At 67.7% G+C, this 111,715-nt stretch carries 110 protein-coding genes and 1 riboswitch (1 of these 111 cut by a window edge); of the genes, 54 read left to right on the forward strand and 56 right to left on the reverse strand.

Features of this window, described 5'->3' with window-relative positions; all coding sequences use genetic code 11:
- On the forward strand, window positions 1-1,677 hold a 1,677-nt coding region (locus ABW16_RS03370; RefSeq protein WP_047317754.1), incomplete at its 5' end, for a cellulase family glycosylhydrolase.
- Window positions 1,678-1,687: 10 nt separating this feature from the next.
- On the opposite strand, the gene ABW16_RS03375 is transcribed toward ABW16_RS03370, so the two are convergent.
- Window positions 1,688-2,311 (reverse strand): TetR/AcrR family transcriptional regulator, encoded by a 624-nt coding sequence (locus ABW16_RS03375; protein ID WP_052956778.1) that lies wholly within the window; start codon window positions 2,309-2,311, stop codon window positions 1,688-1,690.
- The gene (locus ABW16_RS03380; RefSeq protein ID WP_052956779.1) at window positions 2,308-3,216 is read right to left on the reverse strand and encodes an oxygenase MpaB family protein; all 909 of its coding nucleotides are present in this window, start codon (window positions 3,214-3,216) and stop codon (window positions 2,308-2,310) included. The genes ABW16_RS03375 and ABW16_RS03380 overlap by 4 nt, the downstream gene beginning before the upstream one ends.
- Window positions 3,217-3,332: 116 nt before the next feature.
- Window positions 3,333-3,430: riboswitch (glycine riboswitch) on the forward strand.
- A 163-nt stretch (window positions 3,431-3,593) separates the two neighbouring features.
- Here ABW16_RS03380 and gcvP point away from each other — a divergent pair.
- Both gcvP and ABW16_RS03390 read left to right on the forward strand, forming a co-directional pair.
- Entirely contained in the window at window positions 3,594-6,425 is a 2,832-nt protein-coding gene (gcvP, locus tag ABW16_RS03385) for an aminomethyl-transferring glycine dehydrogenase (RefSeq protein ID WP_047317755.1), read from the forward strand.
- A gap of 106 nt (window positions 6,426-6,531) precedes the next feature.
- On the forward strand, window positions 6,532-8,169 hold the full coding sequence (locus tag ABW16_RS03390; RefSeq protein WP_047317756.1) for a hypothetical protein: 1,638 nt from the start codon (window positions 6,532-6,534) through the stop codon (window positions 8,167-8,169).
- Between the two features lie 11 nt (window positions 8,170-8,180).
- Here ABW16_RS03390 and ABW16_RS03395 read toward each other — a convergent pair whose 3' ends face one another.
- From ABW16_RS03395 to ABW16_RS03420, 6 genes are all read right to left on the reverse strand, one after another.
- Window positions 8,181-10,307 carry a vWA domain-containing protein gene (locus tag ABW16_RS03395; RefSeq protein WP_052956780.1) on the reverse strand — a complete coding sequence of 709 codons (2,127 nt, stop codon included), beginning with the start codon at window positions 10,305-10,307 and terminating at the stop codon, window positions 8,181-8,183.
- Between the two features lie 68 nt (window positions 10,308-10,375).
- Window positions 10,376-12,574, reverse strand: a complete 2,199-nt coding sequence (locus tag ABW16_RS03400; protein WP_047317757.1) for a malate synthase G — start codon at window positions 12,572-12,574, stop codon at window positions 10,376-10,378.
- Between the two features lie 49 nt (window positions 12,575-12,623).
- Window positions 12,624-13,505, reverse strand: a complete 882-nt coding sequence (locus ABW16_RS03405; protein WP_047317758.1) for a hypothetical protein — start codon at window positions 13,503-13,505, stop codon at window positions 12,624-12,626.
- Entirely contained in the window at window positions 13,498-14,562 is a 1,065-nt protein-coding gene (locus tag ABW16_RS03410) for a hemolysin family protein (protein ID WP_047317759.1), read from the reverse strand. Before ABW16_RS03410 ends, ABW16_RS03405 begins: the two co-directional genes overlap by 8 nt.
- On the reverse strand, window positions 14,555-15,901 hold the full coding sequence (locus ABW16_RS03415) for a hemolysin family protein (protein ID WP_047317760.1): 1,347 nt from the start codon (window positions 15,899-15,901) through the stop codon (window positions 14,555-14,557). The genes ABW16_RS03410 and ABW16_RS03415 overlap by 8 nt, the downstream gene beginning before the upstream one ends.
- A 28-nt stretch (window positions 15,902-15,929) precedes the next feature.
- Complete coding sequence (locus ABW16_RS03420; RefSeq protein WP_047317761.1) at window positions 15,930-17,366, reverse strand: GuaB1 family IMP dehydrogenase-related protein; 1,437 nt, start codon at window positions 17,364-17,366, stop codon at window positions 15,930-15,932.
- A 231-nt stretch (window positions 17,367-17,597) separates the two neighbouring features.
- Between ABW16_RS03420 and ABW16_RS25940 the strand changes: the two genes are divergently transcribed.
- From ABW16_RS25940 to ABW16_RS03435, 4 genes are all read left to right on the forward strand, one after another.
- Window positions 17,598-17,786 (forward strand): hypothetical protein, encoded by a 189-nt coding sequence (locus ABW16_RS25940; protein WP_131721465.1) that lies wholly within the window; start codon window positions 17,598-17,600, stop codon window positions 17,784-17,786.
- Window positions 17,787-18,160: 374 nt separating this feature from the next.
- On the forward strand, window positions 18,161-19,234 hold the full coding sequence (locus ABW16_RS03425; RefSeq protein ID WP_047317762.1) for a phosphoglycerate mutase family protein: 1,074 nt from the start codon (window positions 18,161-18,163) through the stop codon (window positions 19,232-19,234).
- A 12-nt stretch (window positions 19,235-19,246) separates the two neighbouring features.
- Complete coding sequence (locus ABW16_RS03430) at window positions 19,247-20,368, forward strand: histidine phosphatase family protein (RefSeq protein WP_047317763.1); 1,122 nt, start codon at window positions 19,247-19,249, stop codon at window positions 20,366-20,368.
- A gap of 22 nt (window positions 20,369-20,390) precedes the next feature.
- Entirely contained in the window at window positions 20,391-21,266 is an 876-nt protein-coding gene (locus tag ABW16_RS03435) for an alpha/beta fold hydrolase (RefSeq protein ID WP_082133962.1), read from the forward strand.
- A gap of 4 nt (window positions 21,267-21,270) precedes the next feature.
- Here ABW16_RS03435 and gndA read toward each other — a convergent pair whose 3' ends face one another.
- From gndA to ABW16_RS03450, 3 genes are read right to left on the reverse strand one after another with little or no spacing between them, the layout of a single operon-like run.
- Window positions 21,271-22,719 (reverse strand): NADP-dependent phosphogluconate dehydrogenase, encoded by a 1,449-nt coding sequence (gndA, locus tag ABW16_RS03440; RefSeq protein ID WP_047317764.1) that lies wholly within the window; start codon window positions 22,717-22,719, stop codon window positions 21,271-21,273.
- Window positions 22,720-22,774: 55 nt separating this feature from the next.
- On the reverse strand, window positions 22,775-23,713 hold the full coding sequence (locus ABW16_RS03445; protein ID WP_047317765.1) for a M56 family metallopeptidase: 939 nt from the start codon (window positions 23,711-23,713) through the stop codon (window positions 22,775-22,777).
- Between the two features lie 14 nt (window positions 23,714-23,727).
- The gene (locus tag ABW16_RS03450) at window positions 23,728-24,144 is read right to left on the reverse strand and encodes a BlaI/MecI/CopY family transcriptional regulator (protein ID WP_024442783.1); all 417 of its coding nucleotides are present in this window, start codon (window positions 24,142-24,144) and stop codon (window positions 23,728-23,730) included.
- 139 nt (window positions 24,145-24,283) lie between these two features.
- On the opposite strand from ABW16_RS03450, the gene ABW16_RS03455 reads away from it, so the two are divergent.
- A complete protein-coding gene (locus ABW16_RS03455) occupies window positions 24,284-24,697 on the forward strand; it encodes a PaaI family thioesterase (protein ID WP_047317766.1) in 414 nt (137 codons plus the stop codon).
- A gap of 4 nt (window positions 24,698-24,701) precedes the next feature.
- Here the strand turns inward: ABW16_RS03455 and ABW16_RS03460 are convergent, their stop codons facing one another.
- Both ABW16_RS03460 and ABW16_RS03465 read right to left on the reverse strand, forming a co-directional pair.
- A complete protein-coding gene (locus ABW16_RS03460; RefSeq protein WP_047317767.1) occupies window positions 24,702-26,087 on the reverse strand; it encodes an NAD(P)/FAD-dependent oxidoreductase in 1,386 nt (461 codons plus the stop codon).
- Window positions 26,088-26,195: 108 nt separating this feature from the next.
- On the reverse strand, window positions 26,196-26,867 hold the full coding sequence (locus tag ABW16_RS03465) for an SDR family oxidoreductase (protein WP_047317768.1): 672 nt from the start codon (window positions 26,865-26,867) through the stop codon (window positions 26,196-26,198).
- 122 nt (window positions 26,868-26,989) lie between these two features.
- On the opposite strand from ABW16_RS03465, the gene modA reads away from it, so the two are divergent.
- From modA to ABW16_RS03495, 6 genes are read left to right on the forward strand one after another with little or no spacing between them, the layout of a single operon-like run.
- On the forward strand, window positions 26,990-27,745 hold the full coding sequence (gene modA, locus ABW16_RS03470; protein WP_047317769.1) for a molybdate ABC transporter substrate-binding protein: 756 nt from the start codon (window positions 26,990-26,992) through the stop codon (window positions 27,743-27,745).
- Between the two features lie 6 nt (window positions 27,746-27,751).
- A complete protein-coding gene (locus ABW16_RS03475) occupies window positions 27,752-28,543 on the forward strand; it encodes an ABC transporter permease (protein ID WP_047317770.1) in 792 nt (263 codons plus the stop codon).
- A complete protein-coding gene (locus tag ABW16_RS03480; protein ID WP_047317771.1) occupies window positions 28,540-29,661 on the forward strand; it encodes a sulfate/molybdate ABC transporter ATP-binding protein in 1,122 nt (373 codons plus the stop codon). The genes ABW16_RS03475 and ABW16_RS03480 overlap by 4 nt, the downstream gene beginning before the upstream one ends.
- Window positions 29,662-29,698: 37 nt before the next feature.
- A complete protein-coding gene (locus ABW16_RS03485; protein WP_047317772.1) occupies window positions 29,699-30,553 on the forward strand; it encodes an alanine and proline-rich secreted protein Apa in 855 nt (284 codons plus the stop codon).
- Window positions 30,554-30,570: 17 nt separating this feature from the next.
- Window positions 30,571-30,864, forward strand: coding sequence for a GlsB/YeaQ/YmgE family stress response membrane protein (locus tag ABW16_RS03490; RefSeq protein ID WP_047317773.1), 294 nt, complete (start codon window positions 30,571-30,573; stop codon window positions 30,862-30,864).
- A gap of 32 nt (window positions 30,865-30,896) precedes the next feature.
- Complete coding sequence (locus tag ABW16_RS03495; RefSeq protein WP_047317774.1) at window positions 30,897-31,925, forward strand: zinc-binding alcohol dehydrogenase family protein; 1,029 nt, start codon at window positions 30,897-30,899, stop codon at window positions 31,923-31,925.
- A 20-nt stretch (window positions 31,926-31,945) separates the two neighbouring features.
- Here the strand turns inward: ABW16_RS03495 and ABW16_RS03500 are convergent, their stop codons facing one another.
- The 3 genes from ABW16_RS03500 to ABW16_RS03510 form a co-directional block, all read right to left on the reverse strand.
- Complete coding sequence (locus tag ABW16_RS03500) at window positions 31,946-32,713, reverse strand: CPBP family intramembrane glutamic endopeptidase (protein ID WP_047317775.1); 768 nt, start codon at window positions 32,711-32,713, stop codon at window positions 31,946-31,948.
- A 66-nt stretch (window positions 32,714-32,779) separates the two neighbouring features.
- On the reverse strand, window positions 32,780-33,190 hold the full coding sequence (locus tag ABW16_RS03505; protein ID WP_233424695.1) for an MmpS family transport accessory protein: 411 nt from the start codon (window positions 33,188-33,190) through the stop codon (window positions 32,780-32,782).
- A gap of 5 nt (window positions 33,191-33,195) precedes the next feature.
- A complete protein-coding gene (locus tag ABW16_RS03510; RefSeq protein ID WP_233424696.1) occupies window positions 33,196-35,601 on the reverse strand; it encodes a phosphoketolase family protein in 2,406 nt (801 codons plus the stop codon).
- Window positions 35,602-35,640: 39 nt separating this feature from the next.
- On the opposite strand from ABW16_RS03510, the gene ABW16_RS03515 reads away from it, so the two are divergent.
- Window positions 35,641-38,025: a CoA transferase gene (locus ABW16_RS03515; protein ID WP_047317777.1), complete on the forward strand. Its 2,385-nt coding sequence runs from the start codon at window positions 35,641-35,643 to the stop codon at window positions 38,023-38,025.
- Between the two features lie 10 nt (window positions 38,026-38,035).
- Window positions 38,036-39,511 carry an acetyl-CoA acetyltransferase gene (locus ABW16_RS03520; RefSeq protein ID WP_047317778.1) on the forward strand — a complete coding sequence of 492 codons (1,476 nt, stop codon included), beginning with the start codon at window positions 38,036-38,038 and terminating at the stop codon, window positions 39,509-39,511.
- Between the two features lie 10 nt (window positions 39,512-39,521).
- On the opposite strand, the gene ABW16_RS03525 is transcribed toward ABW16_RS03520, so the two are convergent.
- The 3 genes from ABW16_RS03525 to ABW16_RS03535 form a co-directional block, all read right to left on the reverse strand.
- Window positions 39,522-40,754: an NAD(P)/FAD-dependent oxidoreductase gene (locus ABW16_RS03525; RefSeq protein WP_047317779.1), complete on the reverse strand. Its 1,233-nt coding sequence runs from the start codon at window positions 40,752-40,754 to the stop codon at window positions 39,522-39,524.
- Between the two features lie 17 nt (window positions 40,755-40,771).
- Complete coding sequence (locus ABW16_RS03530) at window positions 40,772-41,407, reverse strand: HhH-GDP family DNA glycosylase (RefSeq protein WP_047317780.1); 636 nt, start codon at window positions 41,405-41,407, stop codon at window positions 40,772-40,774.
- Window positions 41,408-41,470: 63 nt separating this feature from the next.
- On the reverse strand, window positions 41,471-42,709 hold the full coding sequence (locus ABW16_RS03535) for an alpha-hydroxy acid oxidase (protein WP_047317781.1): 1,239 nt from the start codon (window positions 42,707-42,709) through the stop codon (window positions 41,471-41,473).
- 48 nt (window positions 42,710-42,757) lie between these two features.
- On the opposite strand from ABW16_RS03535, the gene ABW16_RS03540 reads away from it, so the two are divergent.
- Window positions 42,758-43,228, forward strand: coding sequence for a DUF1810 domain-containing protein (locus ABW16_RS03540; RefSeq protein WP_047317782.1), 471 nt, complete (start codon window positions 42,758-42,760; stop codon window positions 43,226-43,228).
- Window positions 43,229-43,240: 12 nt separating this feature from the next.
- Here the strand turns inward: ABW16_RS03540 and ABW16_RS03545 are convergent, their stop codons facing one another.
- From ABW16_RS03545 to ABW16_RS03555, 3 genes are all read right to left on the reverse strand, one after another.
- Entirely contained in the window at window positions 43,241-43,723 is a 483-nt protein-coding gene (locus ABW16_RS03545; protein WP_047317783.1) for a deaminase, read from the reverse strand.
- A gap of 63 nt (window positions 43,724-43,786) precedes the next feature.
- Complete coding sequence (locus tag ABW16_RS03550; protein WP_047317784.1) at window positions 43,787-44,323, reverse strand: carboxymuconolactone decarboxylase family protein; 537 nt, start codon at window positions 44,321-44,323, stop codon at window positions 43,787-43,789.
- Between the two features lie 10 nt (window positions 44,324-44,333).
- Window positions 44,334-44,921 (reverse strand): peroxiredoxin, encoded by a 588-nt coding sequence (locus tag ABW16_RS03555; RefSeq protein ID WP_047317785.1) that lies wholly within the window; start codon window positions 44,919-44,921, stop codon window positions 44,334-44,336.
- Between the two features lie 116 nt (window positions 44,922-45,037).
- Between ABW16_RS03555 and ABW16_RS03560 the strand changes: the two genes are divergently transcribed.
- Both ABW16_RS03560 and ABW16_RS03565 read left to right on the forward strand, forming a co-directional pair.
- Window positions 45,038-45,970, forward strand: coding sequence for a hydrogen peroxide-inducible genes activator (locus tag ABW16_RS03560; RefSeq protein WP_047317786.1), 933 nt, complete (start codon window positions 45,038-45,040; stop codon window positions 45,968-45,970).
- Between the two features lie 46 nt (window positions 45,971-46,016).
- Window positions 46,017-46,784, forward strand: a complete 768-nt coding sequence (locus ABW16_RS03565; RefSeq protein WP_047317787.1) for an enoyl-CoA hydratase/isomerase family protein — start codon at window positions 46,017-46,019, stop codon at window positions 46,782-46,784.
- On the opposite strand, the gene ABW16_RS03570 is transcribed toward ABW16_RS03565, so the two are convergent.
- Window positions 46,776-47,012, reverse strand: coding sequence for a (2Fe-2S)-binding protein (locus tag ABW16_RS03570; protein WP_047317788.1), 237 nt, complete (start codon window positions 47,010-47,012; stop codon window positions 46,776-46,778). The two genes, ABW16_RS03565 and ABW16_RS03570, sit on opposite strands and share 9 nt — an antisense overlap.
- 10 nt (window positions 47,013-47,022) lie before the next feature.
- A complete protein-coding gene (locus ABW16_RS03575; RefSeq protein ID WP_047317789.1) occupies window positions 47,023-47,670 on the reverse strand; it encodes a hypothetical protein in 648 nt (215 codons plus the stop codon).
- A 272-nt stretch (window positions 47,671-47,942) separates the two neighbouring features.
- On the opposite strand from ABW16_RS03575, the gene bfr reads away from it, so the two are divergent.
- From bfr to ABW16_RS03590, 3 genes are read left to right on the forward strand one after another with little or no spacing between them, the layout of a single operon-like run.
- Window positions 47,943-48,422, forward strand: coding sequence for a bacterioferritin (gene bfr, locus ABW16_RS03580; protein ID WP_047317790.1), 480 nt, complete (start codon window positions 47,943-47,945; stop codon window positions 48,420-48,422).
- Between the two features lie 16 nt (window positions 48,423-48,438).
- A complete protein-coding gene (locus ABW16_RS03585; RefSeq protein WP_047317791.1) occupies window positions 48,439-50,484 on the forward strand; it encodes an MDR family MFS transporter in 2,046 nt (681 codons plus the stop codon).
- Window positions 50,485-50,510: 26 nt separating this feature from the next.
- The gene (locus tag ABW16_RS03590) at window positions 50,511-51,005 is read left to right on the forward strand and encodes a carboxymuconolactone decarboxylase family protein (RefSeq protein WP_047317792.1); all 495 of its coding nucleotides are present in this window, start codon (window positions 50,511-50,513) and stop codon (window positions 51,003-51,005) included.
- Window positions 51,006-51,012: 7 nt separating this feature from the next.
- Here ABW16_RS03590 and ABW16_RS03595 read toward each other — a convergent pair whose 3' ends face one another.
- A complete protein-coding gene (locus ABW16_RS03595; protein ID WP_047317793.1) occupies window positions 51,013-51,462 on the reverse strand; it encodes a limonene-1,2-epoxide hydrolase family protein in 450 nt (149 codons plus the stop codon).
- Between the two features lie 305 nt (window positions 51,463-51,767).
- On the opposite strand from ABW16_RS03595, the gene ABW16_RS03600 reads away from it, so the two are divergent.
- Window positions 51,768-53,531 carry a CocE/NonD family hydrolase gene (locus ABW16_RS03600; RefSeq protein ID WP_047318083.1) on the forward strand — a complete coding sequence of 588 codons (1,764 nt, stop codon included), beginning with the start codon at window positions 51,768-51,770 and terminating at the stop codon, window positions 53,529-53,531.
- A 4-nt stretch (window positions 53,532-53,535) separates the two neighbouring features.
- Here ABW16_RS03600 and ABW16_RS03605 read toward each other — a convergent pair whose 3' ends face one another.
- Both ABW16_RS03605 and ABW16_RS03610 read right to left on the reverse strand, forming a co-directional pair.
- Window positions 53,536-54,003, reverse strand: a complete 468-nt coding sequence (locus tag ABW16_RS03605; protein ID WP_082133939.1) for an SRPBCC family protein — start codon at window positions 54,001-54,003, stop codon at window positions 53,536-53,538.
- Between the two features lie 108 nt (window positions 54,004-54,111).
- On the reverse strand, window positions 54,112-55,089 hold the full coding sequence (locus ABW16_RS03610) for an esterase family protein (RefSeq protein WP_047317795.1): 978 nt from the start codon (window positions 55,087-55,089) through the stop codon (window positions 54,112-54,114).
- 346 nt (window positions 55,090-55,435) lie between these two features.
- On the opposite strand from ABW16_RS03610, the gene ABW16_RS03615 reads away from it, so the two are divergent.
- Window positions 55,436-56,539 carry a hypothetical protein gene (locus ABW16_RS03615; protein WP_047317796.1) on the forward strand — a complete coding sequence of 368 codons (1,104 nt, stop codon included), beginning with the start codon at window positions 55,436-55,438 and terminating at the stop codon, window positions 56,537-56,539.
- Between the two features lies 1 nt (window position 56,540).
- Here ABW16_RS03615 and ABW16_RS03620 read toward each other — a convergent pair whose 3' ends face one another.
- Window positions 56,541-57,116: a YceI family protein gene (locus ABW16_RS03620; RefSeq protein ID WP_047317797.1), complete on the reverse strand. Its 576-nt coding sequence runs from the start codon at window positions 57,114-57,116 to the stop codon at window positions 56,541-56,543.
- 125 nt (window positions 57,117-57,241) lie between these two features.
- Here ABW16_RS03620 and ABW16_RS03625 point away from each other — a divergent pair, with 125 nt between their 5' ends.
- The 7 genes from ABW16_RS03625 (at window position 57,242) to ABW16_RS03655 (ending at window position 63,001) form a co-directional block, all read left to right on the forward strand.
- Entirely contained in the window at window positions 57,242-57,664 is a 423-nt protein-coding gene (locus ABW16_RS03625; RefSeq protein WP_047317798.1) for a hypothetical protein, read from the forward strand.
- 93 nt (window positions 57,665-57,757) lie between these two features.
- A complete protein-coding gene (gene gnd, locus ABW16_RS03630; protein WP_047318084.1) occupies window positions 57,758-58,777 on the forward strand; it encodes a phosphogluconate dehydrogenase (NAD(+)-dependent, decarboxylating) in 1,020 nt (339 codons plus the stop codon).
- 88 nt (window positions 58,778-58,865) lie between these two features.
- Window positions 58,866-59,825 carry a DUF4129 domain-containing protein gene (locus ABW16_RS03635; RefSeq protein WP_047317799.1) on the forward strand — a complete coding sequence of 320 codons (960 nt, stop codon included), beginning with the start codon at window positions 58,866-58,868 and terminating at the stop codon, window positions 59,823-59,825.
- Entirely contained in the window at window positions 59,822-60,310 is a 489-nt protein-coding gene (locus ABW16_RS03640; RefSeq protein WP_047317800.1) for a hypothetical protein, read from the forward strand. Before ABW16_RS03635 ends, ABW16_RS03640 begins: the two co-directional genes overlap by 4 nt.
- Before the next feature lie 8 nt (window positions 60,311-60,318).
- Window positions 60,319-61,290, forward strand: a complete 972-nt coding sequence (locus ABW16_RS03645; RefSeq protein ID WP_047318085.1) for an AAA family ATPase — start codon at window positions 60,319-60,321, stop codon at window positions 61,288-61,290.
- 35 nt (window positions 61,291-61,325) lie between these two features.
- Window positions 61,326-62,555, forward strand: a complete 1,230-nt coding sequence (locus ABW16_RS03650) for a DUF58 domain-containing protein (RefSeq protein WP_047318086.1) — start codon at window positions 61,326-61,328, stop codon at window positions 62,553-62,555.
- A complete protein-coding gene (locus ABW16_RS03655) occupies window positions 62,555-63,001 on the forward strand; it encodes a hypothetical protein (protein ID WP_047317801.1) in 447 nt (148 codons plus the stop codon). Before ABW16_RS03650 ends, ABW16_RS03655 begins: the two co-directional genes overlap by 1 nt.
- A gap of 4 nt (window positions 63,002-63,005) precedes the next feature.
- Here the strand turns inward: ABW16_RS03655 and ABW16_RS03660 are convergent, their stop codons facing one another.
- Together ABW16_RS03660 and ABW16_RS03665 are read right to left on the reverse strand one after the other, a co-directional pair.
- Entirely contained in the window at window positions 63,006-64,136 is a 1,131-nt protein-coding gene (locus tag ABW16_RS03660; RefSeq protein WP_047317802.1) for a nitronate monooxygenase, read from the reverse strand.
- 145 nt (window positions 64,137-64,281) lie between these two features.
- Window positions 64,282-65,073, reverse strand: coding sequence for an HAD family hydrolase (locus ABW16_RS03665; RefSeq protein ID WP_047317803.1), 792 nt, complete (start codon window positions 65,071-65,073; stop codon window positions 64,282-64,284).
- 116 nt (window positions 65,074-65,189) lie between these two features.
- Here ABW16_RS03665 and ABW16_RS03670 point away from each other — a divergent pair, with 116 nt between their 5' ends.
- The 4 genes from ABW16_RS03670 (at window position 65,190) to ABW16_RS03685 (ending at window position 68,887) form a co-directional block, all read left to right on the forward strand.
- On the forward strand, window positions 65,190-65,435 hold the full coding sequence (locus tag ABW16_RS03670; protein ID WP_047318087.1) for a hypothetical protein: 246 nt from the start codon (window positions 65,190-65,192) through the stop codon (window positions 65,433-65,435).
- Between the two features lie 131 nt (window positions 65,436-65,566).
- Window positions 65,567-66,076: a hypothetical protein gene (locus ABW16_RS03675; protein ID WP_047317804.1), complete on the forward strand. Its 510-nt coding sequence runs from the start codon at window positions 65,567-65,569 to the stop codon at window positions 66,074-66,076.
- A 24-nt stretch (window positions 66,077-66,100) separates the two neighbouring features.
- Window positions 66,101-67,375 carry a competence/damage-inducible protein A gene (locus ABW16_RS03680; protein WP_047317805.1) on the forward strand — a complete coding sequence of 425 codons (1,275 nt, stop codon included), beginning with the start codon at window positions 66,101-66,103 and terminating at the stop codon, window positions 67,373-67,375.
- Window positions 67,376-67,423: 48 nt separating this feature from the next.
- Window positions 67,424-68,887 carry a lipase maturation factor family protein gene (locus ABW16_RS03685; RefSeq protein WP_047317806.1) on the forward strand — a complete coding sequence of 488 codons (1,464 nt, stop codon included), beginning with the start codon at window positions 67,424-67,426 and terminating at the stop codon, window positions 68,885-68,887.
- On the opposite strand, the gene ABW16_RS03690 is transcribed toward ABW16_RS03685, so the two are convergent.
- The 3 genes from ABW16_RS03690 to dtd form a co-directional block, all read right to left on the reverse strand.
- Window positions 68,888-70,348: an HNH endonuclease signature motif containing protein gene (locus ABW16_RS03690; RefSeq protein WP_047317807.1), complete on the reverse strand. Its 1,461-nt coding sequence runs from the start codon at window positions 70,346-70,348 to the stop codon at window positions 68,888-68,890.
- A gap of 158 nt (window positions 70,349-70,506) precedes the next feature.
- The gene (locus ABW16_RS03695) at window positions 70,507-70,935 is read right to left on the reverse strand and encodes a DUF2834 domain-containing protein (protein ID WP_047317808.1); all 429 of its coding nucleotides are present in this window, start codon (window positions 70,933-70,935) and stop codon (window positions 70,507-70,509) included.
- Between the two features lie 45 nt (window positions 70,936-70,980).
- On the reverse strand, window positions 70,981-71,412 hold the full coding sequence (dtd, locus tag ABW16_RS03700) for a D-aminoacyl-tRNA deacylase (RefSeq protein WP_047317809.1): 432 nt from the start codon (window positions 71,410-71,412) through the stop codon (window positions 70,981-70,983).
- A 53-nt stretch (window positions 71,413-71,465) separates the two neighbouring features.
- Here dtd and ABW16_RS03705 point away from each other — a divergent pair, with 53 nt between their 5' ends.
- On the forward strand, window positions 71,466-71,780 hold the full coding sequence (locus tag ABW16_RS03705) for an MTH1187 family thiamine-binding protein (protein ID WP_047318088.1): 315 nt from the start codon (window positions 71,466-71,468) through the stop codon (window positions 71,778-71,780).
- Here the strand turns inward: ABW16_RS03705 and ABW16_RS03710 are convergent.
- The 5 genes from ABW16_RS03710 to ABW16_RS03730 all read right to left on the reverse strand — a co-directional run bounded on the left by ABW16_RS03710 (window position 71,773) and on the right by ABW16_RS03730 (window position 76,244).
- A complete protein-coding gene (locus tag ABW16_RS03710) occupies window positions 71,773-72,423 on the reverse strand; it encodes a M15 family metallopeptidase (protein ID WP_047317810.1) in 651 nt (216 codons plus the stop codon). The two genes, ABW16_RS03705 and ABW16_RS03710, sit on opposite strands and share 8 nt — an antisense overlap.
- Window positions 72,420-73,166: a peroxide stress protein YaaA gene (gene yaaA, locus ABW16_RS03715; protein ID WP_047317811.1), complete on the reverse strand. Its 747-nt coding sequence runs from the start codon at window positions 73,164-73,166 to the stop codon at window positions 72,420-72,422. Before yaaA ends, ABW16_RS03710 begins: the two co-directional genes overlap by 4 nt.
- Window positions 73,163-73,681, reverse strand: coding sequence for a phosphatase PAP2 family protein (locus tag ABW16_RS03720; RefSeq protein ID WP_052956783.1), 519 nt, complete (start codon window positions 73,679-73,681; stop codon window positions 73,163-73,165). The genes yaaA and ABW16_RS03720 overlap by 4 nt, the downstream gene beginning before the upstream one ends.
- 62 nt (window positions 73,682-73,743) lie before the next feature.
- On the reverse strand, window positions 73,744-74,190 hold the full coding sequence (locus ABW16_RS03725; RefSeq protein WP_047317813.1) for an STAS domain-containing protein: 447 nt from the start codon (window positions 74,188-74,190) through the stop codon (window positions 73,744-73,746).
- Between the two features lie 98 nt (window positions 74,191-74,288).
- A complete protein-coding gene (locus ABW16_RS03730) occupies window positions 74,289-76,244 on the reverse strand; it encodes a neutral/alkaline non-lysosomal ceramidase N-terminal domain-containing protein (protein ID WP_047317814.1) in 1,956 nt (651 codons plus the stop codon).
- A 194-nt stretch (window positions 76,245-76,438) separates the two neighbouring features.
- Here ABW16_RS03730 and ABW16_RS03735 point away from each other — a divergent pair, with 194 nt between their 5' ends.
- The 3 genes from ABW16_RS03735 to ABW16_RS03745 are packed head-to-tail and all read left to right on the forward strand — an operon-like array spanning window position 76,439 to window position 79,499.
- The gene (locus ABW16_RS03735) at window positions 76,439-77,740 is read left to right on the forward strand and encodes an acyltransferase family protein (RefSeq protein WP_082133940.1); all 1,302 of its coding nucleotides are present in this window, start codon (window positions 76,439-76,441) and stop codon (window positions 77,738-77,740) included.
- 35 nt (window positions 77,741-77,775) lie between these two features.
- Complete coding sequence (locus ABW16_RS03740; protein WP_047317815.1) at window positions 77,776-78,477, forward strand: Rv0518 family GDSL lipase; 702 nt, start codon at window positions 77,776-77,778, stop codon at window positions 78,475-78,477.
- Between the two features lie 44 nt (window positions 78,478-78,521).
- The gene (locus ABW16_RS03745; protein ID WP_047317816.1) at window positions 78,522-79,499 is read left to right on the forward strand and encodes an NAD-dependent epimerase/dehydratase family protein; all 978 of its coding nucleotides are present in this window, start codon (window positions 78,522-78,524) and stop codon (window positions 79,497-79,499) included.
- 16 nt (window positions 79,500-79,515) lie between these two features.
- On the opposite strand, the gene ABW16_RS03750 is transcribed toward ABW16_RS03745, so the two are convergent.
- From ABW16_RS03750 to ABW16_RS03760, 3 genes are read right to left on the reverse strand one after another with little or no spacing between them, the layout of a single operon-like run.
- A complete protein-coding gene (locus ABW16_RS03750) occupies window positions 79,516-81,108 on the reverse strand; it encodes a UbiD family decarboxylase (RefSeq protein WP_047317817.1) in 1,593 nt (530 codons plus the stop codon).
- Window positions 81,105-81,716, reverse strand: a complete 612-nt coding sequence (locus ABW16_RS03755; protein ID WP_047318090.1) for a UbiX family flavin prenyltransferase — start codon at window positions 81,714-81,716, stop codon at window positions 81,105-81,107. Before ABW16_RS03755 ends, ABW16_RS03750 begins: the two co-directional genes overlap by 4 nt.
- Before the next feature lie 8 nt (window positions 81,717-81,724).
- Window positions 81,725-82,372 carry an HD domain-containing protein gene (locus tag ABW16_RS03760; RefSeq protein WP_047317818.1) on the reverse strand — a complete coding sequence of 216 codons (648 nt, stop codon included), beginning with the start codon at window positions 82,370-82,372 and terminating at the stop codon, window positions 81,725-81,727.
- A gap of 166 nt (window positions 82,373-82,538) precedes the next feature.
- Between ABW16_RS03760 and ABW16_RS03765 the strand changes: the two genes are divergently transcribed.
- Window positions 82,539-83,483: a GlxA family transcriptional regulator gene (locus ABW16_RS03765; RefSeq protein WP_047318091.1), complete on the forward strand. Its 945-nt coding sequence runs from the start codon at window positions 82,539-82,541 to the stop codon at window positions 83,481-83,483.
- A 10-nt stretch (window positions 83,484-83,493) separates the two neighbouring features.
- Here the strand turns inward: ABW16_RS03765 and aceA are convergent, their stop codons facing one another.
- Window positions 83,494-85,794 carry an isocitrate lyase ICL2 gene (gene aceA / locus ABW16_RS03770; RefSeq protein ID WP_047317819.1) on the reverse strand — a complete coding sequence of 767 codons (2,301 nt, stop codon included), beginning with the start codon at window positions 85,792-85,794 and terminating at the stop codon, window positions 83,494-83,496.
- Window positions 85,795-86,023: 229 nt separating this feature from the next.
- On the opposite strand from aceA, the gene ABW16_RS03775 reads away from it, so the two are divergent.
- From ABW16_RS03775 to ABW16_RS03785, 3 genes are all read left to right on the forward strand, one after another.
- Complete coding sequence (locus ABW16_RS03775) at window positions 86,024-86,389, forward strand: hypothetical protein (protein ID WP_047317820.1); 366 nt, start codon at window positions 86,024-86,026, stop codon at window positions 86,387-86,389.
- 88 nt (window positions 86,390-86,477) lie between these two features.
- Window positions 86,478-88,304 (forward strand): fatty acyl-AMP ligase, encoded by a 1,827-nt coding sequence (locus tag ABW16_RS03780; RefSeq protein WP_047317821.1) that lies wholly within the window; start codon window positions 86,478-86,480, stop codon window positions 88,302-88,304.
- A 140-nt stretch (window positions 88,305-88,444) separates the two neighbouring features.
- A complete protein-coding gene (locus ABW16_RS03785) occupies window positions 88,445-89,629 on the forward strand; it encodes a PPE family protein (RefSeq protein ID WP_047317822.1) in 1,185 nt (394 codons plus the stop codon).
- Here the strand turns inward: ABW16_RS03785 and ABW16_RS03790 are convergent.
- The 3 genes from ABW16_RS03790 to ABW16_RS03800 all read right to left on the reverse strand — a co-directional run bounded on the left by ABW16_RS03790 (window position 89,595) and on the right by ABW16_RS03800 (window position 93,621).
- On the reverse strand, window positions 89,595-92,477 hold the full coding sequence (locus tag ABW16_RS03790) for an MMPL/RND family transporter (protein WP_047317823.1): 2,883 nt from the start codon (window positions 92,475-92,477) through the stop codon (window positions 89,595-89,597). The two genes, ABW16_RS03785 and ABW16_RS03790, sit on opposite strands and share 35 nt — an antisense overlap.
- Window positions 92,474-92,905, reverse strand: a complete 432-nt coding sequence (locus tag ABW16_RS03795) for an MmpS family transport accessory protein (RefSeq protein WP_047318092.1) — start codon at window positions 92,903-92,905, stop codon at window positions 92,474-92,476. The genes ABW16_RS03790 and ABW16_RS03795 overlap by 4 nt, the downstream gene beginning before the upstream one ends.
- Before the next feature lie 104 nt (window positions 92,906-93,009).
- Window positions 93,010-93,621 carry a TetR/AcrR family transcriptional regulator gene (locus tag ABW16_RS03800; protein ID WP_047317824.1) on the reverse strand — a complete coding sequence of 204 codons (612 nt, stop codon included), beginning with the start codon at window positions 93,619-93,621 and terminating at the stop codon, window positions 93,010-93,012.
- An 81-nt stretch (window positions 93,622-93,702) separates the two neighbouring features.
- Here ABW16_RS03800 and ABW16_RS03805 point away from each other — a divergent pair, with 81 nt between their 5' ends.
- The 3 genes from ABW16_RS03805 to tpx are packed head-to-tail and all read left to right on the forward strand — an operon-like array spanning window position 93,703 to window position 96,333.
- Complete coding sequence (locus tag ABW16_RS03805) at window positions 93,703-94,629, forward strand: metal-dependent hydrolase (protein ID WP_047317825.1); 927 nt, start codon at window positions 93,703-93,705, stop codon at window positions 94,627-94,629.
- The gene (locus tag ABW16_RS03810) at window positions 94,629-95,774 is read left to right on the forward strand and encodes a hypothetical protein (RefSeq protein WP_047317826.1); all 1,146 of its coding nucleotides are present in this window, start codon (window positions 94,629-94,631) and stop codon (window positions 95,772-95,774) included. Before ABW16_RS03805 ends, ABW16_RS03810 begins: the two co-directional genes overlap by 1 nt.
- A gap of 58 nt (window positions 95,775-95,832) precedes the next feature.
- Window positions 95,833-96,333, forward strand: a complete 501-nt coding sequence (tpx, locus tag ABW16_RS03815; RefSeq protein ID WP_047317827.1) for a thiol peroxidase — start codon at window positions 95,833-95,835, stop codon at window positions 96,331-96,333.
- An 11-nt stretch (window positions 96,334-96,344) separates the two neighbouring features.
- Here the strand turns inward: tpx and ABW16_RS03820 are convergent, their stop codons facing one another.
- Complete coding sequence (locus tag ABW16_RS03820) at window positions 96,345-97,118, reverse strand: enoyl-CoA hydratase/isomerase family protein (RefSeq protein ID WP_047317828.1); 774 nt, start codon at window positions 97,116-97,118, stop codon at window positions 96,345-96,347.
- Window positions 97,119-97,150: 32 nt separating this feature from the next.
- Between ABW16_RS03820 and ABW16_RS03825 the strand changes: the two genes are divergently transcribed.
- Genes ABW16_RS03825 through ABW16_RS03835 form a run of 3 tightly spaced genes read left to right on the forward strand, consistent with a single transcriptional unit; the run spans window position 97,151 to window position 99,237 of the window.
- Window positions 97,151-97,525: an NYN domain-containing protein gene (locus ABW16_RS03825; RefSeq protein WP_200900608.1), complete on the forward strand. Its 375-nt coding sequence runs from the start codon at window positions 97,151-97,153 to the stop codon at window positions 97,523-97,525.
- Window positions 97,522-98,367: a helix-turn-helix domain-containing protein gene (locus ABW16_RS03830; RefSeq protein ID WP_109519470.1), complete on the forward strand. Its 846-nt coding sequence runs from the start codon at window positions 97,522-97,524 to the stop codon at window positions 98,365-98,367. Before ABW16_RS03825 ends, ABW16_RS03830 begins: the two co-directional genes overlap by 4 nt.
- A gap of 54 nt (window positions 98,368-98,421) precedes the next feature.
- Window positions 98,422-99,237 (forward strand): class I SAM-dependent methyltransferase, encoded by an 816-nt coding sequence (locus ABW16_RS03835; RefSeq protein WP_047317831.1) that lies wholly within the window; start codon window positions 98,422-98,424, stop codon window positions 99,235-99,237.
- Here the strand turns inward: ABW16_RS03835 and ABW16_RS03840 are convergent.
- A complete protein-coding gene (locus ABW16_RS03840; RefSeq protein WP_047317832.1) occupies window positions 99,213-100,829 on the reverse strand; it encodes an FAD-binding protein in 1,617 nt (538 codons plus the stop codon). The genes ABW16_RS03835 and ABW16_RS03840 overlap by 25 nt on opposite strands.
- Window positions 100,830-101,017: 188 nt before the next feature.
- On the opposite strand from ABW16_RS03840, the gene ABW16_RS03845 reads away from it, so the two are divergent.
- On the forward strand, window positions 101,018-101,863 hold the full coding sequence (locus tag ABW16_RS03845) for a lytic transglycosylase domain-containing protein (RefSeq protein ID WP_047318093.1): 846 nt from the start codon (window positions 101,018-101,020) through the stop codon (window positions 101,861-101,863).
- A gap of 4 nt (window positions 101,864-101,867) precedes the next feature.
- Here ABW16_RS03845 and ABW16_RS03850 read toward each other — a convergent pair whose 3' ends face one another.
- Complete coding sequence (locus ABW16_RS03850) at window positions 101,868-102,233, reverse strand: RNA-binding S4 domain-containing protein (RefSeq protein WP_047317833.1); 366 nt, start codon at window positions 102,231-102,233, stop codon at window positions 101,868-101,870.
- Between the two features lie 12 nt (window positions 102,234-102,245).
- Complete coding sequence (locus ABW16_RS03855) at window positions 102,246-102,848, reverse strand: FKBP-type peptidyl-prolyl cis-trans isomerase (protein WP_047318094.1); 603 nt, start codon at window positions 102,846-102,848, stop codon at window positions 102,246-102,248.
- A gap of 195 nt (window positions 102,849-103,043) precedes the next feature.
- On the opposite strand from ABW16_RS03855, the gene ABW16_RS03860 reads away from it, so the two are divergent.
- The gene (locus ABW16_RS03860) at window positions 103,044-103,433 is read left to right on the forward strand and encodes a TA system antitoxin ParD family protein (RefSeq protein WP_047317834.1); all 390 of its coding nucleotides are present in this window, start codon (window positions 103,044-103,046) and stop codon (window positions 103,431-103,433) included.
- Window positions 103,430-104,008, forward strand: a complete 579-nt coding sequence (locus ABW16_RS03865) for a zeta toxin family protein (RefSeq protein WP_047317835.1) — start codon at window positions 103,430-103,432, stop codon at window positions 104,006-104,008. Before ABW16_RS03860 ends, ABW16_RS03865 begins: the two co-directional genes overlap by 4 nt.
- On the opposite strand, the gene ABW16_RS03870 is transcribed toward ABW16_RS03865, so the two are convergent.
- The 3 genes from ABW16_RS03870 to ABW16_RS03880 form a co-directional block, all read right to left on the reverse strand.
- A complete protein-coding gene (locus tag ABW16_RS03870; protein WP_047317836.1) occupies window positions 104,005-105,018 on the reverse strand; it encodes an NADP-dependent oxidoreductase in 1,014 nt (337 codons plus the stop codon). The genes ABW16_RS03865 and ABW16_RS03870 overlap by 4 nt on opposite strands.
- Before the next feature lie 73 nt (window positions 105,019-105,091).
- Window positions 105,092-105,742 (reverse strand): hypothetical protein, encoded by a 651-nt coding sequence (locus ABW16_RS03875; protein ID WP_047317837.1) that lies wholly within the window; start codon window positions 105,740-105,742, stop codon window positions 105,092-105,094.
- A gap of 6 nt (window positions 105,743-105,748) precedes the next feature.
- Entirely contained in the window at window positions 105,749-106,303 is a 555-nt protein-coding gene (locus tag ABW16_RS03880; protein WP_047318095.1) for an FKBP-type peptidyl-prolyl cis-trans isomerase, read from the reverse strand.
- Between the two features lie 64 nt (window positions 106,304-106,367).
- Here ABW16_RS03880 and ABW16_RS03885 point away from each other — a divergent pair, with 64 nt between their 5' ends.
- A complete protein-coding gene (locus tag ABW16_RS03885) occupies window positions 106,368-107,405 on the forward strand; it encodes a TIGR03617 family F420-dependent LLM class oxidoreductase (RefSeq protein WP_047317838.1) in 1,038 nt (345 codons plus the stop codon).
- A gap of 10 nt (window positions 107,406-107,415) precedes the next feature.
- Window positions 107,416-108,312 (forward strand): DMT family protein, encoded by an 897-nt coding sequence (locus tag ABW16_RS03890; RefSeq protein WP_047317839.1) that lies wholly within the window; start codon window positions 107,416-107,418, stop codon window positions 108,310-108,312.
- Here the strand turns inward: ABW16_RS03890 and ABW16_RS03895 are convergent.
- The 4 genes from ABW16_RS03895 to ABW16_RS03910 all read right to left on the reverse strand — a co-directional run.
- On the reverse strand, window positions 108,309-109,118 hold the full coding sequence (locus ABW16_RS03895) for a DUF6498-containing protein (protein ID WP_047317840.1): 810 nt from the start codon (window positions 109,116-109,118) through the stop codon (window positions 108,309-108,311). The two genes, ABW16_RS03890 and ABW16_RS03895, sit on opposite strands and share 4 nt — an antisense overlap.
- Window positions 109,115-110,047: an NAD(P)H-dependent flavin oxidoreductase gene (locus tag ABW16_RS03900; protein ID WP_047317841.1), complete on the reverse strand. Its 933-nt coding sequence runs from the start codon at window positions 110,045-110,047 to the stop codon at window positions 109,115-109,117. The genes ABW16_RS03895 and ABW16_RS03900 overlap by 4 nt, the downstream gene beginning before the upstream one ends.
- 53 nt (window positions 110,048-110,100) lie before the next feature.
- Complete coding sequence (locus ABW16_RS03905; protein WP_047317842.1) at window positions 110,101-110,901, reverse strand: alpha/beta fold hydrolase; 801 nt, start codon at window positions 110,899-110,901, stop codon at window positions 110,101-110,103.
- 78 nt (window positions 110,902-110,979) lie between these two features.
- On the reverse strand, window positions 110,980-111,715 hold the 3' portion of the coding sequence (locus ABW16_RS03910) for a MarR family transcriptional regulator (RefSeq protein ID WP_047317843.1). The gene runs 128 nt beyond the window's last position; 736 of the gene's 864 nt are visible here — the last part of the coding sequence; the start codon falls outside the window, past its right edge; it ends in the stop codon at window positions 110,980-110,982.

Below are 111,715 nucleotides of genomic sequence, written 5' to 3' on the forward strand. Positions count from 1 at the left end.
GGACAGGGCCTTGTCGGCGGGATCGGCGGGCACGGCGGTGACGGTGGCTGGTTGTTCGGGATGGGCGGACACGGCGGGGCAGGGGGTGACGGCGGCGCCGGAGGTCATGGTGGTGACGGCGGCGACGCGATCGGGGTCTTGGGAAGCGGTGGAAATGGCGGCAGCGGCGGTGAAAGCGGAATAGGTTCTGCCCCTGCCGGTTTACCCGCACTGGGTGGCGCTGGCGGCAACGGGAGCATGCTGGGCAGCCACGGTGTGGTCGGGCACTTCGGTACCGGCATCCCGTTGAGCGGCGGCAGTGGAGGGTTTTCCACCGCCGACACCTGGATCACCGACAGTGCCGGACGAGTCGTGATCCTGCATGGCCTCGACGAGGTCTACAAGCTGTCACCGTACGAGCCGTCGGCTTCCGGATTCGGCGACGACGACGCAGCTTTCTTGGCCGCCAATGGCTTCAACAGCGTGGGGTTGGGCATCGTCTGGGCCGCTCTGGAACCCGAGCCCGGGGTGTTCAGCCAGACGTACCTCGACTCAATCGCCGAGACCGTACAAACCCTGAGCAACCACGGCATCGTCACCGTTCTGGGTATGCACCAAGACCTCTACAGCACGGTATTCGGGGGAGAAGGAGCGCCCGACTGGGCGGTGCAGACCGGCGGACTGCCCAACCCCGACTTCGGCTTCCCCAACAGCTACTACCTCAACCCCGCCGAGATGTATGCCTGGGATACGTTCTGGTCCAACGCCCCAGCATCCGATGGCGTTGGACTCGAGAATCATTACGCGCTGGCTTGGGAATACGTGGCCGACTATTTCAAGGACGACCCCAACGTAGTCGGGCTCAACATCATGACCGAGCCGTCCGCAGGCTCACAATGGCTGTCGAGCATGTTGGGCAACCCGCACTTCGATGCCCAGCAGCTGACTCCCTTCTACAACCAGGTGACCTCGGCGATCCGGGCCGTCGATCCCAACACCACCGTCTACTTCCAACACAACGTCAACTTCGACTTGGGGTTCCCGACCCACTTGGGCACGGTGAACGATCCGAACAAAGCCTTCGAGTTCGCCTATTTCTGCCCCACATCGCTGCTCGGCGATGGCCTGTTCTGCGACGTGCTCGACGATATGGCCCTGAACAATGTCGTGGCTTATGCAGGCGCACACAATATTCCGGCACTGATGGGCGGATTCGGAGCCACCGACAATATCGCGGTCATCATCGACATGCTGCGAGGCGCCAGTCAACGCCATTACGGATGGACGGAGTGGGCCTACACCGGCAAAGACGACATCACCACCGGCGCGTCCTCGCAGAACTCCGAGGCGCTGGTGTTCGATCCGAGCAAGCCGCCCGTCGGCGACAACGTCAACGTCGCCACCCTGGCGGCATTGGCCGAGCCGTATCCGCAGGCGGTGGCCGGCACCCCGAGCTCCTGGTCGTTCGACCACGGCATCTTCCAGCTCAGCTACGCCACGGCGCGGGCCGATGGCACCGGCAGCTTCGCAGCGGGCGCGCAGACCACCATCTCGGTGCCGGCCATCCAATACCCGCACGGCTACCAGGTCAGCGTCACCGGTGGCCACGTGGTGTCAATCCCCAACGTGCCGGTGCTGATCATCGCCTCAGACGCCGGTGCCACCACCGTCAACGTCGTCGTGGCGCCGGCGCACTAGGTCGAAGAATTCATCCGACAGCGTGTTCGGCCATCGGGGTGAGGACTTCCTGAGCGAAGCGTCGCAGCGCCGCATCGTCGCGAAAATCCGGATCGGTGGATGGCAGCGAGATATAGGTCAAGAACAGCCGGGCGAACACGTCGGCCACCCAGCGCACCGACTGGGTCGGACTGCCGGGCGCCTCGCCGTGAATGTAGTTGGCGATGAACGCTGACCCCATCGCGAGCAGGTCCTTGGCATCGGCGGACGGTAGTGGCTCGAACTGCGCGGCTCGGCTCAGCATCGGATGCTCACGGGCGAAACTGATGGCGGCGACGAAGGCCTCGGCTACACCGTGATGGGGGTCGGGTGTGGTTTCGATGGCGTCGGCCACCGTCGCGAGAAAGCGCCCGGTCTCCCGACGGATCAGCGCCTGAATCAGATCTTCGCGCCGGGGATAGCGGCGGTAGGCGGTCATGCGTGACACGCCCGCGCGCCGGACCACGTCTTCGATGGTGATGCGCCGCAGTCCGACGGTCGCGGCTTCGTGAACGGCGGCGTCGAGAATGCGTTGGGCGGTCGCATCGGTGGCATGTTCGGCGGGCATTCCGGCGACGGCCTCGCCGATGACCGTGACGAACTGCGGGTCAATCATGGCGTGCCTGCGGTCGTGACACCGACACCGTTGGCGCGCTCGCGCGCCAACCGGGCATAGGGAGGAAGGCCATAAGCCCACCGTATCCGGCGAGCGTCGAACTGCAGTGCCGGGCCGATCAGTCGCCGAGCCAGGAGGGAAGGGTGGTCGAATCCGGTGAGTTCTCGTGCCCAGCGGGGGGCGTAACTCATCCCGGCATACACCGCGAACCGGTGCAGTGCGCGATCGAGGGGACCGGGCAGGTCGGGGAAGAAGGGTGCGGTGAGCAGGAAGTCGATGAATTCGCGGGTCTGCGCGTTGACACCCAATTGCGGGCGCACCCGGCGAACGTAGTCGTCGAGTTCAGCCATGTTCGATGGCACCCACTCGGCGCCCGCCATCCGACCGATCGTCGCCTGCTCGGCTAGGTATTGGTCGCGTTCGTGCTGCGACAACGGCCGATTCGTGCGCTCGAACGCGCGCATGATCATCCACGGGATGCAGGTGTGCACCCACGCCAGCAGTTCGGGGTCCAGGGCCCGGTATGCCACACCGTCGGGCCGGGTGCCCGTCACGTGGGAATGGATGGACTTGACCTGTTCGATCAGCTGCGTCGCCGCTTCGGTATTGCCGAAGGTCGTGGTCAGCACGTAACCGAGGGTGGTGCGGGCGCGCCGGAACGGGTCCGCACGGTACGTCGAAAGGTCCTGCACGCCGGCGATCACCGACGGATGCAGAATCTCCAGCACGATCGCCGGCAACCCGGCCTGCGCCACCGCGGCAAGGTCCGCGTTCACCTCCCACGACACACTGCCCGGACCGATCAGACCCGGGTCGCCCGGCTCACCACCGTAAACGCGGGGATCGTCATGTCGTCCGGCGATGTTCTGAAATTCGTCCACGATGCGGTGCCGTAGCGTGCCCATTTTCAACCGCCCATTGGTATAAATGTGACAGATATAGTCTTATATATACCATGGTGGTGGTCCGGCGCCCAGCGGATCCTGCCGGCCGGGCTCGGCGGGTAGTATCGGGTCCGCATCAGCCTCGCGCGGGAGAGTTCCGTGGCAGCCAGCCGCGGACGCCGAAGGAGCAATACCTCTCCGTCAACCTCTCAGGCACCCGGACCGCGCCGGCATTGATGCCTCTGGAAAGCGGTGGCGCCCCTTCGGGTTACACCCGCCCATGGGGAAAGGCGCTGCAGATATCTCGGCGCCGAATCTCTCAGGCGCCCGGGTCGGGCAGACGACAGAGGGGGAGGACACGAATTCGTCTCGCAGTCGTCTAGCGCCCAGGAGTTCCCGTGTCCGAGTACACCGAATCCCGCTTTGTTGACCGGCATATCGGTCCCGACCGCGCCGCGCTCGGCGCGATGCTCGCCACCATCGGTGTCGGGTCGCTGGAGGAGCTCGCGGCCAAGGCGGTTCCCGCCGGCATCCTCGACGCGCTGAGTGCCGACGGCATCGCTCCGGGACTGGACACCCTTCCGGCGCCGGCTACCGAGGCCCAGGCCCTGGCCGAGCTGCGCGAACTGGCCGATGCCAGCACGGTTGCGGTGTCGATGATCGGCCAGGGCTACTACGACACGCTCACCCCGCCGGTGTTGCTGCGCAACATCATGCAGAACCCCGCGTGGTACACCGCTTACACGCCCTACCAGCCGGAGATCAGCCAGGGCCGGCTGGAGGCCCTGCTGAACTTCCAGACCATGATCGCCGATCTGACCGGCCTCGAGATCGCCAACGCCTCGATGCTCGACGAGGGCACCGCAGCCGCCGAGGCGATGACGTTGATGCACCGCGCTACGCGCGGCAGCTCGCATCGGCTGCTGGTCGACACCGACCTGTTCACCCAGACCGCGGCGGTGCTGGCTACCCGGGCCGAACCGCTGCGCATCGAAGTCGTCACCGCCGACCTGCGTGACGGACTTCCCGACGGTGACTTCTTCGGGGTGATCGTGCAGTTGCCGGGCGCCTCGGGCCGGATCACCGACTGGTCGGGACTGGTCGAGGCGGCTCACCAGCGAGGCGCGCTGGTGGCGGTCGGCGCGGATCTGCTGGCATGCACGCTGCTCACCCCGCCCGGCGAGCTCGGCGCCGACGTGGCGTTCGGCAGTGCCCAGCGGTTCGGGGTGCCGATGGGCTTCGGTGGCCCGCACGCCGGCTACCTGGCGGTGCACTCGGGCCACGCCCGCCAGCTGCCCGGCCGGCTGGTCGGGGTGTCCCGGGACAAGGATGGCGCGGACGCCTATCGCCTCGCCTTGCAAACCCGCGAACAGCACATCCGCCGGGACAAGGCGACGTCGAACATCTGTACCGCGCAGGTGCTGCTGGCGGTGATGGCCGCGATGTATGCCAGCTACCACGGCGCCGACGGCCTGACGGCCATCGCACGGCGAGTGCACGCCCAAGCCGAGAAGATCGGCGCCGCACTCGGTGACGCGCTGGTGCACGACCGCTATTTCGACACGGTGCTGGCCCGGGTGCCGGGCCGCGCCGACGAGGTCGTCGCCGCGGCCAAGGCCGGCGGGATCAACCTGTGGCGCGTCGACGCCGACCACGTCTCGGTGGCCTGCGACGAGACCACCACCGACGCCCAGGTGGCCGCGGTACTGGACGCATTCGGGGTGGCCGCGGCCGACCCCACCGGCGCACCGATCGCAACCCGCAGATCGGAATTCCTGACGCACCCGGCGTTCACCCGCTATCGGACCGAAACCGCGATGATGCGTTACCTGCGCTCGCTGTCGGACAAGGACATCGCCTTGGACCGCAGCATGATTCCGCTCGGGTCCTGCACGATGAAGCTCAACGCCGCCGCCGAGATGGAGTCGATCACCTGGCCGGAATTCGCGCGCCAGCACCCGTTCGCCCCGGCCGGCGACGCCGTGGGCCTGCGGACGCTCATCGCCCAGTTGGAGACCTGGCTGGCGGGGATCACCGGATACGACGCGGTGTCGCTGCAACCCAATGCCGGATCGCAGGGCGAGTACGCGGGCCTGTTGGCGATCCACGCCTATCACGCCAGCCGTGGCGAGTCGCATCGCGACATCTGCCTGATCCCCTCCAGCGCCCACGGCACCAACGCCGCGTCGGCGGCGCTGGCCGGGATGCGGGTGGTGGTGGTGGCCTGCCGTGACAACGGCGACGTCGACCTCGACGACTTGCGCGCCAAGGTGGACCAGCACGCTGCGGCGTTGTCGGCGTTGATGATCACCTACCCCTCCACGCACGGCGTCTATGAGCACGACATCGCCGAGATCTGCGCCGCCGTGCACGACGCCGGCGGCCAGGTCTACGTCGACGGAGCCAACCTCAATGCGCTGGTCGGGCTGGCCCGGCCCGGAAAGTTCGGCGGAGACGTCAGCCACCTGAACCTGCACAAGACCTTCTGCATCCCGCACGGGGGCGGCGGCCCGGGCGTCGGCCCGGTGGCGGTGCGCGCGCACCTGGCCGAGTTCCTGCCCGGGCACCCGCTGGCCGCCGAGTTGCCCGGCGGGCATCCGGTGTCAGCGGCTCCCTACGGGTCCGCGTCGATCCTGCCGATCACCTGGGGCTATATCCGGATGATGGGCGCCGACGGCCTGCGCGCGGCATCGCTGACGGCGATCGCGTCGGCGAACTACATCGCCCGCCGTCTGGACGAGCACTACCCGGTGCTCTACACCGGTGAGAACGGCATGGTCGCCCACGAATGCATCTTGGACTTGCGGGAGATCACCAAGAGCACCGGTGTGACCGTCGATGATGTCGCAAAGCGGTTGGCCGACTACGGTTTCCATGCCCCGACCATGAGCTTCCCGGTGGCCGGAACCCTGATGGTGGAGCCCACCGAGAGTGAGAGCCTCGCCGAAGTCGATGCGTTCTGCGAGGCGATGATCGCCATTCGCGGCGAGATCGACCGAGTCGGAACCGGCGAATGGACGGTTGAGGACAACCCGTTGCGCGGGGCCCCGCACACCGCGGAGTGCCTGATGGTCGACAAGTGGGAGCACCCGTACACCCGGGAGCAGGCCGCCTACCCGCTGGGCCGCGGATTCCGGCCGAAGGTGTGGCCCCCGGTGCGCCGGATCGACGGCGCCTTCGGCGACCGCAACCTGGTCTGCTCGTGCCCGCCGGTGGAGGCGTTCAGCTGAGTCGCTGGCATTCGGCAAATAGCCAGCAAAGTCTCAGCTAGCGTCAAAAAGCGTCTAGGATCGCCCTTATCCAATTCATGGTTGAGGTTCGCTTCTAGGAGGACTCGTGCAGGAGCCCATTTCTCGCTCCTGCGTCACGGCCGGCCTCGCCCTCGTCAGCGCCGGGATCGTCACGGTCGCTCCGGTCACCGTGCCACTGCCGGCCACCGCGGCTTCGCCTGGCGTGGCGCTGACCACCTCCTACGGTGATCTGTTCGCCAACACCCGGGACAACATCGAGCGCATCAGTGCGAACACCGACTGGTCGGCGATCTCGCAGCTGTTCACCGCGATGTTCTCCAATCCGGTCGGGGTGATCGAAGCGGCCAGCAACTTCACGCTGGCGGTGGACACCGACACCGCGTCGCTGCCGGCGACGGTCTCGGTGCAGCTGTCGCCGGGGTTGGAGTTGTTGATCGCAGGCCTCGCATCGCACGTGGCGACTCTGGACGCGCTGTTCGGCGTGGTCGACGACCTGGGCGACCCCGCCACCGCCTTCACCGCGCTGTTCAACGCGCCGGCCACCCTGCTGGATGCCTACCTCAACGGCCAGCACAATCTCTCCCTGCTGGGCGGCATCATCAGCATTCCGGTGTTCAACGGGGTTCTGGCGCCCGAACAGAACCTGGAGATCGACCTCGACTTGTCCAGGCTGCTGGAGATGCTCGGCCTGGGCACTCCGGATCTGAGCAACCTGAACCTCGACGGGGTGATCGACCAGATCCGCCTCGGCACCCTGACGCTCGGCGGGCTGCTCAGCGGTCTGGGGTTCAGCGACGACGGCGTCGGGGACCTGCTGAAGTCGGCCACCAACGTCAGCACCCTGGGAGACCTGCTCGACTTCTTGGGCCTGGGCGACTTGGGGCTGAGCCGCTACAGCCTGACCGCCCTCTTGGGTGACCTGGGCCCCGACACCGACTTCTACCGCAATCTCGATCTGGACCTGGCACTGGGCAACTTCCGGCTCGTCGACGTGCTGAGCGCGTTCGGGGTCGACGCCGCGATTCCCCTGGGCCTCGGGCAGGTGCTGGCCGGTCTGGGCGACGGCGACTTGGCCGGTGAACAGCTCGGCAGCCTGCTGTCCGACGTCGGCCTCCTCACCGAAGTCCTCAGTTGGCTCAACGCGACTGCAGCTGACCTCTTCGACCCCATTCCTCTGCTAGGGCCGCTGCTGACCGGGCTGTTGAGCGACCTGCTGGGTGGCGATGGTCTGGAAGCTCTGCTCAACAACTTCACCGTCGGAGATCTGCTGGGCGACCTGCACCTCGACGACACCGTCAGTTCGGTGCTGGCGAGTGTGGGCGGCGCGTTGCTGTCGGCCGGCAACCTGACCCTCGGCGGCGTCCTGCAAGATCTCGGCTTCGACGATTCCGTCGGCTCCCTGACGCTGCGCGACGTGCTGGATGGCCTCGGGGGTGCGCTGGGCGGTGTCCTGACCGATGGTCCGCTCGGGCTGGACGTCACCTGGTTGTTGAACGGTCTGGACGTGGGCGACCTGGTGGGCTTTCTGGGGCTCGACGACCTGTCGCTCAACCTCGGCGACCTTGTTGGGGACTGGGTGAACCCCTACCTCGCCGACCTGCTTGAGGGTTTCGTCCAGGGTGATGTGAACCTGGCCGGTGCCAGCGTCGGCGCCTTCGGCGGGACGTTCACCGAACTGTTCGTCAGCTGGCCGCAGCAAGTCCTCGCCATGCTGGGCTACTAGGCGAGGCTGCCTCAGCTCAGCAGCGAGTTCAGCGCACCGGCCAGTTCGGGGGAGTTCGCCCCGCGCAGATTCTGGTACGTGCCACCGGAAAGTTGCGCCACCGACTGCCAGGTCGCCTGGTCGGCGTCCGCGCCGAAGTCGATGACGTTGACGGCCACCGGCCGTTCGGGATCGGTGCTGGTCCGGATGAAGTCCTGCAGCCCGGAGCCGTCCAAGGTCCGGTCGGTGTGCGGACCCGCGGTGATGACCAGCACCGAATTGGCCTGCCCGGGGCGGTAGTTGGCCAAGGCCTGGTTGTACACCAGGCGCAGCGTCGTGAACGACACCGCACCCCCGGCCGTCGAGCTCAGCTCATCGAGCTCGCTGATCAACGTCTCTGCGCGAGTCCCGCCGTTGAGCGGCTCGTCCAGCGGGCCCCCGGTGACCACGTTGCGGCCCTCGGTGCCATCGAAGGTCCACAGGCCCACCGACGAATTCGGGGCCAGGGCTTTGATCCGTTGGTCGAGTGCGGCGATCACATGGGCCAACCGGCTCTTGCCGCCTTCGTCGGTGGTCATCGACTGGTCGAGCATCACCGTGACGGCCGCGCTGCCCGGCAACGTGGTCAGGGCGTTGGCCAGGGCGGCGCGTGTCGCATCGTCGCCCACCGACAGAGTGTCCGACACTGCCGGGAAGCCGGTCACCTCGCTGCTCGGCGGTTCGACGCCTTCGACTCGGAATCCGGCTTTGGCCAGCTCTGCGAGCTGGTCGGGTTTGCGGGCGAAGCGGGCGAACTCGCTGGCGGCACTCACCTGCTCCTGTGACAACCAGGAGCCCGCGAGCAACACGGTGGGGTAGTCGGCCACCGGCACCGGCCCCGGCGGCCGCCAGGAGCCCAGTTGAGTAGCCGGATCCGACAGCGACTGGCCGCGGGTGAACAGTTGCTGCTCGGTGGTCACCACGGCATGCACCGGTGCAGCCGCCAGGTTTCCGGGGCGCAGCAGAACATTCATGGCCTCAGCGAGCGACGCATCGACGAGCTTGGGTTGCTCTCCCGCGAGCCGGTGTACCCCCCCGACCCCATCGATGATGGGGGCGCCTTTGGGGGTGACGCCGGCAGCCACTGCCTCGCCGGCCAGGAAGGCGGCGTCGCCGTTGCCGCCGATCGGCAGTGCCAGCCGCAGCGGCCCCCAGCCGGCCAGCCCGAGATGACCCAACCCGTCAGGGTCGGCCTGCAGGTCCGGCAGACTTGCCCAGCTCTGCTTCTGTAGCGCGCTCTTGAGCTCGGGTCGGATCGCCAACAACACCGGCGAGGTGACCAATGAGCGACTGTCGCTGACCGTTTCCGCCCCCGCGGACGCCTGCAGCCGGGCGGTGGAGACCGAACTGCCTGGAATCCAGAGCGCCGGGCGCTGGCCGAGTTGCGCGGGCCAGTCGCCGATGAAACCGCTGACGACGGCATCGGAATCGACGGGCTTGACCTGTACCGACACACAGCGATCGCCGACTGGCTTGGCGGTCTTGTTGAACCGGTCGGCGAAACCCTGCACGTGGTCGGCGATCGACGGGTCCGCCACGACGGCCACCGTCAGATCACCGGCGGGGCAGTTGCCGGCGGCGACGGCGGAACGATGCGACAGCGAGTTGCCGAAGAAGCGCCACAGGATCACCGCGCCCACCACAACGATCACCGTCACCAGCGCGGCGATCACGCCGACGCTGACACCGCGCGGCCCCGAGTCGTTGCGATGCCGGCGCCACCGATCGAGGTCGCGGTGGCCGCCGCGCGGCTCCTCCCGATCGGACGCCGGCGACCCGCCGGCGATACCGCCTATGGCACCGAAAGGCCCGGTGCGGTAACGCGACTCCTCATCAGGCTCACCACCGCGACGCATGTACTGCGCGGGGTCGGCGTCGTCGTATCCCGCATCGTCGTAACCCGCGTCGTCGTATCGCGGCTCGCGGTATCCGGCATCGCCACCGTCGGGAAACGACTCGTCGTCGAAGGCGTCGTGATAGTCGTCGACGTAGTCGTCGTCGTCCGGGTCGCCGAAGCCGAACAGATCGGGCCCGCCGGAAAAGTGGCTGTCGTCGGGCTCGCCGCCCCCCAGCGGCTCGTCGTCGGAATCGTCCGGGCCGGGGAAACTGTGCCTACCCACGGTGGGTGCGTCCTCTCCGCCTGGTCAGTTGTCCGGCCACGGTGATGTCCATTCGGTTCTGCGTCGGGTCAGATACCGGCCTGGGCTTTGAACTCCCGCCGGCGCCGGTGCAGGATCGGCTCGGTGTAGCCGTTGGGCTGGCTGGTCCCGGACAGGATCAGCTCGCGTGCAGCCGCGAACGCGATGCTGGATTCGAAATCGGGTGCCATCGGCAGGTAATTCGCGTCACCGGCGTTCTGGCGGTCCACCGCCGGGGCCATCCGCTCCAGGCTGGACTGCACGTCGTCGGCGGTGATCACCCCGTGCCGCAGCCAGTTCGCCAGCAACTGCGACGAAATCCGAAGCGTGGCACGGTCTTCCATCAGAGCCACGTCGTGGATGTCGGGAACCTTCGAGCAGCCCACACCCTGGCTGATCCAGCGCACCACGTAGCCCAGGATCGACTGGCAGTTGTTGTCGACCTCTTCGCGGATCTCGTCCGGCGCCCAGGCCAGGCCCTCGGAGAGCGGAATGGTCAGCAGCTGATCGATTGTGGCGCGGCGCTTTCCGGCCAGTTCCTTCTGCACCTCGAACACGTCCACCTGGTGGTAGTGCATCGCGTGCAGGGTGGCGGCGGTGGGAGAGGGCACCCACGCGGTGCTCGCACCCGAGCGCGGGTGGCCGATCTTCTGGGTGACCATGTCGGCCATCAGGTCGGTCATCGCCCACATGCCCTTGCCGATCTGGGCGTGGCCGGTCAAGCCGGTGGCCAATCCCGCATCGACGTTGTTGTCTTCGTAGGCCAGGATCCACGGCTGCGACTTCATGCTCGCTTTGCGCACCATGGGACCGGCCTCCATCGAGGTGTGGATCTCGTCTCCGGTGCGGTCCAGGAAGCCGGTGTTGATGAACACCACCCGGTCGGCGGCGGCCTTGATGCACGCCCGCAGGTTGACCGTGGTGCGCCGCTCCTCGTCCATGATGCCGATCTTGAGGGTGGTCTGCGGTAGACCCAGGACGTCTTCGACCCGGCTGAACAGCTCGGCGGTGAAGGCGACCTCGTCCGGACCGTGCATCTTGGGCTTGACGATGTAGATCGACCCGGTGCGGCTGTTGACCAGCGGACCGTTGTCGTCGGAGGCGGTCAGGCCGTGCATGGCGATCAGCCCGGTGAAAAGCGCGTCCTGGATGCCCTCGAACACCTCTCGGTCTTCCGCGCCGTCGGCGCTATAGACGATGGCGTCGTTGGTCATCAGGTGACCCACGTTGCGGACGAACATCAGGCTGCGGCCCGGAAGCGTCAGGGTTCCGCCGTCCGGGGCGGTGAACTCGCGGTCGGCGGACAGCGTGCGAGTGAAAGTCTTGTCGCCCTTGCTGACCTGCTCGGACAGGTCGCCGCGATTCAGGCCCAGCCAGTTGCGGTAGCCGAGCACCTTGTCCTCGGCGTCGACCGCGGCCACCGAGTCCTCAAAGTCCATGATCGTGGTGACCGCCGACTCCAGCACCACGTCCTTGATGCCGGCGGCGTCGGTGGATCCGATCGGTGATGTCGGGTCGATCAGGATTTCGATGTGCAGGCCGTGGTGGGACAGCAGCACCGACGACGGCGATGCGGCCTCACCGGTGTAGCCCACGAATTCGGTGGGCGCGGCGACCGCGGTCTCCAGGCCGTCGCCCAGCGTGACCACCAGCGCGCCGTCGTTCACCGCGAAGCTCTTGACCTCGGTCCAGGCGCCGTTGGCCAGCGGCACGGAGTCGTCGAGGAACCTACGGGCGTAAGCGATCACCTTGTCGCCGCGCACGGGGTTGTAGCCAGTTCCCTTCTCGGCCCCGCCGTCCTCGCTGATCACGTCGGTCCCGTACAGGGCGTCGTACAACGATCCCCACCGGGCGTTGGCGGCGTTGAGCGCGAACCGGGCGTTGAGCACCGGCACCACCAGCTGCGGGCCGGCCTGCACCGCGATCTCATCGTCGACGCCGGAGGTGGTGACCGTGAAGTCCTCGGGTTCGGGCAGCAGGTAGCCGATCTCGGTGAGGAAGGCCCGGTACGCCTCGGTGTCCAGCGGCTCGATGACGCGGTGCCGGTGCCACTTGTCGATCTGCGCCTGCAGCTCGTCGCGACGCGCCAGCAGTTGCTGGTTCTTCGGCGTCAGATCGGTGACGACTTTGTCCACCCCAGCCCAGAAGCTGTCGGGGTCCACACCGGTTCCTGGCAGTGCCTCGTCAGTGATGAAGTCGTACAGCACGCGAGCGACCTGCAAGTCGCCCACCGGCACCCGGTCCGTCATGGTTTCCTCCCTCGTAGCCGACCTACCACCTTACCGGCAGGTAGCGCGGCTATCCGCATCCGGCGACTCCCAGCAGCAGGTCACACCGGTCCAGCAGCGCCGCTCGCAGCGGCGTGGCGCGGCGCGCTATCTCGCCTTGGGAGCGGACGTATTCGGCACGGCCGGCCGCGTTTTCGATGGTGATCGGCGCATAGCCGTAGTCGCTCAGGTCATAGGGGCTGGCGCGCATGTCGATCTCGCGCGCCGACGCGGCCAGCTCCAGGCACTCCAGCAGTAGTTCGGAGTCGATCAGCGGCCCCAGCTTGTAACACCACTTGTAGATGTCCATGTTGGCGTGCAGGCAACCCGGCTGCTCCCAAGCGATTTGGGTGGCCCGGCTCGGCGCTCCGGCGTTGCGTGGTGCGGCTGCGGGAGTGAAGAACCGGAACGCGTCGAAGTGGGTGCAGCGCAGTGGAATTGACTCGACCACCCGGTCAGTCTCGGTCGCACTGAGTCGCAGCGGAATGTGACCATGCCGCACGGTATCGCCGCGATACACCATCGCCCACTCGTGCAGGCCGAAGCAGTTCAGCTGAGCCGGCCGCGTGCCGGTGGCGCGCAACAGCCGTGCGACGAACGTCACGGTGTCGACTCGCTCACGCAGATATTCCTCGGCCACGCGCACCTGGCCACCGCGCACCGCGTAGCCGCGTCGTCTGCTGTAGTCGCGCAACGCCTCCTGCCCGGCGAGCGTCACGCCGAAGCCGGGATTCCAGCTGCGCAACTGTGCCGGCCGCAGGCTGTAGTAGCTGAACAGGAATTTCGGCACCGGGTCACCGGCCGCGATCCGGCGCAGGTGTGGGGCCAGGAAGTCCTCGAGGCGCTGTCGGTACGCCTCGGCCCGGGCCTGCCACTCCGTTGCGTCCAGAACCCGTTCGGCCAGGTCAAACACGGTGCGTCCCGTCGCGGACGGTGCCGACGACGTCCTGGACCAGGTCTTCGAGGGTCACCATCGCCACCGCCGTACCGTCGTCGGCGACCGCCAGTGCCAGATGGCTGTTACGTCGGCGCAGCCGGGACAACGCATCGGCCAGCGGCAGGGAAGCGGGGATGCGCGGCAGCGGCCGCACGGCGGCGACGTCGACAACCGTGTCCGGCCCTGGCCCGGTGGAGGTCTCGCTGAGCGCCAACACATCCTTGATGTGCAGGTAGCCGACAAATTCACCCTGGTCGACGACCGGGAACCGGGAGTAACCGGTCTGGGCGAAGGCCTTTTCGATGGCGGCCACGGTCGGGCCGCGCCCGGCGGCTGCCACCGGCACAGCACGGATGTCGCCGATCGGCAACGCGACATCGGCGACCACCCGGGTGCGGATCTGCAGGGCACGGGTCAACCGGGTGTATTCCTCGAGGTCGAGCAGACCCGCCGAGACCGACTCAGCGATCATCTCGCTCAACTCGACGGTGGACACCGTGATCTCCAGCTCGTCCTTGGGCTCCACCCGCAGGACCCGCATGATGACGTGAGCGCACCAGTTGTAGAACACGATGAACGGCCGCGCCGCGGCCATGTAGAGCAGGTAGGGCGGGATCAGCAGCATCGCCGCCGTCTCCGGGCCGGCCAGGGTGATGTTCTTCGGGACCATCTCGCCGAACAGCACATGCAGGGTGACCACGACCGCCAGCGCGACGACGAACGACACCGTGTGCAGCAGCGGGTCCGGGATCCCCGCCAGGGCGAACGGGTGCTCGAGCAGGTCGGCCACCGCGGGCTCGCCGATACGGCCGAGCAGGATCGAACACACCGTGACTCCCAGCTGGAAGCCGGCCAGCATCAGCGGGAGCTGTTCGCCGGCACGGATGACGGTGACCGCGCTGCGCCTGCCCTGTTCGGCCAGCGTCTCCAGCCGGTCCCGGCGTGCTGAGATCAACGAGAACTCCGCGCCGACAAAAAACCCGTTCCCGATGATCAGCGCCACCGTGAGCAGCACGTTCACCACATCAGCCACGGCCGGCCTCCAGATGGGTGAGCGCCAGCAGGTCGATACGCCGGCCGTCCATCCGGACCACCCGGGCCAGCCAGCGTGGCGGGTGCGCGGAGAGCTCATCGGGGTCGAACGCGGTCAGCTCGACGGTCTCGCCGGCCTCTGGAATGTGGCCGAGTTCCTGCAGCACCAGGCCGCCGATGGTCTCGTAGGAGCCCTCCGGTGCGCGGTAGCCGGTGGCGGCGGCCACCTCGTCGATGCGCAGCAGGCCCGAGACCTGCCAACCGGCGCCGGAGGCGACGACGTCGGGGGTGGCGTCGTCGTGCTCATCGCGGACATCACCCACGATCTCTTCGATCAGGTCCTCGACGGTGACCATGCCCGCGGTGCCGCCGTATTCGTCGACGACCATGGCCGCCTGCTGGCCGTTGGCCCGGATCTGCTCCATCACCGCGTCGCCGCCGAGGGTCGACGGCACCACGGCGACCGGTTGGGCCACAGTCGTGACCCGAGTGGACGCCCGGTCGGCGACGGGCACCGCGAACACCTGTTTGACGTGGACGATGCCGACCGTGGCATCCAGGTCGCCGTCGACCACCGGAAACCGGGAGAAACCGGTCTCGATGGCGACCGCGGCCAGATCGGCGACGGTATCGCCGGCCTGCAAACTCACGATCTTGGATCGCGGCGTCATCAGCTCTGCGGCGGTCAGGGCACCGAATCGCAGTGAACCCTCCACCAAAGCGGCGGTCGCCGGGTCGAGGGCACCGCTGCGGGCGGAATTGCGCACCAACGACGCCAGCTCCCGCGCCGAGCGGGCCGATGCCAGCCGGTCGGCGGGCTCGATTCCGAGCCGGCGCAGGATGCGGTTCGCCGTCCCATTGGTCACCCTGATCGCGATCGCGAACAGCCGGGAGAACAGCAGTTGCGGCCCGGCCACCGCGCGGGCGATCGGCAACGGGCGCGCCACGGCCAGGTTCTTGGGTACCAACTCGCCGAAGACCATGGACAACGACGTGGCGATCACCAGCGCGAGGATCAGCGCAACCCCGGCAGTCGTCCGCTCGGACAGGCCCGCCGCGGCCAGCGGGAGGCGCAGCCAGCGGGCCAGCACCGGTTCGGCCAGATAACCGGTGGCCAGCGTGGTGATCGAGATGCCCAGCTGGGCGCCGGACAGCTGAAAGGACAGCGTGCGGTGGGCGTCTTGGATGTAGGCGTCGCGACGGCCGCCACGGTGGGCGTTCGCCTCAACGACGCTGCGTTCCAGGGTGGTCAGGGAGAACTCGGCGGCCACGAACACCGCGGTGCCCAGGGTCAGGATCGCGAACGCCAGCAGGCTGGCCACCGTGACGGCGATGGTCATGATGGGGCCTCACTCGCCACCATGGGTCTCACCAGCCGAACGGTAGCGGATGGCCCTCGGCGAATCCCGCAGCCGACTGCACGCCCAGCACCACCCGGTCATGCAACTCGGCCAGGTCGGCGGCTCCGACGTAGGTGCAGGTGCTGCGGAGGCCCGAGGTGATGTGGTCCAGCAGATCCTCGACGCCGCCGCGTTCGGGGTCCAAGGCCATTCGTGACGTCGAAATGCCTTCTTCGAAGAGTGCCTTGCGGGCGCGGTCGAAGGCACTGTCGGCGGCGGTGCGCGCGGCCACCGCACGTTTGGACGCCATTCCGTAGCTTTCCTTGTACGGCCTGTCGTCGCGGTCGAACATCAGGTCGCCGGGGGACTCGTAGGTGCCGGCGAACCAGGAGCCGATCATCACGTTCGACGCCCCCGCGGCCAGGGCCAGCGCGACATCGCGGGGGTGGCGTACCCCGCCGTCGGCCCACACGTGTGCGCCCAGTTCGCGCGCCGCGGCCGCACATTCGAGGACGGCGGAGAACTGGGGGCGGCCCACGCCGGTCATCATCCGAGTGGTGCACATGGCGCCGGGGCCGACACCGACTTTGACGATGTCCGCCCCCGCGGCGATCAGGTCCCGGGTGCCGTCAGCCGACACCACATTGCCGGCCACCAGGGGCACTCCCGGATTCAGCGCCGCGACCGCGCGGATAGCCTGCAAGGCCTTTTCCTGATGCCCGTGGGCGGTGTCGATGACCAGCAGGTCCACCCCGGCCGACAGCAGGGCGGCGGCCCGGGACGTGACGTCGCCGGTGATACCCACTGCGGCGGCGATGCGCAGCCGTCCGTCGCCGTCGGTGGCGGGGGTGTAGATCCCGGCCCGGACCGTGCCGGTGCGGGTCAACACACCGGCCAGCGTGCCGTCGGGATTGGTCAGTACCGCGACGTCGACGGGCGCGTGCTCCAGCAGCTCGAACACCGTGCGCGCATCGGAGCCGACCGGCGCGCTGATCAGCTCGGCCACCGCGACATCACGGACCCGGGTGAAGCGATCCACGCCTTCGCAGCACGCCTTGGTGACCAAGCCGGTGGGCCGGCCGTCGACCACCACCACCGCGACGCCGTGCGCGCGTTTGGTGATCAAGGCCATCGCGTCGGACACCGAGTCCTCGGGGGAGAGCACGACCGGGGTGTCGGCGACCAGATCGCGACTTTTCACGAACGTCACGGTCTGGCGCGCCACATCGATCGGCAGATCCTGGGGCAGCACCACCAGACCACCGCGCCGAGCCACCGTCTCGGCCATCCGGCGGCCCGCCACCGCGGTCATGTTCGCCACCACCACCGGGATGGTGGTGCCCGACCCGTCACGGGTGGACAGGTCGACGTCCAGACGTGACGCGACGGCCGAGTGGTTGGGGACGATGAAGACGTCGTTGTAGGTCAGGTCGTGGGTGGGGTCGTATCCGCTGACGAATCTCATCGAGAGTCCACCACCGGTCTGTCGGGTTCGGACGAGCCCATCTTGTTCGCCTCCACATGTCATGAGCCGGCCTTCACCACCCGCCGGCCGGCACCGTTTCGGCCCGGTCAGCCACGCTACCGCCACCATGACGACGGACACCACCTGACGCGATATCAACCGAATGAAAAATTGATCTTCCTCACAGCAGGTTCGTCGGTTAAACTCATGAAGACTTTTAAGGGAGCGGAGATGACAGTTAGCTGCCACCAGCGAGGCGCCGCCACCGCGGCCCCGGTTGCAGCTTCCTGCGTCCCCCCGGAGGTCGGTCGTGGCGTCCGCCGACAGGCGATCGAGGCGACGCTGGAGCGGCGGGAATGCACCGTCGAGGGATACCTGCAGCGCAAACTGCACCGGCAGTGGCGCAACCGGGGATCGTAACCCGCCCAATCCGACTCGCAATCGGCCGTGAAGGCTCAAGTCTGTGCTCTGTATTGGATTGCAGCACAAGTAATTTGACCGATATATCTGCTGACGAGCAGATCAGCGAGCTTCGGCCTTCCGGTCCGATCGACGATTTCCGACGCCGAAGCGGCGTACCCCCCACTGGGCGCGCAGAGCGAGATGCGAAGCGCTCTTGCGCAGCATCGAACGTGATCGTGGACGGCGCAGGCACGGCAATTCAGGACACGCTGTCGACTGCGCGATGATCTGGCCCTATTTCAGTTAGCTCGCTTGCGACTGAATAGCGCTTCCGAAACTGAGAACTAACTGAATCATTGCTGAATCCGATAACACCAAAAGAGGTAGGCGCCATGCAGGCAAGCCACGTTCTGTCCCTCACCGCCAGCGCCGCGCTGGCCGGCGGCATCGCCGTCGTCCCGGTCGCGGCGTCGTCGCCACCGGCGGCCGCAGCTGTCCTCGACATTCGGCTCGCCAGCGGTAGCGCCCAAGACATCGTTATCGACTTCGTGCGGCACGCAGAAATGATCTCGCCGTACGAAAACATGCTCACCCCGTCCCCGGATCATCCCGGGGCTCCGCTCAGCGACCTCGGACAACAACAGGCGTCCGACGTCGGGAACCAGCTCTTCAACGAGCTCGGCCAGGTTGCCGGCATCTTCAGCGGGCTGGGTCTGCGGGTGACGGAAACCGCCGCGCCGTTCGCCGATCTGGAGGGCATGACCCCACAGTTGTTGACCCAACTCGACGAGGTCGACAGCGGAATCTACGCGCTCGATCCCATCGAAAGCCTCGGCGGCCGCCTGGGCTTTCTGACCGTGGGCGGCTGGACGTTGGGAGCGCCGCTGGGGTTGGCACTGCTGTCAGCCCCGGGCTCGCACGACGCGAACGGGATCGTCATGGGTGAAAGATTCGACGACGGTGTTCAAACAATGTATGACCACGCACTGGCCAACAGCGACGTCGTCAGCGATAACGGCCAGGTCACCGATGTCGCGTTCACCAGCACAGCGTCGATCTTCACGTGGGTCATGCAGAACGTCGACAACCCCGACATACCGTTCTTCCTGGACCTCATCAAAGAGGCAAACAGTGTTCCGAACGGCCAGACGACCATTTTCCTGCCCAACACCGCCGTCGTCGAAGTCCAGGGCAACCCCACCGACGGCTGGACGCTGGTCAGCTGGGACGGGCACGCCATCGCGGCGGATCCGGATCTGCTGAGCGCGCTGTTCGTCGACGTGCGCGACGTGATGCTGCCGGCGCAAGCGGCGCTCTGGCACACCTGGGAGGCCATCCTCGGCGGTGATCCCACCACGATCATGAACGCGGTGCAGACCGGCTTGGACGACGTCGGCTCGGCACTGGTCCAGTTCCCCGGAGCGGTGTTCACCGACATCATCGACGCCTTCGGAAATCTCGGTTAGGAGGTAGCCGCCATGCAGACACATTCGATCTCTCCGATTGCCGCCGGTGTCGCCCTCCTCGGAGCAGGTGTCATAGCCGTCGTCCCGCCGGCGCAATCGGGTGGCGCGGTCTCCGGCATTACGCTCACCAGCGGTGAGGCCCAAGACGGCGCAATTCAAGATGTCGTCATCGATATCGTGCGGCACGGGCAGCGCATGCCGCCGTTCAACGATGTCATCACCCCCTCGCCGGACCATCCCGGTCCGCCGCTCAGCGATCTCGGCGTGCAGCAGGCACAGGCTGTGGCTGACAAGCTTCACGATGAACTCGGCGACCACGTCGCGGGGATCTTCTCCGGGCAGGCCATCAGGGATATGGACACCGCTGCGCCGTTCGCCGACCTGGAGCACATGACGACACAGATCCTGTCCGGACTCAACGAGATCGACAGCGGCATCTACGCCGGGCAACCGATCGCCAGCCTGGCCGGGTTCCTGTACCAGTTCACGCCGATGCTCTGGACGTTGTTCGGATTGGTGCTGGCGCCCATACCGGGCTCGGTCGAGGACCCCAACGGGGTGGTGATGGACCAGAACTTCACCGGTGCCGTCAACGCGATGTACAGCGCAGCGATGGCCAACCCGGTTGTCAGCGACAACGGCGACATCACCGCGGTGGCCTTTAACAACGAAGCCGACATCGCCGCCTGGGTGGCGCTCAACGTCAAGAACCCCGACATCTCACTGCTGCTGCCGTTGACGCTGCAGACCATGTTCGCCAACGACGACGGATCCCCGATGCTGCCCAACACCGGCATTGTGCAGATCGAGGGCAACCCCACCGACGGCTGGACGCTGGTCAGCTGGAACGGGATCGCCGTCCCGGAAGACCCTGGATTGCTGACGAAACTGATCATGGACGTGCGTGATCTGATCACCACGCCGCAGGTTGCCGCGTGGAACCTCTACCAGGCCTTGCTCGGCGGCGACGCGACCACCATCGGTGACGCGCTGCAGGCCGGACTGCATGACATCAGCGCGACGTTCCTGGGATTTCCGGAGGCGGTGTTCAACGACATCACCGATGCGTTGTCGAATCTCGGTGCGGCCGACGCGTCCGGCTCGGCGCTTGCCGATCTGCTGGCGCTCGTCTGAGCCGCAGCGCACAATGACCGCGATGACGAATACGGCGTGGCGCAGCAGTGTGAGTGAGTGGCAAGACGGTGGCCGGTGGTTGGCTACCGGCGCCGGCCGGGTGTTTGTGCGATCCGGTGTGGGGGATGGGCCGACTATTCTTCTGCTGCACGGCTTTCCATCCTGCTCCTATGATTTCCGGTCGGTCGTTGACCGGCTCGCCGGCCGGTCCTGGCTGACGATGGACTTCCTCGGTTTCGGATTGTCGGACAAGCCGCGCCCGCATCGGTACAGCCTGTTCGAGCAGGCCGACCTGGTGGAGCAGGTGGTGGCGGTGAGCGCAACGGGTCCAGTGGTGCTGGCCGCCCACGACATGGGCACCTCGGTGGCGACCGAACTGTTGGCTCGAGACCTCGAGGGCACACTGACCTTTGACCTGCAGCGTGCGGTGCTGACCAACGGCAGTGTGATCTTGGAGCGGGCCAGTCTGCGGCCGATCCAGAAGGTGCTCCGTGGCCCGTTCGGTGGTGTCGCCGCCCGGCTGACCAATCGCCGCAGCTTCGTTCGTGGCTTCGGCCGGCTGTTCAGCCCGGAGCACCCGCTGAGCGCCGATGAGGCCGCCGCGCAGTGGGCACTGCTGACCCTCAACGGCGGAAACCGGATCGCGCATCTGCTCTCGGCCTACCTCGACGAACGGGTGCGGTATGCGCAGCGCTGGCACGGCGCGGTGCGTGACTGGCCCAAGCCGTTGGGCTTCGTGTGGGGGCTGGGCGATCCGGTCGCCACCACCAATGTGTTGGACGGCCTGCGGCAGCTGCGCCCGACCGCCGACGTCGTCGAACTGCCCGGGTTGGGCCACTATCCGCAGATCGAGGACCCTCAGGCCTTCACCGACGGCGTGCTGAGCCTGCTGGTTTAGGCCGCTAGACCGGCACTTCGCTGCGGTCGGCGCTCCACAGGGTGTGGAACTTGCCCTCCGCGTCCACCCGGCCGTAGCTGTGCGCGCCGAAGTAGTCGCGCTGGGCCTGGGTCAGGGCGGCCGGCAGCCGCTCGGTCCGCAGGCCGTCGTAGTAGGCCAGAGCCGAGGAGAAACCGGGGACCGGGATGCCCAGGCTGACCGCCGTGGTCACCACCCGCCGCCAGGAGTCGATGGCAGCCTCGACCGCGCTGCGGAAATACGGCGCGGCGAGCAGGCTCACCAGGTCGGGGTCGGTGTCGAAGGCCTCTTTGATGCGGTTGAGGAACTTCGCGCGGATGATGCAGCCGCCGCGCCAGATCGTCGCCAGGTCTCCCGGGGTGACATGCCAGCCGTATTCGGCGCTGCCGGCCTGAATCTGGTTGAAGCCCTGCGCATAAGCGACGATCTTGGAGGCATACAGCGCCTGGCGGACGTCCTCGGTGAACTGGGCCGCATCCGAGGGGCGTTCACCGAGGTTTCCCGCCGCCAAGCCCGCGGCGGCGCGACGCTGGGGTACCGAGCCCGACAGCGCCCGGGCGAACACCGCCTCGGCGATCCCGGTGACCGGGACCCCCAGGTCCAGGGCAGACTTCACGGTCCAGCGTCCGGTGCCCTTCTGCTCGGCTTCGTCGACGATGACGTCGACCAGCGGCTGGCCGGTCTTGGCATCGACCTGGCGCAGGACCTCGGCGGTGATCTCGACCAGGTAGCTGTCCAGCTCCCCGCCGTTCCACTCGGTGAACACCTCGGCGATCTGCGGTGCTGAGAGCCCCAGCCCGTCGCGCAGCAGCTGGTAGGCCTCACCGATCAGCTGCATGTCGGAGTACTCGATGCCGTTGTGCACCATCTTCACGAAGTGCCCCGCACCGTCCGGCCCGATGTGGGTGCAGCACGGCACCCCGTCGACGTGCGCCGAGATCTCCTCCAGCAGCGGCCCGAGTGACTCGTAGGACTCTTTGGGGCCACCCGGCATGATCGAGGGCCCGTTCAGGGCGCCCTCCTCGCCGCCCGAGATACCGGCCCCCACGAAGTGCAGGCCGCGGGCGGCCATCGCCTTCTCCCGGCGGATGGTGTCGGTGTAGAGCGCGTTGCCGCCGTCGATGATGATGTCGCCGGGCTCCATCGCGTCGGCGAGTTCGTTGATGACGGCGTCGGTCGGGTCGCCGGCCTTGACCATGATCAGCACTCGGCGCGGCTTCTCAAGGGCGGCAAGGAATTCCGGAATCGACTCGCTGCGAACGAAGTTGCCCTCGGAACCGTAGGCGTCGAGCAGCGCGTCGGTTTTCGCGACCGACCTGTTGTGCAGCGCCACGGTGTAGCCGTGGCGGGCGAAGTTGCGCGCGATGTTGGATCCCATGACTGCCAGCCCGGTCACACCGATCTGGGCAGTGCCAACAACGTCCGACGCGCTCATGTATTCGCCTCTCGGTGGTAGGTGCGTGCGATGCCCGGCACGCCGGGCGGGCGGGTTACCCCGCGATCAGTCGGTGCAGCTCGGTCAGCCACGGTACCGCCAGCGCCACCGTGGGCACCGTCAGCACCCCGGCTGCGGCCGAATAGGCAGCGGCCGCCAGCGCCGGACTGTTGCCCCGACCCGACAACCGCTGCACGCGCAGCACCGTGTTGGTGCCGCCGGCCGCCAGCGCGCCGGCGGGGACTTTGGTCGAGGCACAGGTCACCAGGGCACGGGCCAGGGGAGGGGCGCCGGCAACTCGAACGGCCGCGTCGTCGGCGAGCAGTTCGATCAACAGCCGCACCGCATCCAGGGCACTGGCGCTACGGACGAACCAGGGGAACGCGGTGTGCACCGCCGAGAACGCCTCCAGGACGAGGTCGTGCCGCGCGCGCAGATGGGCCCGCTCATGGCAGAGCAGCGCGGCCAGCTCGGTGTCACCGAGTGCGTCCAGCGTGCCCGAACTGACCACCACCCGGCTCCGCACCCCGGGCAGGCAGTAGGCGAGCGGCTGCACAACCTGCAGAATCCGCAGGCCACTGGTGCGCACCGCGGGCGGGCGGTCGGTGACGCCCACCAGGTCGACGAGCATGCGGTGGTGGGCCCGGCGCTGCCGGGTGCGAATCGCGACCCGCAACACCGTCCAGGAGAGGCGCAGCCCGACCATCAGGGTCAGTGCGAAGACCGCGACGTAGAAGGTCCACAGCGGCCAACCCAAGCGGTCCAGGGAGCCGAGGATCGTCGAGGTGGGCCGGCCGTCCGGGCCCGGCATCAGCAGGCGGCTCGCGGTGGCCAGGCCCGCGCTGAATGCGGAGAGCACCGCGGCAATCGCGATGGCCTGCCAGAGCACCAGCGCGGCCCGCGGGGCGCGTAGCGGCCACTCGGCGCGCGCCAGCAGGGCGGGAACCGGCCCTACGAGCAACAGCGCGACGATGGAAAAGGCCAGCGCGGACACGCTGTAAGTCTCCCTCAGGACGCAGGTCGGCCGCTACCTGGGAGGCGAATACGGTGCTTGGCCTCCAGTTCGTCCAGCGCACGCCGCAACGCGTCGGCTTCGTCGACGCCGACGCGTTCGACGAAATGCACCAGCGCAGCCCGGCGGTCTCCGGAGTCGGCAGCCTGATCGAGTGCCTCCACCATCAGCCCGGCAACCAACTCGTCGCGGCCCCGGACCGGGGTGTAGCGGTGTGCACGGTCATCGCGAATCTGCGACACCAGGTTCTTCTTGGCCAATCGCTGCAGGACCGTCATCACGGTCGTGTAGGCCAGGTCGCGTTGCGCCGACAGTGCCTCGTGGACTTCGCGCACCGTCTGAGACTCCGGCGACGACCACAGGTGGTCCATCACCGCTCGCTCCAAGTCCCCTAAATGGGTCTGCTTCGCCATGTTCGTCATCAACTCCCCGGGCAACGGAGCAAGCCTACCCTTAATTACTACCGGGCGTCGTATCAGAAGCTGAGGGTCTGCTGCGACCCCGATGTGACGGGACCGGATCGCGCGTGCGGGCATCGTGTAAAACCATCACATGGCTGCCACCGGATTTCCGTCCGACTTCTCCGCGCCCTTCGACTCCGAGATCGGCCTGGTCTACACCGACGTCGGCCCGGACGGCGCGCACGCGAAACTGGAGCTGCAGCCCAAGCTGTGCCAGCCGGCGGGCATCGTGCACGGCGGCGTGTACTGCTCGATCATCGAAAGCGTGGCCAGCGTGTCGGCGTACACCTGGCTCAACCGCGAGGGTGGCGACGCGCACGGCACAGTCGTCGGGGTCAACAACAACACCGACTTCCTCCGGGCGGTCTCGTCCGGAACGGTCTACGCCGCGTCCACGCCGATCCATCGCGGGCGGCGCCAGCAGTTGTGGTTGGTGACGATCACCGATTCCGACGAGCGGGTGCTCGCCCGCGGCCAGGTCCGGTTGCAGAACCTGGCGAGTTAGGCCGCTAGCTGACCGCGCGATCGACGCCGCGCTGCGCCTCGGCCGCCAGCATTTCGAGCTGTTCGAGACGGGTCCGGGCAAAGGCCTGTTGCTCGGTGATCGTCAACTGACCCCGTCCGGTGCTCAAGAACGTGAGGTTCCACGACAGCAGCGTGCTTACCTTGTTCTTGAACCCGACCAGGTAGATCAGGTGCAGCACCAACCAGGCCAGCCAGGCGATGAACCCGCTGAACTCCAGCGGCCCGATCTTGCTGACCGCGGAGAACCTGGACACCGTGGCCATCGAGCCCTTGTCCAGGTACTGGAAGGGCTCTCGGTCAGCCGGGTCGGCGCCGCCGAGTTCGGCCTTGATGGTGCTCGCGACGTGCTTGGCTCCCTGGATGGCGCCTTGCGCCATGCCGGGGACACCGTCCACGGCCGCCATGTCGCCGATGACGAAGACGTTCGGGTTCTCCGGCACCGACAGGTCCGGCAGCACCTTGACTCGTCCGGCACGGTCGAGTTCGACCGGAGACTGTTCGGCAAGGTCGCGGCCCAGCGGGCTGGCCGAGACACCGGCGGACCACACCTTGCACTGGGATTCGATTCGCCGGATGGTTCCGTCGGCGTCCTTGACGGTCAGTCCGTTGCGATCGACATCGGTGACCATGGCGCCCAGCTGGATCTCGACGCCCATCTTCAGCAGGCGCTCGGCTGCTTTGCGGCCCAGCTTCTCGCCCATCGGGGGCAGCACGGCCGGGGCGGCGTCGAGCAGGATCACCCGCGCCTGGGTGGAGTCGATGTGGCGGAATGAGCCCTTGAGGGTGTGGTGGGCCAGTTCGGCGATCTGACCGGCCATCTCGACGCCGGTCGGTCCGGCACCCACGACGGTGAACGTCAGCAGCTTCGCGCGCCGTTCGGGGTCGCTGGACCGCTCGGCCTGCTCGAAGGCGCTCAGGATGCGGCCGCGCAGCTCCAGGGCGTCGTCGATGGTCTTCATGCCGGGCGCGAACTCGGCAAACTGGTCATTTCCGAAGTAGGACTGCCCCGCGCCGGCCGCGATGATCAGGCTGTCGAACGGGGTGTCGTAAGTGTGGCCGAGCACCTCGGAGGTGACGAACTTGCCGGCCAGGTCGATGCGTGTGACGTCGCCCAGCAGCACCTGGGCGTTGCGCTGCCTGCGCAGCACGACGCGGGTGCACGGCGCGATCTCGCCCTCGGAGAGGATTCCGGTCGCAACCTGGTAGAGCAGGGGCTGGAACAGGTGATGGGTGGTGCGGGCGATCAACTTGACGTCGACGTCGGCCCGCTTGAGCTTCTTGGCCGCTGTCAACCCACCGAACCCCGAGCCGATGATGACGACCTGGTGTCGTCGGCTCTGCTGCGCAGTGACTTCAGGCTGGGCGCTCATGGGAATCCGGTTGCTCCTCGACGGTGACTGCGTTCCCCCAATACGCTAGTCGACCTAAAAGGCGGTCACCGCATCCGCTGGTTGTGGGATTAGCCACTCCCGTCACAGTCAGCTAAAGCAGGCCAGCGCCCCGTGGCCGACGTGCAGCGTCTGGCCGGTGATGTGCCGGGACGCCGGCGAGGTCAAAAACACTGCGAGGCGGGCGATTTCAGCGGCCCCGGTGGGCGGCACGTGGGTCAGCCCGTCGTAGCCCGGGCGGGCGCCGTCTCCGGCGGCTACCACATTGACGGTGATCCCGCGGGTGCCGAACGTGGTGGCCTGCCCGGCGGTCCAGTTCGACAATGCGGCCTTGACTGCTGCCTCGGCACTGCCGTCGCGGGGGTTCTCCGGCAGCACCGAGATGATCGAGCCGCCCGAGCGCAGGTGGTCGCCGACGGTCCCGACGGTCAACACTGCCGAGAGCACTGTGGCGTCGAGTGCGCTGCGCCAGGCGTTGGCCTGGTCGGCCAGGGAATAGCCGCGGGGGTCGCCGCCCTGCCAGCGCGGTGCCGGGACATTGACGATGGTGTCGAGGTGGTGCGGAAACAGTCCGCGGGCAGCCAGCATGCTGGCCGGGTCGGTGTTGTCGCAGACAACCGCGTTGGCGTCGAGTTCTTTGGCGGCGACCTCGAGTTCGGGTCCGCGCAAACCGGCGAGCGTCACCTTGTGGCCAGCCTCGCTGAAACCTTCGGCAACGGTGCGACCCAATTCGGTGTCACCACCGGTGACCAGCACATCCATCGGTAGATCCTCCTCGTGTTGCGGGCTATGTTACTGGACGGTAGCCGGTTTGCGGGGATGGGGCGGAACTCGGCACAGACACGATCAGGCCACAGTCCGGGGTGCGCGCTAGGCTGCCAGCCATGGCGCGTACCCAGGCGGTCTGCGGGTTGGTGGCGGTCATGCTGGCGGCAGGACTGACCGGCTGTAGCTCAGAGCCGGCGGCGCCGTCGATCACAGTGTTCGCGGCGGCATCGCTGCAGCCGGCGTTCACCGAGATCGCCGAGCAGTTCAAGACCGACAATCCCGGCGTGGCGGTGGCCTTCAACTTCGCCGGATCATCGGACCTGGCCACCCAGCTGACCCAGGGTGCTCGCGCCGACGTCTTCGCCTCGGCCAACACCACCCAGATGGACAAGGTCGCCCAGGCCGGTCTGCTGGACGACGCGGCGGTGCCGTTTGCCACCAACACGCTGGTGATCGTGACGGCACCCGGCAACCCGCACCGGGTGCGGTCCTTCGCCGACCTGGCTGCGCCCGGTCTCGCCGTCGTGGTGTGCCAATCGCCGGTCCCGTGCGGCGCGGCGACCCACAAGGTGGAGGAAGCAACCGGAGTCGCGGTCAAACCGGTCAGCGAGGAGCCTGACGTCACCGACGTCCTCAACAAGGTCACCACCGGCCAGGCCGACGCCGGCGTCGTCTACCGCACCGATGCGCTGCACGCCGGCGACACGGTGGCCACCATCGAATTCCCCGAGGCCGCCGGCGCGGTCAACACCTACCCGATCGCGCTGCTGCGGGAAGCGCCGTCGCCCGGGCCGGCCCGCGCGTTCGTCGACCTGGTCACCGGCGAGGCGGGGCAGAAGGTGCTGCACGCGGCCGGTTTCGGTAAGCCCTGATCGGCCGTGGTCGGCCGGCCTGCTGACTTGCCGGGCTGGGTCTATGTGCCCGCCGCGATCGGCGCTGCGTTCGTGGTGCTGCCGCTGGTGGGGATCGCAACCAAAGTCGACTGGCCGCATTTCTGGTCGTTGATCAGCAGTCCCTCCGCCACCACGGCGCTGCAACTGAGCGTGCGTACCGCCGCCGCCAGCACCGTGCTGTGTGTATTGCTCGGTGTGCCGATGGCGCTGGTCCTGGCGCGCAGTCAGGCGCGGGTGGTGCGCCTGCTGCGGCCTCTGGTGCTGTTGCCGCTGGTACTGCCACCGGTGGTGGGCGGGATTGCGTTGCTCTATGCGTTCGGCCGGCTCGGGCTGCTGGGACGCTATCTGGACGCCGCCGGAATCCATATCGCGTTCACCACCACCGCGGTGGTGCTGGCGCAGACGTTCGTGTCGCTGCCGTTTCTGGTGATCGCCCTGGAGGGCGCGGCCCGGACCGCAGGTGCCGACTACGAGGTGGTGGCGGCCACACTGGGAGCCGGACCCAGCGCGGTGTGGTGGCGGGTCACGCTGCCGCTGTTGACCCCCGGCCTGATCTCCGGAGCGGTTCTGGCATTCGCGCGCTCCCTCGGCGAATTCGGGGCGACGCTGACCTTTGCCGGCTCCCGCGAGGGCGTCACCCGCACGCTGCCGTTGGCCATCTACCTGCAGCGGGTGTCGGACGCCGACGCCGCGGCCGCGATGTCACTGTTGTTGGTGGCGGTTGCCGCGGTGGTGGTGCTCGTCTTGGGTGCCCGACGGCTGGGCAGCATCGGATGAGCGCTGAAGCCGGCGGACTCACGTTGCGGGCGGTGGTCGCCGAGCGTGGCCTGGACGTGCGGCTGAACGTCGCGCCGGGCGAAGTGCTGGCGGTCCTGGGGCCTAACGGCGCCGGGAAGTCCACACTGCTTCACGTGATAGCCGGCTTGCTGCGGCCCGACGACGGGTTGGTGCGGGCGGGGGATCGGGTGCTGACCGACACCCGATCCGGCGTGCAGGTCGCCACCTGTGACCGCCGGGTGGGTCTGCTGCTGCAAGATCCGCTGCTGTTCCCGCACCTGAGTGTGGCGGCCAATGTGGCGTTCGCGGCGCGTCGCCGGCGGCGTCGCTGGGACCTGCGCCGAATGCATACTCGAGCCGTCGCGGAGCCGTGGCTGCGGGCGGTCGACGCCGAAGGGCTGGCCGAGCGCCGGCCGCGGCGGCTCTCCGGCGGACAGGCCCAGCGGGTCGCGATCGCGCGCGCCCTGGCCGCCGAACCGGAGGTGCTGTTACTCGACGAGCCGCTGGCCGGGCTCGACGTCGGCGCGGCGTCCGCCGTGCGCACGGTGCTGCGCGACGTGCTCAGTGCCGCCGGTCGCACCACCGTGCTGGTCACCCACGATCTGCTCGACGTATTTGCGCTGGCGGATCGGGTGCTGGTCCTGGAATCCGGTCAGGTCGCCGAAATCGGCCGCACCGCAGATGTATTGGCCGCACCACGGAGTCGTTTCGGAGCGCAGATCGCGGGGTTCAATCTGGTCGCCGGCGTGCTTGATGCTGCCGGCGTGCTGCGCACCGGGTGGGGGGACCAATGGCACGGCATCGCCGACGAGGGCTTGGAACCGGGCCAGCCGGCGGTCGCGGTCAGCACACCGCAGGCGGTGGCGGTCTACCGGGAGCGACCGCGGCCGGGCAGCAGTCCCCGCAATCTCGTCGAGGTGGTCGTGGCCGAGCTCGATGTCCGCGGCAGCACGGTTGCGGTGCGCGGTGTGGACCAGCCGGACGGGGCGCCCGGACTGGCCGCAGACATCACCGCAGACGCGGCGGCGGAACTGCGCCTGGCGCCGGGGGAGAGGGTGTGGTTCGGGGCCAAAGCCCAGGAAGTCACGCTGCGCGCGACACACCCCGGCACGGCGTAACTTGCGTACCGATGGCAACGCGGTAGGTTTTTCTGCCATGAAGCAGGTGGACCTGACCTCAAGGGGCATTCGAGCGATGGCCGCGACCGCGGTCGCCGGCGCGTTGGCATTTGCCGTTGCGGCGCCGGTGTACGCGGACCCGGTGCCACCGCCGCCGCCCGCGCCGCCGGCCAGCGCCGACGCCCCGCCGCCCGACGCGAACGCCCCGGCTCCGGCCGGCGAGCCCGTCGCACCCGAGGTGGGCCGTGTCGATGACGTCGCCGGCGGGTTCAGCTTCGTGCTGCCGGCCGGCTGGGTGCAGTCCGACACCAGTCACCTCGAATACGGTTCGTCACTGTTGAGCAAGAAGACCGGTGAGCCGATGCTGCCGGGACAACCGGCACCGGTGGCCAACGACACCAGGATCGTGCTCGGCAAGCTCGACCAGCGGCTCTACGCCAGCGCCGAGACCGACAACGCCAAGGCCGCCACGCGCCTCGGATCCGACATGGGCGAATTCTTCATGCCCTACCCCGGAACCCGTGCCAACCAGGTGAACGCTCCCCTCAACGGGGGCGGCCTGACCGGTAGCGCGTCGTACTACGAGGTCAAGTTCACCGACCCGGCCAAGCCGGTCGGCCAGATCTGGAGCGGCGTGATCGGCGTGCCGCCGGCCAGCGGGACTGGTCCGCAGACCGAGCGTTGGTTCGTGGTGTGGCTGGGCACCGCCAACAACCCGGTGGACACCGGCGCGGCCATCGCGCTCGCCGAATCCATCAGGCCGTTGGGGCCACCCCCCGCTGAAGCGGCGCCCGCGCCGGCACCGGGCATTCCGGGAATCCCGGCGCCCGCCCCGGCGCCGGCACCTGCACCGGCGCCCGCCCCTGCTCCGGCCCCGGCACCCGCCGCGTAACCCCGCTGATCACGCCCATGGCCGGAAGCTATCTCGCCGCTGCACTGTCCACCCCGACGTCGGTCAGCTGGCTGGCGTACATACTGATCGGCGGCATCGCCGGCTGGTTGGCGAACCGCATCATGAAGCGTGGCGGCTCGGGCATCCTGCTCAACATCGTGATCGGTGTGATCGGCGGGTTCATTGGCGGCATGCTGCTCGGCTGGTTCGGTGTCGACGTCGAGCACGGCCGCAGATGGTTTACCTTCTTCGTCTCCCTGGGCGGGGCTATCGTCCTGCTGTGGGTCGTCGGCCTGATTCGCCGAAGGTAGCCACAGCGCCCCAGAACGCGCACCATAGGTCTATGGCGTCGCAGGTGGCCGGTGTGTCGATGTCGGGATGGCGCGTCCAACGGCCCGGCCCGATAGCCAGCCGACCACTTGAGCGGGTCAGCACCGCGGTGCCGCGACCCCAGCCGTCGGAACTGCTGCTGGCCGTGCATGCCTGCGGCGTGTGCCGTACCGACCTGCACGTCGCCGAAGGTGACCTTCCGGTACATCGGCCAGGTGTGATCCCCGGCCACGAGGTGGTCGGTGAAGTGGTCGAGGTCGGCGCCGACGCCGGTGACGACTTCGCGGTGGGCGACCGGGTCGGAATCGCCTGGTTACGGCACACCTGCGGCTCGTGCCGTTACTGCCGTCGAGGCGACGAGAACCTGTGCCCGCAGTCGCGCTACACCGGCTGGGATGACGACGGTGGCTATGCCGAATTCGCTACGGTCCCAGCGGCTTTCGCCCACCACCTGCCCAGTGGCTACAGCGACACCGAATTGGCGCCCTTGCTGTGCGCGGGCATCATCGGCTACCGCTCGTTGCAGCGCGCGGAGCTGCCGCCGGGTGGGCGGCTGGGGATCTACGGCTTCGGGGGCAGCGCGCACATCACCGCGCAGGTCGCGCTCGCCCGCGGTGCCGAGGTACACGTGATGACCCGCGGCGAACGGGCCCGGGAACTGGCGCTGGAGCTGGGCGTCGCCTCGGCCCAGGGCGCCGCCGATCCGCCACCGGTGCCGCTGGACTCCGCGATCCTGTTCGCTCCGGTCGGCGAGCTGGTGCTGCCCGCCTGTCAGGCACTGGACGCCGGCGGCACACTGGCGATTGCCGGCATCCATCTCAGCGACATCCCACCGCTGAACTACCAGCGTCACCTGTTCCGTGAGCGCCAGATCCGGTCGGTCACGTCCAACACGCGCGCCGATGCCCGCGCCTTTCTCGACTTCGCCGCGGCGCACCACATCGATGTGACCACGCCGGTGTACTCGCTGGGTGACGCCGACCGGGCATTGGCGGATCTGGGTGCGGGCCGTATTGCAGGTGCAGCCGTGCTGCTGGTGTGAGCCGCCGGCTTCATGCGGCTTCAGGCAGACACCTGCCACACCAGCGCGGCGGCCAGCGCGCCCACGCCGTTGAGTGACCAGTGCAGCGCGATGGGCGCGATCAGGCTGCCGCTGCGCCGCCGCAACCAGCTGAACACGAAGCCCGCCGCTCCGGTGGCCAGCACCGCGAGCGTCACACCGGCCAGCATGCCGAAGAACCCGCCCCCGAATACTCGGGTGAAACCGACATTGCTGCTGGTCAGACCGAGGGACGTGGCGACATGCCACAGTCCGAACAGCAGGGAGCCGGCCGCGGCCACCCCCCGAAACCCCCAGGCCCGGTGCAGCGCGCCGTGCAGCGCCCCGCGGAACGCCAACTCCTCGGGGATGACGGTCTGCAGCGGGATGACGACCATCGACGCCACCAGGGCACCGGACACCGTGGCGTAGTGGTTGTTCAAGAACATCGGCCGCGTCGCGGGCAACAGCACGCCGATCGCGATGACCGACACCACGACCAATACCGCGGCCAGCGCGTAGCCGAACCCGGCTTTCCAGTGCGCGCGGCCGAGGCCGAGCTCGCTCCAGCTCAGCCCGTTATAGCGGACCAGGGCGATCAAGCCGATAGCGGTGGCCGGGACGGTGGCGACCGCGGCCCACGGGGTGGTGAAGTGTGCGATCAAGTTGGCGAGCGCCAACACCACCACGACGACGGCGACGTCGACGAAGGCGCGGAAGTGGTTCAGCGCCGAGAGTTGCGACACCAACGGGTGCCGCCCCCAGGGCACCGCGAACTCGTGACCAGACATTGTCGCGAATTCTACCCGCGGCGACGAGCAGACGCCTCGCCTCGTTTCGGGCCGCCTACCGCCGGCTTACCTGGGGCCGTGGGTCTCGCACAGCACCCGCGCCGGGTCGCCGGTGGCGGTGTTCTGGCTGACCACCTTGCCGTTGACGGTGACCGTGCAGGTCAAGGCGCCGGGACCGGCGCTTTGAGCGCTCAGTGAGTAGGACGCAGGGCTCGCCGCGTTCGTCATCGAACCGGTCAGCTGAATGGACCACGGGAGCGGGGCGTTGGTGGCGTGCGCCTGACCGTTCTGGCCTTGGTAGGTGATGTAACTGGCGACCCCGGTGCCGGTGAGGTCGTAGCGGACCGGCACTTTGGTGAGGTCCGGCGTAGCGCCGGCCGACCCGACACCGGCGATGGTGGCCGACGCGACAAGGGCGCCGAGCAGCAACGACATCGCCTTGCGGGGCATCCGGACCGGTGAGGGGTGAGCAGTCATGGCCGTCACCTTATCTCGCCCCCGTTGCGGTCTGCGCCCGATCGCCAGGTCCAGTTGGTGATCCGGGGGTCGTCCTCCCCGTGCTCGCGGGTGTAGAGCCTCGCGGCCAGTCGGGCATCGACCATCCGTTGGCGCAGCACCGCGTGGCGACCGCCCAGTCGCGGCACCCGGTCGATCACGTCCATCACCAGGTGGAACCGATCCAGGTCGTTGAGCATCACCATGTCGAACGGCGTCGTCGTGGTGCCACGTTCGCGGTAACCGCGCACATGCATCTGGTCGTGGTTGGCCCGCGAGTAGGTGAGCCGGTGGATCAGCCAGGGGTAGCCGTGATAGGCGAAGATCACTGGCTTGTCGCGGGTGAACAGCGCGTCGAATTCGTTGTCCGGCAACCCGTGCGGATGTTCGGTGGCCGGTTGCAGGCGCATGATGTCCACGACGTTCACCACGCGCACGCCGAGGTCGGGAAGTTCGTCGCGCAGAATGTCGGCGGCGGCCAGTGTTTCCAGCGTCGGAATATCCCCCGCGCAGGCGAGCACCACGTCCGGCTCACCGCTGGTGGTGCCGGCCCAGTCCCAGATTCCCAGGCCACGGGTGCAGTGCGCCACCGCCGCGGGCATGTCCAGATAGGCCAGAGCCGGCTGCTTTCCGGCGACGATCACGTTGACGTAATTGCGGCTACGCAGGCAATGATCGGCTACCGACAGCAGCGTGTTGCCATCCGGCGGCAGGTAGACCCGCACTACCTCCGGCCGCTTGTTGGCCACCAGATCGATGAACCCCGGATCCTGGTGCGAGGCCCCGTTGTGGTCTTGACGCCAGACATGGGAGGTCAGCAGATAGTTCAGCGAGGCGATCGGCCGTCGCCACGGGAGTTCGCGGCTGACGGCCAGCCATTTGGCGTGCTGGTTGAACATCGAGTCGACGATGTGCACGAATGCTTCGTAGCAGTTGAACAGCCCGTGCCGGCCGGTCAGCAGATAGCCCTCCAGCCAGCCCTGGCACAGGTGTTCGGACAACACTTCGAGGACCCGGCCGTCGGGGGCCAGGTGATCGTCGCCGGGGACGGTCTGCGACAACCAGACCCGGTCGGTCTTCTCGAAGACCGCCGAGAGCCGGTTGGAGGCGGTCTCGTCGGGACCCATCACCCGGAACCGGTCACGGTTGCGGTCGATGACATCGCGCAGGAACGTGCCGAGCACCCGAGTGGCCTCGTGCATTTCGGTGCTGGGCCGGGTCACCGGCACCGCATAGTCGCGGAAATCAGGCAGGTCCAGATCGCGGAGCAACAGTCCGCCGTTGGCATGCGGGTTGGCGCTCATTCGGCGCTCGCCGCTGGGAGCCAATGCCGACAGTTCCGGGCGCAGCCGGCCGCAGGAGTCGAACAGTTCCGCCGGGCGGTAGCCGCGTAACCACTCTTCCAATTGACGGCGGTGCTCGGGGTCGGTGCGGGTCTGCGCGAGCGGCACTTGGTGGGCGCGCCAGGTCCCCTCCACCTGTACGCCGTCCACCACTGACGGGCCGGTCCAGCCCTTGGGAGTGCGCAGCACGATCATCGGCCACACCGGCCGCATCGTCGAGCCGTCGGCCCGGGCGGCTCGCCGGATCGCCGCGATGTCGTCGAACGCGTCATCGAGGGCGGCCGCGAGCAGCTGGTGGACGACGGCGGGGTCGTCGCCGGCGACGGTGATCGGCCGGTAACCGTAACCGCGCAGCAGCGACTCCAGCTCCGTCTGCGGAATGCGTGCCAGCACAGTGGGATTGGCGATCTTGTAGCCGTTGAGGTGCAGGATAGGTAGGACCGCGCCGTCCACGGCGGGGTTGAGGAACTTGTTCGAGTGCCAGCTTGCCGCCAGTGGTCCGGTCTCGGCCTCGCCGTCCCCGATGACGCATGCGACCACGAGTTCCGGGTTGTCGAAGGCCGCACCGAAGGCGTGCACCAGTGCGTAACCGAGCTCGCCGCCCTCATGGATGGAGCCCGGCGTTTCGGCTGCCACGTGGCTGGGGATCCCGCCGGGAAAAGAGAACTGCCGGAACAACTTCCGCAGCCCATCGGCGTTCTCGCCGATGCCCGTGTACACCTCGCTGTAGGTGCCCTCGAGATAAGCGTTGGCTACCAGTGCCGGGCCTCCGTGGCCGGGTCCGGTGACGAAGATGACGTCCGCATCGCGCTCGCGGATGATCCGGTTCAGGTGCAGGTAGAGCAGGTTCAGTCCCGGCGTGGTGCCCCAGTGCCCCAGCAGTCGGGGTTTGACGTGCTCGGCCCGTAACGGTTCGGCCAGCAGCGGGTTGTCCAGCAGATAGATCTGACCTACGGAGAGGTAATTGGCGGCCCGCCAGTAGGCATCGAGGCGGGCCAGTTCGTCGTCGGAGAGTGTGGGCGTTGACGGAGTCGCGTTGGCTGCACTCACCTTTGCCATTGTCACGCCCAACTCCGAACGCGGCAACCGATTCATTACCCTGACTGCGTGCTGCTGAAATCGGTTCGTGTGCTCGATTTGGCCGACGGCGACGCCGACGCGGTCACCCGGTTGCTCGCCGACCTGGGAGCCGACGTGCTCAAGGTGGAACCCCCCGGGGGCAGCCCGGCGCGCGGCGCGGCCCCGCTGCTGGGCGGTGTGAGCATCTCGTTCGCGCTGCACAACGCGAACAAGCGCAGCGTCACCCTGGACCCCACCGACGAGCGGGACCGTCGCCGCTTCGATGAGTTGGCGGGTACTGCCGACATTGTGGTGGACAGCGGCCTGCCGGGACGCGCCGCTGACTTCGGGACCTCCTGCGGTGAGCTGGCCGACCGGTTCGCTCAGCTGGTGACGATGTCGGTCACCGACTTCGGCGCCAGCGGACCGCGCTCGCAGTGGCGGGCCACCGACGCGGTGCTCTACGCACTCTCCGGCGCGCTATCCCGGTCGGGCCCCACCACCGGGACCCCGGTTCTGCCGCCGGACGGGATCGCCTCGGCGACCGCGGCGGTTCAGGCCGCCTGGGCGGTGCTGGTCGCCTATTACAACCGGTTGCGCTGCGGAAGCGGGGATTACATCGACTTCTCCCGGTTCGACGCGGTGGTCACTGTGCTCGACCCGATATTCGGCGCGCACGGCCAGGTCGCGGCGGCCCAACGCGCGTCGACCCGGTGGCGCGGGCGGCCCCGCAACCAGGACGCCTACCCGATCTACGCGTGCCGCGACGGCTACGTCCGGCTCTGCGTGATGTCCCCGCGCCAGTGGCGCGCACTGTGGAGTTGGCTGGGGGAGCCGGCCGAATACGCCGACCCCAAGTTCGGTGTGATCGGCGAGCGGTTCGCCGTCTGGCCGCAGATCAGTGCCCTGATACGCGAACTGTTCGCCGACCAGGACATGGCGGATCTGGTCACCGCCGGGCAATCCCGCGGGGTGCCCATCGCCGCGGTCGGCGATCCGGCGCAGGTGCTGGCCGAGGGACACTTCGTGGCCGCGGAGGCCGCCACCCGCACCGACCTGGCCCCGGGGCTGCCCGCGGTGATCCCGACCGGCTACTACGTGGTCGATGACCATCGAGCCGGCTTTCGGACTCCGGCTCCGGCTCCCGGCGAGGCGGACACCGGATGGCTGGCCGAGCCGTTGACCGAGCAGCCGTTGCGCGGCGCGGTCGGCGACCGCCCCTTCGAGGGCCTGAGGATCGTCGACCTGGGCGTCATCGTCGCCGGCGGAGAGGCCAGCCGGCTGTTCGGCGATCTGGGCGCCGAGATCATCAAGGTGGAGAGTGCGGCCTACCCGGACGGGCTGCGGCAGGCCCGCCCCGGGTCGGCGATGAGCGAGTCGTTCGCCTGGACGCACCGCAACAACTCCGGATTCGGCCTGGATCTCCGCAGCCCGGCCGGCAAGGACATCTTCGCTCGCCTGGTCGGCGCGGCGGACGCGGTGTTCGCCAACTTCAAGCCGGGAACGCTTGCCGCCCTGGGATTTTCCTACGATGTGCTACGGAAGATCAACCCGCGGGTCGTCCTCGCCGAGAGCAGCGCCTTCGGTGAGAGGGGACCGTGGAGCGGCCGGATGGGGTATGGCCCGCTGGTACGCGCCACTACCGGGGTCACCGCGCTGTGGACGGCCCCTGAGGATCCAGGAGACACCGAGCGTCATCCGTTCTACGACGCGACCACGGTCTTCCCCGACCATGTGGTTGCGCGGGTCGCCGCGATCGGGGCGCTGGCCGCGCTGATCGGGGGCGGGCGAACCGCTGCCGGCAGTCACGTTCACGTTTCGCAGGCCGAGACTGCCGTCAACCAACTCGACACCAGCTATGTCGCCCGCGCCGCGGGCTCTTCTGTCCAGCCGGACACCGCGGTGGATCTGGTCTGCCCGTGCGGCGGCGATGATGAGTGGTGCGTGATCTCGATCCGCACCGACGCCGATATGCGCGCTGTCGCTGCAGCTTTCGGCGATGACGGGCTGGCAGCCGAGCCACGTTTCAGCGCCGGCGCGGACCGCGTCGCCCACCGTGCGGAGCTGGCCGCAGAGCTGGGCCGCCACACCGCGGTCCGTACCCACTTCGAGGTGGGTGAACTGCTGCAGGGCAGCGGTGTGCCCGCCGCGCCGATGTGCCGGCCACCCGACGTCGCCGACGACCCCCAGCTGGCGCACCGTGCGGTGTTCGCGGCCATGACCCACCCGCTGATCGAGCACCCGCTGCCGGCCGAAACCGGCCCCGCCCCGTTCCGTAACATCCCGGTGGCGCCGCAGCGACCCGCGCCGCTACCCGGCCAGGACACCCGGGAGATCTGCCGCTCGGTGCTCGGACTCGATGACGGTGAGACCGACCGGTTGATCGCCGACGGCGTGCTGTTCGCCGCGGATTAGTCTGACGTCCATGCCTGTCGACCCCCGGACACCGGTACTGATCGGCTATGGCCAGGTCAACCACCGCGACGACACCGACGTGATAGAACCCGTCGATCTGATGGTGGTCGCGGCACGCAATGCCGCCCACGACCGGGTGCTGCGCGCCGTCGACTCGATTCGGGTGGTGAACCTGCTCTCGGCGCGCTACCGCGATCCGGGCGCGCTGCTCGGACAGCGGATCGGTGCGCAGCGCTTCGCCACCCGGTACAGCCCGGTGGGCGGCAACGTGCCGCAGTCCCTGGTGAATCAAGCCTGCCTGGATATCCGCGACGGCCGGGCCGGTGTGGTGCTGGTGGCCGGCGGCGAGACGTGGCGCACCCGGACCAGGCTGCGGCGTGCCGGCGGCAAACTGGTCTGGACGCAGCAGGACGACACGGTCCCGATGGCCGAGTGCGAGGGCGAAGATGTGCCGATGGTCGGCCCGGCCGAAGAGCGCATCGGATTGGACCGGCCCGCCTACGTCTACCCATTGTTCGAGCAGGCGTTGCGCATCGCCGCGGGGGAGAAGGTCGAAGACCACCGCCGGCGCATCGGTGAACTGTGGTCTCGGTTCAATGCGGTCGCCGTCGACAACCCGCACGCGTGGATCCGGCAACCCGTCGGCGCCGAGGAGATCTGGCACCCGGGCCCGAAGAACCGGATGATCAGCTGGCCCTACACCAAGTTGATGAACTCCAACAACATGGTGGATCAGGCGGCCGCGCTGATGCTGACCTCGGTTCAGACCGCCACCGAGCTGCGGATCCCAACCGAGAACTGGGTGTTCCCCCAGGCCGGTGCCGACGCCCATGACACCTACGCCATTGCCAACCGCGCCGAACTGCACCGATCGCCGGCGATCCGGATCGCGGGGGCCCGGGCCTTGGAGCTGGCCGGCGCCGGCATCAGCGAGATCGATCACGTCGACCTGTACTCGTGCTTCCCCTCTGCGGTGCAGGTTGGGGCCTCCGAACTCGGACTTCCCATCGATGACCCGGACCGGCCGCTGACCGTGACCGGCGGGCTCACCTTCGCCGGTGGCCCGTGGAACAACTACGTGATGCATTCGATCGCCACCCTGGCCGAACTTCTGGTGGCCAATCCCGGGCGGCGCGGCCTGATCACGGCCAACGGCGGCTACCTGACCAAGCACAGTTTCGGCGTGTACGGAACGCAGCCGCCGCCGGACGGATTCCGTTGGGAGGACGTGCAACCCGAGGTGGACGCGCAGGCCACCCGGCCGTCGGTGGTGCAGTGGCAGGGAACCGGTGAGGTGGAGTCCTGGACCACACCGTTCGATCGCGACGGGCGCCCCCTGCAGGCATTCTTGGCGGTCCGCACGCCCGACGGGTCGCGGACCCTGGCGGTGATACGGGACCCGGCGGCCGCCGAATCGACGGTGCGCGAAGACATTGCGGGTGTCGCGGTCGACGTGCACGAAGACGGCACTGCGACGCTGCGTTAGATCTCGGCGCCTAACCCGACAGTTCGCCCAGCGATACCCGGGCATCGGCCAGCCGGTCCGGATTGACCGGGGTGCGTGCGCTGATCAGGGCCTTGATGTCGTCGAGGCCCTCCCAGATATTGACGTTCATCCCGGCGAGCACTCGATTGTCGTCATCGAGCCAGAAGCTGGTGTATTCGCGGCCGGCGGGTGCACCACGAAACACGACGCGAGCGTAGTGCGGCGCGTAGCCGACATACTCCATGCCGAGGTCATACTGGTCGGTGAAAAAGTAAGGCAAGTCAGTGTATTCGGCTGCTTCGCCGAGCATGCCCGACGCCGCGACCGCCGGCTGCTTGAGGGCGTTGGCCCAGTGTTCGGTGCGGATCCGGGTACCGAACAGCCGATGCTGTGCGGCTGCGATGTCGCCGACGGCGTAGATGTCGGGGTCGCTGCTGCGCAGGCCGGCGTCTACGAGCACGCCGCCGTCATCGGTGGCAAGGCCGGCGTCGCGAGCCAATTCGATGTTGGGTTGGGCGCCGACCGCGACAAGCACCGCGTCCGCGCGGACCTGCGAGCCGTCGCCCAACCGCAGACCGGCGGCGGCACCGCCGGCAGTGGTGACCTCGGCGACCGTCGACCCGGTGCGCAGGTCCACCCCGTGCTTGCGGTGCAGGTCGGCGAAGACCGCGGCGTTCTCCGCGCCGAGGCCGGCCAGCAGCGGCAGTGCGGCGCTTTCGACCACGGTGACCTCGAGGTTGCGCTGGCGCGCGGCGGCGGCCACCTCCATACCGATCCAGCCTCCACCCACCACCGCCAGCGAATCACCGCTGGCCAGCGCCGAATCCAGCGCCGACGCGTCCTCAACCGTCCGCAGATAGTGCACGCCGGAGGCGTCGGCTCCCGGCAGGGGTATCCGACGAGACCGCGAACCCGTCGCCAGCAACAGTTTGTCGTAGCCGAGGCTGGTGCCGTCGGCCAGCGCGACGCTGTGACCGGACGGATCCACGCCGGCGACGCGGGCGCCCAGCCGCAGGTCGATCTTGTGTTCGCGGTACCAGGCCCGGGGTTTCACGGTGAAGTCGTCGAGGGTCTTCTTACCCGCAAGGAATTCCTTGGACAGTGGAGGCCGCTCGTAGGGCAGCTGTTGCTCCTCCCCGACAAGCACGATAGTTCCGTCGAAGTTCTTGTCGAGGAGGGCTTCGGCGGCCTTGGCTCCGGCCAGACCGGCACCGACGATCACGAACGTGGCCGATGTAGACACGTGCTTTCCTCTGCTCGTCATTCGGTCAGACGCTCGCGGACACCGGCATCGGCGGAGTAGCGCACCAGTGCCGCAGCGAGTTCGGCATTGCGTCCCTGCGACAGTGCACCGAGTTGGTCTGCGTCACTGGGCAACCCGAGGTCGCGCGCGGCATCCAACGCGCGGTCGTCGAACGTGGAACGGGCCCAGGGCCAGACGTCTTGGACTTCGCGGAGAAAGATGCTCGCGCCGACATCACCGATTCCCTTGAATGCCTTCAGTGCCTCGGTGGCCACCGCGATATCGCGTCCGCTGCGTTCGGCCAGCAGGCGGAGGTCACCGCCGTAGTCCTCTTGCACCGCCTCGGCCAATTCGACCAGCATGGTGGCGGAGCTCTCGTCGTAGCGGCGGTAGTGGGCCCGGCCCATGGCATCGATCAGGGTCTGTCGATCCGCTTCGAGAATTTTGTGCGGCGTGCGCAACCCGGTCTTGAACAGCTCGCGGGCCGCGCGGGCGGCGATCGTGGCGTCGATCGGCTTGCTGGCCAGCATGCACAGCATCAGCAGCTGGAACAGTGGCATCGGTTGGTTGCGCAACCGGATACCGGCTTCCTGGGCGTAGGTGGTACCCGCACGCCGCAGTAGCCGGCGTACCAGTTCCTTGTGGGTAGTCACAGCAGCGCGAATACCCGGATTCACCGCAGCGGAAACCCGCCATGGCGTGCCGGCGCGCGGCGGCTACCGGCGCGGCACCAGTCGCTGCAGCTGGGTGACATGCTGCGGGGACAGCTCGGCCAACTCGCTGACCCCGAGCAGCCGCATGGTGCGCCGGATCTGCTCGGCGAGGATGTCGATCGCGCGATGCACGCCGGCTTGCCCGCCGGCCATCAGGCCGTAGAGATAGGCCCGGCCGATCAGAGTGCACCGGGCGCCCAGCGCGACCGCCGCGACGATGTCGGCGCCGGACATGATCCCGGTGTCCAGCAGGATCTCGGTGTCGGATCCGACCTCGCGGACCACCTCGGGCAGCAGCTGAAACGGTACTGGCGCCCGGTCGAGCTGGCGGCCGCCGTGGTTGGACAACACGATGCCGTCGACACCGAGATCGACCACAGCGCGGGCGTCGGCGACGGTCTGAATGCCCTTGACGACGAATCGGCCCGGCCATTGCGACTTGACCCAGGCCAGGTCGTCGAAGGTCAGGCTCGGATCGAACATGGTGTCCATGTACTGGGCGACGGTGCCCGACCATCGGTCCAGCGAGGCGAAGGACAGCGGTTCGGTGCTGAGCAGGTCGAACCACCAGGCCGGATGCACGGCGGCATCGGCCACCGTGCGCAGCGTCAGCGCCGGCGGGATGGACATGCCGTTGCGGGAGTCGCGGCGCCGCGCCCCGGCGACCGGACAGTCGACGGTCGCCAGCAATGTGTCATAGCCGGCGTCGGCGGCGCGACGCAGCAGGGCCATCGACCGGTCGCGGTCATGCCACATGTACAGCTGAAACCAGCGGCGGGCGCCGGGGGCGGCCGCCGCGACGTCTTCGATGGAGGCGGTGCCCAGGGTCGAGAGCGAGAACGGGATGCCGGCAGCCTCGGCGGCGCGGGCGCCGGCCAGCTCTCCCGCGGTGTGCATCAGCCGGGTGAAGCCGGTCGGCGCGATCGCGAAGGGCAACGCCACCGGCGCGCCGAGCACGTCGCGGCTGGTGTCGACGGATGAGACGTCGCGCAGGATGGCCGGATGAAACTCGATGTCGCGGAAGGCCTGTCGGGCTCTTTCCAACGAGATCTCGTCTTCGGCGGCGCCATCGGTGTAGTCAAAGGCGGCTCGCGGGGTGCGTCGTTTGGCGAGCAGCCGCAGATCCTCGACCGTCAGCGCGTTCTCCAGACGCCGCGCGGCGCGGTTCAACCGTGGCCTGCGGAAACGGATCAGTGGAGCAAGATCACGGATTCTGGGAAACCGCCGTTGCATCGCCGACATCGCTGACTCCTTCACCGCTGCTCGTCGAACTGTGCCACGGTTGATGGCATGGCCGGAACCTCCGACCCGTTCGAGCTACAGCGTTTCGTCGACGCACAGGCCGGTGTGTACGACACCGTGGTTGCCGAACTGCGCGCCGGCCGCAAGCGCAGCCACTGGATGTGGTTCGTCTTTCCGCAGCTTGCCGGCTTGGGGGCCAGCGCGATGGCCCAGCGGTACGGCATCGCGTCGCCCGCGGAGGCGCGCGCCTACCTGGCTCACCCCGTGTTGGGGCCGCGACTGCAGGAGTGCGTGGGGCTGATCAACGCGGTGCGCGGCCGGTCCATCGAGGAGATCCTGGGCTGGCCCGACGACATGAAGCTGCGTTCCTCGATGACGTTGTTCGGGCGGGCTTGTGAGAGTGGCGGCCACACCGGCCGGTGCTGCTGCAGCGGCTTTCGTACGGTGCTGGACCGCTATTACGACGGGCAGGAGGATCCGGTGACCCTGGACCGACTGGCGTGGCTTGCCAGAGAGTGAGCGTGGGGTGCGTCACCGGTCTTGGTAGCGGGCCCGAAACAGTGCCTTCAGGTCCGCTTCGAATTCCGGCGCCGGCCCGTCGACTACCGTGCGCGGGGCGACTGTGGTGATCGGCAGCGGGGCCACCGGGGCCGCCGGCACCTGAAGCTCGCGCAGCCAGTCGGTCAGTTGCGCCGCCGATGACGCGTAAACGATCCGGCCCAATCCGACCCACGCGTGGGCCGCCGCACACATGGCGCAATGTTCACCGGAGGTGTAGACGGTGGTCCGGACACGTTGCGCCGGGCTGAGATTGGCCACCGCCCACTGGGTGATGGCGAACTCGGGATGACGGGTGGCATCGCCGTCGCCGGCGCGGTTGCGGTCCTCGAAGAGCACCGTGTCGTCGGCGTCGACCAACAGTGAACCGAACGGGTCGTCGCCGTGTGCCACCGCCTTGCCGGCCAACTCGACGCAGCGGGCCAGATGACGACGGTCGGCATCGCTGAGCGTCACAGGCTCAAAGTCTACGGCGCGCGCCGGGCATCACCCGGCGCGCGCCGATAGGGACTGGACCGCCTACGAGGCGGTGGGGTCGGCGCCGGCGGCGAAGACCGCCTGCGCCACCCCTGCCACGATCGAGGCGACCTTGAGGGCCTCCAACACCGCTTCCCGGCTGACGCCCGCCTCCCGCACCACCTGCTCGTGCGAGGCCACGCACGCCTGGCAGCCGTTGATCGCCGAGACCGCGAAACTCCACAGCTCGAAGTTGGCCTTGTCGACCCCCGGGTTGCCGATGATGTTCATCCGCAACCCGGGCCGCAGGTCGTCGTAGCTGCCGTCCAGAAAGTGCCGACCACGGTAGAACACGTTGTTCATGCCCATGATCGACGCGGCGCCCAGGGCGGCCTGGTAGGCCTCCGCCGACAGGTTGTCGGCGGCCTCGGCACCGATCTCGGCCAGCACCGTGGCGTTGCGAGTGGCCGCGGCGCTGGCCAGCAGGCTGCCCCAGAGCTGCTCGTCGTTCAGGACCGTGGTGCGGGCGATCGAACCCAGGTTGAGCTTGAGGTCCTTGGCGTACTCCGGGATCGCTTCTTTGAGATTCTCGATGCTCATGCGACTCCGATCAGACGGATTCTTTGAGCAGCTCACCGACGTTCAGGGTGGCCTCGCCCTTCTTCCAGTTGCAGGCGCACAGCTCGTCGGACTGCAGCGCGTCGAGCACGCGGAGCACCTCGTCGACGTTGCGGCCCACCGAACCGGCGGTCACCGACACGAACTGGATCTCGTTGTTCGGGTCAATGATGAAGGTGGCCCGGTCGGCGACGCCGTCCGCGTTGAGCACACCGGTCGCCTCGGCCAGGTCACGCTTGAGGTCCGACAGCATCGGGAACGGCAGCGTCTTGAGGTCCTCGTGCTGCTCGCGCCACCGGTAGTGCACGAACTCGTTGTCGGTCGAGGCGCCGAGAATCTGGGCGTCGCGGTCGGCGAACTCGTCGTTCAGCTTGCCGAACGCCGCGATCTCGGTGGGGCAGATGAAGGTGAAGTCCTTGGGCCAGAAGAACACCACGCGCCACTTGCCGGCGTAGTCATCGCTGGTGATGGTGGTGAAGTAGTCGTCCGGCCCCTTCGCGTCGACCTTCGACAGGTCGCCCGGGATCAGGGCGGTCAGCTTGTAAGCCGGGAACTGGTCGCCGATGGTCAGCAGTGCCATGTCACTCCTTTGTGTATGAGATTTGCGCATTGGGGGCGCGTTCGACGCCCGCACGCTCCATCGTGCCTTATCGCAATTAAAAATAAAAGGTGATACCACGCACTATAATTATCGGCATGACCGATGCAAGCTATCAGCCGACACTTGCGGGCCTGCGGGCATTCGCCGCCGTGGCCGAGAAGCACCACTTCAGCTTGGCGGCGGCCGGGCTGGGCCTGAGCCAGTCGACACTGTCGCAGGCCTTGTCGTCGTTGGAGGCCGGCTTGGGCGTCCAACTCATCGAGCGCTCCACCCGGCGGGTCTTCCTGACCGCCGAAGGACAGCAGTTGCTCCCGTATGCCCATGCCGTGCTGGACGCGGCCGGGCAGTTCTCGGCGGCCGCCGCCGGAGTGGCCGACCCGCTGCAGGGCGCCATGCGACTCGGCCTGATTCCGACGGTGGCGCCGTATGTGCTGCCCGCCGTGCTGGCCGCACTGTCCGAACAACTGCCCGACCTCAACTTGCGCGTGATAGAGGACCAGACCGAACGGCTGCTCACCGGATTGCGGGAGGGCGCGGTCGACGCGGCCGTGATGGCGTTGCCGGCCGACGTCGCCGGGCTGACCGAAATACCCATTTATGACGAGGATTTCGTGTTGGCGCTGCCGCCCGGCCATGCGCTGGCCGGTAAGCGTCGGGTGCCGCCGACTGCGCTGGCGGACCTGCCGCTGCTGCTGCTCGACGAGGGTCACTGCCTGCGGGACCAGACCCTGGAGATCTGCCGTAACGCGGGCGTGCGGGCCGAGTTGGCCACCACCCGCGCCGCATCGCTGGCCACCGCGGTCCAGTGCGTCAACGGTGGGCTGGGGGTGACGTTGATTCCGCAGACCGCGGTGGCGGTCGAGGCCGAGCGCAACGGCCTGGAATTGGCTTACTTCGCGCCACCCCAGCCCGGCCGGCGGATCGGGCTGGTGTTTCGCGCCTCCAGCGGACGCGATGAGTCCTATCGGCGCTTGGCGGGCATCATCGGCCAGGTCATTGCCGCGGGTCACGAAGTCGAGCTGGTCTGAGCAGCGTCGCGGTCGCGGGTTGGTGGCCGCCGTTTAGGCTGCACGGGTGATCCTGACGATCGAAGACGAGAACCGGGTTCGGACGTGCACCTTGAATCGCCCGGAGGCGCTTAACGCGTTCAACGAGGCGCTCTACGACGCCACCGCCGAGGCATTGCTTGCCGCGGCCGACGACCCCGAGGTCGCGGTGGTGTTGATCACCGGCACGGGGCGGGCGTTCAGCGCCGGCACCGACCTGGCCGAGATGCAGGCCATGGTGACCGACCCGGACTTCGTGCCCGGTAAGCACGGTTTCCGCGGTCTGATCAGCGCGCTGGGGCGTTTCCCGAAGCCGCTGATCTGCGCGGTCAACGGTCTCGGCCTGGGGATCGGAACGACCATCCTGGGCTTCGCCGACCTGGCGTTCATGTCATCGACCGCCAGGTTGAAGTGTCCGTTCACCAGCCTGGGGGTGGCGCCCGAAGCCGCCTCGTCCTACCTGCTTCCGCGGTTGATGGGACGGCAGAACGCCGCCTGGCTGCTGATGTCCTCGGAGTGGATCACCGCCGACGAGGCACTGCGGATGGGCTTGGTCTTCGCAGTCTGCGAGCCGGAGGAACTCCTGGGCGAGGCCCGTCGGCATGCGGAAGTTCTTGCATCCCGGCCGATTTCAAGCCTGATGGCGGTCAAGAGCGCGATGGTCGAGCCGACGCGGGCCGAGACGCTGGCTGCGGTCGAGCGGGAGAATGCGTTCTTCGCCGAACTCTTGGGTGGCCAAGCCAACGCCGACGCGCTGGCCGAATTCACCGAGCGGCGAGGCAGCGGATCAGTGTGATCCGACGGCGCTGATGTCCAGCGCGAGGTGCCGCAGTGCACCGTTGTCGGCAGGGGTGGGCGTCGCGGCCAGGGTGGCTTCGATGATGCCGCGAACGGTGCAGCGGCATCGGCCGCAGTCGCCGCCCGCGCCGCACATCGCGGCAACCTCTTTCGACGTCGACGCTCCGGCGGCGACGGCGTCGGACACCATCTGATTGGTGGCTCCGACACACAGGCATACGTACATCGCGATACCCCTACCGACCGTCGCCTGCGGGCGCCATCAGATCGATTGCGGTGGCGAACTTGCCGACGAACGGCCGGGGATAACCACCGATTCCGATGCCGGACATCCACTCCGCGGCGGCGTCCGGGTGGTCGATCCATCGCTGTGCGCTTGCCGCACTGTCGATTTCCAGCAGCGTCATCACCTCATGCCCGTCGTCGACTGCTTGATACACCCACACTTTGCGCACTCCCGCGCCGGCGAACCGGTCCAATGCGGCGTGCACCTCGGCCATCAGGTCCGCGGGGTCGGCAACGGTGGCAACTGCGCCGACGATCACCTCCGAACCGTCCTGCTCATCGCCGGGCTGGGTCAGGTTGATCTTCTCGGTGACCTCGCCGGCGAAGATCGCGGGCAGATCGTTGACCCCGGAGCGGTCGAACCATTCGAATACCGCGGGGGAGCGCAACAACTCCTTGACCGAGACCCGGTGCCGCAGGCCGATCGTGACCAGCACCCGGTCCGGCTCGAACTCCGAGGTGTAGAGCACCGCATGGCGGGCGCCCAGGTTGAGAAGCGGGGAGTGGTCCTGCTGGATCAGCGACCAGGTCCGACCCACGTCGTCGACCCGGTAGTCCAGAGCCAGCACCAGCGAATGCGGATCGTTGCGGTAGGCCATGCCACAGCCCGATGTGCCGACACGGCGCCCGGGCGAAGCAAGCTTCATACTGATGTAGTCTAGCCTAACCTTATTAGTAGAGTCTAACCTAAGTCCTACAGATTGGGCGGGGCGCAGGGGAGCCGGCGTCCCGAATAGTCGTGTCAAAACACGGGTAAACACCGCGCCGTAACCGGTCACCTGCACTAGATTGAAATTCGGCGCGTCACCGCGATGAGCGAACCCGTCCGTCGCGGCCGGCCTGCGAGGTTCTTCCTACAAGAGGAGTCATCATGCAAGGCGACCCCGAGGTTCTCAAACTGCTCAACGACCAGCTCACCAGTGAACTCACCGCGATCAACCAGTATTTTCTGCACGCCAAGATGCAGGACAACTGGGGCTTCACCGAGCTGGCCGGCCACACCCGCGAAGAGTCGATGGAGGAGATGCGCCACGCCGAGACGGTCACCGACCGGATTCTGGTACTCGGCGGCCTGCCCAACTATCAGCGCATCGGCTCCCTGCGCATCGGCCAGACGATCCGCGAACAGTTCGAGAGCGACCTGGCGCTGGAAAACGACGTGCTCAACCGGCTGCGGCCCGGCATCGTCATGTGCCGCGAAAAGCAGGACAGCACCACCGCCAAGATTCTCGAGACCATCCTCGTCGATGAGGAATCCCACATCGATCACTTGGAAACCCAACTGGAGCTGATGGACAAGCTCGGCGAGGCGCTGTACTCGGCGCAGTGTGTCTCGCGCCCGCCGTCGTGATCGACGCAGCCGGAGTATGACCGAATCGACGCCGGTCGCCGACGATGTGCGACCCGCGCCGGTCAGTCCGCATCGCCGTAACCTGATCTTCCTGGCGATCGTGTTCGGCCTGCTGATGGCCGCCCTCGACCAGACCATCGTGGCGACCGCGTTGCCGACGATCGTGTCGGATCTGGGCAACGCAGGGCATCAGTCGTGGGTCGTCACCAGCTATCTTCTGACCTCGACGATCGCGACGATCCTGGCGGGCAAGCTCGGCGATCTGTTCGGCCGCAAGCGGGTGTTCCAAGCCGCCGTGCTGTGCTTCGTGGCCGGGTCGGTGCTGTGCGGGTTGTCCGCCTCAATGGGCATGTTGGTCGGCGCCCGGGCGCTGCAGGGCATCGGCGGGGGTGCCGTCACGGTGACCGCAGCCGCACTCATCGGCGAAGTCATTCCGCTGCGCGATCGGGGGCGCTACCAGGGCATGCTGGGCGCCGTTTTCGGGGTCACCACCGTCATCGGCCCGCTGCTGGGTGGCTACGTCACCGACTACCTCACCTGGCGATGGGCGTTCTGGATCAATCTGCCGATTTCGGTGGTCGTGTTGATCGTGGCCGGCGTGGCGATACCGGCCTTGGCGGGCCGTGCCAAGCCTGTCATCGACTACGCCGGGATCGTGCTGATCGGCTTGGGCGCCACCGGGTTGACGCTGGCCACCAGCTGGGGCGGTAGTCGCTACGCCTGGGGATCGCCGGCAATCGTCGGACTGTTCGGCGGGTCGGTGCTGGCGCTGGCGCTGTTCGCCCTCGTGGAGAGCCGCGCTGCGGCGCCCATCCTGCCGATCCGGCTGTTCGCCGACCCGGTGTTCGCGGTCTGCTGTGTGCTGGCGTTCGTCGTCGGCTTCGCGATGCTCGGCGCGCTCACCTTCCTGCCCACCTTCATGCAGTACGTCGACGGTGTCTCGGCGATCACCTCGGGGTTGCGCACCCTGCCGATGGTGGTCGGCATGCTGGTGACCTCCACCGGCAGCGGCGCACTGGTGGGACGTACCGGCCGTTACAAGATCTTTCCGGTGGTCGGCACGGCCTTGATGACGATCGCGTTCACGCTGATGTCCCAGATGGACGCCGCCACTCCGGCGTTGCTGCAGTCGGTCTACCTGGTCATCCTGGGTGCTGGCATCGGGCTGTCGATGCAGGTCCTGGTTCTCGTCGTGCAGAACACCTCGAGTTTCGCCGACCTCGGAGTGGCCACGTCCGGGGTCACGTTCTTCCGGACCATCGGCAGCTCGTTCGGCGCCGCCGTGTTCGGGTCGCTGTTCGTGAACTTCCTGGGCCACCGGCTGGGCTCGGCGCTGAGTAGCGCCGGACTGGCCGCCGGCGCGGCCGACTCGCCCGAGGCGGTGCGTCGGCTGTCGCCGCAGCAGGCGGAGCCGATCGTGGCGGCCTATGCCGACTCACTCGGGCAGGTGTTCCTGTGCGCCGCGCCGGTCGCGCTGGTCGGGTTTGTGCTGGCCCTGTTCCTGCGCGAGGTCCCGCTCAAGGAACTGCGCGACAGCGCGGTCGATCTGGGCGACGGGTTCGGCATGCCCACCAACGCGTCGTCGGACGATCTGTTGGAGAACGCAATCGGGCGACTGCTGCACAACGAACCGGGAATGCGGCTGCGCTCCATCGCGCTGCGGCCGGACTGCCAGCTCGACGTCGCCGGGCTGTGGACCGTGTTACGGATCTACCGGTACACGCAGGTGTTTCGGACCGCGCGGCTCAGTGACATCGGCAAGCGCCTGCGGGTGCCCTACGAGATCCTCGAACCGACCGTCGATCGGCTGGTGGCTCAGGGTTACGTGCTGCGCGAAGGCGATCACCTCGGTCTTACCCGGGCCGGTCTGCGTCAGGTCGGGTTCGTGTCCTCGCTGGTACAGGATTGGGTGGTCGACAAACTGGCCCGCTCGCCCGGGTTCGAGGGCCGTCCGGATCGCGCCGAGGTCTCAGCCGCGCTGGAGCGGATCGCCCGCCGGGCCGTCATCGATCCCGACGATGCGGGGGAGTCGGCGGAGTTCAGCGGCACCGCCCACGGCTGACGGCCAAGCCAGCTAGCATCCTGCCTATGAGCCGAATCGGGGACTTTCCCGCAGACGACGTGATGGGCTGGATGGTCAAGTCACCCGAACTTGCGGTTGGGATCGGCGGATTCAGCACCGCGGTCTACAACAACGGCCGGTTGCCGATGCGCACCCGCGAGCTGGCCCGGATGGTGATCGCGTTCGACAACGAGTGCACGGTATGCGTCAACACCCGTGACGCCGACGGCCCAGCGGCCGGGGTCGACGAGGATCTTTACGAGCACGTGTCGCAGTGGCGCACCTGGCCGGGCTATAGCCCCCAGGAGCGGCTCGCGGCCGAGTTCGCCCATCGCTTCGCCACCGATCACACCGGCCTGCGGGACGACGAGGACTTCTGGTCGCGGTGCGCCGAGCACTTCAGTGACGAACTCCTCGCCGACCTCGCGCTGTCGTGTGCGCTCTGGCTGGGAATGGGGCGGCTGCTGCGCACCCTCGACATCGGACAGGCCTGTGCGCTGACCCTGCCCAGCAGGGCTTGATCCGGACTCAGATCAGGCCGGTGGCGTCGAACATCCACGACATGTCGGCCTGGGCAAGGTCCTCCAGCCAGGTCGGCGGCGCGTGGGCCGTCAGGCCGGCCATATCCCAGTAGTCTTTCCACAGCGTGATCTTTCCGTCGATCACCTTGTGCACTGTGACGAAGCGCAGCAACGCGCTTTCCCCGGTGGCCCAGTTCCACGTTTCAGAGTGCTCGTAGAGCACGTCGGACCCTTCGGCGACCAGCAGGCCCGCGTGGTTCTCGTATCCGGTCAGCGGCTCCAGACCGATCTTGAGGCGTTTGACGATGTCGTGTGGCCCGCGGGCGGCAGCGGCCGGGCCGACCGGCATGTCGACATAGATGCAGTCTTGCGCCAGAAAGGGTTTCACCGCGTCCCAGTCACGACGCGATAAGGCCTTCCACATCCCGGCGACGATGTGTTTGATGTCAGCCGGCATACCGATACCGACTTCCGGCGCAGCACATCACATGCCGGAATATACGCCGGCGCTGGACAGGCGTCCGAGCGGCACTGGTGCGCCGTTTAGAGTCTGGTGCGGAGGTGGGCATGGCTGATCGTAGGACGACGCGCAAGGTCGGATTGGTGCTGGCGGCAGCTGCTGCGGCGGGGGCCGCCGGCGTCGCAATGCGGAAGTCGGGTGCCGCGCGTCCCCGCAAGACCAACCCATCGCCGCTGAGCCCGGAGTGGACAGCCGGACCTGCGTGCTACGGCGTCGGGATACGGCGCAATGTCGCGGTGCAGATGAGCGACGGCGTCGTACTGCGCGCCAATATCCATTACCCCACCGTCCCCGCGACCGGCGCGCCCGCTGAAGGGCCGTTCCCGGTGCTGCTGTCGGTGACCCCGTATGGCAAGTTGGCGCCGCCGCCCGCGGCGCAGTTAGGTGGCGGGCCCTCGCCGCATCTGATTCGGCGGGGCTACATCGAGGTGATGGTCGACGTCCGTGGCACCGGGGCATCCGGCGGATCGTTCGAGATGTTCGGCGCGGACCAGACGCGCGACGGTGTCGAGCTGGTCACCTGGGCAGCCACATTGCCCAACTCCAATGGCCGAGTCGGCATGTTCGGTATCTCCTACCTGGCCATCAATCAGTTGTTCACCGCGGCCGCGGTGGGCCCGGACTCACCGCTGAAGGCGATCTTCCCGGTGATGGCCGCCAACGACTTCTATCGGGATGCCGCCGCCATGGGCGGGGTGTCGCACCTGCGTACGGTGCGCGCCTACGGCTCGGTGTACGCGTTGCTCAACGTGCTCAACCCGACGCTGGAGTTCTTCACCCCCGGCAGCCATTCGCGGCCCCGTGCCGGCGGGCTGGCCGCGGTGCGCCAGCGCGGCAGAGCCCAACGCGGCTACTTCGGGCCGCTGATCGCCGAGGCGCGCACCGGCGGTGATGCCGCCTACGACGGGCCGTTCTGGGACAGCATGCGGCCGGACTTGGTGCTGCCCGAGATCGCCGCCAACAATGTGGCTGTTTTCCTGACCGGCGGTTGGCACGATGCCTTTCAGCGCGGCGCACCGCTGAACTATGCGGCGTTGCAGAACGCCTACACCGGCCGGCCGCCCAATGCGCCGATGGTGCCCGGGCAACCCCTGACCGACCGAATCAAACTGATGATGGGCCCCTGGTACCACGTTTCGGACTATGGCGGTCTGCACCTGCTGGATCTGCAACTGCGCTGGTTCGATTATTGGCTCAAAGACGATGCGGCTGCGGCTATCTCGGGTGCACCGTTCACCTTCCAGGCGATCGGTGACCGGCGCTGGTACCACACCCGCGAGTACCCGATTCCCGAGGCGACGCCGACCCGGCTCTACCTGTCGCACGCCGGTCGGTTGACTGTCGACGCTCAGGAGGAGCAAAGCCTCGCCGCGTTGCCGTACCGCTCGCACGGTCCGGTATCGGGGCGCAGCCTCGAACAGTGGTCGTTGGGGCTGAACAGCTTTGCCACCACTGTGGCCGGCGGACGTACCCGGCACGACCAGGACAACCGCCGGGTGCAGCGGGGAGCTCTTACCTACACCACTGAGGCGTTCGACTCGCCGACACTGATCGCCGGACCGATCACGCTGCGTGTGCAGGCGACGGCCGACACCGCCGAGACACTCTGGGTCGCGCACCTCGACGACGTCGCACCCGAGGGGGTCAACCGCCCGCTGACCATGGGAGCGCTGCTCGGCTCGCACCGCGAGTTGGACCCGGACCGTACTTGGTACCTGCCGGATGGCACCGTGCTGCGCCCCCAACACATCAGCACCCGCGCTGCGGTGCGACCGGTGGAGCCGGGGGAGTTGACCGGCTACGACATCGAGATCTTCCCGACAGCGGCGCTGATGGCGCCGGGGCACCGGTTGCGGCTGACGTTGACCACCTACGATTTTCCGCACCTGGTACCGACCGCGGCCACCCGCCAGGCGCTGGCGGGCGGCCTTTACCAGGTGCAGCAGGGCGGCCCCACCCCGTCGTTCCTGCTGCTGCCGCTGGCCGACCCGGACAGCCTGGCCTGAGCTGCTAGGGCTGTTCTGCGACCTCGCGGATTCGCTCCAAGGTGCGCCGCATATCGCGAATGTTGTTGCGCTGCCGTAGAAAACCGCCGAATGCGTAGTAGTAGACGGTGGTGAGGAAGGAATTGGCCAGCTGGAACGATTCGGTGACGTCGGTGCCATTCGCAGTGGGGGTGAGCTCGTAGCGCCACCGGTTCACCGCACGGTCACCGGCGAGCACCGCGAAGCCGAACACCCGGTTCGGCTCGCACTCGGTGACTCGGCAGGTGGTCCAGTACACCGGCCCGATCCCGTTGCGTCGCACATGCCCGCGGAATCGTGCGCCCACCGCGGGACCATCGGCACCGTCGAGCCATTCAGCCTCAAAGGTTTCCGGTGAGAACTTCCCGATGTTACGGACGTCGGCCACCAGATCCCAGATCCGCTCGGCCGGAGCCGCCATATGAACTGTCGCCGAACCCTGCATGTTCGCCATCCAATCACGTCGGCGGCGCCACGGTAACCCCATCGGCGACAAAGCACTGGGCCCCACCCGGAATCGGATGGGGCCCAGTGGTAAGACCGCTGCGGTCGGGTCGGGTGCTTAACCCGCGCTGGCGCCCAGGTGGCTCTGCAGGTCCGGCTTCATAGCCTGCAGCTGAGCGCCCCAGTACTCCCAGCTGTGGGTGCCGTAGTCCGGGAAGTTGAACACGGCGTTGTTGCCACCGGCGGCGGTGTAGAGCTCCTGGAACTTCTTGTTCTGGCCGATCATGAAGTTGCCCTCGAGGAACGTCGCGGGGATGTTGTCGCCGCCCAACTCGTTCGGGCGACCGTTACCGCAGTAGACCCACAGCCGGGTGTTGTTGGCCACCAGCTTGCCGACGTTGACCGTCGGGTCGTTGCGCAACCAGGCCGGGTCGTCGTCCGGGCCCCACATGTCTTCCTTCTTGTAGCCGCCCGCGTCGCCCATGGCCAGGCCGATCCAGCTCTTGCCGTCGGAGGGGTTGATGTAACCCGACAGCGAGCCCGCGTAGGTGAACTGGTTGGGGTGGTAGATCGCCAGCGTCATCGCCGAGGCGCCGGCCATCGACAGGCCGACCGCGGCGTTGCGGCTCTGGCTCACGCCGTACTCCGAGGCCAGGTAGGACGGCAGCTCGCTGGTGAGGAAGGTCTCCCACTTGTAGGTGGAGCAACCTGCCTTACCGCAGGCCGGCTTGTACCAGTCGCTGTAGAAGCTGGACTGGCCACCGACCGGCATGATCACCGAGATGCCCGACTGGTAGTACCACTCGAATGCCGGGGTGTTGATGTCCCAGCCGTTGTAGTCGTCCTGGGCGCGCATGCCGTCGAGCAGGTACAGGCCCGGGGAGCCGGACCCGCCAGGCTGGAACTGCACCTTGATGTCACGGCCCATACCTGCCGAAGGGACCTGCAGGTACTCGACCGGCAGACCCGGCCGGGAGAACGCCGATGCGGTTGCCTCGCTACCTGTCAGGCCGATCAGGCCCGGCAGCGCTGCGGCAGCTACCGCGCCGACCAAAAGTCGGCGTGCCCAGCGCAATCCCTTGGTCACGTCTGTCATTCCTGCCCCTTGTCGTCTTGCTGTGGAACGTTCAATCTCTCGATCGCGACGCCACGCGCGCCACCACTTCGGCATCGGCCCTTACATGCAGCAACGGCCGCAATTTGCAAGTCAAGCGGCCGTCTAGGGATCCGACTCGCATATAGCATACCCGATTTTCGGGCGGGACCCGGTTAGGACAAGCCGCACGACACGCGTAGGCTCCCCTCCGGTAAGCCGACAAGACCACACAGTCCTGAGCTGTCCCCGGTCCGTTCCGGCGCCCCGCCGATCCGTTCACGGGCCCGGTGAAGGCCCTGAGCAGACGCGGTGACATCGCAGGTCAGGACGATTGGGGCGCGCGATTTTGGACACCGTACTGGGGCTGGCGATCACGCCGTCGACAATCGGCTGGGTCATGGCCGACGCGGGCGACTCGGGCTGCCCGACGGTTATCGGTGAAGAGCTGAGTGCCGCCGGCGGTGGCGCGGGACCCGACGTGGTGGCTCTGGCGGCGCAGGCGGCAGCGGTGGCTGCCCGGGCGCGCACCATGTTGGCCTCCCGTGGCGAGCGATTGCACGGCGTGGCAGTGACCTGGAGCGATGAAGCGGCGGTCGGCGCCGCGCTGCTGCTTGAGTCGCTGGCAGACGCCGACTTCGAACACGTGGTTCCGGTGCGCTATAGCCGGGCTGCCATGTCGCTGGCCGACGGAATCGGCCCACGACATGCACCGGCCGCGGTATGCGTGGTCGAAGCCGGTGTGGCCACCCTGGTCCTGCCCGGAGCCCCGGATCCGATCGTCACCGCCTGTCCGATCGGCGGCGTCGACGATGTGACCGGCTGGCTGGCTGACGCCTTGGCCTCGGGCGGTCGGCGGCCGGAGCTGCTTATGGTGGCCGGATCGGTGCGGGGTATGGACCGGCTCGGACGCCGCTTGGAGTCCAAGCTGTCGATGCCGGTCTTCGTCCAAGGCGGAGCGTTTCAGGCGTTGGCGCGCGGGGCGGCCCTGACGCTGGCCCCGCACGCCGAATTGACCTCGGCGCCGCTTGAGTCGCCCGCGGCCGGCACGGAGATGGGTAACGCCGGCCGGCGCCGGGTGCGGCCACTGTCGTACGCCGGAGCCCTGCTGATGCTGGCGGGGGGAGCGGTGACATTGGTGTCCTCGGTGGCCGCCGCGTTGAGCTTGCAGCTCGGCCCAAACAGGGCAGTCCCGGATCTGCCTCCGCCGCAGCACGCGACGGTGGCCCGCGTCGCCGTTCCCGCCGCCCCACCGGCGGCCGCCCCGGCCCTGCCACCGTCACCCGCCGCGACGGCACCCCCGGGCGAGACCTCGGAAGAGGCACCCGCGGAGTTCGGCTCGCTGTGGGACGCGCCGTTGGCTGACCCGGACCTGCAGGAACCTTCTCCGGATGGCGTCCCGTCGCTGCTGCAACGCGTTCGGGACCACATTTTCGGCCTTCCCGGCCGCTGACTCAGGCCCCGTCGAGCTCGTCGGCCGCGATGGTCCCCGAGAAGGACACCGTCACCTCGTCGGCGACCTGCATGGCTCCCATCAGCATCGAATAGCGCCGCACACCGAAGTCGCTGTGACGCACTCGGGTGTCGCCGTCCACCTGCCAGGAGCCGCCGTCAGCGTCGCCGTCCTTGGCCACCCGAACCGCGATGACGTGCGGCTTGCGCCGGCCGTGGATCTCCAGCTCTCCGGTCAGTCGATAGCCGTCATCGGTCGGTTCGACGTCGGTGGACCCGAACCGGATCAGCCGATATTTGGTGCTGTCGAGGCATTTGAGCGCATTGCTGCGGATCAGCGTCTTCTCCGGCGCGCTCAGCGGCGTCATTCCACCCTCACCGCGCAGCACTTGCAGTGAATCCACCTCGACAGCAAGCTCCAGGGCAGTAGGCCGGTCGCCGGACCACGACACGGTTGCTTCCCAGCGCTCCATCACGATGGTGAGCCGATGGCCCATCTTTGCCGCTCGCCCCGCCACCTCAGTGCGGAGCAGCAGCTGGCCGTGCGATGGGTCGAGCCGCGACTGCGTACTGGTCATCCGCGGGACTTTAGCGGGCCGGGCCCGCGAGGTTTCGACGGATTCGCGATGGCGTGCGGCGACCACCCGTTAGGCTCTGACGCGTCGCCGATGGGTGGCCTGGATCGACAGACTGAGGGCGAAGAATGATTCGTGAACTAGCTGCAGCTGCTTTCATCGTGGGAGCCGCGGGTGCAGTCGCTATCGGCGCCGCACCGGACGCCGATGCCTACCCCGGCGATGTGCCGGGCATGGTCGATGGCCAGCGCCAGGGCGACGCCTGCTTCAGCTGGGAGCGCTTCATCTACGGCCACGGCCCCAACGGCCAAGCGCTGGCATGCCATTTCATCGCCAACCAGTGGCCGCCCAAGGACACCGGGTTCTGGCAGATCTCCTACCCGCTTTACGGGGTACAGGAGATCGGTTCGCCGTGCCCGAACCCACAGTCGGCGGCGCAGTCGCCCGACGGGTTGCCGCTGCTGTGCCTGGGTGCGCGGGGCTGGCAGCCCGGCATCTACACCGGGGGCATCGGCCCCTACTTCCCGCCGGGGATCGCCCAGGTCGGGTAATCGCGCCCGACGCATCCGCAGGTCAGCTTTTGTCCAGGATGGTGCGTTAGCTTCGAGCGGATGACGGCCGGTCACGGTAAGGAGCAGCGCACCATGCGACTGGGGATGATCGGCCTGGGCCGAATGGGCGCCAATCTCGTTCGGCGCATGGTCGACGGCGGTCACGAATGCGTGGTCTACGACCACAACGCCGACGCGGTCGGCGCAGTGCTCACCGAGGCCAACACCACCGGGGTGTCTTCGGTGGCCGAACTCGCGGCGGAGCTGTCCGCTCCTCGGGTGGTCTGGGTGATGGTGCCGGCCGGTGCCATCACCACCGGTGTCATCGAAGAACTGGCCGGTACACTGGCCGCCGGCGACATCGTGATCGACGGTGGAAACTCCTATTACCGTGACGACATCATGCACGCAAAGATATTGGGCGACAAAGGTATTCATCTACTCGACTGCGGTACCAGTGGCGGAGTGTGGGGCCGCGAACGGGGTTACTGCCTCATGGTCGGCGGGGATCGGGCAGCGTTCGACCATGTCGAGCCGATCTTCGCGACCGTGGCTCCCGGGGTGGACGCGGCCCCGCGCACGCCGGGGCGCGAGGGTGCGGTCTCGCAGGCCGAGAACGGATATCTGTACTGCGGTCCGTCGGGTGCCGGGCACTTCGTCAAGATGGTGCACAACGGAATTGAGTACGGGATGATGGCCTCGATCGCCGAGGGTCTGAACATCTTGCACCACGCCAACATCGGCAAGCAGGACCAGCAGGGTGATGCCGAAACTGCGCCGCTGAGCAATCCCGAGTTCTATCGGTACGACATCGATATCGAGCAGGTCACCGAGGTCTGGCGGCGGGGCAGCGTGATCGGCTCCTGGCTGCTGGATCTGACCGCCAGTGCGTTGCAGAAGTCACCGGAGCTGGAGGAATTCGCCGGCCGGGTCTCCGATTCCGGCGAGGGTCGATGGACCGTGATCGCCGCGATCGACGAGGGCGTGCCCGCCCCGGTGCTGACCACTGCGCTGTACGCGCGATTCGCCTCGCGCCAGCTGTTCGAGTTCGGCGCGAAGGTGCTTTCGGCCATGCGCAAGCAGTTCGGCGGGCACGACGAGAAGTCCGGCTGAACAGCGCAGCGTCCTTCACGCGACGCTGGCCGCTGTCCGCCCCGGCATGCCAGTATGGGGAATGCCGTGGCGACGGCGGGAAACCCAGATGACTGGTGTTCCGGGGACAGCCGGTAGCGACAGGACGACCGTGCGGGTGATCGCCCTGATCGTCTTGCTGTTCGCGGCCGGCGCCGCAATTCGCGGATACGTTCCCGGCGCCCCGCCCGAGCCGCACCGGACGAGCGACCCAGGCACGGTACAGCCGATCGTTTTGGCGGCGCTGTTAACGGTGTCGGGCGCCATCATCGCGGCCGCCGTCGTGCACCGGGCTCGTCATCACCCCGCGAGAGTCGGCAGCATCGGCCAGTTGTCTCTGACCGTCGGAGCCGGTCGGGGGCCGGCCTGGCGCAGGGTGCTGATAGTCGTGGCGGCGCTGGCGTTGTGGCTGCTGACAATCGTGGTGCTGGCGAAGCTCGGCGGCGGGCACCGTTTCGAGATCCCCGCGGAGGTGCCCGGGCTGGGTGAGGCAACGCCGGGCTCGCCCGACGCAGCGGCCCCGCCGTCGCGGGCGGTTCCCGGCGGACCGGCCGGTGGCGCGTCCGCCTATCTGCTGGCCGTCGCCGCCCTGCTGCTGGCTCTGATCGCCACCGCGGTCGTTGCCGCACGCACCCGGCGCCCCGATCCCAGACCGCCCGTGACCATCGCCATTCCGGCTGAGGCGGAAGTGTCGAGTGCCGGCGAAAACCTTGCGCGGGCAGCGGAACTCGGCCTGGCCCGTGTGGTCGATCGCAGTCGCGAGCCACGGGCGGCGATCATCGCCTGCTACGCGGTGATGGAAAGCCACCTCGGCGCCGTTCCCGACGTCGCCCCCCGCGCCTGCGACACACCCACCGAAGTGCTGGCCCGGGCCGTGGAACACCATGCCCTGCCCGCGGAGAACGCGGCCCAGCTGGTGGCGCTGTTCACCGAGGCGCGCTTCAGCTCCCACCTGATGACCGAGCGACACCGCGCCGACGCGGTCGCCGCGCTGCGGCTGGTACTCGACGAATTGCGGAATCCACGATGAAAATGCTTGCCCTGCAAGGTGTCCTGCTGATGGCCGGCGCTGAGCTGGTAGCGGTGATCACCCACCAACATCAGCTCCTGCTGTGGGCGGCGGCCATCGCGGTCGCGCTGCCGTTAGTCGGCATCCGGCGACTGTTGACCACGGGAGGTTCGGCACCGCCCGCAGCCCCGGTTGCTATCGACGAACCCGGTGAGGCAATACGCCAGTGGCTGACGGGCACCGAAGCCAGAATCCGCTGGGCGGAATCGACCAGAGCCGACTGGGATCGGCGCTGGCGACCGATCCTGGCACGGCGGTTCGAGACCTCCACCGGGCGGGGCAGGACGAAGGATCCTGCGGCGTTCGACGCCACCGGGGCGCTGTTGTTCGGTGACGAGCTGTGGCCGTGGGTCGATCCCGGCAACGTCGCGCCCACCGGAGACCGTGGACCCGGACCCGGACGCGCTGTCCTGGAGGAGATCCTGTGCCGCCTGGAGCAGCGATGAGCACCGGGCTGTCCGGCGCGGCGGCCACTACCGCGGAGCGCTGCACCGCGGTGCTCGACGAAATCGAACGGGCCGTGGTCGGTAAGCGGTCCGCACTCACCCTCATTCTGACCACGGTGCTCGCCGGCGGACATGTGCTCATCGAAGACTTGCCCGGCCTGGGCAAGACGCTGATCGCACGGTCGTTCGCCGCCGCGCTCGGACTGGACTTCATCCGGGTGCAGTTCACCCCCGACCTGCTGCCCGCCGACCTGCTCGGCACGACCGTCTACGACATGTCCTCGGGCCGTTTCGAATTCCGGCGCGGGCCGATCTTCACCAACCTGGTGCTGGCCGACGAGATCAACCGAACGCCGCCCAAGACCCAGGCGGCCCTGCTGGAGGCGATGGCCGAAGGTCAGGTCAGCATCGACGGCCACACGCATCGGTTGCCGTCGCCGTTCATCGTGCTGGCAACCGACAATCCGATCGAGTACGAGGGCACTTACCCGCTGCCGGAGGCGCAGCTGGACCGGTTCGCGATCCGGCTGCGGTTGGGCTATCTCTCGGAGCAGGGGGAGGCGGCCATGCTGCGCCGGCGCCTGGATCGCGGTGCTGCCTTACCGATAGTGCACAAAGTGGTCGACGCCGACGACCTGGTGGCGATGCGCGAATCGGTGGAACAGGTCAGCGTGCACGACGACGTGCTGCGCTATGTGGTGTCGCTGGCGACCGGGACCCGGCGCCATCCGCAGGTGGCGGTGGGCGCCAGCCCGCGGTCGGAAATCGACTTGGTCCAGCTCGCCCGGGCCCGTGCTCTGCTGCTCGGCCGCGACTACGTGATCCCCGAGGACGTCAAGGCGTTGGCCACGTCGGCGATCGCGCACCGGATCACGCTACGGCCGGAGATGTGGGTGCGCCGGGTCCAGGGCGCCGACGTGGTGGAGGAGCTGCTGCGGCGGCTGCCGGTGCCCAGAACCCCCGAGGCGACGCCGACGTGACGCCAGACCCCGACTTCCACGAGGTGGATGTCGCCATGCATTGGCGGGCCTCCCCACTGGCCAAGGCGCTGGCGACGGGTGCCGCACTGGCCCTGGTGGTGGCCGTAGGTGCATCGCGCTGGCAGTTGATCGCGTTCGCCGCTCCGTTGCTGGCGGTGTTGTGCTCGCTGGAGCGCCAGCGACCCGTTCCGGCGTTACGAGTACACGCCACACCCGCGGTTCAGCGCTGCTTCGAAACCGAGTCCGTCGAATTGGTGCTCGGCGCAACGACATCGGATCCCGACGTGGACCGCCTGGAGTTGGCGGTGTCGGCCCATCCCGCGCTCACGCTCACGGCGGGCACCACCGCGCCTGGGTGCCGCAAGGCGGTCACTGCCACGGCCGGACGCTGGGGCCGCTATCCGATTCGTGCCACCGTGGGCGCCGTGGGCCGGGGTGGGCTGCTGGTCGGGACCGGAACCGTCGACATCGCCGAGATCACCGTGTTCCCACCGGCGCCGCCGCAGTCCACGCCGCTCCCGCGAAGCGAGCTACTCGACCGGGTCGGCACCCACCTGACTCGGCATACCGGGCGCGGTGTGGAGTACGCCGATATCCGTGCCTACGTTCCCGGCGACCCGCTACGCTCGGTGAACTGGCCGGTCAGTGCGCGACGCGGCAGCTTGCATGTGACCCAGAGGTTGACCGATCGCGGCGCGGACGTGGTGGTCCTGATCGACGCCTACCCGCAGCCTGCCGGCCCGGCGACCGAGGCAACCGAGCGGTCGGTGCTCGGCGCGGCACAGGTGGTGCAGACCGCGTTGCGTAATGGCGATCGTGCCGGGGTCGTCATCCTCGGTGGCCGCCACCCGCGCTGGGTCGGCACGGAGATCGGGCAGCGCCAGTTCTATCGGATCGTCGACGCCGTCCTCGGTGCCAGCGACCGAGTCGAGTCGACCACCGGAACGCTGGCCCCCCGGGCCGCGGTGCCGGCGGGTGCCTTGATCATCGCGTTCTCGACGCTGCTCGACACCGAATTCGCGCTGGCGCTGACCGATCTGCGCAAACGCGGGCACGTGGTACTCGCGGTCGACGTGCTGCCCGGCTCGCCGTTTGAGAACGATGTGGATCCGTTGGTGGCCCGGATCTGGACGTTGCAGCGCAGCGCCATGTATCGCGACATGGCCACCGTCGGCGTCGACGTCGCCTCGTGGCCTGATCAGGAGCCGCTGGAAGAGGCGATGCGCGTGGTGACGCAGCGGCGTCGTCCCCGGGCGGTGCGGTGATGGCGCTTCCGTCGGGAGCCGACAGAGCCCTGCCGCCGGCGCTGTCCGGCATGTGTGGGCTGGCGATGGCCGGAGTCGCCGGTTTGGGCGCGTCGGGTATGGCGGCGATCGCGGCGTTGCTGTCTGCCGGTGCGGTGGTGCTCGGGTTCCGGTGGCGAGTGGCGGCGACGATGGCGGTGCTGCTTGCCGTCGTCGCAATTGGCCTGGCCGATTCGCCCAACGTTTCTGCGGCGGTGGCCGGTCTGGCCGCGGTCGGCTACCTTGCGCTGCGCCACGTCGGCACGGTGACCGTACCGACGGTGATCTTCGCCGTTGGGTTCACCGTCGCGGGGTTGATCGCGACGGTGTTCCCGTGGCGGCTGCCCTGGCTACCGCTGTTGGCGCCGTTCGCGGTGTTCGGCTTGTACGCCGTTGCCGCACAACCTTTTCTGCGCGTCGAGCGGTAGTGGATCAGACGCCCGATGCTTCGTTGAGGGCTTCCAGGGTGCTGGTGGCCTCGAGGTACTCCTGAATCCACCGTTCGATGACAGTCGCGGTCTTCTCCACCTTGGTGAACTGGCCGACGACCTGCCCGACCGGGTTGAACGCGACGTCGACGCTCTCGTTCGGGTACTTGTTCGTAGCACGCACGGCCATGCCGGAGACCATGTACTGCAGCGGCATACCCAACGGCTTCGGGTTCTCCGGGGCTTCCCAGGCCTCGGTCCAGTCGTTGCGCAGCATCCGGGCCGGCTTGCCGGTGAAGGAGCGGCTGCGGACGGTGTCGCGGCTGCCCGCCTTGATGTAGGCCGCGTGCTGCGCCTCGGTGTTCGAGGATTCCTCGACCATCAGCCACTGTGAACCGGTCCACGCGCCTTGTGCGCCCAGCGCCAGGGCCGCGGCGATCTGCTGGCCGCTGCCGATGCCGCCCGCCGCCAGCACCGGCACCGGTGCGACCGCCTTGACGACCTCGGGCCACAGCACGATCGAGCCCACGTCGCCGCAGTGGCCGCCGGCTTCGCCGCCCTGGGCGATGATGATGTCCACGCCGGCCGCGGCGTGCTTCTGTGCCTGTCGCGCGGAGCCGCACAGCGCGGCGACCTTGCGGCCCGACTCGTGGATGTGCTTGATCATGTCCGCCGGGGGAGTGCCGAGCGCGTTGGCGATCATCGTCACCTTCGGGTGCTGCAGTGCCACCTCGACCTGCGGGGTGGCGGTCGCTTCGGTCCAGCCGAGCAGCTGCAGGCTGTCCTCGTCGGCGCCCTCGACCGGCACGCCGTGGTCGGCGAGGAGCTTCTTGCCGAAGTCGAGGTGCTGCTGGGGGACCAGCTTGCGCAGCGATTCGGCCAGTTCCTCGGCGGACTGTCCGGAGTCCATGCCCTCGTACTTGTTCGGGATGACGATGTCGACGCCGTACGGGTGGTCGCCGATGTTCTCGTCGATCCACTTCAGCTCGATCTCGAGCTGCTCCGGGGTGAAGCCCACCGCGCCCAGCACCCCGAAACCGCCGGCCTTACTCACGGCGACCACCACGTCGCGACAGTGGGTGAAAGCGAAGATCGGGAACTCGATGCCGAGTTCGTCGCAGAGGGGAGTGTGCATGACCTACTCCTTAACGGGGCGGGGATCGAAGTGAAACGTGTTCTAATTAACTACCAGACTCGGCATCACGAGGCCAGTCGGGCCTAGGTGGGCTGGTGATACCTAACACTACCGGCGATCGTGTCCGGGGTCATCGGATAGTAGTTCAGCGAGTGGAAAATGCGCGCAGTACCGCCACCCCGAAGCCGGCGGCGCGGCGTAAGGACCGCCCACCGGTGCGGACGGGGTCGGTGATGCGCAGCACCGGCCAGTCGTTCTCGGCGGCCAGCGCCGCCAGCCCGGGTCGAGGATTGACCGGGCGGGGCCGGCCGACCAGCGCCATCAAAGCGGCATCCTCGTCGCCGTCGGCGTAGAAGAAGCTCTGTTCGAGGTCAATCCCGTTATCGGCGCAGAACGCCTGCACCGTGGCAGCCTTCTGGGCACCCCACACCACGGGCTTGACGATGTCACCGGTCAGGATGCCCCGCTCGTCGAGTTCGAACCGGTTGCACAGCACCTGCCCGATGCCCAGGAACCGGGCTACCGGTTCGGCGTGGATGGTCAGTGCCGAGGAGCTCAGCACAACGGTGTGTCCGCGCTGCTGATGTGCCCGCACGATCTCGTGCATGTGTGGGTAGATCCGGCTCGTGATGTGGTCGGAGAACAGTCGTGCGCCGACGTCGTTGAGTTCGCCGATGGACTCGCCGCGCAGATAACCCGCTGCTCGCACCAGCAGCCGCTCGAACTGCATGCGTCCCAGGCGGTACCGAACGGCGGCCTCGACCACGCCGAACACCTCACCGGCGCGGGCTTGGCGTCGGCGGATCCGGTCGCCGGCATGTGCGGTGGCAGTGAACCCGGACACCAACGTGCCGTCCAGGTCGAAGAACGCCCCGATCCGGGCGCCGGATTCGGTCCGGGCGACATCGGCGATCGGATCGCTCGGTACTGCGGTCATCGCCGTCGATGTTACGTCGGCGCCTCGCAGTCCGGGGCGGTCACGCGCCGCGCGGCGGGAGGACGTATCTGGGCAGCTGATAGCGTATTTGGCCTATGGATGAAAAGGCCGGCGCAATGAGCACTGAGACCAGTGGGACCACCGCGACCGACGCGCGGGAGATTTTGTCGGAAAAAGCGGAGCAGAACGGCTGGCGGCGCACCCAGCGCGAGCGTGTCGATGTCTACAGTCGCGGGATCTACCACGTTCACGCGATTTGGCGCGACAACAACACCCTCAACGGCGGATCGCACTACGAGGACTCCATCTTGCTGACGTACACGACGGACCTCGCGAAGACTCAGGGCTGGTTGGCCCGCTGACGCCGGCGCGGTAACTGTCGCGGCTCCGGTTCGCAACGGTTGCATAACCGCCCCTCGTGTCACACAGGCAACAGCTTTCACACGGATAACTTCAGTCCCGACCTTCTATTTGTTGGGATTGGGGAGAAGCCATGTCACGAATCCGTAAGTACCTGACCGTCGCGGCCGGCACCGCCGCGGGACTGTTCCTGGGGGCGCTGGCGTCCAGCGCCACCGCCAACGCCGACACCGTGCCGATCAACCCCGGGCTGCCCGGTGTGGTCGAGCAGATGGTTGCGTCCTCGACGAGCATTCCGCAGCAGTTGCTGCAGACCACCACCTCGGCGCTGAGCGGCACCACCTTCGCTCCGCCCGCGACGCCCGGTCAGGCGCCGCTGGCCACCGCGACCTTCAACGTGCCGCCCTCGCCGAGCGCGATGCCGCAGCAGCAGGCCTCGGCCACCGGGCTGCCCGGCTTGGGGAACCTTCCGGCGAGCCTGAGCTCGGTGCTGCCGTTCCCGATGCCGAACTTCGGCGGTCCGGCACCGGTGGCTGCGGCGCCGACGGCGTTCGCTCCCACCGGGTATCTGCCGACCGTTCCGGTTGCGCCGGTTGCTCCGGTGTCGCCGATGGAGGTCATGCTGATTCCGGGCTTGCCCTGACGCTGACTGCGTAATCTCGGACCGGTGAGCGCACGCGCAGGAATCGTCGTCACCGGTACCGAGGTACTCACCGGACGTGTGACCGACCGGAACGGACCGTGGTTGGCCGACCGGCTCCTAGAACTCGGAGTCGAGTTGGCGCACATCACGATCTGTGGTGACCGGCCCAGGGATATCGAGAGTCAGCTGCGGTTCCTGGCCGCCGAGGGTGTGGACTTGATCATCACCAGCGGCGGCCTGGGGCCGACGGCTGACGACCTGACGGTCGACACCGTCGCCAGGTTCTGCGGCCGTGACGTCGTGCTCGACAACGAACTGGAAGCCCGGATCGCCGACATCATCAAACCCATGATGGCGCGCTACACGGGTCCGGGCGCTCCGGATTTTGCGACGGTCCGGGCGGCCAACCGCAAACAGGCGATGGTTCCGGCCGGCGCGACGATCCTGGACCCGGTGGGCACCGCGCCCGGCGTGGTGGTGCCCGGTGCGCCGACCGTCGTGGTGCTACCGGGGCCGCCTCGTGAGCTACAACCGATGTGGCACAAGGCAATAGAGACTGCCGCGGTGCAGGAGGCGTTGGCCGGACGGACGCATTACGAGCAGCACATGATCCGGATGTTCGGCTTGCCTGAATCCGGTCTGGCTGACACGCTGCGGCACGCGCAGGATGTCGTCGGCGACTTTCGCCGGCTGGAGATCACCACCTGCCTGCGCCGCGGCGAACTGGAGATCGTCACGCGCTACGAGCCGGACGCCGCCGGCGCCTACGAGCAGTTGCTGGCACTGCTGCGTGAACGGCATTCCCGGGCCATCTTTTCCGAGGACGGTTCGCAGATCGACGATCTGGTGGCGGCGCTCTTAGCCGGTCGACTGATCGCGACCGCCGAATCCTGCACCGCGGGCCTGCTGGCGGGCCGGTTGGCCGACCCGCCGGGCGCGTCGAATTACTTGGCCGGCGGAGTGGTGTCCTACTCCAACGAGGCGAAGGTGGAACTGCTCGGCGTCGACGCGGCCTTGATCGCCGAACACGGTGCGGTCTCCGAGCCGGTGGCCGAGGCCATGGCCGCGGGCGCGCTGCGCCGCTTCTCCGCCGACACCGCGGTAGCGATCACCGGAATTGCCGGGCCCGGTGGCGGAACGCCGGACAAACCGGTGGGCACGGTGTGCTTCTGTGTGGCGCTAGGTGACGGCCGGATGACCACGCGGACCACCCGGTTGCCAGGGGAACGGGCCGACGTCCGGGAACGCTCGACGACGGTGGCCATGCATCTGCTGCACCGCACACTGTCAACCGGCTGATTCCTGCCCCAACCGGTGGTATGAACATCACACCGAGGAGTTGCAGGTGTGAACACACAGTGGACGTGGTTGAGCGGTTCCGGCTACTGGCTGGGCCGATTGATCCTCGAACGCGGGATCGCCGCCATCTACGTCGTCGCGTTTGTCGCAGCCGCCCGGCAGTTCCGTGCACTGATCGGCGAACACGGCATGACGCCGGTGCCGCAGTACGTGCGCCGCCGCCCGTTTCGTCTGACGCCCAGCATCTTTCACCTGTACTACTCGGATCGCTTCTTCGCCTGCGTGTGCTGGCTCGGCGCGGGCCTGGCCGCGGCTCTGATGGTGGGAGCCGGCGAGCTGGTACCGCTGTGGGCGGTGATGGCGATCTGGCTGGTGCTCTGGGGGCTCTATCTGTCGATTGTCAATGTCGGCCAGACGTGGTACGCGTTCGGCTGGGAATCGATCCTGCTGGAAAGCGGGCTACTGGCCGTCTTCTTGGGCAATGACCGCGTCGCGCCACCGGTACTGGTCATGTGGCTGGCTCGTTGGCTGCTGTTCCGCATCGAGTTCGGCGCGGGGCTGATCAAGCTGCGCGGCGATTCCTGCTGGCGTGACTTGACCTGCTTGTACTACCACCACGAGACCCAGCCGATGCCGGGGCCGTTGAGCTGGTTCTTCCACCACCTGCCCAAACCCTTGCACCGAATAGAGGCAGCGGGCAACCATGTCGCCCAACTGGTGGTCCCGTTCGGGCTATTCGCTCCGCAGCCCATCGCCGGTGTGGCCGCCGGGATCATCATCGTCACCCAGTTGTGGCTGGTGGCCTCGGGCAACTTCGCCTGGCTGAACTGGATCACGATCGTCTTGGCTGCCGGCGCCCTCGACGAATCCTGGTTGACCGGAAGGATTTCGGGCCTCCAACCGCCAGCCATGGCGCCAGCCCCGGTGTGGTTCACCGCTCTGGTGATGGTGTTCGCCGCGATGGTGGTGATACTGAGCTACTGGCCGGTGCGCAACCTGGCATCACGTCATCAGCGCATGAATGCCAGCTTCAATCCGCTTCATCTGGTCAACAGCTACGGTGCGTTCGGGACTGTTGGTCGTTCCCGCCGGGAGCTGGTGATCGAGGGGACCGCAGAGGCTGAGCTGTCCGACCAGACGGTCTGGAGCGAATACGAGTTCAATGGCAAACCCGGTGCGGTGGAACGCCTTCCGCGTCAATGGGCGCCGTATCATCTGCGGCTGGACTGGCTGATGTGGTTCGCCGCGCTCTCGCCCCGGTACGCGCTGCCGTGGCGTGACGCGCTGCTGCAACGGTTACTGCGCAATGACCGGGACACGTTACGTCTGTTGCGCCACAACCCGTTTCCGGACAGCCCACCGAGCTTCGTGCGGATACTGCTCTACGAGTACCGCTTCACCACCCGCTCCGAGCGGCGATGCAACGGGACCTGGTGGCACCGCAACCTGGTGGGCGTCTATCGGTCGCCGGTTTCGGCTGCCGGGACGTCGGTGCCTCCCGGTTCCCGTTAGTCATTGGGCTAGTTCCCAATCTTCGGGTGGATCCGGGTCGTCTGGTGGTGGGTCTGGGCGCAGGTGTGTGTTGATGATGTCTTCGATGAAGTGATACGGATTGACGCGGGGCTGACCGCGTTCGAGGTGTGGCGGGGGGATCCACTCCACTTTGCCGGTGGGGCCGAGTCGGGTGAGCCAGTTGTGTTCGGTGGCCATGCGGTTGTCGGGTGGGCAGGCTAGGGCGAGAGCGTCGACGTCGGTGCGCCCGTTGTGGGCCCAGTCGTTGTCGAGGTGATGCGCCTGGGAAAGATACCCCGATACGGTGCAGCCGGGGCGGGTGCAGCCGCGGTCGCGGGCGTGCAGGACGATGCGTTGGTCGGCGGATGCGAGGCGTCTGGTGCGGCCTAGCCACAGGGCGCGCCCGTTGCCGTCGAATATGGCGAGATAGTGGTAGGCGTGTTCGGCCATCCGCAGCAGGTCGCTCATGGGCAGCAGCGTCCCGCCGGCGGTGTGGGCTTTGCCGGTGACAGGTGCAGCGTCGGGTGGGGGGTGTCCTGCTGCGGCGTGGAGTTCGGCCAGCGTGGTGGTGACGATGACGGTGACTGGCAGGCCGTTGAGTTGACCGAGATCTTTGATGGCGAGCAGGGCGCGGCTGGCGGCCAGCAGGGCGTCGTGGTTGCGTTGGTCGGGTCGGCGGTCATCGGTGCGGATTTGATCTTCGGTGGGGGTGCCTTGCACGCAGGGGTGTTCGTCGGCGGGGTTGCACATGCCGGGGGCGGCGAGTTTGGCCAGGATGGGTTCCAAGGTTGCGCGTAGTTCGGGGGTGATTTTGCCGGTCAGGGGGCTCAGGCCGTCGGGGCCTTGGCGGCCCAGGCGTAGCCCGCGGTGGGCATGGCGTTCTCGCTCGCTGAACTCGTCGTCTTCGTTGAGCACTTCCACGAGGTGATGGGCGAATCGGGTGAAGATCTCGGGTTCGTATTCCGCGGCGAGCACGGCCAGATGGGCGTCGATGCGCTCACGTTTGTCGGCCGAGACCGCGGCAGGAATTTTCGCGTATGCCTTGCGGGCAATCGTCACGTGCTCGGGACCGATCTGACCGGAGGCTTGGGCGGCAGCCAGGGCCGGCAGTACGGGATCGAGGGGTTGGCCGGTCATGGCGGTGCGCGGTCCTAGTTCGGCGGCTTCGGCGACCCGGCGGCGGGCGTCGGCGCGGCTGATCCGAAGTCGTTCGGCCAGAGCTTTGGTCAGCGAGCACGCCCCGAGCAGTCCGGGATTGGCTTGCGCGGCCAGGCGGGCCAGGATCTGGTGATCGACCGCGGGTGCGCGCCAGGCCAGCGTTTCGCGGCGGGTCAGCACGGCCATCAATTCCTCGGCGTTCAGGCCATCGAACGAGCACTGCGCCAGCTGGTCGTAGGCGGCCTCGATCGCGTCCAGGCACCCCAGAATGGTGTCCCGATCCGCGATCGCATTCCTACCCATACATCGAACAATAGTTCGATGAACCGACAGAAAACGTCGGCTGACCAAAACCTGTTAGCAGGATCGCCAATTGTGGATAACTGTGGCCATGCGCCCCTGCCGCATGGCCAGGGCCGAACTGACGGTGTGGGCAGTGCCGCCGCCGTCGGGGCTGGACGCTACCGGGCGTCGACCCACAGGGTGAGGCTCGCCGCCACGAGGGTAAGCGCGGAAAGCAGTGCTATATCGGTGCCACCCAGCCGGGGTGTTTCCGAGCCCTCGGCCGCCAACCGGCGTTCGCGGGCGATCAGGAACAGCGGGAAGGTCACGCTGATCGCGGTGAGGAACGCACCTGCGATGTAGGCCCAGACGAACCGCACGTTGTGTCTGCGGGCTTCGAGAACCATCAGAATCATCGCCGCCAAGGTCAACAGCAAGATGTCTGCCGTGATCGAGCGCGACGCGGGGTTCACCGCTGTGTCGGGGATGAACCGGGACAGAGGTCGGTCGCCCCCGTTGTAGGCCAGATTCTGGCTCCAGGTGGCGACGAGCGCGGCGAGGGCAATCGCGGCGTAGACGCCGCAGCGGATCTTGGCGGCTGTATTCATGCGGACACGTTAACGACCACGGGGTGAAGGCACGGCGGTTTCGGCTCAGAGCTCGAGCAGCACCGTCACCGGACCGTCATTGACGAGTTCCACCTGCATATGCGCCCCGAACTGCCCGGTCGCGACGTGCGCGCCCAAGCCTCGCAGTGCCTCGGCGAACTCGGCGACCAGCGGCTCGGCGACCGGAGCCGGAGCGGCGGCATTCCACGATGGCCGGCGCCCCTTGGCGGTGTCGGCGTAGAGCGTGAACTGGCTGACCACCAGAATCGGCGCGCCCACGTCCGCTGCCGACTTCTGATCGTCGAGGATCCTTAATTGCCAAAGCTTTTCGGCGAGCCGCTGCGCCGTGGCGGAATCGTCGGAGTGGGTCACACCGACCAGAGCGAGCAGGCCCTGGCCGTCTGGGTCGATCGCACCGATCGTCTGACCGTCGACACTGACCCGGGCCGATGAGACACGCTGGACCAGAACTCGCACGGCATCGATGCTAGGTAGGCTCGCCGTTAGGCCTACCGGGAGGGGTGAGTCAGGTGTCGGTCTTGGTTGCGTTCTCGGTTACGCCGCTCGGTGTGGGGGAGGGAGTCGGCGAGATCGTCGCGGAGGCGGTCCGCGTCGTTCGGGAGTCGGGCCTGCCCAATCGCACCGATTCCATGTTCACCGTGATCGAAAGCGACAGCTGGGCCGAGGCGATGGCCGTGGTGCAACGGGCGGTGGAAGCGGTAGCGGCCCGGTCACCGCGGGTCAGCACCGTAATCAAAGCCGATTGGCGTGACGGCGCGGTCGACGCGATGAACACCAAGGTCGAATCGGTGGAACGTCACCTGGCTCAGCCGCCGCCTAATTGACCGGCACGTCGAGGATCGGCCGTCCCACGTCGGCGCCCGGGCCGTTGAAATGCCACCATTCGCCCGAATACACGGCCAGACCACCGGCACTCATTGCGTCGCGCAGGGCGGCACGCTCGGCGGCGGCACGTGGGCTGATCCCGTCGGCGAATGCCGTTGCAGCCGGGGAGAAGTCATCGAACCCGGTGCCCATCTCCGACAGCCGCCCTTGCGCGTCCGCGGTAGTCACGTCGACCGACCGCCCGGTCTCGTGGCTGCGGGCCAGTGAGCCCGGCCGGGCCACCCAGTTCGGGTTGGGCACCACTTCGAACATCCGCACCTGCACGCTGTGGGGCCGGTAGCAGTCCCAGAACACCAGAATGCGGCCTCGGCTGCGCAGCGCGGCGGCGGCGGTCGCCAAACCCGGCGCCAGCGACTCGTGCACCAGACACCGAGCGTTAGACGGGTAGAGCTGTTCGCCCACGAAGTTGTTCGCGGTGGCGTAGCGCAGGTCGATGATCGCGTCCGGCACGGCGGTGCGGACTTCGACGAACCCGGCCGCACCGGCCTGCGCGCTGACCGGTGGCACCTCCGGGGAGGCGGAAGCCACGCCGGCAAGCCATCCCGTCGTGATCAGTGCGATCGCGGCCAGTTCCCGGATCATGCGGCGACCACGATCGTCAGCCGACGGTCGTCGCGTTCCACCCGCATCCCGGCCCGGCGAGCCGTGGCCGCCACTGCTGCGGCGTCGTCGGGTTCGGCCCGGGTGGTGGCCAGCGCCCGCGCCAGTCGCCCCTTGTGCGCCTTGTTGAAATGGCTCACCGAGACCCGCCGTCCGTCGGCGTGCTCGGCGACCACATCGACGCGGACGGAACCGGGAATGGCGGCCAGTGCCGCATAGGACCCCGACCGCAGGTCCACGACCAGCTCGGCGGCGGCGATCTCGGCCAGTACCGGTTCCAGTAACGGTCGCCAGCGCCTGGCCAATCCCGGTTGTCCGGGCAACTTCGAGGTTGCCGAGAGCCGGTACGCGGGCACCGGGTCCGTTGCCCGCAGCAGTCCGAACAAGGCGGATCCGACGGCCAGCCTGGCGGCGGCCCGGGCGGCCGCGGCGCCGCGCAGCGAGTCGACGTCCAGCGCCTCGTAGAGCACACCGGTGTAGCGGTTGATCGCCGGTGCGGTCGGAGCGGTCCGCAGCGCGGCGTTGCGTTCGATCTCACCGTCCTGGGACGCCGACAAACCCAGTGCGCTGCGGCTGGCGTCCCGATCAGCGGCCAAGGCCACCAGCTCGTCGACCAGTTCCGCCCTCAGGCTGGTGAGTTGCGGGGATGCCAGTGTATCGAGGCACAGCGGTGGTCCGTCGCCGCCGGCGCGTTTCGTCTCCGACGGGGGCAGCAGCACGATCACAGCGCAGACGTTAACCGAGCCGTTCCAGACACCAGCGCGGTGGCGAGCATCGTCGCACCGACGGTATCGGTGAGGAAATGGTAGCCGCAGGCCACCAACCCGAGGATGCCCAGCAGGCTTACCAGCGCGGCTGCGGCCAGGGCCCAGAGCCGGCCCAATTTCGAACTGGCCACCACGACCATCATTCCCAGCACCGCCACCAATAGCGCGGTGTGGCCGCTGGGGTATTCCAGGTAGGGCCCATTACGCCGGTCGAAGAAGTGCTTGAGCGCCACCGTGGCGACGGTGACGGCGAATGGGCAGGCCAGCACCGCGGCCGCCAGCGCCCACTGTCGCCGCGACAAGGCGACCACCAGGCACGCCACCGTCACCGCCAATACCAACCAGCCGCTGGTGAAGATCAACAGCCACCGGGGCTGCCCGCCGATGAGGGTGAAGGTGGCGCGACTGAACCAGTTGTCGATGGGTGTCGAGTCGCGGCCCACCGCCCAGCCCAGGCCCAATGTCGCCAGCACGCCGGCCAGCGGCCACCAGCGCCAGGCGGTGGCGAGACCCCGACCTATGTCAGGGACCTATCTCAGGCCGACTTCTGGAACAGCGGCAGTAGCATCTGGCGGCGCTGGTCGTTGCCGTCGGCAAGTGCGTGCAGCGCTTGCTCCACCGAACGCGACGTCGGGAACATGGCGTCCTCATCGAAGTCGCCGAGCAGCTCGTGCACGGATGAGCTCTCGACGAGCGTCCATCCCACGCCCGCGGCACGGCAGTCGCCGTCGAGGACGCACAGCAGCCAGATGCCGGCGGCGGCGAACGAGGTGACCCCGCTCAGGTCGAGTACCAGCGGTTCCTTCGCGAGGACGAAGCGCCGGGCGTGCTCGCTGAGCTGGTCCACGTTGGTGGCATCGATTCGGCCCCGGATCGCGATCACCGTCGCGAGGTGACGGTAGTGGGCCCGAATCTGCGCGTCGCCGCACTCGACGACCGGGTTGATCCGAGCGGTGCCCCGTGTGGTGATGTCGATTGCCATGCCAGCCCCCGCCTTCTATGTCGATCGCTGTCGGCAGATGAGCCAACCTCGATGTTCCCGACGTTATGCGGTGAAGTTAAGGCGTCTTGGGCGGCCGATTAACGCTTTGGTGAGATCTCGAACGGCTCGGTTGCCCCGGTGAACGCACTGATCCGCCCATTTCGGTCCCGGGCGTCGCCGTCATAGCGAAGCCGGTATTGCCCGGCGGGGGTGTCGTCGGGCATCGTCCAGGTCACGGTGATTGTCGACCCGCGCCGGCCGGCGCGTCGCCAGCGGAAGGTCGTCGACCAGTCACTGTCGTCGGCCACGGTGCTCCACTCGCCACCGGTTTGGTGCTCCACCCGCAGGTAGGTGCCACCGCGGTGCAGGTCATTGTTCGGGTAGGCGCCGGCGAACACCGCCGACACCGTGGTGCCCGGAGCGTAGGCAGGCAGCGGGGCTTGCAGGACATCGCCGAACCGCTGGCCGCCGGGCAGCTCATCCGGCTTTGCCCGGCGACGTGACCGCCGCCGGCGGGACGGCTCGGCCGGCCGCTGGCCTTCGGGTGCCGGCCGCTGCTCCCGCATCGCCGTGGCCAGCTCAGCCACCACCTGCTGCAGGGCCGGCAGCTCCCAGCGCCCGAACAGGGTGCTGCCACCCTCGTAGCGCTGCTCGTCGTATTCCTCCGGCGTCGTCACGTAGTGCAGATAGCCGTTGCTGTAGCCCGCCACCAGCACGTCGCGGAGTTCGGCGCCGACGATCTCGGCCACCGTGCGGCGCAGCCGCAGACCCGCCACGATGGTCACCTCGGCGGGAATACCGATCAGGTACAGCTGCCCGATGCGCAGCAGCTGCACCGGGCCGCCCTCCGGCATCAGCATCGACAGCGCCTTGTTCAGCCGGATTCCCGGGCCCACCGCGCCCTTGGGGGCGTGCGCGTCGCGCAGTCGAGGGGAGAGGCGGAACACCGTGTTGGCGACCAGGGCGTCGAAGATGCGGTTACGGCCCTGCTTGAACACGGGGTACAGCGGGCCGGCGCCCTCGTCGGTGCCGGCCAGGCACGACGCACCCGCGATCGCGGGACCGGTGCGATGGGCCCGGCCGTCGCCGGTGAATTCGGGCCGGACCTCGAAATCCGTCAGGTCGACGTAGGTGGCGCGGGCGTCAAGCCCGCCGGTGACCTCGGTGCCATGCCCCAAGGTCAGTTCGGTGGCCGCGGCGGCTTGGCGGGACCCGATGATCCGGGTGTTCTCGAACTCGTCCTCGGTGGGGCCGCTGCCGGGGCGATGGTTGAGGTTCGGCGACATGTCCCCGGAATTGGTCTGGGCGAAGGCGGCGATGAAATCCGGTGGCGTCGCTGCCAGGTAGTCGACGCCGTGGTCCAGGCGCTCGCACTGGTAGGCGGCATAGCCCTTGTTGTCGCCGCTGATCAAGGTGTTGCGGTTGGTCATGGACGTGCCGTGGGTGGCAAACCAGTTCACCGCACCGACCAGCCGGCCGTCCCGTTCGATGCGCAGCAGCGTGGTCTGCGGATCGATCTTGTCCGGGAAGTGGGCGCGGTCGGCTTCCGGGTTGCGGGCGAACGACGACGGCGAGCGATTGCTGCTGGCGTCGTGCAGCCGGCCCACGGCGAGGCTCAAGCCGGCGGGGGCGAGGTCGGCATGCGCCCGGTCGACGGCGTCGCAGATCCCATCGACGATCGCGTTGAAGGTCTGGTGCCGGAACCCGTTGGTGTTCGAGTTGTAGAGCCGGTGGTCGGAGTAGCCGCCAGGGCCGCAATGGGTGTGCGTCGCCGTCAACATCACGTTGTGGAATGTGTACAGCTCGCCGTAGGTCGCGGCCAGGCGTCCGAGCACCTCGTGGTGGATGCTTTCCAGCAGCAGCGGTATCTCGCAGACCACCAGCAGCAGCCGGGTGCCGGCGGCCGCATCGGCGATGACGAATGCCCGCGCGCGCAGCCGGTTGTGCAATCCGTCGGTCTGCTGCGAGGCCACGCCGTAGCCGAGCATTCCGCACTCGGCCGGCTCGCCGGTGATGTCGGCGATTCCGCGCCCAACCTGATAGTCGTCTGGCATCGCTACAGTATTCACAACGGCCCCGCTGGCATCGTCGCCGACGTGCCCGGCCGATAACTTCACCCGGGACAGTCCCGCTGCTAGTCTTCGAGGGCTGCCGGCTACCGGGTTGCGGCTGCCGATCGCCGGGTCGTCTCGGCGGGCCCGCACCCGAGGCAGTCAAGGCATGCGAAGCCCACCGGCGAAAGAGTGTTGTGCGCAGCGGAGAGATCAAGGCCCTGACCGGGCTTCGCATCATCGCCGCGGTATGGGTGGTGCTGTTTCACTTCCGGCCGTTGTTGCGACTGGCGTCCCCGGAGCTCAGCGATGCGCTCGCCCCGGTGCTCGACCGAGGCGCCCAAGGCGTCGATCTGTTCTTCATCCTCAGTGGCTTCGTCCTGACCTGGAACTACCTGGAGCGCATGGGGGAGACGTTCTCGGTGCGCGCCACGGTGCACTTTCTGTGGCTGCGGCTGGCCCGGGTCTGGCCGATCTACCTGGTCACGATGCACCTGGCGCTGCTGTGGGTGATCTTCACTCTTCATGTCGGGCATGTGCCCACCGAGGACCTCAGCCGGATCACCGCGATCAGCTATGTCCGTCAGGTCCTGCTGGTGCAACTGTGGTTCGAGCCGTTCTTCGACGGGTCGAGTTGGGACGGCCCGGCCTGGTCCATCAGTGCCGAGTGGCTGGCCTACCTGTTGTTCGGCGTGCTGGTGCTGGCGGTCTACCGGATGATGCGGGTGACCTCGGCGCGCGGGCTGGCGGCACTGGCGATCATCGCCTCGCTTCCGCCGCTGCTGCTGTTGCTGGCGACCGGCCAGTTCTACAGCCCGTGGAGCTGGTTGCCGCGCATCGTCATGCAGTTCACCGCGGGTGCCCTGGCCTGCGCCGCGGTGCGCAAGCTGGCGCCCACCGACCGGTTCCGCAGCGCCGCGGGTTACTGCTCCGCACTGCTCATCGCCGCGATGGTCGGCGTTCTGTACTACTTCGACGGCCATCCGATCTCGGGGCTCTACGACAGCGGCGGACTGGTGGATGTGCTGTTCGTGCCGTTGGTGATGGCCCTGGCGATCGGTATCGGAAGCCTTCCGGCGCTGCTGTCCACCCGCGTGATGGTCTACGGCGGGCAGATCTCGTTCTGCCTGTATATGGTCCACGAGCTGGTGCACACGTCCTGGAACTGGGCCGCAAAGCAATTCGAGATCGTGCTCGACGAGGGGGCGACCGCGGCCAAGTGGATGGTGTGCGGCTTGCTGGTGGCGGCGACGTTGTTGTCGATGCTGCTGTTCCACGCTGTTGAGGAGCCCGGTCGGCACTGGATGCGCAAGATGATCGGCGCCCGGCCCGAGTCGGCGCAGGTCACACCGACAGAAGATCCCCTGGCGGTCGAGCCGGTCGAACCGGTGGGCCCGCCGCACAACTCGGGAGACGTGAACGAGTCGACCGACTCGGACGACTCGGATGACCAAGTCCTTGAGGAGCCCTCGGTCGCGGTTCCGGCTAGTCTGCGCTGAAGTTTGATTGGGGGAGGTAACCCGTGGGTCGGGTGATGACATTCGCCGTCGTGATGGTGACCGGCGTCGTCGCGGTCGTCGCAGGGACCGGCTACTTGTCGCGCGATCACGAGTCGACGCGCCACTACGAGACCGTGCCGCTGAGTTCCTCGCCGAATCGGATTGCGGTGATCGGTGACTCCTATACGGCCGGGTACGAGGACACCGGTCGCGGTGCGGCGAATTGGACCGAGCGGGCGTGGCAGAACCTGGCCGGCCGCGGGGTGTACGTCAGCGCCGACGTGGCGGCCGAGGGCGGTGCGGGTTACGGCGTGCGTGGCAACCTCGGCGGGCTGTTCGGCGACCTGACCCGCCGTGCGGTGCAACCCGACGACGCGTTGGTGGTGTTCTTCGGTTCGCGCAACGACCAGGACGTCGAGCCAGGCGAGTTGAGCCGACTGATCGCCGACACCTTGGGTTTGGCTCGCCGCACCGCGCCGGGGGCGCGGATGCTGGTGATCGGGCCGCCGTGGCCGGTTGCCGACGTCCCGGGCAACGTGTGGCGGATCCGCGATGTCCTCAGTACGCAAGCACGTGTGGTCGGCGCGGAGTTCGTCGATCCGCTCGCCGAGCGGTGGTTCGTCGGCCTGCCCGACCTGATCGGCCCGGACGGGGTGCACCCCACCGATGCCGGTCACGCCTACATGGCCGACAAGATCGCACCGCTGATCGGCGCCCAGCTGCCGAAACGGACCTGACCGCAGCGGAAACGGACCGGGGGCGAAGAAGGGACTTGGCGAACATGCAGGTGTTGATCACCGGCGGAACGGGATTCGTCGGAGGCTGGACCGCCAAGGCGATCGCCGATGCCGGACACCGGGTCCGCTTCCTGGTGCGAAATCCGGCGGGGCTGCACGACAGCGTGGCGCGGCTGGGTGTCGACGTGTCCGACTACGTGGTGGGTGACATTACCGACGTGGACTCGGTACGCGAGGCCCTGCGCGGCTGCGATGCGGTTGTGCACGCCGCCGCGGTGGTGGCCACCGATCCGCGGCAGACGGCGCAGATGCTGGCCACGAACTCGGCCGGTGCCCACAACGTGCTCGGCGGAGCGGTTGAGCTGGGGCTGGACCCGATCATTCACGTCTCCAGCTTCACCGCGCTGTTTCACCCCGGACTGACGACGTTGCGGGCTGACCTGCCGGTGGCAGGGGGCGCGGACGGCTATGGCCGGTCGAAGGCCCGTGAAGACCTCTACGCGCGCGGCCTGCAGGACGCCGGGGCCCCGGTCAACATCACCTATCCGGGCATGGTGCTCGGACCTCCGGTCGGAAACCGGCTGGGGGAGGCCGGCGAAGGCGTACGGGCCGCGCTGCAGATGCATGTCATCCCCGGGCGTGGCAGTGCCTGGCTGGTGATCGACGTTCGTGACTTGGCGGCAATGCATCTCGCGTTGCTGGAGCCGGGCCGTGGCCCGCGCCGCTACATGGCCGGCGGTCGGCGGATACCGCCGGGGCAGTTGGCGAACCTGCTTCAAGAGCTGTCGGGTTCGCCCATGGTCGCGCTGCCGATACCGGATATCGCCCTGCGCTGGGCGGGCCGGTTCCTGGATCAAGTCGAGCGGGCGCTTCCGATCTCGACCCCGTTCACCGAGGCCGGGATGCAGTACTACACCCAGATGCCCGAATCTGATGACACCCCTGCCGAGCGAGACCTCAGCGTGGTGTTCCGTGACGTCCGCGAAACTCTGGCCGACACCGTGGCGGGCATCCGCGCGTAGCCCCGTCCGCCGGCGGCTACACCTGAGGCATCCGCCTGCTCAGCTTCTCCAGCGTGAGCATCTCGCGGCCCCGGGCGTCGAGATAGGGGATACCGATCCCGTACTCGGACCAACGGGCGGCGATCTGCGATTCCAGTTCCGCGGGCAGCCGGTCGGTCGGCGGGAAACGCCGCCCGCCCCATGCCGGCCGGGGGGCGACGCCCCAACTGCGGGTGGCGTCGACGAGCACCCGCGTCCACTCGCCGCTGCCGTAGAGGTTGGTGTCATTCCGCTCCGGCGGGGTCGACGGATCCAGCGACGAGCCTAGTCCCGGACCGAAGAAGGCGATGTCGCCGCTGCCGGCGTTGACCCGGTAGGACATCGCCCAGTCCAGGGCCGCGGGGTCGTGCAGATCGACGTCTTCCTCCACAACGACGACGTTCTTGTGGAACCACATCGACCCGCCGGTGCCCCACAGCGCGGCCGCAACCTGTTGCGCATGCCCGCGGTACCGCTTCTGAATCTGAACCAGGGTGTTCTGACCGTTGGTGACCTCGGTCATCCAGACGTCGGTGATGCCGCCGATGCCGAGATCGTCAAGGGTGTTCCAGGTGATCGCCGAGCGCGCGAAGTTGATGATGCTGTCCTCGTTGAGCATTCCGGGCCGGATGCCTTCCAGGGTGCCGCGCAGCACCGGGTCGTCACGGTGGGTGATCCGGGTGACGCGCAGCACCGGGGCGGGCGCCGCGTCGCCGATGAAGCCCGGGTACTCGGCGAACGGGCCCTCCATGACGAAGGTGGACGGATCGGGATCGATGAAACCCTCGACGACGATCTCGGCGGTGGCCGGCACCAGCAGCGGCACCGTGTCGCAGGCCACCAGATCGACGGGGCGGCCCAGCAGAGCGCCCATCATGTCCCACTCGCAGATGTTCTTCGGGAACGGGCTGCCGGCGCAGAACGGCAGCACGTCATGCCACCCGTAGACGACGGCGACCGGCATGGGCTCGGGCCGGTAGTCCGCCATGTGGCCGCCCCAGCCCTGACTGGGCACCAGCAGTTTGGCGATCTTGTCGCGGTCGACGATCATGCCGCGGTACAGGCCGATGTTGTCGCGTCCGGTGACCTTGTCCTGGGTGACCACCCCGCAGAAGGTGTCCAGGTAGCGGCCGCCGTCCTCACCGTGCCACTTGGGCACCGGCAGCTCCCAGAGGTCGATGTCGGCACCCTCGACAATGTTCTGTTTGACCGGCCCGGTATCGACCACCCGCGGCGGGATGGGCCGCCGGAAGGCCTCCCGCAGGTAAGCCACGATCTGCGAATCGCTGGTGTCCTCGGGCAGACCCAGCATCAAGGTGACCTGGCGCCGGCTGCCGATCGCCGAGGTCAGCAGCTTCGTGCACCGGGTGTCCTGGTGGCCGATGATGTTCTCGAACAGCAGTGCCGGGCCGCCGAGACAGAGATTGGCACGGGTGATGGCGCCGATCTCCTCGTCCCAGTCCACCGGCACGCTGATCCGGCGCAACTGTCCGGCGGCCGCCAGCGTGGTGAGCCAGCTGCGCAGGTCGGGTTCCGCCCGGTGACCGTCGACGCCGGTGCCGTGTTCGGAAAGCCCTGTCCCGGTGGTCATTTCGTTCCCCTCACTACGGCCAGCGGAGCCGGGTCGTCGTCGCCGCCGGGCCGGTGGTCTTTCCAGCGGTCGATCAGCGAGTGTTCGATCCCGAGTTGGTCGATGACCCGGCCGACGATGTAGTCGGTCACTTCGCCGACGGAACCAGGTCGCCCGTAGTAGGCGATGGTCGGCGGAAAGATCACCGCCCCGGCGCGGGCCAGGTGATGCATGTTCTCCAGGTGGATCTCGCTGAGCGGGGCTTCGCGTGCGACCAGGACGAGCTTGCGGCGTTCTTTGAGCGTGACGTCGGCGGCTCGGGTGATCAGGTTGTCGCTGAAGCCGATTCGGATGGCGCTCAACGTCTTCATGCTGCAGGGACACACCACCATGCCATCGGTGCGAAACGACCCGCTGGAGATGCCGGCCGCCAGGTCGCCGACGCTGTAGGTGTGCGAGGCCAGGGCCCGGACTTGCTCGACGGTGAAGTCGGTTTCGATCTTGATGGTTGCCCGTGCCCAGTCGCTCAGGACGAGATGGGTCTCGACGCCCAGCTGCCCGAGAGCTTCCAGTAGACGGATGCCCAGCGCGGCTCCGGTCGCACCGGTGATGGCGACCACCACGCGCATGTCGGCGCCTACTCGGGCCATGAGTTGCCCAGGATGAGGTCGGCGAAGTCGACCGGCTCGAAGGTGGGGTCGAGGTGCTTCAGGACGTCGTCGTTCATGGTGCCGAAGGTGGTGTGCGGCCGGTGCCGCATCCCCTCGTTGAAGGCGGCAAGGATCTGCTTTTTGAAGTTCGGACGTGGATGGGCCGCCGTGACCGCAGCGATGTCCGCGGGGGAGAGGTCATCACGTCCGATGCCTATCACGTCGGTTTCGACGCCGGCGGTGACCAAGGCGATTTCCGGATCGAGGAACTCGGGCACGCCGGGGGTGGTGTGCAGGGCGATGGCGAGCCACACCTTGTGGGCCTCGGCTTCGCCGACTCCGTGCTGCAGCAGGAAGTCTCGCGCTGCGTTGGCGCCGTCCACCTCGAAGCGCACGGTTGATTCCAGGTAGCGCTGGGTGAGGCCCAGATCGTGAAACATCGCTGCGGCGTAAAGCAGTTCCAGATCTGGCCGCAGCCCGCGGCGGCGGCCCTGCAGCGCGCCAAACAGAAACACCCGGCGCGAATGGTCGAAGAGTAAGTCGTCTTCGGCATCTCGAATGAACGCGGTGATCTCCCGTGCCAGCGCAGAGTCGGGAATGGTGATGTCGGCGATTGTCTCGATCGACTGGGTCATGGACGCATCTCCTTGCTTGGGTCTGCAGCCATTCTGTGTTTGGCGCGTCGAGTCGACCGCGGCCGTTCACGCCGCCTTTCCCACAGAATGCGACATGCTCCCTGAGCGGATTGGTCAGCGAAAGCGACATAATGGCTGCGTGACAGACGCCGGTGCCGGGGCGCGACTGGTGGTGATCGTCGTCTTTGACGAGGTGACGATGCTCGATGTCGCCGGGGCCGCGGAAGTCTTCGTCGAAGCCAATCGGTTTGGCGCGGATTACCTGGTCAAGATCGCCTCGGTGGATGGCCGCGATGTCACGACCTCGATCGGCGCCCGGTTGGGCGTCACCGACAGCATTGCCGCCATCGGGTCGGCCGACACCGTGTTGGTGGCCGGCGGCGACCAGTTACCCCGGCGGCCCATCGATCCCGCACTCGTCGAAGCCGTCAGGTCGGTGGCGGGTCGAACGCGGCGCCTGGCGTCCATCTGCACCGGGTCCTTCATCCTTGCGCAGGCCGGCATGCTCAGCGGCCGTCGTGCCACCACCCACTGGCATGACGCCCGGTTGTTCGCGCGGGCATATCCCGACATCGCGGTGGAGCCGGACGCCATCTTCATCCGTGATGGCGACGTCTACACCTCGGCCGGGGTGTCAGCCGGCATCGACCTCGCGTTGGCGTTGGTCGAAATGGATCACGGCAGCAAGCTGGTTCGCGAGGTCGCGCGATGGTTGGTGGTCTATCTCAAACGCGCAGGCGGACAGTCACAGTTCTCCGCGCTGGTCGAGGCCGATCCGGCTCCCCAGTCTGCGCTGCGCAAGGTTACCGATGCGATTGTGGCCGACCCGGCCGACGACCACAGCGTGGACGCGCTTGCCAGGCGCGCCGCCTTGAGCAGCCGGCAACTGACAAGGCTGTTTCAGGCTGAGCTCGGGACCACCCCGGCCCGCTACGTCGAACAGGTACGCATCGATGCCGCGCGTGCCGCGCTCGATGCCGGCCACAGCGTCACCGAGTCCGCACGCCGAGCAGGATTCGGCAGTCCCGAAACCCTGCGTCGAGTATTCGTCGACCACTTGGGCGTGTCGCCGAAGGCCTACCGCGACCGGTTCCGCACGACAGTGCGCTGAGTCGGCGGCGTCAGTCCGCTTTGTCGATCAGCTTGCCCAGCGCCACCCGGTCGGATGCCAGCAGTTCGTCGATGCGCGGCTGGTTGACGTCCGCGACGATGATCTCGCCGACCTCCTGGCTGACGTTGCTGAAGATGCCGTGCTCCTTCATCTTCTCGGTCTGGTACAGGTTGTCCTGAGTGGGCGTGACGTAGTGCACCGCCGCAGCCTTGAACCGGTGGATCAGCCACAGGTGGGTGAGGTCCATCAACCGCTTCTGCCGAAGCTTCTCGGCGAAGGTGTTCTGGTCGCGCACCGTCAAGATGCTGCGACCGTGCCGGTCCTTGATCGGGTCGACGATCACGTTGGCGACCTTCTCGTCGTTGTCGCCGTAGATCCCCAGTTCCAGCACGTCGGATCCGGGACGGGTGGGCCGCAGTTGCGCACGCAGCTTCTCGCCGAGCTGATAGTGCTCGGCCCACAACGCCAGCCAATCCTCCAGCAGCTTCTTGGGCACTTCGGTCTGCACCAGGTGCTGATGCTGCGTGGAGCCGGCGCCCATCGCCTTGGTGGTGGCCGTGCGCCCGGACGATGCGGCCAGCGCGGCGTCGCTGCGCGGTCCGCCGACCAGTGTCTGGGGTGTGCGGTACGGCGACTCCACCAGCCGCATCTTGCGCTGCAGGCGGGCCAGCGCCAGCATGCCGTCTTGCAGCAGCGTGGCCGCGAATTCCTCGGAGGCCACGCCGTCGACCTGGTGGCCGCCGTAGGTGATGAAGTTGAAGACGAAGCCCAGCTTGCCGATCTCGGCGGGGAAAGCCCGCATCTGTTCGTCGGTCATGCCGGTGGTGTCCCAGTTGAACGAGGGGGACAGGTTGTAGGCCAGCATCTGGTCGGGGTACACGGCGTGGATCGCCTCGGCGAACTCACGAGCATCGGCCAGATCGGCGGTCTTGGTCTCCATCCAGAGCAGGTCGGCGAACGGGGCGGCGGCCAGTGACTTGGCGATCGCGTAGGGGATACCGCCGCGCACCTGGAAGTAGCCTTCGGGTGTCTTGGCCCGTTCGCAGTCCCAGCCGGGGTCGGCATTGAGCTCGGCCGCCTTTTCGCGGGCGGTGTAAAGCGGTGCCCGGGCGGCGAATTCCCGCCACTGCGCGGCACTCATGTCTTTCGGCTCGCCTTCGCGTTCGGCGAACTCGAGCATCTCGGCGACGGCGTCGCCGAACGTCATCAGCCCGGCGTCGTTCTGCCATGCCTCGACGAACTTCGATTCGATGTCGTCGAAGACGGCGTCGACGGACTGCCGGCCGTCGTCCCGCCAGCCTTCGGCGGCTTTCGTGATCAACGCGGTGATGCCGTTGCGTTCCAGCCAGGCGTCGGCGGCGGTGTACTCGCCCTCCGGCAGGGCGTAGAGCAGATGACCGTTGATCGCGGTGATCCCGGCGTTGTAGAAGGACCGGGTCATCGCCAGGAAACAGGCCTTGTAGGACGGGATCTTCAGGTTGGTGGTGCCCAGGATGAACGGCTGGTCGCGTTCGTCGCCGCGACTCTCGACCAGGTTGGCTGCCTCGGCGTCCGTGCGCGCGACGATGATGCCGGGCACACCCATGATGTCCAACTGGAAACGGGCGGTGTTGAGGCGCTTGATCTGCTCGTCCGAGGGCACCAGCACCTTGCCGCCCTGGTGCCCGCACTTCTTGGTGCCGGGCCGCTGATCTTCGATGTGGTAGCCGGGCACACCGGCTTCCACGAAGCGCCGGATCAGGTTGCGCACGTGGGGATCACCGCCGTGCCCGGTGTCGGCGTCGGCGATGATGAACGGCCGGTAGTCCACAGCGGGGGTGGCGGCGCGCTGTTCCTCGGTCATCTGCAGGCGCAGGTACTGCTGGTTGCGGTCGGCGGTGAGCAGGGCACGCACCAGCCCGGACGCCTCGTCGGGCACCTGACTCAGCGGGTAGCTGGCCAGGTCGGGGCCCGGGTCTTCGGTGATGGAGCCCTTGGCGGAGGTCGCCCAGCCGCCCAGGTAGATGCCCTCGATGCCGACCCGCTTCATCACCACGGCCTGGCCGGGCGAATACGGGCCGAAGGTGGTGATGCTCTTCTTGGCGGCGAACAACTCGCGGAGCCGGGCGTAGAACGCCGTGGCCGCCTCGCGCGCCACCGGGTAGTCGGAGGGGATGGTGCCGCGCTGCTCGACGACCTGGCGGGCGGTGTAGAGACGGGTGATGCCGTCGAAACGCGGGCTGTCGAAGTACTTCTGCACCGCTGCGATGTCGGCGTCCACATCACGTTCGACCGGTGCACTCGCCGCCGCGTTCGTCTCGATGGTCGTCATGGAATATCGCTCCTGTTCGCTGGGTTGATGCGGCGGTCCCAGCTTCGCCTCTCCTTCGTCGAGCCTCGCTGAACCGCCCGGTCCGCGCGTGCTTCCTTCCCCGTATTGTGCCGCCGTACGCTGAGCGATAGTTCGGTTTTGCCTACATCTTCAGCACTGCGCGGCCGACGCCGCAGAACTCGCACGAAGGCCTCGGATTAGTGGGCTGAGGTGGCTAAGCTCAGGCTCTATGACGTCCCGGTCGGACCGGTGGAGAGAGCACTGGGAACAGCCGCCGCAGCCTGTCGTGGTGGGCCGCTGGGCGGCACGGCGGATGAGCCGGCGCTTCGCCGGGGTGGGCGTCCGCATTCCGCCCGCGCGGCTACGGGAGCTGGCGGTCGGTGCACCGTTGGCGTCGGCGGAGTCAGTCGACTACGCGTTCGCGCTGGCTGCGACGGAGATGAAGCACGAGCAGCGTCTGGCCCGGGCGCGACGCAATCGGCGGCGTCTGGTCAACGCGCTCATCGTGGCCGGCCTGATGCTCGCCGCACTCAATCTGCTGATCTGTATGGGCTACCTCTTCATCAGCCTCGCGCTGCGTGAACCGGCTATGTGATCCATCACCACCCAACTCCATTGTGGTGGAGGTCCTTTGATGTCCGAGCGGGCTTGGTCGAAGAAGCCGGGGACTTAGACTGCGGGGCATGACGCAGTCGCAGCGCCCGACGACCCTCAAAGGGCTGGTTCAGATCGAGGAGTGCCTGGACGCCGACGGCGGCATCGTTTTGCCACCGGGTGACACCTTGATCTCGCTGATCGACCGCAATATCGCCAACGTCGGGGACGCGGTGGCGTTCCGCTATCTCGACTATGCCGGCCAGCACGAGGGCCAGGCGGTGGAGCTGACCTGGACGCAACTCGGCGAGCGATTGCGCGCCATCGCCGCCCGGCTGCAGGGCCTTACTGCTCCCGGCGACCGGGTGGCGATCCTGGCGCCACAGGGACTCGACTACGTCACCGGGTTCTATGCCGCGCTCAAGTGCGCGACCATTGCGGTGCCGTTGTTCGCCCCCGAATTGCCGGGTCACGCCGAGCGGCTCGACACCGCATTGCGCGACTCCACCCCGGCTGTGGTCCTGACGACAGCTGCGGTGCGGCGCGTCGTCGACGATTTTCTGGGCAAGCTGCCCCAGCAGCTGCAGCCCCGCGTTCTGGTCATCGACGAGATACCGGACTCGGCGGGGGAGGCCTTCGTGCCCGTCGACATCGACGTCGACGACGTGTCGCACCTGCAGTACACCTCGGGCACCACGCGGCCGCCGGTCGGTGTGCAGGTGACGCACCGCTCGGTTGCCACCAACCTGCTGCAGATGATCCTGTCGATCGACATGCTGGACCGGAACACGCACGGGCTCAGCTGGTTACCGCTCTATCACGACATGGGTCTGTCGATGATCGGGTTTCCGGCCGTCTACGGGGGACACTCCACGCTGATCTCGCCGACGGCGTTCATCCGCCGGCCGCAGCGCTGGATCACTGCGCTGTCGGATGCCTCGCGGCGCGGCCGGGTGGTCACCGCCGCACCGAACTTCGCCTATGAACTGACCGCGGCGCGGGGCCTGCCCGTGCCGGGAGCCGACATCGACCTCTCGAACGTGGTGATGATCATCGGCTCCGAACCCGTGAACATGGCAGCGATCACCGCCTTCAACGAGGCGTTCGCACCGTATGGGTTGCCGCCCACCGCCATCAAGCCGTCCTACGGGATCGCTGAGGCCACGCTGTTCGTGGCCACCATCGCTCCCGATGCCGAGGCGAGCGTGCTTTACCTGGACCGCGAGCAACTCGGTGCCGGCCACGCTTCGGCGGTTGCCGCCGATGCGCCGGGTGCGGTGGCTCAGGTCTCGTGCGGGCAGGTTGCCCGCAGCCTGTCGGCGGTGATCGTCGACGGCGACGCGGAACTGCCCGACGGTCGCATCGGCGAGATCTGGCTGCATGGCGACAACGTCACCGCCGGTTACTGGGGCCGGCCCGACGAGACCGAGCACGCGTTCGGCGCCCGGCTGCGGTCTCGGCTGGAACACGGCAGTCATGCCGGGTCGACACCGGCCGACGGTGCTTGGCTGCGCACCGGCGACCTGGGCTTCTATCTGGATGGTGAGCTCTACGTGACCGGCCGCACGGTGGATCTGATGGTTCTTGGGGGACGCGGTCACTATCCGCAGGACATCGAGGCCACCGTGGCGGCGGCCTCACCGATGGTGCGTGCCGGTTATGTGGTGGCGTTCGCGGCGCCCGCCGATACCACCGGCCAGCTGGTGATCGTCGCCGAGCGCGCGACCGGCACCGGCCGCCAAGACCCAGCGCCGGCGGTCGCGGCCATCCGAGCGGAGGTTCAGCGGGTGCATGGGGTGAACGCCGTGGACGTGCGGTTCGTCCCTGCCGGCGCCATTCCGCGGACCACCAGCGGAAAGCTCGGCCGGATCGCGTGCCGCGAGCAGTATGTGGCGGGCACGCTCGGCGTGCACTGAGACGACTGTGCTGGGGTCTGCCGGCTCTGCGGGCGCACAGCGGGCGCACAGCGCAGACCTGCCGGGCGCCAAAAATAGCTAGCTAGCCTTCCTAAAGCATCTCGCCGGCTCGTTCGCCGGCCAAGAGATAAGGGGAGGCAATGGATTACGGAGTCCTGCCGCCGGAGATCAATTCGGCGCGCATGTACGCCGGCCCCGGCCCGGCTTCGTTACTGGCCTCCGCGACCGCCTGGCAGGATCTGGCCGCCGAACTGAACTCCGCGGCCGCGTCCTACGGCTCGGTGATTACGGGCCTGACGGGTGGTCCTTGGCTGGGGACCTCTGCGGCGACGATGGCTGCCGCGGCAAGCCCCTACATCGCCTGGCTCGGTGCCACCGGGGCACAGGCCGAGCAGGCCGCCGCCCAATTGACCGCGGCCGTCACGGCCTATGAATCCGCTTACGCGGCAACGGTTCCGCCGCCGCTGATCGCCGCCAACCGCACCCTGCAAGAGACGCTGATCGCCACCAATCTCCTCGGGCAGAACACCGCGGCGATCGCCACCACCGAGGCGCAATATCTCGAGATGTGGGCGCAGGACGCCGCGGCCATGTACGGCTACGCCGGGGCGTCGGCGGTAGCCACCCAGGTCACGCCGTTCGCCTCGCCACCGCAGACCACTGACCCGTCCCGGCAGGCCGGCCAGGTCGCTTCCGTGGCGCAGTCAGCGGCCGCGACCACCGGTACCGACACTGAGGCACTGATGTCGCAAGGGCCGCAACTGCTCTCGACCACCCCGACGGCGCTGCAGGCGTTGGCCTCACCCACCGAGGAGGCCTCGACGGGCGGGTCGATGTCGTCGTCAATGTCGAGCCTCAACTCGCTGATGATGCCGATGCGCATGGCGATGATGCCGATGAGCATGCTGATGCGCATGCTCATGGGAGGCTCCACCGGGGCCAAGGGCGCCGCGGCGGGTGTGGCGGCCGCCGGCGGGGCGGCCTCGGGCATGCTCAGCTCCGCTGGTGGCGCGGCCGGCACGGTGACGTTGGCGGGCTTCTCCGGCGGATCGGCGGCGACCGCAGGTCTGGGCCGGGCCGCCTCGATCGGCGCGTTGTCGGTGCCGCCGGCCTGGACCGGTCTGGGTGTGACCAGCGCTCCGATGGCCGCGGCGCTGCCGTCGGGCGGCGGGGTAGCGGCCTCGGCGGCGGGGATGGGCAACGCGGCGGCGGTGCCGCCGATGGTGCCGTTCGGCAGCCTGGCCGCGCGCGGTGGCGTAGGCGGTCCGGCCACCCAGTACGACTTTCGGCCTACGGTGGTCCCGCGGTCGCCGGCAGCGGGGTAGTGGCCGCGTCGGCTTCGATGGGCGCGGGCCGGGACGGCGCCGACGGCGCTCGCCGGATGTTCTGGATGTTTTGAGGCCACCAGAACCATCGGCCGAGCAGCGCCGCGATCGAGGGTGTCAAGAACGAGCGCACGATCAGGGTGTCGAACAGCAGGCCGAGCCCGATCGTGCTGCCGGCCTGACCGATCGAGTACAGGTCACTGGCCGCCATCGACATCATCGTGAAGGCGAACACCAGGCCCGCTGCCGTGACCACCGATCCGGTTCCGCCGATCGAGCGGATGATTCCGGTCTTGATCCCGGCGCCGATCTCCTCCTGGAACCGGGAGACCAGCAGCAGGTTGTAGTCCGAACCGACCGCAAGCAGGATGATCACCCCGAACACCGGTGCGATCCAGTTCAATTGGAGGCCGAGGATGTGCTGCCACACCACCACGGTCAGGCCGAAGGCGGCGCTCAGTGACAGCAACACCGTCCCGACGATCACCGCGGAGGCGACTAGCGCCCGGGTGATCAACAGCATCACGATGAAGATCAGCGTCACCGCCGCCACCCCGACGATCAGGATGTCGTAGGTGGAGCCGACCTGGATGTCGTTGTACACCGCGGCGGTTCCGGTGAGATAGAACTTCGCACCCGTCAGCGGGGTGCCCTTCACCGCATCGTGAGCGGCCGCCAGCATCGGCTCGACGAACGAGATGCCTTTCGGGGTGGCCGGGTCGGCGTCGTAGGTGACGATGAACCGTGCCGCCTTGCCGTCCGGGGACAAGAACAGCTTGAGGCCCTTCTGGAAGTCCGGGTTGTCGAAGGCCTCCGGAGGCAGGTAGAAGTAGTCGTCGGCCTTGGAGGTGTCGAAGGCCCGCCCCATCTCGGCCGCCGTGTCGGTCATCCGCGCCATCTGGGTCACCAGGCCGGAGAAGGTCGAATGCATCGAGAGCAGGCTGCCCTGCATGGATTTCGCCACTGCGATAATCGGGTCGAACTGCCCGGCGATCTGCGGCATCACCGTGTTCAGGTCGGCCATGTCAGCCAGCAACGGCCGCATGTTCTCGCTGAACTCGTCCATCCCGTCGTAGGCATCGAAGACCGATCGGATCGCGTCGCACGCGGGGATGTTCAGGCAGTGCTGCTCCCAGTAGAAGTAGTTGCGAATCGGGCGCACGACGTCGTCGAAATCTGCGATGTGGTCCCGGATCTCGTCGACGGTCGCGGTCACCGTTGCCATGTCGGCGCTCATCTTGTCGGTAGTGCTGTTCATCTGGGTGACAAGGTCGCGCAGTCGGACCATGGAGTCGATGGTGGCGCCCAGGTCGTGGCTCATCCGCTCCATGTCTGATAGCCGGTCGGTCATGAACTGCAGGTTCTCCTGGATCGGGACGGCCTGCATGCTGACCTGGAACGGAATCGACGTATGGTCGATCGGGCTGCCCAGCGGCCGCGTGATGCTCTGCACGCGTTCCACCCCGCGGGTGCGAAACATGTTCTTGGCGATCCGGTCCAAGATGATCATGTCGGCAGGATTGCGAAGATCGTGGTCGCTTTCGACCATCAGGACGTCCGGGTTCATCCGGGCGGCGCTGAAGTGACGTTCGGCTGCGTCGTAGCCGACGTTCGCGGGCAGGCTCGCCGGAATGTAATAGCGGTCGTTGAAGCTGATCTTCATGCTGGGCACCGCCAGCATGCCGGCGAGTGTGACCAGCAGTGCCGCCACGAAAACCGCACCGGGCCAGCGGACATTGGCGGTTCCGATACGCCGCCAGCCGCGGCCCTCGGTCCGCTTGGGCTCCAGCAGGCCGCGCCGGGTGGCGATCGCGACGATGGCCGGCGCCACGGTGAGCGCACCGGCGATGACCACCAGCAGACCCAGTGCCGACGGGATGCCCAGGGCCTTGAAGTAGGACAGCCGGGCGAAATGCAGACACAGTGACGCGCCCGCGATCGTCAGCCCCGAGCCCAAAATGACATGCCAGGTGCCACGAAACATCGAGTACCAGGCGGTCTCGGGGTCCTCGCCGGCGTTGCGGGCTTCGTGGTAGCGCCCGATCAGGAAGATCGCGTAGTCGGTTCCGGCTGCGATCGCCAACGAGGACAGCATCGCGACGACGAATGTCGAAAAGCCCAGTAGGCCATGGTGTCCCAGAAGTGCGACGAGGCCGCGCGCGCTGCCCATTTCGAAGCCGACCATCACCAGCGCGAGCGCGACGGTGGCCGCGGAACGGTAGACGATAGCCAGCATGATGATGATGACCACACCGGTCACGCCCATCATCTTGAGCATGCTCTTGTCGGCGGCTTCGTTCATGTCGGTGGTCAGCGCGGCCTGGCCGGTGACATAGGACTTCACACCGGCCGGTGCGGGCACCGAGGCGACGATCTTGCGGACCGCGTCGACCGACTCGTTGCCCAGGGTGCTGCCCTGGTCGCCTGCGGTGTTGATCTGCGCGTAGGCGGCCTTGCCGTCGGTGCTTTGCACCCCGGCGGCGGTGATCGGGTCACCCCACAGGTCCGCGATGTGCTGGACGTGTTCGTGATCGGCCGCCAGCTTGGCGATCACGGCGTCGTAGTAGCGGTGCGCCTCTGGGCCCAGTTCCGTCTCGCCCTCGAGCACCAGCATCACCATGGCGTCGGAGTCGAATTCGGCGAACGTGGCGCCGATGTGCTTGGCCGCGATCATCGACGGCGCGTCCTGAGGCGACATCGTCACCGCGTTGTCGCGTGCCACCGACTCGATGGGCGGAACCAGCACATTGAGGCCGACGGTCAGCAGTAGCCAGAAGATCACCAGCGGCCAGGCCAGCCGGCGAACCGCCCGCATATACCCCGGGCGAAGGGTGCCGTGGCCGCTCATGCGCCTTTGACCAGACAGAACACCTGGGCGTGGTGCCCGGTGGACAGCTGCTCGTCCTTGACGGCGCCGTTGACTGTGATGCGGCAGCCGATCTGGTCGCCGTCACCTTGGGCGACCAGATTGCCGATGACCGACGGACTCGTCGTGGTCATCGTGTGGCTCCAGGGCAGGCCGCTGAACGTCGCCTGCGCGGGCTGGGCCTCCCGGTCCAGATAGCTCACCGAGCCGGTGACGGCGCCGGCCCCGAAAACCTCGTAGCGGACCTGTTTTTCGTTGATCGAGTTGATCACCTGCGAACCGCTGCCGTCCCAGCGGAAGATCTCATCGGCGCCGAACACACCGCGAAGGTTCACGACTGCCAGCGTTCCGACGATCGCCGCCGACGCGACCACGACGGGCAGCCAGGCTCGGCTCACGATCGCGCGCATGCCCATCACCTCTCGTTTCCATCCGCTCGAACACTTCGTGAATACTATACCCCGTAGGGTATATCAAATATTCCCGAAGAACCCCGCGGGGTGTCGGAGAACTGTCAGTCGACGGCGTGCCGCGACTGGGCGGTGACGGCTTCGCCGAGCCAGCGGCGTAAGAACCGACGCAGCTCGTCGGGGGAGCGATCTGGGTCGTTGGGCGCCACGACGAACGAGAGCATGATCCGCAGGGTGAACTCGACAAGCTCGCGCAGCGCCGCTTCGTCGTAGCCGTACCGCTTCCAGTCGATGTCGAACCGCTCGATCATTCGCATGCCGAAGGCGCGGGCCTCTTGCGAGGTCATCTCTCGGTTGTGCGCGGACGACGACGACAACATGGCGCCCAGGTGCGGCGAGCGGGCCACCGCATCCAGGGTGTAGACCGCACCTTCGGCGAGCGCGTCGGCGGGATCGTGGATGCCGTGCACGTGGTCGGTGAGCCGGTCGAGGAAGTCGTCGACCGAGGCGATGGCCACGGCGCGCATCAGCGCCTCGGCGGTGGGGAAGTAGCGGTACACCGTCTGCCGGATCACTCCGAGCGACGTGGCGACGTCGGCCAGCGACACCGCCGAACCGGTCTCGGCGACCAGCTCGACGGCCGCGGCGATAATCCGCCGGCTGGCTTCCTCGTCGGTGTGCGGCGGGTTACCTCCCCAGCCGCGTCGCCGTGCCATCAGTGACCTGCTTGACAAGCTTGGAGCATCGAACAATCATACGCGAAGGCGTCTAGTTGTATGTTTTGAGCTGAGGTGGCGATGACTGACCTGATCGTGCGCAAACTGCGGTTCGCGTTCGCCGAGTATCCGGTGCCATTCTTGTGGAACGAAGCGAACCCGGCGTTCTCATCGATGGCCAACGCGGTCTCGCTGCTTGCGATCGGCTTCGAGAAGATGATCGGCGGCATGATCGCCGAGGCGATGCCGCTGATCACCGACCCCGTGGTCGCCGAAGAGGCCGACGCCTTCGTGCGGCAGGAGGGCCAGCACTCGATGGCCCATCGCGGCCATGCGAAGGCACTGGTCAGGGCCTACCCGGGACTCAAGGAAACCGTCGACGAATGCAACGCCATGTTCGACAAGATGGCCGCCGAAAAATCACTGGACTACCGGCTGGCCTACACCGCCGACCTCGAGGCGACCTTCACCCCGGTCTTCAAGCTGATGCTCGACCACGACAACACGCTGTTCGCTCCGGGTGACGACCGGGTGGCGTCACTGTTCTTGTGGCACTTCGTTGAAGAAGTCGAGCACCGAAGCTCCGCGCTGATCATCTACGACCACGTCATCAACGACCCGTGGTACCGGATGCGGATGGCGCCGTCCATCTTCAAACACGTGATGAGCGTGATCAAGGTGGCGTGCGAAGGTTTCAATCGGCACATTCCCTTGGAAGACCGCAAAGTTGACGCGCTGTCACTGTTCACCACCTACCGTGCCAAGCAGGCCTGGCGGCGGCGGGTTCCGTTCGGCTGGCCCGCGGACGAGGGCCCGGTCGCCGATGCCTTCAAACATCTGCCAAAGCGCGAAATGGCCACCGCGGTAGCCGGTATCATCCGCAGCCAGCTGCCCAATCACAAACCGGCTCACGAAAAGATCCCGGCCCTGGCCAACGAGTGGTTCGCCCGTTATGACGACGGCTACGACGTGACCAAGTGGTACACCGCAGAGGAGAAGAGCGCCTGATGCCCGACTTGTGTACCCCGACATTCGAGCGCCTCGCCGAGTCGCTGGGCTTCTCCTGCGGCGAGGCCGGGGGATTGCTGGAATTCCGCAGCCCCTTGCAGCTGGAGAATTGGACGCTGCCGGTTCTCGAGATCACCGTGATCACCGGGGCCGTGCTGGCGTTGATCTACGCGATCATCCGGTACCGCCGCGGGGATGCCACCAACTTGGCATTGTGGTTCGGGGCGATCGCCTATCTGCTGATCATCGAACCCCCGCTGTATTTTCCGGGCGCGTTCGGTATCGCCGATCATGTCGACACGATGTTCGCGCACAACGTGTTCAGCGTCGAATTCCTGTGGGGTCGGCTGCCGCTGTACATCGTCGCGATCTATCCGATGATGGCCACCATTTCCTTCGAGATCGTCCGGATCCTGGGTGTGTTCCGCCGCTACGGTGCGATTGTCGGGGCGATCTGCGTGGGCTTTGTCCACCATGCGTTCTACGAGATCTTCGACCACCTCGGCCCGCAGCTGCGCTGGTGGGAATGGTCGGTGGACAACCCGTTGAACCAACCCATGTTCACCTCGGTGCCGCTGGGCAGTGTCGTGGTGTTCGCGGCATTGTGGCCGGCGTCGCTGGCGTTCTGTGTCCAACTGTTGGTCGGTCGCCAGGCCGACCACGGCAGGAGATTCACCGGCCTGCAGGTGATCTGGCGGACGATCGTGATCGGAATCCTGGCCTCGCTCGGGACCGGCATCCTGCCGCTGCCGGCTACCCTGCTCGGTGCCGCCACTGACGGAAAGCTCCTTGGGATCGCCTATGCCGCAGAACTTCTCATCATCACGGCGGTGGCCATACCGGTCCTGGTCATCTCATGGCGGCGGCTGCGGCTGAATCTTTTCGTGGAAGGCCGCTATGACAACCGGCTGATGGTCCGCTACGCCGCGGTGTATCTGTCGGTCATGACGGTGCTGTGGTTGACGGCCTTGCCGGCCTACCTCGACGCGTCGGGCGGGCTGACCGCTAACGGTGACCCGGTGGGATGTCTGTGGTACGTGGTCCTGTGCTTCACGGCGGCTTACCTGAGTGTGGTGGCCGCGGCAACCGTTCCACCGATCCTGGAGCCCCGGGAGAACCCCGCGCCGGTGGCCGCCGGCCACTGAGCCCCCCCGATCACGGCCCGACGTCGACGCCGGTTGACGTGCTTGGCAGACTGTTGCCATGGCGCAGATCACGTTAAAGGGAAACCAGATCAACACTTCAGGCGAGTTGCCGGCCGTGGGTTCGGCCGCTCCCGCCTTCACCTTGGCCGGAACCGACCTGAGTGTGGTCGACAGCGGTAGCTTTGCCGGCAAGCCGGTCCTGCTGAACATCTTCCCGTCGGTCGACACCCCGGTCTGTGCGACCAGCGTGCGGACCTTCAACGAGCGGGCCGCCGCGGCCGGGGGAACCGTGCTGTGCGTCTCCAACGACCTGCCGTTCGCCCTGAAGCGGTTCTGCGGTGCCGAGGGCATCGAGAACGTCACCAGCGCCTCGGGCTTCCGGGACAGCTTCGGTGCCGACTACGGGATCACCATCACCGACGGTCCGCTGGCCGGGCTGCTGGGCCGGGCGATCGTGGTGATCGGCGCGGACGGCAACGTCGCCTACACCGAGCTGGTGCCCGAGATCGGCCAGGAGCCGAACTACGACGCGGCGCTGGCGGCACTGGCCGCGGCCTGAACCCCGGCGGTTCAGCGGCCCCGCCACTGCGGTGGCCGCTGCTCCCGCCAGGCTGCTAGGCCTTCGGCGACGTCCTCGGTCGCCGCGGCCACCTTGCGCATCGTTTCGCCGAACCGCACGGCGTCGATCCAGCTCATGTCGCTGCTGCGCCACGCCACCTCCTTGGTGGCCCGCTGGGCCAGGGGAGCGGCTTTGGTGAGGGTGCGCGCCCAGGCCACGGCTGTTTCCTGCAGGGCGCCGGGTTCGACGAGTTTCCATACCAGGCCGATGTCCTTGGCGCGTTGCGCGCTCATCGGCTCTCCGGTCAGCAGCAGCTCCATCGCGTTGGCCCAGCCCACCCGCTGGGGTAGCCGGATCGCCCCCACGATGGTGGGCACTCCCAGCGACACCTCTGGGAAGCGGAACACCGCATCGGTGCTGGCGATGACGAAGTCGCAGAACAACAATCCGGTGAGGCCGTAGCCGACACAGGGGCCGTGCACGGCGGCGATGGTCGGCTTGAAGAGTTCCATGCCGGACTCGAACGAGTTGATCGTGGGCTTCTCCCAGAACGTGCCCGGAAAGGTGCCGACCGCGCCCGCCGAGTCCTTGAGATCGGCTCCGGCGCAGAACACGTCGCCTTCGGCCGTGAGGATCCCGACCCAGGCGTCCTCCTCGGCGCGGAACCGGTCCCAGGCGGCGTTGAGGTCTTCGCGCATCGCCCCATTGATGGCGTTGCGGGCCTCGGGCCGGTTCAGGGTGATGGTCGCGACGTGGTCGTGGCACTCATAGGTGACCAGGCTCATGGCGCTCATTTCTGCACCGTACCGTCGGAGTCGTGCGATGGATCGTCGACGCGATGAACGTGATCGGTGCGCGCCCGGACGGCTGGTGGAAGGACCGCCATGCCGCGATGGTCCGGCTGACCCGACAGCTCGAAGCCTGGGCAGCGGCGCAAGGCGGGCACGTCACCGTGGTCTTCGAAAAGCCGCCGTCGCCGCCCATCGAATCGGAAGTCGTCACGATCGCCGCGGCGCCGCGGCCCGGAGCCAACTCCGCCGACGACGAGATCGTGCGGCTGGTTCAGGCCGACGACCGGCCGCACGAGATCACCGTTGTGACCTCTGACAGCACGCTGGCGGAGCGGGTTACTACTGCGGGCGCAGCCACCTGCCCGGCGGCGCGTTTCCGAAGGCTCATCGAGGAGGGGTGATGCAGCCGCAACTGTTTCGGCCCCGACCGCCGCTGTCGGAGAGCATCGCCTACTTCGGGTACTGGGACCGCCGTACCGGTGGCCCACACCGCAGTCGAGCCTTACCACGCGGGGCGGCGACCATCGTCATCGATGTCGGCGACCGGCCGGAAGTGGATTTCTTCGACGCCGACGCGCACAGCCGGTTGACGGTGCCACCCGCGTTCTTTATCGGCGCCGGCACCGTGTCCTACGTGACACACATCGACACGGCACAGACTGTCATCACGGTCCACTTTCGCCCCGGCGGCGCATGGCCGTTCTTGGACATCGCGCAGGGGGAGTTGACCGATGCCTGCGTCGGGCTGGACGAGTTGTGCGGGCGCGAGGCTGTGACGCTGCGCCAGCGGTTGGCGGAGGCATCTTCGGGTGCCACACGTGTCAGGCTGCTCGAAGCCTTCCTCGTGAACCGCTTGCAGGCCACACAATTCGCTCCGCACCCGGATGTGACCACCGTGTTGGACGCCGCCGAACGCAACCCATCGATGCGCGTCGGTGACGCGGTCGCGCTCACCGGTTCGTCGCCCAAACGGCTGATCAACATGTTTCGTGCGCAGATCGGTCTGACGCCCAAGGCGTACCTACGGGTGCGGCGATTGCAGGCCGCCCTCAAGCGTCTCGACAGCGGGGCCGCCGGTGGCGCCGCCCTGGCGGCTGAACTGGGGTACTTCGATCAGGCGCACTTCGTGCGGGAGTTTCGAGAGTTCACCGAGACCACCCCCACCCAGTACCTGCGCCGCCGTTCGTGGTTGGCCGGGCACGTTGAGCTGGTCGAGGATTCTGCGACGACGCGGCGCGGGTGAGCGGCGGCAAAAATATCCAAGCCAACCGCCACCGCGATCCCAGATGATGGTGTCATGTACCGCACCCGAGAAGCCGTGGCCAGCACCGGAATCCTTGTCGCCGCGATCCGGGCCAAGGAATCCGCCCGCGATGACGCCCTGTTCACCGATCCGTTCGCCCACAAGCTGGCGGGGGAGGACGGGCGGCGGATGCTGGCCGCGGCCATCGCCAACTCGGGTGAGCAGTCGACCTGGCAGATCGTCGTGCGCACCCGCTTCTGGGATGAGGCCCTGCTGCGCGCCGGACTCGCCCAGGTGGTCATCCTGGCGGCCGGCATGGACGCCCGGGCATACCGGCTGCCCTGGCCGGACCACACCACCGTCTACGAAGTCGATCAACCAGCGGTCATCGCGGCCAAAGCCGAACTGCTCGCCAACGACCAGCCCCGTTGCCGGCGGGTGCCGCTCGGCATCGACCTCGCCGAGGACTGGCCCACGGCCCTGGAGGCCGCGGGCTTCGACGCGACCGCTCCCAGCGTCTGGCTCATCGAGGGGCTGCTGCAGTACCTCGACGCGCCCGCAGTACGCGCGCTGTTCGCCCGCGTCGACGCGTTATCGGCGCCCGGCTCGGTGCTGCTGTACGACGTGGTCGGCAAGACCCTGCTGGAAGCGCCGTCGATGGCGCCGTTGCTGCAGTCCATGGCGCAGCAGGGATCGCCGTGGCTGTTCGGCACGGACGAACCCGGTGAGCTTGCGGAACGACTCGGTTGGTCGGCCGTGGTGACTGACGTGGCGGAGCCGGGCAACCGGTGGAACCGCTGGTTCCCGGCGGTGGCCGCAGCCGCTGGACCGGACGTGCCGCGTGGCTATTTCGTCGAAGCGCAGCGATAGCTGGTCGCGTTGGCGGCGCTGGCTCCGGCGCGACGTCCGGCGAACACGCAGTCGGCGATCGACAGTCCGCTGACGTAGGACCGTGACGCGATGCCGACGGCGGTGCGGCCGGCGCTGTAGAGCCCGGGAATCGGATCACCGTCCGCGTCGATAACCGCGCCGGTGTCCTCGGACACCCGGACGCCACCCAGGGTGAGCATCGGCGTGGGACGTAAGACGTTGGGCTGCACCGAGATATCCATCAGGGTGAAAGGGCCCTGATCGATGCGCCGACAGAAGTCGGCGGGCTTGCCAGCCGGGTCCTCAGCGCCGGAGTCGATCGCGTCGTTGTGCGCCGCGACGGTGGCTGCCAAACCCTCGGCGTCTATCCCGGCGGCTCGAGCCACCTCAGCCAGCGTCGCGCCGCGCACGGCGCCGGAGAACATCAGCGCGGCGCCCTGGGCACGCTGGAACCACAGGGTCTGGGTGAGCAGCTGGCGCCGGGCTTCGGCCATGAGGCGGGAATCGGCCAGAATCCAGCCCCGGCTGCCATGGTTCTTCACCATGGCCTGCCCGACCGCGGCGCCGTAACGGGACTCGTCGATCACCCGGCGGCCGTCGGCGTCGACGATGATCGCGGAGATGAATGCGCTCGGGGGTGTGATGAACTTCCAGACCGAGACGTTGTCCATGTGATCGGTCACCGCGCCGACGCTCTGGGCCAGCGCAATGCCACTGCCGTCGTCGCCGCTGGTTCCCAGGGGCAGGCCGCCGTTGAATTCCGGCGCGTAGCGCTTACGCCACTCGGTGTTGGCGATGAAACCTCCGGCGCAGATGATCACCCCGCGCCGCGCAATGATCTCGATCTCCCGGCCGTAGCGCCGTTGCAGCTTCTCCAGTCGCCGGTCCATCGCGGCGCGCAGCGGCGGGTAGTAGACCCCGGGTTTTGACGAGAGCGCGGCCAGGCGGGCATAGCGACGCTGGATGCGCCGCGGTGCCTGCCCCATGGTCGTGGCCCGCACGCCGATCACCCGACCGGACGAGTCCTGCAGCAGTTCGGTGACCGTGGTGTGCGGGCGGAAGTCCACACCGAGCTTGCGCGCCGACTCGGCCAGCGGCGCATAGATCTTCTTGCCGGATGTGCCTTTGCCGTAGGCGCGGTGACCGCGCTGCACCGGCGGGGTGTGGGCGCGGAACGCTCCGGCGTTCTCACTGCCCGAGTGGTACAGGTAGTAGCGGTTGTTCGGAAAGGACGTCTTGTAGGGACACAGTCCGGAGTTGAACGGCACCCCGCGGGCCTGCAACCAGTCGATCATCTCCGGGCTGCCGTCGACGAAGCGCTGCAGTGTTTCGGGGCGGACCGCGTCGCCGACCTCGAGACGCAGGTAGTCCAGCATCTGCTCGGTGGTGTCGTGCACGCCGGCGTCTTTCTGAACCGACGTTCCGCCGCCGGCGTAGATGATGCCGCCCGAGATCGCGGTGGCGCCGCCGCCGTTGGCACGGTCCACCGCGATCACCTCGGCGCCCAGTTCGCGGGCGGTGATCGCGGCGGAGGTACCGGCGGCGCCGTACCCGACGATGACGACATCGGTCGTCACGCTGGTGGTGGTCATGCGCTCTCCCTTGACGACGTGAGCTGAACGGCCCTCAATGTAACAGCCGGTAGTTCTCTGGTTGTGGAAGTGACCAGCAGTGATTGGTCGGCCTACGAGGCAAAGCGAAACGTGTTCTAGGTGGCCTGGGACGCTCCGATCGGCCGCCCTGCGCGGTTCGCGGCGGCGCAGGGGAGAAGATGAACGGCATGGCTGTTCGGTTGTGGCGTCTGGTCGCCTCCCTGGTTGTCGCCTTCGGCTGCGCGGTGACGGCGGCGCTACCCGCCGGCGCGGCGCCGGGCGTGGATCCGGCCGCGTTGGCCGCTGACCTGGTCGCTGCCGATCAGGCGTTGCGGAATACGTCGTCGCCGGAGCAGGTGCTGGCCGCCGCGGCCCGCCGGCAACAGGTCGCCTACCGCACCCTCGGTGCGCACCCGGAGTGGGATGCGATCGCTCGCGCGCAGATCCCGGCGGCGCTGCTCGCGGTCTACGACCGCAACATCGACGCACGTCGTGCACTCATGGCGCTCACCGACCCGAAAGACACCATGCCGCCCTGGCGGGTGGTGCCGCCGGTGCCGGCGAACGAGCTGATGGCCAGCTACCGCGCGGCCGAGGCCGCATCCGGGGTGCCGTGGAACTACCTGGCGGCGATCAACTTCGTCGAGACCGGCTTTGGCCGCATCAACGGTGTCAGCGACGACGCCGCCCAGGGCCCGATGCAGTTCCTGCCCTCGACGTTCGCGGCCTACGGCAACGGGGGAGACATCCACTCGCCGCGCGATGCCATCATGGCGGCCGGTCGCCTGTTGGCCGCCAACGGTTTTGCCACCAATCGCGACAAGGCGATCTGGGGTTACAACCATTCCGACCACTACGTGCGGGCGGTCAACGACTACGCCGCGGTCATAGGAGGCGACCCAGCCGGGTTCGCCAGCTACTACCGCTGGGACACCTACTACCGGACCACCGCCGGCGATCTGCTGCTGCCTATCGGGTATGTCTCGTCGTCGCGGATCCCGGTTGGGGAGTATCTGGCCGCGCACCCGCAGTGACCCCTCAGCGCTGCTGGGCCCGCCACTTGTCCAGCGCCCGTCGATCCCGTTTGGTCGGCCGTCCGGCGCCGCGGTCACGGGTGGCCATCGCAGTTTCGGATGCCGGTGGAGGCGGGGGCGTTCGATCCAGGTAGCAGGTCACCGCGTCGGCCGCGCCTACCCGCTTCTGAATCACCCGCAGCACCTCGACGATTCGGGTGCGATCACCCACCAGGGCGCTGACCACGTCACCGGGTGAGACCGTCGTCGCCGGCTTGGCCGGGCGGTTGTTGACCCGCACATGTCCGCCGCGGCAGGCAGCGGCGGCGTCCGGCCGGGTCTTGGTGATCCGCACCGCCCACAGCCACCGATCCACCCGGCTCGATTCCATGGCGGCCCGGGCTCAGCGTGAGGCGTTGAGGATCTTGATCGCGAAGACGAGCGTGTCGCCCGGCAGGATGCCGGCGGCCGGCTGGCCTTCGGGATAGCCGTCAGCGGGGACCATCGCAACCGCCACCGTCGACCCGACCTTCTGACCTGCAATGGCTTTCTGGAACCCCGGGACCACCCGGTCCAGGCCGAAGTCGACCGGTTTGCCGCGTTCATAGCTGCTGTCGAACACCGACCCGTCACGTCCATTGACACCCATGTAGCAGACCGAGACCGTGGCGTGGTCGGAGACCACACGGCCGTCGCCGGCGTGCAGGGTGTGCACTTCGGTCTGGGCCACCTTGAACGGCCCCGTCACGACGACGCTGGGCGCGGCGGAGTTCGTGGAGCCGGTCACCGCGACGCTGCCGGTGACACCCTTGAGCGTCCAGTCGGCGACGACGCCCTCATCCGGCGGTGTGGACGGGCAGGCCGTGACGGTATCGCCACTCGGGGGCATGAACAGGTCGGTGACCGACGACGTCTTCGACGACGTGGTGGTGTCCGAACCGCCACAACCGGCGAGCGCCGCCGCCACCGAAGCGACACCGGCGGCGAGTGTGACGAACCGAGGCATACGCGAATTCACCTTGGCCACGCTACAGCCCGCGCAGTCCTATTCCGACGTCCGGCGCATCGCCGTGGCGGAGCTGCCCCGGGATGCGCTGGAGGCTGCTGCCGACGTTCTACTACGGGCTGGTCTGGCGAAAACCCTCCGTGTAGCATTTTGCTATGCGTCGTTACAAGATGCTACAAAAGAGGGAGGTCGCTGATGGCTGAGGTCGCCGACCGGGTCACCCGTTTTGCCGCGGACCTGGTGGACAGCGCGGCCGCCGAAGGCGCGCGCCAAAGCAGGTCGGCCAAGCAGCAGCTCGACCACTGGGCGCGGGTCGGCCGTGCGGTGTCGGCGCAGCAGAGTGCGGCGCGGCGACGGGTCGAGGCGGCGCTGTCCGGTCACCTCGAGACCGGTGCATTGACCGCCGAAGAGGGCGTGGTGTTCAACGCCGAGATCTCCGCAGCGATCGAGGAGCACCTGGCGCATACCCACTACGGCGACATCCTCGCCGAGCGCGGCGTCACCACCGTGGCTCTCGACGACGACGGCCGCATCGTCGAATACCGGCCTGACGGCACCTCGGTGATCGTGGAGCCGACCCCCTGAGGCGGCTCGACCTCGTTGTCGGCCCCAACGGGGCGGGCAAGTCGACCTTTGTTGCCCTCACGCTGGCGCCCCTGCTGCCGGGGGCCCTGTTCGTCAACGCCGACGAAATCGCCAAGACTCGTTGGCCCGACGAGGTGGCCGCGCACGCCTACGATGCGGCGCGGCTGGCCGCAAAGACCCGGATGAAACTTATCGAGGCGGGGCGTTCGTTCATCGCCGAGACGGTGTTCTCGCATGGATCGAAGATCGACTTGATCCATGGTGCACACGCCCACGGATACACGGTGGTGCTGCATGCGGTGCTCATCCCCGAAGCGTTGGCGGTCCAGCGCGTGCGGTACCGGGTGGCCGCCGGTGGACATGCCGTTCCCGAGGAGAAGATCCGCGAGCGCTACCACCGGGTCTGGCCCCTGGTCGCCGAAGCGATCGGAATCGTCGACGTCGCAACGGTTTACGACAATTCGCGCGCGACCGGGCCGAAGATTGTGGCGCAGTTCGCGGGGGGCGCCCAGATCGGTGAGCCGAGTTGGCCGAGCTGGGCGCCCCCCGCGCTGGTCGCGCGCCGCCACCCCTAATGGGAGATCTTCACCACGAGCTTGCCGACATTCTTGCCGTCGAACAGCATGTTGATCGCGGTCGGCAGCTGCTCGAAGCCCTCGACGACGGTCTCGAGCGGGGTGAGCTTGCCGGCGGCGATCAGCTCGGAGATCTCGCTGTTCGCCTCCGGTGCACGAAGGAAGTGATCGAGCACGATGAAGCCCTTGAGGGTGGCCCGCTGGATCAGCAGGTTCCCGAACGCGCGCGGCCCGGGCGGCGGGTCGGTCTCGTTGTAGCCGGAGATCAGCCCGCAGAGCGCGATCCGCGCGCCAACGTTCACGCGCGCAAAGATCGCATCCATGATGTCGCCGCCGACGTTCTCGAAGTCGACGTCGATGCCGTTGGGGGTCGCGGCGGCGAGTTGGCGGGCCCAGTCATCGGCCCGGTAGTCCACCGCCGCATCGAAACCGAGTTGGTCGGTCAGCAGCGCGCACTTCTCCGGTCCGCCGGCGATCCCGACGACCCGCGCGCCGCTGGCCTTGGCCAGCTGACCGGCGACCGAGCCGACGGCTCCGGCCGCGGCCGACACGACCACGGTCTCGCCCGGCTGCGGCTTGCCGATGTCGCGGATCCCGATCCACGCGGTGAGCCCGGTCATTCCGAGCGCGCCCAGGTAGGCGCTGGGCGAGACGCCGTCTGCGACCTCGACCGGGAACAACGGCATGGTGTCGGAGACGACCACGTACTCCTGCCAGCCGGTCAGGCCCTGCACGGTCTGGCCGACCGAATAGTTCGGGTTGTTCGACGCGACGACCACGCCGAGGCCGGCCGCGCGCATGACTTCGCCGATGCCGACCGGCGGCAGGTACGACGGCGTCTCGTTGATCCACATCCGGTTGGTCGGGTCCAGTGAGATCCAGTCGACACGCACCAACGCCTCGCCGTCGCCGACCTCCGGCACCGCCTGCTCGCTGAGTTCGAAGGTATCCGGGCCAATGCGTCCTGCTGGGCGTTCGCGGAGGAGGAAGCGGCGATTGCGATCGGTCATGAGCGCACGCTACCGGATGCGGCAGACCATGGCAATGGCCGTTAAATCAGTTGGGGGACAATGCAACAGAGTTTCATACGTGACCTTCGAAAGTGCGCAGTTCCTGCACGCGGGCCGCGGGACCCGCCAGCTCGACGTCGGCTCGTGTGTGGCGCCCCGCCAGCCAGCGCACCAGGTTTGCCGGCGTCCCCCGCACCAGCACCGCCTGTTCTGCACGGGGGCCCACGGATGCCAGAACACGACCGTCATCCGTGCCCACGGTGACCGCAACGCCGGCGGGCAACTTAGCGAATTGATAGCGCAGCAGTGGGGGAATGGCCTGCACCAGCGTTGGTGGCGCGGCATGGACAGCCGCGTTGACGGCGGCGAGGTCATCGTGATGAGTCCAGTATTCGAACAACGTGAGCGGTGCAACCCGCGACCGGAGCAGCAGTCGCGGTACCGGGAGCCGCAACCGGTCGATCAAGTCGGTGAAGCCGGATGCGTGCTCACGTCGAATCGCGAACTCCACCAACCACGGCGGAGCCGGTACCGCAATGCGTCGCGCAACCAGCGACCGCGCGACGAACGTCGACAGGCCACCGAGGCGTTCCTGGGCCACCAGGTGGGCCGCGAGGTCACGCGCGGTCCACGTCCCACATCCGGCGGGTGCCGAGGCGCCGGTGGCACTCAGTGCGTCGGTGAGTGCCGTACGTTCAGCCGCGACGTCCTCGGCGAGCGCCACCGTGGATCAGCCTGAGGCGCCCAGGATCTTGATCGCGAAGACAAGGGTGTCGCCCGGCCGGATCCCGGCGCTGGGCTGACCGTCGGGATAGCCGTCGGCGGAGGTCATCGCGACCGCGACGGTGGATCCGACCGTTTGGCCTGCGATCGCCTTCTGGAATCCGGGGATGACGCCGTCGAGCGGGAAGTCCACCGGGGCGCCGCGCTTGTAACTGCTGTCGAACACCGACCCATCGCGTCCGTTGACGCCCATGTAGCAGACGGACACCTTGGCCGTGCCCGGAACCACCGGACCATTACCGGCCTGCAACGTGTGCACCTGGGTGGACGTCACGCTGAACGGTGCTGACACATCCACCCGCGGCGCAGCCGTGTCGGTGGATCCGGTGACCGCGACGCTGCCGGTGGCCCCGGTAAGCGTCCAGTCCGGCGTGCCACCGGTGGGTGCGGTCGTGGGGCAGGTGTCGGCGGCTGCGGCCGTGCCCGCCGCCGCGATGGGCAGGGCGATTGCCGCGAGAGCCGCCGCAACAGCAACGAATGAATGCGTCCGAGTGGGTTTCACCTCCGCCACGTTACAGACGCAAAGTAGCCCCGTCAGCAGGGACTCGGCACGTAGTCTCACCCACGTGCACATTGACGTCATGGCCTTACCGCAACCGTTGGGGAAGGCCGCTGAGCTTGCCCGAAACACCCAGTCGGCGGGCTTCTCCGGACTGCTCTTCACCGAAGCCGGTCGCACCGCGTATCTCAACGCCGCCATCGCATCTCAGGCCGCACCTGGTCTCGAGCTGTCGACCGGTGTCGCGGTTGCCTTTCCGCGCAGTCCGTTCGTCACGGCGGCCACGGCGTGGGAACTGCAGGAGGCCACCGACGGCAGGTTCCGGCTCGGCCTCGGCACCCAGGTGCGCACTCATGTGGTGCGCCGCTACGGGGTGGCGTTCGAACATCCCGGTCCGCGGCTGCGCGACTACGTGCTGGCGGTCAAGGCCTGCTTTGCCGCCTTCCGAACGGGAAAGCTGGATCATCACGGCGACTTCTACGACCTGGACTTCATCACCCCGCAGTGGAGTGCGGGCCCGATCGGTGCGCCCGACCCCAAGGTCGATATCGCGGCCGTGAACCCGTGGATGTTGCGGATGGCCGGTGAGGTGGCTGACGGCGTGCACGTCCACCCGCTTGGCGAGCCCGGCTACCTGGCCCGTCACGTGGTGCCCAAGGTGGCCGAAGGAGCCGAGAGGGCGGGCCGTTCCCCGTCGGAGATCGCCGTCATCGTGCCCGCGATGACCATCGTCGGCGACACCGACGAAGAGCGGCACAAGGAGCGCGAATTCGTGCGGGCCAGCCTGAGCTTCTACGGAAGTACACCGAACTATGCCTTCATCTGGGATGAGGCCGGGTTCGACGGCACCACCGCCCGGATCCGCGAGAGGCAGAAGGCCGGCGACTTCGCCGGTATGGCGGCGCAGATCACCGACGACCACTTGGCCGCCTTTGCGACCGAGTCGACATGGGATGACTTGGCAGACAACCTGATCAGCAAGTATGGGGGAGTCGCGACCCGCCTGGTCTTGTACAACGCGCTGGGGGATCCCGATCGCTTCGAGCGATACGGTGAGATCGCCCAGCGGATTTCGGCCAGGCCACATACCGTCCAGGACCGATGAGGCCGGTGGCGTGCTGATCGGTATAGCCGCAGCGCTGCTGGCCTGTGTCGGCTACGGGGTGGCCTCTGTCTTGCAGGCTCATGGTGCGCGTAGTTCTGCTGCTGCCAGTCTGGGGGAGGATGCCCTCGTCACCTCAGACGGCCGACCGACCCTGCGCTCGACCGCCAACGCGGTGCTGACTTCGGCGTTCATTGCGGGAATGGCCCTCGACGTAGTCGGTTTCGCCGGAAGCGTCGTCTCGGCCCGGCTGATACCGCTGTTTCTGTCGCAGACGATCATCAGCGCCAATCTCGTCGTTACCGCCGTGCTCGGTGGCGCGGTGCTCGGTCTGCGTCTGCGCCGCCGCGACTGGACGGCGATCGGGACGGTGATGGTGTCGTTATGCGTGTTGGCGTTCGGCGCCGGTCAGGTCGGTACCGCCGCTTCGGTACCGGGGTTGCACTGGGCGCTGATGTTGGTGGCGATGCTGATCGCGGCCCTCGGGGTTGTTCTCATTCGCCTTCTGGGGGCACGTGCCGCCGTCGCGGCCGGATTGGTCTCCGGTGTCCTCTACGGACTGATGGCGATAGCGGTTCGGGTGGTCGACGGTGTCGATCCGTTGAAGTTGCCTGTTCTGCTGATGGATCCGGCGTTCTGGGCGATCGCCATTGCCGGAGCCGGCGGCTTCTACCTGTTCACCGTTGCATTGCAGCTGGGTTCGGTGAATGGCGCCGTTGCTGCCCTGGTGGTCGGCGAGACGGTGGTGCCCGGCATTGTCGGCGTGACGCTACTGGGTGACACTGCCCAACGCGGGATGGGGTGGTTGGTGGCGTTGGGGTTCTGCACCGCGGTCGGGGGTGCGGTGGCCGTCGCCATCTTCGGTGCGGCCGACCACGCGGAGGCGACGACGTCGGACGCAGTCCATTAGGTCCTGGGGGTCTTCCAGGGTTGCTCGTTGCGCCGCTGCCGATCTCGCTCGTTGGCTTGATCCTTGACCCAGAAATCCTCGAAACGTTCGCCCGGATGTACGTTCGGCATCCCGTCCATCAGCTTGCTGAGCCAGCGCGGCGGGCGTTTCGGCTCCCACTGCGGAACCACGGAGCTCAGCGCGGCGAGCGACTTGAGTACGACGAATACGCCGAACAGCGTGCTGGGAGCATCGGTAGCGGCGATCCCAGCGAATCCGAGCACCAAGGTCAGGTGCACGACCATGATCCGGCCCAGTCCGATGTTGGCCATCTGCTCGACGTCCCGGAAGGACCATCGGCGCAGATCAATCAGATCGAGGAGGAAATCCATTGTCAAAAACAGCAATACGGACAAGCACCCCCATCCGACGCTGCGCCAATGGAGATCGAGGAGCGCAAGCTCAGGCGCACGGTTGTGAGCCAGGAGACCGAGAATCGCCCCGAGAAATACTCCGTGGGCAGCACAGAAGGCCAGGCCGATGAGGGCGAAGCCGCTCAGGAAGGATTGATTCCCCGTCGGGCCGGCGGATTGCGGTGCGCGATATCGGAAATGGCCATATTTGGGGGCCCAGCGACGGTGCAGCGCAATGCGGGCTATCACGAACAGGCACATCGCGACGTTTTCGAACCAGTACACCACCAGTGTCGTCGCGCCGGACCAATGCTGGGCGAACCATCCGAGGGCCGGGATGGCGATGACGCCCAGCACATTGAACAGGTGAAGGCGGGAGAGCGCCGCTCCGCGCTGCGAATTGGGTGAGGTCACGGGGCCCGCAACGTCCCGGTCCGCAACCGTGCCGCGTCCAAGACAGCTTCGATCTCACACCAAGTCCGGCGAATGATCTCGGCCACCGGGAGAAGATCGACAATCCGGGACGATACCTGGCCGGTATTGGCGACGCTGGCCTCCATGTCGCCGTCGAAGTACAGCTCGGTGATCCTTCCCAGTAGCTTGGCATCCGGGTCGTGGGCGGCAACGCGGGCGGCCAGCCCGGTCCGCAATACCCGCATGGTCGGATTGCCTGGGATGTCGAGAAGTACTGTGCCGGAGTCGTTTGCGGCCACGATCGCATCTTTGAAGTTTGCGTGCACCACGGATTCCTGGCTGGCGAGCATCCGCGTGCCCATTTGCACGCCCTCGGCGCCCAACACCAGAGCTGCCGCCGCCGACCGCGCATCGCAGATGCCACCGGCTGCGATGATCGGCAGGTTCACGTTTTCGACGATCAGGGGGAGCAGGACCATCGTCGAGGCGCCGAGCAGTGACTTGAATCCGCCGCCCTCGACGCCTTCGACCACCAGCGCGTCGACACCGGCCTCGGCCGCCTTGTGTGCGCCTTTGAGCGAGCCGACGACATGCACCACCGTCATGCCGGCATCGTGCAGCGGTGTGGTGAATAGCGCTGGATCACCCGCGGAGGTGAAGACGTGGCGCACGCCGGCCTCGGCCAACGTGTCGACGATCGAGGGGTCCTTCTTCCAGCCCTGGATCATGAGGTTCGCCGCCACCGGCTTGTCGGTGAGCTCGCGCACCCGCCGCAGGTCAGCTCGTCCCTCGGGAGTGAGGGTCTCGATCACACCGAGCCCGCCGGCCTCCGACACCGCAGCTGCGAGTTCCGCGCGCGCGATGTAGGTCATCGGGGCCTGGATGACGGGGAATTCCACCCCGAGCAGGGACTGGATGCGGTTGGCCACGGCTTATTCAAGCACTCACGCGGCCCGCATCGCGGGGCACGATGGCGGTCTTGTCAGGAGGCCTCGGCCTGCGCGGTGGGAGCGCTGCCCTCGAGCAGGACGCGTGCGACGAGTTCGGGATCGTCGGCCATCGGTACGTGCCCGCAGCCGGGCAGTCGGATGTGGCGGGCCTGGGGGAGCCGACGCTCGGCGATCCGCGCTTGGTAGGGCAGCAGAATCCGGTCATGCGCGGCCCACGCGACGGTTACCGGAATGTCGGCCGCGATCTCGCGGTCGAAGACTTTTGCAGCCGGAAAGATCTTCTTCATGGCGGGAATGGCCCGCCGCATGCCGTTGAGGTCGCCCACGAACTCGTCGGCCGGGATCCGCTCCGGGTGCGCCGAGACCACCGAGCCCATCATGTGCCGCGCCCGTGGCGAACGAGCAAGGCGCGGCACCACTGGTGCCAGCATCCGGGCGCTGGTGGTCAGCAAACGGAAGATCATCCGAACGTAGGCGAAATCGAGGGAGTTGTGCCAGTAGGCAGCGGGGGACAGCACGGTCGCGCTGGCGACCAGATTGTCGGCGGCGGCCTCCATCGCGATCCGGCCGCCCAGCGAGTTGCCGCCGATGTGCGGGCGCTCAAGCCCCAGCTGGTCCAACAGCCCGACCAGTTCGTCGCGCAAGGTTCCCTGGACGTCACCGTCGCGGACCACAAAATCATGCGATTCGCCGTGGCCGGGCAGATCGAAGAGCACCACGGTGCGGTGATCGGTCAGGTGCTCCAGCAGCGGGTACCAGGCCTGCCTGCGGTGAGTGATCCCGTGGACGAGCACCAAGGGCTCACCGGTTCCATGAATCTCGTACTTCAGCATGTCGGTGCTCCTTGTCGCGGACGGCGATCTCGCCCTTGGCAACCGTAGCGCTGCGGGTGGTCCGACGACCAGGACGGGTCAGGGGCGGGCGTTGAACGCCTCCGACGTGAGGATCTGTTGTGCGTCAGCGATTGCCGAATTGAGTTCGGTCAGGCTCACGTTCTGGCTGCGGCCGAGATGGATTTCGATCTGGTACTCGGGTTGCCGATCGGGCCCGAAAATCGGTACGACCACGAACTCCGCTTTACCCAAATCGTGCTCGAGGCTGTCGGTGACCGAGCGCAGGGTCACCATCGTCATCAACGTCGTCAATTGGTGTGTCACCCGCGAGGTGGAACCCAGCGATGCCAGCACTGCGCCAAGCCGCTCATGCAACGCGCCTTGTGCATCATCGAATTTCCAGGCTCCGTATCCGCGGGCACGGATGTCGGCCAAGACACGCCGGTGGTCGGCGATATCCGCTTGGGACAGCCGAGGCGTCATGTTCTGCAACCACCGCTCGATCGTGTCGTCGTCACGCCACGCCATGGCCACCAGCCCAAAAGGGGGATCGATCGGAAACTGATGCCCCACCGGATGTTCGCCGTCGGAAGTGTGGCCGACAGTGTCGACGATGACCAGATGGCGCCGGCCGATTTTCGACATGGAACACGCTGCGCCCAGGACAGTGTTCATGCGCACGAGGGCTTCGCGGCCACGGTCGAGGAGTGGGAACTGGTCGCGCAACCCGCGCACGACGCTGAACAATCCACTGCCGAGCGTGTAGCGGCGGTCCTCGCCGCGGACCACCCAATGGTTCCGTTCCAACTCGGCC

This window comes from Mycolicibacter heraklionensis, assembly GCF_001021505.1.
GTDB lineage: Bacteria > Actinomycetota > Actinomycetes > Mycobacteriales > Mycobacteriaceae > Mycobacterium > Mycobacterium heraklionense.

What these genes read in the sequence shown, in the direction of transcription:
- ABW16_RS03480 (WP_047317771.1), top strand. Translation starts at nt 28,540, where the DNA reads ATGAGCGCTGAAGCCGGCGGACTCACGTTGCGGGCGGTGGTCGCCGAG.
- ABW16_RS03590 (WP_047317792.1), top strand. Translation starts at nt 50,511, where the DNA reads ATGAGCCGAATCGGGGACTTTCCCGCAGACGACGTGATGGGCTGGATG.
- ABW16_RS03415 (WP_047317760.1), bottom strand. Translation starts at nt 15,901, where the DNA reads ATGACCATCGCCGTCACGGTGGCCAGCCTGCTGGCGTTCGCGATCCTG.
- ABW16_RS03820 (WP_047317828.1), bottom strand. Translation starts at nt 97,118, where the DNA reads ATGAGCCTGGTCACCTATGAGTGCCACGACCACGTCGCGACCATCACC.
- ABW16_RS03605 (WP_082133939.1), bottom strand. Translation starts at nt 54,003, where the DNA reads ATGGCGAACATGCAGGGTTCGGCGACAGTTCATATGGCGGCTCCGGCC.
- ABW16_RS03800 (WP_047317824.1), bottom strand. Translation starts at nt 93,621, where the DNA reads ATGGCACGGCGACGCGGCTGGGGAGGTAACCCGCCGCACACCGACGAG.
- ABW16_RS03740 (WP_047317815.1), top strand. Translation starts at nt 77,776, where the DNA reads ATGACATTCGCCGTCGTGATGGTGACCGGCGTCGTCGCGGTCGTCGCA.
- ABW16_RS03635 (WP_047317799.1), top strand. Translation starts at nt 58,866, where the DNA reads ATGACTGGTGTTCCGGGGACAGCCGGTAGCGACAGGACGACCGTGCGG.
- ABW16_RS03675 (WP_047317804.1), top strand. Translation starts at nt 65,567, where the DNA reads ATGTCACGAATCCGTAAGTACCTGACCGTCGCGGCCGGCACCGCCGCG.
- ABW16_RS03835 (WP_047317831.1), top strand. Translation starts at nt 98,422, where the DNA reads ATGTACCGCACCCGAGAAGCCGTGGCCAGCACCGGAATCCTTGTCGCC.
- ABW16_RS03560 (WP_047317786.1), top strand. Translation starts at nt 45,038, where the DNA reads ATGACCGATGCAAGCTATCAGCCGACACTTGCGGGCCTGCGGGCATTC.
- ABW16_RS03500 (WP_047317775.1), bottom strand. Translation starts at nt 32,713, where the DNA reads ATGTCTGGTCACGAGTTCGCGGTGCCCTGGGGGCGGCACCCGTTGGTG.
- ABW16_RS03775 (WP_047317820.1), top strand. Translation starts at nt 86,024, where the DNA reads ATGACGTCCCGGTCGGACCGGTGGAGAGAGCACTGGGAACAGCCGCCG.
- ABW16_RS03810 (WP_047317826.1), top strand. Translation starts at nt 94,629, where the DNA reads ATGCCCGACTTGTGTACCCCGACATTCGAGCGCCTCGCCGAGTCGCTG.
- ABW16_RS03620 (WP_047317797.1), bottom strand. Translation starts at nt 57,116, where the DNA reads ATGACCAGTACGCAGTCGCGGCTCGACCCATCGCACGGCCAGCTGCTG.
- ABW16_RS03730 (WP_047317814.1), bottom strand. Translation starts at nt 76,244, where the DNA reads ATGCCAGACGACTATCAGGTTGGGCGCGGAATCGCCGACATCACCGGC.
- ABW16_RS03595 (WP_047317793.1), bottom strand. Translation starts at nt 51,462, where the DNA reads ATGCCGGCTGACATCAAACACATCGTCGCCGGGATGTGGAAGGCCTTA.
- ABW16_RS03430 (WP_047317763.1), top strand. Translation starts at nt 19,247, where the DNA reads ATGCAGACACATTCGATCTCTCCGATTGCCGCCGGTGTCGCCCTCCTC.
- ABW16_RS03465 (WP_047317768.1), bottom strand. Translation starts at nt 26,867, where the DNA reads ATGGATGTGCTGGTCACCGGTGGTGACACCGAATTGGGTCGCACCGTT.
- ABW16_RS25940 (WP_131721465.1), top strand. Translation starts at nt 17,598, where the DNA reads ATGACAGTTAGCTGCCACCAGCGAGGCGCCGCCACCGCGGCCCCGGTT.
- ABW16_RS03655 (WP_047317801.1), top strand. Translation starts at nt 62,555, where the DNA reads ATGGCGCTTCCGTCGGGAGCCGACAGAGCCCTGCCGCCGGCGCTGTCC.
- ABW16_RS03490 (WP_047317773.1), top strand. Translation starts at nt 30,571, where the DNA reads ATGGCCGGAAGCTATCTCGCCGCTGCACTGTCCACCCCGACGTCGGTC.
- ABW16_RS03670 (WP_047318087.1), top strand. Translation starts at nt 65,190, where the DNA reads ATGAGCACTGAGACCAGTGGGACCACCGCGACCGACGCGCGGGAGATT.
- ABW16_RS03780 (WP_047317821.1), top strand. Translation starts at nt 86,478, where the DNA reads ATGACGCAGTCGCAGCGCCCGACGACCCTCAAAGGGCTGGTTCAGATC.
- ABW16_RS03840 (WP_047317832.1), bottom strand. Translation starts at nt 100,829, where the DNA reads ATGACCACCACCAGCGTGACGACCGATGTCGTCATCGTCGGGTACGGC.
- ABW16_RS03760 (WP_047317818.1), bottom strand. Translation starts at nt 82,372, where the DNA reads ATGACCCAGTCGATCGAGACAATCGCCGACATCACCATTCCCGACTCT.
- gnd (WP_047318084.1), top strand. Translation starts at nt 57,758, where the DNA reads ATGCGACTGGGGATGATCGGCCTGGGCCGAATGGGCGCCAATCTCGTT.
- ABW16_RS03755 (WP_047318090.1), bottom strand. Translation starts at nt 81,716, where the DNA reads ATGCGCGTGGTGGTCGCCATCACCGGTGCGACCGGAGCCGCGCTGGGC.
- aceA (WP_047317819.1), bottom strand. Translation starts at nt 85,794, where the DNA reads ATGACGACCATCGAGACGAACGCGGCGGCGAGTGCACCGGTCGAACGT.
- ABW16_RS03785 (WP_047317822.1), top strand. Translation starts at nt 88,445, where the DNA reads ATGGATTACGGAGTCCTGCCGCCGGAGATCAATTCGGCGCGCATGTAC.
- ABW16_RS03690 (WP_047317807.1), bottom strand. Translation starts at nt 70,348, where the DNA reads ATGGGTAGGAATGCGATCGCGGATCGGGACACCATTCTGGGGTGCCTG.
- ABW16_RS03750 (WP_047317817.1), bottom strand. Translation starts at nt 81,108, where the DNA reads ATGACCACCGGGACAGGGCTTTCCGAACACGGCACCGGCGTCGACGGT.
- ABW16_RS03665 (WP_047317803.1), bottom strand. Translation starts at nt 65,073, where the DNA reads ATGACCGCAGTACCGAGCGATCCGATCGCCGATGTCGCCCGGACCGAA.
- ABW16_RS03640 (WP_047317800.1), top strand. Translation starts at nt 59,822, where the DNA reads ATGAAAATGCTTGCCCTGCAAGGTGTCCTGCTGATGGCCGGCGCTGAG.
- ABW16_RS03745 (WP_047317816.1), top strand. Translation starts at nt 78,522, where the DNA reads ATGCAGGTGTTGATCACCGGCGGAACGGGATTCGTCGGAGGCTGGACC.
- ABW16_RS03425 (WP_047317762.1), top strand. Translation starts at nt 18,161, where the DNA reads ATGCAGGCAAGCCACGTTCTGTCCCTCACCGCCAGCGCCGCGCTGGCC.
- bfr (WP_047317790.1), top strand. Translation starts at nt 47,943, where the DNA reads ATGCAAGGCGACCCCGAGGTTCTCAAACTGCTCAACGACCAGCTCACC.
- ABW16_RS03695 (WP_047317808.1), bottom strand. Translation starts at nt 70,935, where the DNA reads ATGAATACAGCCGCCAAGATCCGCTGCGGCGTCTACGCCGCGATTGCC.
- ABW16_RS03400 (WP_047317757.1), bottom strand. Translation starts at nt 12,574, where the DNA reads ATGACGGACCGGGTGCCGGTGGGCGACTTGCAGGTCGCTCGCGTGCTG.
- ABW16_RS03795 (WP_047318092.1), bottom strand. Translation starts at nt 92,905, where the DNA reads ATGCGCGCGATCGTGAGCCGAGCCTGGCTGCCCGTCGTGGTCGCGTCG.
- ABW16_RS03725 (WP_047317813.1), bottom strand. Translation starts at nt 74,190, where the DNA reads ATGGCAATCGACATCACCACACGGGGCACCGCTCGGATCAACCCGGTC.
- tpx (WP_047317827.1), top strand. Translation starts at nt 95,833, where the DNA reads ATGGCGCAGATCACGTTAAAGGGAAACCAGATCAACACTTCAGGCGAG.
- ABW16_RS03585 (WP_047317791.1), top strand. Translation starts at nt 48,439, where the DNA reads ATGACCGAATCGACGCCGGTCGCCGACGATGTGCGACCCGCGCCGGTC.
- ABW16_RS03845 (WP_047318093.1), top strand. Translation starts at nt 101,018, where the DNA reads ATGGCTGTTCGGTTGTGGCGTCTGGTCGCCTCCCTGGTTGTCGCCTTC.
- ABW16_RS03905 (WP_047317842.1), bottom strand. Translation starts at nt 110,901, where the DNA reads ATGCTGAAGTACGAGATTCATGGAACCGGTGAGCCCTTGGTGCTCGTC.
- ABW16_RS03535 (WP_047317781.1), bottom strand. Translation starts at nt 42,709, where the DNA reads ATGTCGGCGATGCAACGGCGGTTTCCCAGAATCCGTGATCTTGCTCCA.
- ABW16_RS03650 (WP_047318086.1), top strand. Translation starts at nt 61,326, where the DNA reads ATGCATTGGCGGGCCTCCCCACTGGCCAAGGCGCTGGCGACGGGTGCC.
- ABW16_RS03600 (WP_047318083.1), top strand. Translation starts at nt 51,768, where the DNA reads ATGAGCGACGGCGTCGTACTGCGCGCCAATATCCATTACCCCACCGTC.
- ABW16_RS03460 (WP_047317767.1), bottom strand. Translation starts at nt 26,087, where the DNA reads ATGAGCGCCCAGCCTGAAGTCACTGCGCAGCAGAGCCGACGACACCAG.
- ABW16_RS03555 (WP_047317785.1), bottom strand. Translation starts at nt 44,921, where the DNA reads ATGGCACTGCTGACCATCGGCGACCAGTTCCCGGCTTACAAGCTGACC.
- ABW16_RS03805 (WP_047317825.1), top strand. Translation starts at nt 93,703, where the DNA reads ATGACTGACCTGATCGTGCGCAAACTGCGGTTCGCGTTCGCCGAGTAT.
- ABW16_RS03495 (WP_047317774.1), top strand. Translation starts at nt 30,897, where the DNA reads ATGGCGTCGCAGGTGGCCGGTGTGTCGATGTCGGGATGGCGCGTCCAA.
- ABW16_RS03485 (WP_047317772.1), top strand. Translation starts at nt 29,699, where the DNA reads ATGAAGCAGGTGGACCTGACCTCAAGGGGCATTCGAGCGATGGCCGCG.
- ABW16_RS03420 (WP_047317761.1), bottom strand. Translation starts at nt 17,366, where the DNA reads ATGAGATTCGTCAGCGGATACGACCCCACCCACGACCTGACCTACAAC.
- ABW16_RS03375 (WP_052956778.1), bottom strand. Translation starts at nt 2,311, where the DNA reads ATGATTGACCCGCAGTTCGTCACGGTCATCGGCGAGGCCGTCGCCGGA.
- ABW16_RS03860 (WP_047317834.1), top strand. Translation starts at nt 103,044, where the DNA reads ATGGCTGAGGTCGCCGACCGGGTCACCCGTTTTGCCGCGGACCTGGTG.
- ABW16_RS03610 (WP_047317795.1), bottom strand. Translation starts at nt 55,089, where the DNA reads ATGACAGACGTGACCAAGGGATTGCGCTGGGCACGCCGACTTTTGGTC.
- modA (WP_047317769.1), top strand. Translation starts at nt 26,990, where the DNA reads ATGGCGCGTACCCAGGCGGTCTGCGGGTTGGTGGCGGTCATGCTGGCG.
- ABW16_RS03450 (WP_024442783.1), bottom strand. Translation starts at nt 24,144, where the DNA reads ATGGCGAAGCAGACCCATTTAGGGGACTTGGAGCGAGCGGTGATGGAC.
- ABW16_RS03575 (WP_047317789.1), bottom strand. Translation starts at nt 47,670, where the DNA reads ATGGCCTACCGCAACGATCCGCATTCGCTGGTGCTGGCTCTGGACTAC.
- ABW16_RS03505 (WP_233424695.1), bottom strand. Translation starts at nt 33,190, where the DNA reads ATGACTGCTCACCCCTCACCGGTCCGGATGCCCCGCAAGGCGATGTCG.
- ABW16_RS03870 (WP_047317836.1), bottom strand. Translation starts at nt 105,018, where the DNA reads ATGACCGATCGCAATCGCCGCTTCCTCCTCCGCGAACGCCCAGCAGGA.
- ABW16_RS03380 (WP_052956779.1), bottom strand. Translation starts at nt 3,216, where the DNA reads ATGGGCACGCTACGGCACCGCATCGTGGACGAATTTCAGAACATCGCC.
- ABW16_RS03855 (WP_047318094.1), bottom strand. Translation starts at nt 102,848, where the DNA reads ATGCCTCGGTTCGTCACACTCGCCGCCGGTGTCGCTTCGGTGGCGGCG.
- ABW16_RS03570 (WP_047317788.1), bottom strand. Translation starts at nt 47,012, where the DNA reads ATGTACGTATGCCTGTGTGTCGGAGCCACCAATCAGATGGTGTCCGAC.
- ABW16_RS03710 (WP_047317810.1), bottom strand. Translation starts at nt 72,423, where the DNA reads ATGATCCGGGAACTGGCCGCGATCGCACTGATCACGACGGGATGGCTT.
- ABW16_RS03625 (WP_047317798.1), top strand. Translation starts at nt 57,242, where the DNA reads ATGATTCGTGAACTAGCTGCAGCTGCTTTCATCGTGGGAGCCGCGGGT.
- ABW16_RS03455 (WP_047317766.1), top strand. Translation starts at nt 24,284, where the DNA reads ATGGCTGCCACCGGATTTCCGTCCGACTTCTCCGCGCCCTTCGACTCC.
- ABW16_RS03850 (WP_047317833.1), bottom strand. Translation starts at nt 102,233, where the DNA reads ATGGAATCGAGCCGGGTGGATCGGTGGCTGTGGGCGGTGCGGATCACC.
- ABW16_RS03660 (WP_047317802.1), bottom strand. Translation starts at nt 64,136, where the DNA reads ATGCACACTCCCCTCTGCGACGAACTCGGCATCGAGTTCCCGATCTTC.
- ABW16_RS03790 (WP_047317823.1), bottom strand. Translation starts at nt 92,477, where the DNA reads ATGAGCGGCCACGGCACCCTTCGCCCGGGGTATATGCGGGCGGTTCGC.
- ABW16_RS03540 (WP_047317782.1), top strand. Translation starts at nt 42,758, where the DNA reads ATGGCCGGAACCTCCGACCCGTTCGAGCTACAGCGTTTCGTCGACGCA.
- ABW16_RS03520 (WP_047317778.1), top strand. Translation starts at nt 38,036, where the DNA reads ATGCCTGTCGACCCCCGGACACCGGTACTGATCGGCTATGGCCAGGTC.
- ABW16_RS03435 (WP_082133962.1), top strand. Translation starts at nt 20,391, where the DNA reads ATGACGAATACGGCGTGGCGCAGCAGTGTGAGTGAGTGGCAAGACGGT.
- ABW16_RS03550 (WP_047317784.1), bottom strand. Translation starts at nt 44,323, where the DNA reads ATGAGCATCGAGAATCTCAAAGAAGCGATCCCGGAGTACGCCAAGGAC.
- gndA (WP_047317764.1), bottom strand. Translation starts at nt 22,719, where the DNA reads ATGAGCGCGTCGGACGTTGTTGGCACTGCCCAGATCGGTGTGACCGGG.